The organism is Microbacterium sp. FW305-3-2-15-F-LB2 (genome assembly GCF_058787255.1).
On record NZ_JBYSZO010000001.1, the window covers coordinates 504,405 to 615,376 of the forward strand.

A 110,972-nucleotide genomic window follows, 5' to 3' on the forward strand; every position below is an offset into this window, starting at 1 on the left:
CCGCCGGCCGGCGCGAGACGACATGAACGATTCCACGGGTGTGATCCTGGGGGCGCTGACGCTCCTGCTCTTCGTGATCGTGTACGTCTGGTACGCCCTGGCGCTGGCCGCGGTGTTCGCCAAGACGGGCGAGGCGACCTGGAAGGCGTGGGTGCCGGTCGTCAACCTCGCGACCGTCCTCAAGCTCGGGGGATTCTCGCCGTGGCTCGTGCTGTTGATCCTCATCCCCCTGTTCGGTGCGATCGCGTTCGCGGTCGTGCTGATCGTCGCCATCCACCGTGTGACGCTCGGCTTCGGCCGCGGACCGGGCATGACCGTGCTGGGTGCCTTCATCCCGATGGTCTGGGCGAGCATCCTCGGGTTCGGTCGCGCCCGCTGGACGGGGGAGGCGGCACCCGGCGTCCGCCGGTCCGGGGTCGACGAGAACTCCGCCCCGGTCCGGCGCGGTCAGGATTTCGCGGGTCCGTACGTCCCGCTCGTCGGCGGGTGGACCCCCGAACCGCCGACTCCGACCGGCGTCGAGGAGCGGAAGGATGCCGAGACGCCCGAACCCGCGTCCGAGCCCATCCCGCTACCGTTCGCCGCGATATCGCCGTCGCTCTCCGATGTCCCGCCCGCCCCGCCGGAGTGGGCGCCGCCGACGATCCCGGATGCCTCGCCTCCCCGCGACGAGGTCCCCGGCGCCACCCCCGCGCCGACGCCCGAAGACGGCCGCAGTTCGGTGTCGGAGGTGCTGGCGGCCCTGCGCGCCCCTCGTGCGGGGGAGCGGTCGGTCGACCCCGGTGCGGCGGCTTCGACCCCGTCGGCCGCGGCGCCGGACGCCGAGGCGTGGGACGTGGGTCTTCTCACCCCCGCCGCCCCAGGTCGCGTGCGACCGGTCGTTCCCTCCGATTCGCCCGCGGAGCCCGATGCGTCGGCTCCGGTCGCGGGCGTGCCGCCCGTGACCGCTGAGGAGGATGAGCCCCGACTCGCGTCGTGGCGGGCACCGTCACTGCCCGACGAGGACGCCGCGGGAGCCGACGAGCCGCTCACGCGGCCCGCGCCGGTCTCGGCGGTGCCCGCCCGCACCGATGACGGGCCGGGGGAGGAGTTCCCCGAACTCTCCGGCGCGGTCTCGGCCGTTCCCGATGCCCCGCAGGCGGGGGCCCCGCGGTCGGCGCGCACATCCGTGTCGGCGCTGTACACGCAGCCGGAGTTCCCCGTCGACCCCGACGACGACATCGACGCCCTCGACCGCACCGTCGTCACGCGCCGCCGCCGCATCCCGTGGGCGCTCGTCCCGCCGAACGGTGTCCCGATCGACCTGACCTCCGACGTGGTGATCCTCGGGCGGCGGCCGTCGGCGGATGCCGCTCACCCCGATGCCCAGCTCGTCCCGATCGCCGACGAGACTCGGACCGTCTCGAAGACGCACGCCCGTCTGCAGCTTCGCGGCGACACGTGGTACGTCACCGATCTCGACTCGACCAACGGCGTGCTGTTCGCGACGCTGATGGGGACCGAGGTCGAGGCGCCCCCGGGCGAGGAGATCGAGGCGGGCGAGCGCTTCTTCCTCGGTGACGCGGAGGTGCGCCTCACGCGGAGCGAGCCGTGAGCGGGCCCTACGACGTGCCGGACGAGCCGGACGACGTGACGCTGTGGGCCGGGCGTCTCCGCGCGTGGCCCACCCCACCCACCGGGGCGACGGATGCCGCGGACGACGAGATCGACGACGACACCGCGGTCTCGCCCCGGCAGGTCGCCGCCGACACGGTGCGTGTGGAGCGTCCGGTCCTGTCGGACGAGACGGTGCGTGGGGAGCGTCCGGTCCTGTCGGACCAGACGGTGCGTGTGGAGCGTCCGGTCCTGTCGGACCAGACGGTGCGTGTGGAGCGTCCGTCCCCCCGGGCGGCCCCGGCGCACCGACCATCGACACCGCCGGACGGCGAGCCCGCCGACGAGACGATCAGCGTGGAACGGCGGCGACCGCGGCCGTCAGTCGACGTCCCCGTTCCGGACGACACCACCGCCCCCGCTCGGGCACGCGGCGTGGGTACCCTCGACGAGTCGCCGGCCGATGCTCCGGACGAGACGCCGACGTCGGACACCGCGGCGGGTACACGGCGTGCCCGTTCCCGTGTGAGCGTGTCGACCGCAGCTCCCCCGTCCGGCGACCCGGTTCCCACGCCCCGCGAGGCGCGTCTTCCCGTCGCCGACCACGAGCTGTACCGCCCTCGCGCCGATGAGGCCGTCCGCGTCGCCCGCACCGCAGCGCCCGCTCGGTCGAGCGACGCCCCGGATGCCGCCGAGGTCCTTCCCCGGTCGTCCCGACGTGCCCGTAAGCGCGGTCTCGTGCTCGCCGTGACGGTCGTCGTGCTCGTCGCCGCGGCAGCGATCGGGCTGTTCCTGCTGATGGGCTGAGCGTCGGGCTGCGCACGTTTGCCCGCACCCTCCAGGGCGCGTATCATTGAGCGGGTGTGCGTTCACGCGCGCCGTGTGTCATGCCCTCGGGTCTGAACCGCGGAACAACGCTCGCACCATCTCAGGGAATGGCCTGCGAACAGGCCACCCCCACGGCATATCCACCACAACCGCGTCCGATCATTCTGACGCGCGGCGGATCACACGTGAGCCCGACACGTCACGAATCGCAAGATGCGCGAGGTTTCGGGGGAGACACGACGCTGTCACCGTGCAGCACAAACAAGGAGAGAACGTGCCAACCATTCAGCAGTTGGTTCGCAAGGGCCGCTCGCCGAAGGTCTCGAAGACCAAGGCTCCCGCGCTGAAGTCGAACCCCCAGCAGGCCGGCGTGTGCACCCGCGTGTACACGACCACGCCCAAGAAGCCGAACTCGGCGATGCGCAAGGTCGCCCGTGTCAAGCTGCGCAACGGTACCGAGGTCACCGCCTACATCCCCGGCGAGGGTCACAACCTGCAGGAGCACTCGCTCGTGCTCGTCCGCGGCGGTCGTGTGAAGGACCTCCCCGGTGTCCGCTACAAGATCGTCCGCGGTGCGCTCGACACCCAGGCTGTCAAGAACCGTAAGCAGGCTCGCAGCCGCTACGGCGCGAAGAAGGGCTGAGAACCATGCCTCGTAAGGGTCCCGCCCCGAAGCGTCCCGTCGTCAACGACCCGGTGTACGGCGCTCCCGTCGTCACGCAGCTGGTCAACAAGATCCTCGTCGACGGCAAGAAGTCGCTGGCCGAGTCGATCGTCTACGACGCCCTCAAGGGTGTCGAGACGAAGAACGGTCAGGACGCCGTCGCCACCCTCAAGAAGGCGCTCGACAACGTGCGCCCCACCCTCGAGGTCAAGAGCCGCCGCGTCGGTGGCTCGACCTACCAGGTTCCGGTCGAGGTCAAGCCGCACCGCGCGAACACCCTCGCGCTGCGCTGGCTCGTGAGCTACGCGAAGGGTCGTCGTGAGAAGACGATGACCGAGCGTCTGCAGAACGAGATCCTCGACGCCTCGAACGGCCTCGGTGCCGCGGTCAAGCGCCGCGAAGACACCCACAAGATGGCCGAGTCGAACCGCGCCTTCGCGCACTACCGCTGGTAACACCCGCGGAGGGTCGGCCACCGCACCCCGGCGGCCGACCCTCCGATGGGCCCGGCATCAACCTCCCAACAGGTAAGGAAGACACCCGTGGCACAAGACGTGCTCACCGACCTCCACAAGGTCCGCAACATCGGCATCATGGCGCACATCGATGCCGGCAAGACGACGACGACCGAGCGCATCCTGTTCTACACGGGCGTCAACCACAAGATCGGTGAGACGCACGACGGCGCCGCGACCACCGACTGGATGGAGCAGGAGCAGGAGCGTGGCATCACGATCACCTCCGCCGCTGTCACCTGTTTCTGGGACAAGAACCAGATCAACATCATCGACACCCCCGGACACGTCGACTTCACGGTCGAGGTCGAGCGCTCGCTGCGCGTGCTCGACGGCGCCGTCGCCGTCTTCGACGGCAAGGAGGGCGTGGAGCCCCAGTCCGAGACGGTGTGGCGTCAGGCCGACAAGTACGACGTCCCCCGCATCTGCTTCGTCAACAAGATGGACAAGCTGGGCGCCGACTTCTACTTCACGGTCGACACGATCGTGAACCGTCTGAAGGCCAAGCCGCTCGTCATCCAGCTGCCCATCGGTGCGGAGAACGACTTCGTCGGTGTCATCGACCTCGTCGAGATGCGTGCCCTGGTGTGGCCCGGCGATGCCAAGGGTGACGTGACCATGGGCGCCAAGTACGAGATCCAGGAGATCCCGGCCGACCTCGCCGACAAGGCCGCCGAGTACCGCGAGAAGCTGCTCGAGACCGTCGCCGAGTCCGACGAGGCGCTGCTCGAGAAGTACTTCGGCGGCGAAGAGCTCACGGTCGCCGAGATCAAGGGCGCCATCCGCAAGCTCACGATCGCTTCCGAGCTCTACCCCGTGCTCTGCGGTTCGGCGTTCAAGAACCGCGGTGTCCAGCCCATGCTCGACGCTGTCGTCGACTACCTCCCCTCGCCCCTGGACGTGCCGGCCATCGAGGCCCACGACCCCAAGGACGAAGAGGTCGTCATCGAGCGCCACGCCGACCGCGAGGAGCCCTTCGCGGCCCTGGCGTTCAAGATCGTGACGCACCCGTTCTTCGGTCGCCTCACCTACATCCGCGTCTACTCGGGTCACCTCGACTCGGGCGCGCAGGTCGTCAACGCGACCAAGGGCAAGAAGGAGCGCATCGGGAAGATCTTCCAGATGCACGCCAACAAGGAGATGCCCGTCGACTCCGTGACCGCCGGTCACATCTACGCGGTCATCGGCCTCAAGGACACCACCACCGGTGACACCCTGAGCGACCCGGCGAACCAGGTCGTCCTCGAGTCGATGACGTTCCCGGAGCCGGTCATCGAGGTCGCGATCGAGCCCAAGACCAAGGCCGACCAGGAGAAGCTGGGTGTCGCCATCCAGAAGCTCGCCGAGGAAGACCCCACGTTCCGCGTCGAGCAGAACTCCGAGACCGGCCAGACGGTCATCAAGGGCATGGGTGAGCTGCACCTCGACATCCTCGTGGACCGCATGAAGCGCGAGTTCAAGGTCGAGGCCAACGTCGGAAAGCCCCAGGTCGCGTACCGCGAGACCATCCGTAAGACGGTCGAGCGTCACGACTACACCCACAAGAAGCAGACCGGTGGTTCGGGTCAGTTCGCGAAGATCCAGTTCGCGCTGGAGCCCCTCGAGGTCACGGCTGACAAGACCTACGAGTTCGAGAACAAGGTCACCGGTGGTCGTATCCCGCGCGAGTACATCTCGCCGACCGACCAGGGCTTCCAGGACGCGATGAACGTCGGTGTGCTCGCCGGTTACCCCATGGTGGGTGTCAAGGCGATCCTGCTCGACGGTGCCTCGCACGACGTCGACTCGTCGGAAATGGCGTTCAAGATCGCCGGTTCGATGGGCTTCAAGGAGGCCGTCCGCAAGGCGAACCCCACCCTTCTCGAGCCGATCATGGCCGTCGAGGTCCGTACTCCCGAGGAGTACATGGGTGACGTCATCGGTGACCTGAACTCGCGCCGTGGTCAGATCCAGTCGATGGAGGACGCGGCCGGCGTCAAGGTCGTCCGTGCCAACGTCCCGCTGTCCGAGATGTTCGGTTACATCGGTGACCTGCGCTCGAAGACCTCGGGTCGTGCCGTGTACTCGATGGAGTTCGACAGCTACGCCGATGTGCCCAAGGCTGTCGCCGACGAGATCATCCAGAAGAACAAGGGCGAGTAACTCCGCTCTCACGGATGCCGGGGGCCCGCGCCCCGGCCGGGCTCCCGGCATCCGCTCAAACTCAATACCGACTCTCTAGTAACCTGAGAACCATCCCCGTAGAGAACCGGTCGCAATCCAGCGCCCGTCACTCTGCATGAACGTCCTGAGGAGGACCCAGTGGCTAAGGCCAAGTTCGAGCGGACCAAGCCGCACGTGAACATCGGAACGATCGGTCACGTCGACCACGGCAAGACCACGCTCACCGCTGCCATCTCGAAGGTGCTCGCCGACAAGTACCCGTCGGCCACCAACGTCCAGCGTGACTTCGCGTCGATCGACTCGGCGCCGGAAGAGCGCCAGCGCGGTATCACCATCAACATCTCGCACGTCGAGTACGAGACCCCCAAGCGTCACTACGCTCACGTCGACGCCCCCGGTCACGCCGACTACATCAAGAACATGATCACCGGTGCCGCTCAGATGGACGGCGCGATCCTCGTGGTCGCGGCGACCGACGGCCCGATGGCTCAGACGCGTGAGCACGTTCTGCTCGCCAAGCAGGTCGGCGTGCCCTACCTGCTCGTCGCGCTGAACAAGGCCGACATGGTCGACGACGAGGAGATCCTGGAGCTCGTCGAGCTCGAGGTGCGCGAGCTGCTCTCCTCGCAGGACTTCGATGGCGACAACGCCCCCGTCGTTCGCGTCTCGGGCCTCAAGGCTCTCGAGGGCGACGAGCAGTGGGTCGAGTCGATCGTCGAGCTCATGAACGCCGTCGACGAGTCCATCCCCGACCCGGTGCGTGACAAGGACAAGCCGTTCCTCATGCCCATCGAGGACGTCTTCACCATCACCGGTCGTGGAACGGTCGTCACGGGTCGCGCCGAGCGCGGTACCCTCGCGATCAACTCCGAGGTCGAGATCGTCGGCATCCGCCCGACGCAGAAGACCACGGTCACGGGTATCGAGATGTTCCACAAGCAGCTCGACGAGGCCTGGGCCGGCGAGAACTGTGGTCTGCTCCTCCGCGGCACCAAGCGTGACGATGTCGAGCGCGGCCAGGTCGTCGTCAAGCCCGGTTCGGTCACCCCGCACACCAACTTCGAGGGCACGGCGTACATCCTGTCCAAGGAGGAGGGCGGCCGTCACAACCCGTTCTTCACGAACTACCGCCCGCAGTTCTACTTCCGTACCACGGACGTGACCGGCGTCATCACGCTGCCCGAGGGCACCGAGATGGTCATGCCCGGTGACACCACCGAGATGTCGGTCGAGCTCATCCAGCCGATCGCCATGGAAGAGGGCCTCGGCTACGCGATCCGTGAGGGTGGCCGCACCGTCGGTGCCGGTACCGTCACCAAGATCCTCAAGTAAGTCCTTTCGGACTGACCGGCAAGGGCCGGGCCTTCGGGCCCGGCCCTTCGTCGTTCCCGGGGCAGCGGATATGATCTCAGCCGCCGCCCTCCGACCCGTCATGAGCCGTTGCCGGAGAGCACACCGACGCGATTCAACGGCCACATGACGGCAACCACCTTGCCGAGCACGTCCTCTCGGGGAACGAACCGCGCGCACGACGCCGGCGGCACAGGGTGCCCGCGGCAGGCGAGCACCGAGTCGGCGGAGTTCGTTCGGTTGTCGCCCATCACGAGGTACTCGTCCGGTGGGACGGAGATGGGCGCGAAGCATCGGGGGGAGGGGGGTGTGGTGGAGCAATCATTCACCCCGGGGGTGAAAGGAAGATTGTCGACCACGTAGTCCTCGACGAGCGGAACACCGTCGACCTCGACGAGTCCATCGGCGGAGCAGCAGCGGACGGTCGATCCGGGCCCGCCGATGATGCGTTTGACGAGGGCGTCGTGATTGCTCGGGCCGAACCCGACGACGTCGCCGACCCATCCCGCTACGGTGCGCAACAGTGTGCGCTCGGTGGCGGGTCCCCAGTCGTCTGGGCGGGAGAAGACGACGATGTCCCCCGGCCTCGGCGTGGACACGGCGAAGGCGATGCGGTTGGTCAGGATGCGATCGCCGACCTCCAGGATGGGCGCCATGGAACTGGACGGGACCTGGAACGGCTTGATCAGGAGGGTCTGCGTCACCGCGAGCAGGAGCACCGCGAGGATGAGGTGCACGAGCGGTGAGCGGCGGAGCGCGCCTCGACGGGGAGGGGGCGTCGCGGCCCCAACGGCCGCGATCATGAGACCGCGATGAGCCCGTGTGTGCGGAGATCCTGCAGCGTTCGCTCGATGAGCAGCGGGGCGGAGTCGTGGGGCGGTTCGCCGAACGCAGCGATGGCTGCGGCCGTGATCTGTTCCGTCGAGGCTCCCCGGAGGCACATCGTCCAGGCGAGACACCCCCGACGATCCAGCACGGTGACGACGCCCTCCCGCAGGATGCAGGCGCGACCGTCGACGAGGATCGCGTCGTCGACCTCGGTGCACCGCCACGGCCCGGTCCGCACCCCGGGCGGGGCGACGGACCACTTCTGCGCGGCCGGTGTCGGTGCCGTGAACATCGATTCCACGAGCGGCGGGAGGTCGGTGGCATCCGCGTAGACGACTCGCGTGACCGTGCCGATCCGGTCGACGATACCGGCGATGAATCGCAAGGGGCGGGGCAAGTCCGCCAGGTAGCTGATCTGCGGGGTCATCTCGGAGATCGCGTCGATGAGATCGACGGGGAACACGCCGGGTTGCTCGGTGCGCGGTCTCCGCTCGAGCAAGGTGATCGCGGCCAGCGTCAGATCGGTGTCGGGCAGGGGGAGGAGGCCGAGACCGCTCGGAGCGACCTGCTGTTTGAAGGGGCGGCCTTCGACGATCAGCGAGAGCGGTTTGCGATACGGCGACACCGAGAGATCGAGATCGACCGCCACGCTCTCGTCGCTCACGTAGCCGAAGCGCTCACCCAGGTGGCGGACCGCTGTCGTCTTGCCTCGGCCCGACGGTCCGACCAGGGCGAGCACGCGCCCATCGGGTGCTGCCACGCCGGCCGCGTGGAGCAGCAGACGGGTCCCGCGCAGGGCGCTCAACGCCTCGAGCGTCACGCGCGTGGAGAGATCGGAGAGTGTGCGGGCCAAGTCGTGGTGATCCGTTGCCGGAAGCTCCGTCCAGCGACGAAGAACAGGGGCGCTACGTTCGGTGCGACAGTCCCGCCACGCGTCCGCGACCTCGGCGATGACGGCTGTGGGGAGGGCGGAGCCGACATGGATGGCGACCCTGATGCCGAGCGCATCGACTTCTGCGACGGGGGTGGTTCGCTGTCGTTCGGAGACGGGTCCCATGCTTCCCTTTCGTGTGATACGGCACATCGACGACCGTTCGGACGATGATGCCCGGCCGGCAGCGCGCCCACGGTAGTCGGATCGATCCCCGTCGAAGCCGCGCGGACTCCCTCCGCTGTGAGGGTGAAGCCGGGCACGCTGCCCGCCGTCGGACGTTTCACCGTCGGCCGACATCGGGCGCGCAAGATGAAACCCGTAAGCTGATCGGGTGAGTGACGCCCCCTTCGAGTCGAGCCGGCGCTCCCGTCGGGAGCAGCGAGCAGTTGTCGACGGCCCCACGGCCGAGCAGATGCTCGGTCTCAACGCGTCTCCCGCCGCGGACGAGCGCCCCGCCGCGTCCGGCGGCCCCGCGTCCGTGGTCGATCGCCCCGAACCCGTCGGCCGCCCCATGAAGGGCTCCGGTGACGGCAGTCCGTCGGCGTTCGTCGGGACCTGGAAGCCTCTTGTGGCGGGTGCAGCCGCGTTGGTGGTGGCCACCATCGTCGGGCTTCTCCTCACCGTCGGGTTCGACGGCGCCGCCGGTCGCAGTCTCGGGGGCCTCTTGGCATCCATCGTCGTCGGGGGCACCGGAATCGCGCTGATGGCGCGAACCCGCCCCGCGGGATTCTTCGCGCTGCGAGGTCTCGATGTGCTGTGGGCTGTCGTCCTCGGTGTGCTCCTGCCCTTCGTGACGGGGGTGGGGGCCGGGTCATTGGGCTTCCCGGCGCTGGCGGCACTGTCGCCGCGCTGGCTGGTGCTCGGCGTCGCGACGCCGTTCGTCGTCACGGTCATGCTGACGTTCTTCGCCATCGGCTTCGTGTACCCGGTCGTGCTGACGTACGTCGCGAAGCGTCTGTCGTCGACGGTGGCGCGGATCGTGGCCGGGGCCGCGTCCGCTGCCGCATTCGCCATCATCCCCGTCGTGTTCGCCGGGACCGTGTCGGGGATGCCGATGGCGTTGCTCGTGGGCCTCGGGATTGCGGCATCCGTGTTCGTGGGACTGTCGGCGCGCTTCTGGGGTCCGCTCCTCATGGGCATCGTCTTCACCGGCGTGTGGGTCGCCATGTCGGTGGCGGGGTACATCCTCGCTTGAGCGGGATCTCACGGCGTCGACGCGTCGTTCACCGACCGCGCAGCACCGGAGCGGCCGCTGTCGCCAGAGCGGCCAGCGTCGCGAGCTGGACGAGTGCGACGCCCGCCGCGGCACCGGTCACGCCGGCGATACCCGCCCCCGCGATCACGGCGGGTGTGATGAGGACCGCGCCCAGGCACACGGCGGTGAGATAGGCGCCGTCGCGACCGGACGGGAGCACCACGCACAGCCCGAGAGCGGTCGCGACGGTCATCGCCGCGAGCGCGATGCCCCCGAAGAGCGCCGTCGAAGGGGTCATTTCGAAGCCGGCTCCGAGCACGACGGGAGTGGCCCACGGCACCACCAGTGCGAAACCGGTGCCGAGGGCGAGGGCGAGGAGGGCGTGGAGGCCGAGGGTGCGACGCATCCGTCGCAGGCCGACCCGCCCGTCCGCCGAGGACACCCAGCCCTGGAAAGACGACGTGATCATGTAGACGCCGATATAGCCGTACTTCAGCACCCGGTCGAACGGCGCGAAGCCGATCGCCGCGGGCGAGCCGACGACGCCGAGGGTGGACAGGGGAGCCGTCTCCGAGAACGTCAGGAGCCCGGCGCTCAGGGCGGTCCGCCACCCCTCACGGTACGCGGAGCGGGCGTCCCTGACTGTCGCGCGCACCGAGAAGCGTTCGCGCAGACCGATCAGCCACGTCGCACCGAGGAACGCCGCGAGCGTACCGACGAGCAGTGTCGCCGGGTAGAGGAGCGGGATGCCGAGGAGCAGCGCTGCGGCAGCACCGGCGGTGTTGAGCACGATGCGGGGGACGGCATCGAAGACCAGCGCGAGCAACGGGCGGCCGACACCGATCGCGTACCAGCTCAAGGAGAGGCCCTGGAGGGAGAAGGCGAGCGCCGAGACGATCGCGAGGGCGTGATCGTCAGTGTGGCTCGCGATCGCGGCGACGAGGGCGACGAGGGGAAGAAGGACGAGGCTGTTGGTGCCGCGTACCAGGACGCTCGCCCGGAAGACGCGGGCGGGGTGGGCCGACCGTGCCGCCTCGACGGGTCCGCGCACGGCCCAGCCGAAGGTGATGATCGTGGCGGCGAGGGTGCCGAGAGCCTGGCCGATGGCGATTTCCGCGAAGCCCACCGGTCCGGCCGCGCGGGTGATGAGCGGAAGCGCGATCAGGGGCGAGATCGCCGAGAGAGCGGAGACGGCGGTGAGCAGCGCGACGCTTCGGGCCCGGTGCGGCCGGGGGGCTTCAGAGGCGGTCGAGGTCACGTTCGTCCTCGGTGACCGGACGCAGGATCACGGCGATGAGGATCCAGGTGATCGCGAACCAGAACATGCTCGTGAGCGTCGCCGACAGAAGGTACGAGGCCAGGAGCCCGGTTGCGACGGGCTTGCGTGGGCGCGGCACGTAGACGAAGACCGCGGCGAACAGCGCGATCAACAGGACGAGACCAACGATGCCGCCGTCGTAAAGGACCTGCACGGGCAGCATGATGATGTGGCCGCTGATCCCGGGGGTGCCGGGCTGCTCGTGGCGGAGGCCGAACGTGTTCGTCCCGTTGCCCAGCCAGAGATGGATGCCCGTCATGTCTTCCGCGGCGAGGCTCGCCACCTCGAGGCGGAACGCGATCGTGCCCCCTTCGAAGTCGACGTCCCCGATCTTGTTCTGCTGCTCCGGATTCGTCGGGTCCGGTTCGCGCGTGGGAGCGGGGGACGTCGAAGCACCGGGCATGGTCGCGCTTGCGCTCGGCGGCAGGCTACGGTCGGCGGGCTGCGTGCCGCCGAGGGCTGCGACCACACCGTAGGTGACGATGAGGGTCCCGACGAGTACGGCCGCGGGCAGAACTCGCACAAGACGCTCCCGCCACGACGACCGGTGCGAGAGCAGCGTGTACACAGCGAAGACGCCGAGCCCGAGCGCGAGACTGAACACCGCCGTCCGCGTCTGTGAGGCGACGAGGCCGAGTGGCACGCTCACCGCGATGGCCGCCGTCTCCCAGCGACGGATGCCGCGGCGCGTGACGGCCAGGAGTGTCCAGAAGATCAGGATGGAGGCGTAGATGTTGGCTTCGATGGCCGTCGCTCGGGCGACGTAGACCTCGTAGAGGTAGTCGAAGTCGGTTCCGGGGGCGACCTGGCCGCGCGTCAGGTTCGCGATGGCGTAGGCGGCGAAGCCCACCAGAGCCCAGGGGGCCACCGAGAGACGGCCGAGGCGCTCCCCCAGTGCTGCCCCGTCGGCGAGCGCCATGAGGGAGACGAGAAGCAACAGGTCGATCGTCAGCCAGATCAGGATCGACGCGCTCCACGCCAAGCTCGGCGAGAAGGCCAGCGTCGTGAGGACGTTCCAGAGGACGAAGCCCGCGTAGATGAGGGGGACGGGATGCCGCAACGCGCGGGCGAATGGACCGCGAAGAGCCGGGTGCACCAGCATCCAGCACACGAGCGCGAGCGGCACCACCTGCTCGACGCGGACGCGGAAGCCCATCACGTCGGCGTCGTAGCGGCCCAGGAACGAGCTGGCGACGACCGCGGTGATCAACGTGAGCGTGATCAGTCGCGTCCGGCCCGTGAGGATCGGGCGCGCGTACGACGTCGTGGTCATGGGACTCATGGTCGAGTGACGAGGTCCCACAGTTCGGCGCTGATGCGTCTATCGAAGGTGTCGCGGGCGAACAGTCTCTCGAACCGCTCGCGCGCGGCGGCAGCCGCGGCCCGGATGCTTTCTTCACTGAGCGCGTTCAAAGCGGTCGCCCACGCATCGGCATCGCCCGGGGGCACGAGGAGCGGGCTGTCCCCGACGATCTCGCGCAGGCCCCCCGCATCGCTGGCCAGGAGTGCGCGACCGGCGCCCAGGGCCTCGATGGCGATCGTCGGCAGCGGGTCGGGCAGCACACTCGGCACCACGACCACGTGTGCCGAGTCCAGGTGTGCCCGCACGTCGGCCGTACGCCCGACGACCGTGATCTGCGAACCCCGGCAAGACTCCGCCACGAGGGAACGGACATCGACGGCCTCTCCGATCGGGGGCGCATCACCGAGGACCTCGAGCGTCAGGTCTGATCGCCCCATGCGGTTCCAAGCGTCGAGGAAGACTTTGTGCCCCTTCCACGAGTTCCATCGGCTGGCAATGAGAACGCGTATCCCGCCGTCGAAGGGAGGCAACTCCTCCGGCGCCTCCGAATCGAATCCGTTGTGGACGACGGTCGTTCTCCCGCGGAGGTGCGAGGGGAGAGCGCGTGCCACCGCCGAACTCACCGCGATGATGTGATGCGCGTACCGCAGGAAGGGGATCACGGAGCGGGAGCGCGACCCGATGTGCTCGTGGAGGTGAAGCACGACTCGAGCCCCGGACAGTCGCGCTGGCGGCGCGGCAAGAGCCGCCGCTGCCGTGCTGATGTATACGAGTGCAGGGCGGGCCGCGATCAACCGCGTCCCCGTCGACAGCGCGCGCAGGCCCAGGCCGAGGAGGCGGGACGGGCGGAGGTATGCGCGCCGCATGATCGGGAGGGCGAGGTGCCGGACCGTGATGCCGCGCGCCTCCAGAGCGCGCGAGAGCTCCCGGTCGGGGTAGTCGATGTCGGTGGGCAGCCACACCTCGAGATCCAGATCGTCGGGGACTGTCCGCAGCACTTCCAAGAGCACACGATCAGCGCCGTACATCTCGTCAGAGGGGTGGACGACAATTGCGCGTCGTCGGGTCACAAAACGTCCCGTCTCTTGATCTCACGGGCGGGGATACCGCCGACGACGCTACCGGGAGCCACATCACGAGTGACCACTGCTCCCGCCGCGATCACGGCTCCGTCGCCGATGGTCACCCCCGACGTGATCGTCACCCCGCTGGCGATCCAGCACCCGGAGCCGATGGTGATGGGGGACCACGCGACGCCCTGGGACTTAACGTCGATCGTGGGGTCATCCATGACGTGGTCCTCGGCGAACACGCGCACTCCCGGACCGAGCATGGTCTTTTCGCCAATGGTCACCCCGCCCGAGCATCCGATGTAGCACCCGGGAGAAAGGCTGCTGTCGTCCCCCATGACCAGACCCACGCCGATGGCGCGCGAGTAGTAGCTGCTGGGCCGGATGAGTGTGCCGGTGCCGATCGACACTCGGTCTCCGAGCCGGATGCCGTCGCGGCTCAGCCCCTGGATCTCCGCGAAGTCCTCGACCACCAGGTCCGCACCGACATGGACGAGGTGTGGATTGCGTACGCGGACGCCCCGGCCGATGAGAGGCAGTCCGCGCCGCGAGCCGAGCCGAGGCGCCAACAGCGCGCCGCGCACCGCCATGGGCCCGACTTTCGTCGCGAGTTGCAAACTCACGCGCCGCCACCCGTCGCCTCCCGCCTCGCGGACACGTTGGCGCTGGTCGCCGATGATCTTCGTCGCAATACCCATGGCTACTCAGCGGGTCCCTTCTGGTCGCTGGAAGGCGGGTATTTCATGTTGAGCTCGTTTCGCCCGGGGCGCACGAGCATCCCACGCGAAGCGTCTCCCTACGCTTGAGATGGAACCCACCAATGCAGTATTCCCGGGGTGTGGCGTGGAATCTGGGATCTTCCCGGGAACGTCGCAGATCACCGCAGACACATGCGGGCGAGTGATCCGCGATTCGTGGTTCACGCGTCTCCCCAGATTTGTCAGTCGCGGCCGGCTCATCTCGGTTTGCAGCGCGTCGAATCCGCTGTTGCAGAGGGCTCTTACCGGACTCAGGTAGCATACCGACCGCGCGGCAGGTGCCCGTCGCGCCCGACGCCGGACCACCGACTCGCGGCGTGATCGGATGAACAATGTCACACGACTCCTCACGCCGTCGCCGGCGGCTCCTCATCGCCTGGGTCTGCCTCGGCGCCCTCTGTGCGGTCCTCGTCACGCTCGTCGTGGCTGTCGGTGTCGGAGCATTCGTTGCGCAGAAAGAACTGCGTGCGGCGGTTCCCGTCGTGTCCCGAATGCAGGGTCAATTCGATTCTGACGACCGCGCGGCGCTGGATGCGTCCATCGAAGATCTACAGGCTCATGCCGCTACCGCTCGCGGCGCCGCTGACACCTGGTTGTGGTGGGTTGCCGAACAGGCGCCGTTCGTCGGCCCATCCCTCCACGCGGTCCGGGAATCGACCGTCGCGGTCGACGAGATCGCGCACGGCGTTCTGCCAGCGCTCGTCGACGTCGACCCCAGCCTCCTACGTCCGCAGGGCGGCGCGTTCAACATCTCCGCTTTGACGGAACTTGCGGCGCCGATCGCGTCCGCCTCCGACTCAGCAGAGCGCGCGTCCGGAGCTCTTGAGGGAGTCAATCTTCGACTTGTGCCCGGCCTGCTCCGCGCACCGCTCTCCCAGCTCACGGGCGTCGTTGGCGCGCTCCAGCCGGCTCTCTCCAGGGCGGACGCCGTTCTGCCGCATCTACCCTCGATGATGGGCCAGGATGGCCCGAAGAACTATCTCCTTCTCGTTCAGAACAATGCCGAAGCGCGTGGGCTCGGCGGGATTCCGGCATCTGTCGTTCTTCTGAGGGTCGAGAACGGGAAGATGGACATCGTCCAACAGGCGACAAGTCGTAGCTTCACTAACGAACGCCCGACCCCGATTCTGCCGCTCAGCGCTGAGTTGGTGAAGCTCTACGACGACAAGATCGGCCGCTGGTCTCAAGACATCACATCCACGCCCGACTTCGGCCTTTCCGCGGAGCTGGCGAAGGCCTACTGGACCGAGTCGTTCGGTGACCCCGTGGACGGGGTGATCTCCATCGATCCGGTTGTCCTCTCCTACGTCCTGCAGGCGACGGGACCGATCACGTTGGAGACCGGGGACGAGCTGACGTCGGCGGATGCTGTCCGCATTCTGCTCAGCGAGGTGTATTCGCGTTACCCGAAGAACTCCGACCAGGATGTGTTCTTCGCGTCAGCGGCGGTGAAGGTTTTCGATGCCATATCCGCGGGCGATTTCGAACCACTTCCGTTCGTCGAAGCCGTCGTGCGATCCGTTGACGAGAATCGTATCTATTTCCATTCCTTCGATGATATGACGCAGGCAGCCTTCTCAGGATCGCGAATCCTCGGACCGTTGCGGGAGACCGACACCCCGCAGAAGCCGACCCTCGGCGTGTTCGTGAACGACCTCACGCAGTCGAAGCTCAGCTACTACACCTGGATGTCGGCTCAGGTCAGCATTGACGGGTGCGGTCTGGTTCCGACCTACACCACGACGGTGACGTTTGTGAACGCGCTGGATCAGGCCACTTCCGACGGGCTGGTGTCTTATGTGGACACGGCGAGCAGGTACCCCAAGGGGACGATCGGCACCGATCTGCAGTTCTACGGCCCGAGCGGGTCGACCTTCGTTCGAGCGACGGTCGATGGCGTCGACGTCGCCATCACGACGGGCGAGGACCTGGGCCGCCCCGTAGGGCGGATGTGGATCGTGAACCCGATGGAGACCTCACACACCCTCACGATCGAATTCAGGGGCACGCGCGCCAACGGTGACGACGTCTCGCTCGTGCACACCCCGATGGTGAACCCGGTGGAAACGTCGGTCGTCGAAGTCCCGTGCGGCTGAGCAGGCGACAAGAGCCTGAGGTTGCTCAGAGAACGGCGAAAAGGTAGGCGTACGCCGCGAGCAAACCGAGGTTCATCAGGCCGGAGATCGGGGCGATCACTCCGAAGGACCCGCGCCGGAGGACCACTGCGACGATTGCGAAAACCAGTCCCAGTACCGCCCCCGCCGCGGACAACGCGAGCGAGCTGGTCAGAGAGATCGTCTCGACGGAGAGTGCCCACAGGCGCATGACTACAGCCAGTTGCACCCCCAATGAGATGAACGCCATCAGCAGCGACAGGGTTCCGAGGACGCGGGGGGCTGTCTTCACGGGGTGAGCCTACCCGAGGGTTCGTCGACGCCTTGAACCGGTCGAGCCGGTGGGAAGACCACATAGTGATAAAGCACGAATCGGATCACGGTTACCCCACCGATGGATATGAGATTCACGACGTTGAGACCGAGGGCGCCGACCTCGCCGAAGGCCGCTTGCCATGCGTGCGCGCCCAACCAGACCGCGCCCGCGCCGATCGCCGTGCACACCGCATTGACGAGGAGGAACCGGACCATCTGCCGCCCGGTACCGGTACGTGCCCGTGAGCGGAAGGCCCATTCGCGGTTCCCGACGTAGGCATTTACCAGTGCGATCAGCGAGGCGACGACTTTCGCGACGACGGGATTTGTGCCGAGGGCAATAAGCACATTGAACGACGCGATCTCGATCAGTGTGCTGATGGCGCCGACAACGAGGAAGCGTGCGGACAGAGCGCCCGCGCGACGAAGATTTCGGCTGCGCCCCACGAGTGTCATACGCTACAGGTTCGGGGGAAGCGCCGGGTGAAAGTACTCCGAACGGAAGCGGGGAACCCAAAGTGCAGGCGAAAACGCATGTGGCAGTGGTGATACCTGCCTACAACGAGGCGGAAGGACTCCCGGCTTTCCTCGCCGAGATCCGTGCCTCGTTCGCTGCATGCGAGATCCCTGTCACCCTGATCGTCGTGGACGATGCTTCTACCGACGACACCAGCCGCGCTGTCGGTACCCTCGCCTACGTCATGCGGGCGCCGAGGAATCGCGGCCACGGACCTACTGCCCTTGCGGCGTATGCGGAGGGGCTTAAGAGCGGTGCCAGAGTGATCGTTCACGTCGATGGTGATGGACAGTTCCATGGGGAAGACATCGCACTCGTCGCGCGCGCCATCGATGACGGCGTTTCTGAGGTGGTTCACGGTGTGCGTCGAGGTCGTACCGATCCCTGGTTCCGGCGCGGTCTCAGCGTCCTCGTGCGCTTCGCCGTTCTCCTGCTCTGCGGGCGTTCCGTGCCGGATGTGAACACGCCGTTGCGCGCCTACCGCCCCGATGCGCTTCGCCGCCTCATCGACGGGGTGCCGGAGGGCGCGCTCGTGCCGCACGTGCACTTCTCGATCGCTGAAGCACGCGACCGTCTCCCCGTCCGATACGTCGCGGTCGCGAGCATCCCGCGCCGAGGTGCTGCCGCCCAGGGAACAATGTGGGGAACTGGCCGGGCGCGCGTCGTCTTCCCTCCTCGCCGTCTGATCCGCTTCGCACGACTGGCGCTGGCTGAGCTCTGGCGAGTCGATGTCGCTCGGTCGCATCGTCGCGACCACCATCCGGCTCGCCGCGACATGGCTCTGCGCGGCTGACCGTGCGGCCGCTGATCGGCACCCTCGGGCTGGCCCTCTGCCTTGCAGTGGTGTTGGCCGCGACACTCTCTCCTGCGCCCATCGACCGGGGGTACGAGAGCGCCATCCTCCGGGTGCTGGTGGTGCTCCACCGCAACGGCGTGCCCGACTGGTTGGGATACCGGTGGGTGGAGTTCACCGCAAACATCGCGATGTTCGTCCCACTTGGATTCTTCCTGTCGCTCGTGTTTCCGACGCGCTTCCTGTGGATCGCCCTTCCGCTCATTCCCGCCCTCTCAGCCGTCCTCGAAACGCTGCAACTCCTCGTGCTGCCCGCGCGGTTCGCCACGATCAACGACGTGATTGCCAATACCATCGGCGGCTGGATCGGGGTTACTGCTGCGGCCCTCATGGTGGCCGCCGTGCACGCCCGCGACCGAAGGGTGTTCCGACGGTGGCGGGAGAGAGACCTCATTGGCGTGAAGGAGCCGATCGGATGACGACGGCTCGACGTTCCGCGATGCTGCTCGCTGCGGCATCCGCTCTGCTGGTCAGCCTTGTCGCCTTTGTGCCGATGGCCGTTTCTGGGCACATCACACGCGACTCCGGCGTGTTCCTCTACACGGGGATGGTCGTGACGCGCGGAGGAATGCCGTACGTCGACTCTTGGGACCACAAAGGTCCGCTCCTCGCCGTGCTCGAGGCGACGGCATGGCAGTTGGGCGGAGGGATCATCGGTGCGCCTGTGCTCGAGGCGGTCGCGCTGTTCTTCGGCCTCGCGATCGCCGGGCTGATCTGGGCGCGACGAATCGGGAATTGGGCGGCCGTCGCGGTGCTTGTGGCAGGCGTCACGTACCTAGCTGTGTTCGAGGGGGGCAACTTCACCGAGACATGGCTCTTCCCGTTCCAGTTGGTCGCGTGCAGCCTGGCAGCGCACGTTGCGCTCGCCCATGGCAGAGAGGCTTCCGTACGGATGACCGGCGGGCTGGGGCTCGTCGTCGGTCTGGCGCTATCCGTGGGGTTGTTTACCCGGATGAACAACGTCGTTGGCCTTCTGCTGCTCGTGATAGTCGGAGCCGTCCTGCTGCGTCATCGCATCGTCTTCGTGGGAGCTGTCGCTCTCATCGTCGCGACGGTTGCGGCCTCGCTCGGTCTCTGGCTCTGGACGGGGAATGCTCTTCGGGCAGCGGTCGACCAATACGTGGGGTACAACCTCTTCTACTCCGGGGGGACCGGCGCTGGAGACCGCCTCGGTGCTTTCGTCACTCTTTCCCAGCTGCTGTTTTCCGGAGCCGTCGTGGCGGTGACCCTTGTGCTCCTCGGCGCGATGCTCGTGAGCGCGCGGAGAGAGGGGTCAGACGGCACGCGTACACGTATCGTCGTTGTGCTCTTCCTTGCCGTCGGTCTTCTGGATGCTCTGTCGCAGATGGTGTCCGGCCGGCCCTACCCCCACTATCTCGTCGTTGCGATAGCCGGATTCACCGTGGTTGTCGTGTCCGCGAGCGCTTCGCTGCTTCCGAGCGTGTCGGCTGCGTGGTCGAATCGACGGACCGCAGCGCGCCCACTGATTCCGGGTATCGCCGTGCTCGTGACCGTGGCGATCGTGATGTCGAGTTCCACCACCGCGTCGCTCCAGGCTCTCCGTACCGTGGCGGGCGCGGGTGTGTATCTGCCCGACACGTATCAGGCTCAGCTCGTCGACCGGGTCCGCCTCGAAACCTCGCCCGATGATCGAGTTCTTGTGCACGGGGCCGAAACATGGATCCTCGCATCGGCCCAGCGGCTCTCTCCGACGTCGATCACATACTCGCTGCCCGTCGAACAGGGGTACGGCGGGCTCCCGGCTCAGTACCTCGCCGACATCGAGTCTGTCCCCCCGGCGCTGATCGTGGAGTCTCCGGTTTCGTGTGGTATCTCCATCGAATGTCCGCCGGAGTTGGCGCATTTCGACGGACTCGCGCCGTGGGTGGCATCCAACTACGAACTCGAGGGGGACATCGTCGGCTTCCGATTCTGGAAGCGCGTCGCGAGTTGATCTCTATCTATCCGTGCGCGTCACCGAGCTGAGGCGGCTCTCGCCCCCGCGGCCAGAAAAGCGGCGACTCGGTCGGCGGCAGGCGACAACTCCTCGAACGACAGCGCGTAGACCTCGTCCGGTCGCCGGTACGGATCGACGATGTCGAACTCCTCCGGGCTTGCGGGCGGGGGGACGGTGCCGCGGAGCGCTGCGGCGTAGGACACGGCCGCACGCATACCGTCCTCGGGCGTGCGTGCGCCAGCTGTTGTGACTGCGTCGGGCAAGCCGTGTTCGAGTTCGTCGGCGATCCGCGCGAGTTCGCGAAGAGTGAACGCCCGCCGCATGGAGGCAGGGAGGGTTTCCACGATGAGGCGGCGATGGTCGCGCGACATGGCCACGATGAGGTCCGCGCCGCGGATCATGCCGACATCGATCTGACGCGCACGGTGCGCTGACGCGTCAATACCGCGGGTCGCGGCGAGGCGCTGTGCCTGCTCGGGCACAACGCTTCCGACGAGAGCACCGGTGCCGGCGCTCTCGACCTGCACGTCCGCGAAAGGTGCGAGGGCGTGCGCAAGGATCAGCTCGGCCACGGGGGACCGGCAGATGTTCCCGGTACAGACCGAGAGGATCGAGAACGTCATTGCTGTTCGGCGCGGTCGCGACGGGATCGACGCTCACCCTTGTCGGTCGAGAGCGTCGGCTCTGCGGAGGAATAGGAGTACGCCCCGTACCCGTAGCTGTCGGGCCCCTTAGCGGGCAACATCGTGACGACCACGCCGAACAGCCGTGTTCCGATCGCATTCAACTTCTCGACGGCCGCGGTCAACTGGGGTTTCTTGGTCGTGCCCGATGCGGCGACGAGGAGCACACCACTCGTGAAGCGCGAGATCACGGCGGCGTCCGTCACGAGGAGGAGGGGCGGAGCGTCTACCAGGACGTAATCGAAGGCGTCGGCCAAAGCCTCGAGAGTGCGCTTCATCGCCTGGCTGCCGAGCAACTCGGACGGGTTAGGGGGTGTCCGCCCCGACGGCAGGACGAACAGCTTGCCGGTTCCCCATTGCTGGAGCACGTCGACGAGTTCCGCGCGACCGATGAGCACGTCGGTCAGTCCGACGCCGCCTTCGATGCCCATGTATTCCGCCACGCGGGGGAGGCGAAGGTCGCCGTCGACCAACGCCACACGTGCACCTGTCTCCGCCAAGGCGATCGCAAGGTTTGCCGTCGTGGTCGACTTTCCTTCGCCCGGTCCCGCGCTCGAGATGACGAAGGACCTCGACGAACCGTCAACATCGATGAACTGGAGGTTCGTCCGCAAGCTGCGAAACGACTCCGCGCGTGGGTTGCGCGGATCGGCGTGCACAATGAGCGGCCGCTTCTTCGCGTCGGGGTCGAGAGCGATCCCTCCCAGGACGGGCGCCTCCGTCGCTGCCTCGATGTCGTGGAGCGAGTGAATTCTGGTGTCGAGCACCGAACGCAACAGGGCGAGGGCGAGGCTCAGGGCGAGGCCCGCCACCAGCCCCAACGCCACATTCATCGGCACATTCGGCGAGGCGGGGGACGTCGGCACGAGCGCCGGTTCGATGGTCTCCACGCGAACGAGGCTCGTCGCCTCGCCCTCGGGCTTTTCGAGTCGGTTGACGACGACGTCGGCGAAATTCGAGCCCACGGAGTTCGCGATGGATGCAGCCAACTCGGCGTCGGTGTTCGTCACCTTCACGGAGATGATGACCGAATTCAAGGGCGATGACGCCTCCACCGAGCGTGCCAGCTGCTGTGCGGTGACGTCGAGGTTCAGATCGTCGACGACGCGATCGAGGACGACTGCACTGTCGACGACGTCTACGAAGCTGACCACAGCCTGTCGCGCGAAATTCGTTCCTTGGGCGAGTTCGCTCACACCGGAATTGTCGGATCGCACCGAAACGTAAAGCTGCGTGTTTGCTTCATAGGTGGGCGTCTGAAGCAAGGAGTACCCGTACATTGCGGCTCCGCCGAGAAGAGTCAGCGCAAGGATGAGGATCCAGTTGCGGTGCAGAATCCTGAGATAATCGCGCAGTTCCAAGCCTCGTCCATTCGCCTGTCAATAGGTGAGCGGGTGCCCGGCAGGTGCACGCAGCCTCTCAGGCTATTCTGTCCCGAGGCAGTCTGCGCCACACCCGGCGCCCCCCGACTACCCTACGACATTCGCGGAACGGCGCCGGAAGCAGCGCCGGGGAGGCGCAAGTGAGTGATCTCAGGTCCCTGTTCGGGACGACGATTGAGGACGATTCGGCACCGGCACCCAGGCCGTCATCGGCTCATTCTGTCGCGTCCCTTCGTGCGCTGGTGGGCGGACCTCGTGTCGAGGCGAGCTCGGAAAGGCCCGGTCCGACTCTCGATCTGAGAAGGGTCGTCGGCCCGTCCGAGGCATTGGTTCCCGAACGCGTCCCGTATTCCATCGGCGCCGTGGTTGGTGAACCAACTCTTCTCGCTCGGCCGAGCGTCATCTCTGACTTGTCTGCGGTGGTCGGCCCTCCCGAACCGACGACAACGGGCACCTCTGGTGAGAGCTTGGAGGCGCTCGTCGGTGCCGGACGAATAGAAGTCGCTGAAGCGGGCTGGACCGCCCCGGAGCTAACGCAAGCGGGGCGTCGCCCCCTTTTCGGAGGACGCCGGAGAGCAGGAGCCGTCAACTACTTCAGCGTCGCTGTGGCGGTGCTGGCCGTCCTCGCTCTGGTCGGCACGGTCTCATTCGCTGTGGTCCAGCGCGCGACTGCGAACCCCGCCGATGACGCCATGGTGAGCCTGAGGGAGCGAGAGGCCGAGCTTGCCAACGAGACGAAGGCACTCCAGACCAGCGCGGACCTCTATGCCGCTTCCGCGTCGGAGGCGGCTGGCCTCGCATCGGCAAGCGCTCCCGTCTTGGGAGGATTGCAGGGTCGTGTCGACGCGGCGCCCTTGGCGGCCGCGGAAGCCTCTCGTGCATCTCTGGAGCAGGTGTCGGTCGCAGCGTTGGCTGCGCCGGCCTCGGTTCCTGCGTATGAGCGCGATCAGATCGACGAGAAGTCTCTCGCAGACGTCGGCAAAGCTCTCGACGCTGTGCACCTGGCACGTGAGGCGCTTCCCGCCCTCATCGCGGATGTCCGAGAGGATCGCTCACGAGTTGTGGACGCTCTCGAGGCATTCCGGGCGGCGCTCGCGAGCGTGGGCGCTGCCATCGAGGCCGAGGCCGCGAAGATCGCGGAAGCGAATGACTCCGCGGCGGCGTCGTACCGATCCGCGGTGACCGATGCCGCAGCTCGAGTGAAGGCGGTTCAGCAGGCGGGCGGCGACGGACTCGGGGAGATGACGTCCTACGCCGTCGCGGTCGATGCCCTGCGCGCCGAGAATAAGCGGGTCGTGGCCATCGAAGAGGCTGAACGCGAGTCCGCACCCACCCAGCCCTCCACCCGCAACCCCAGCTCGGGCGAGTCGCGTTCTGGTTCGACGCCGACGAGTCCAGGAGGCTCGAACAACACGCCTTCACCGGCGCCCACGGAGACGACGCCTCCGCCGACCGATCCGACGGATCCGCCGGTTGACCCAACGGATCCGCCGGTGGACCCGACGGATCCGCCGGTGGACCCGATAGACCCGCCGGTCGACGGAACGACTTCGGGCGAAGCCCCGTGATGTCCGATAGTGACGCGCCTGTCAGCCGCCGTCGTGCCCGCGGACCCGCGGGTTCGTCCGTAACCACCGGGAGGTCGGGTCGGATCGCGGCGGTCGCCATCGGCTGGGGTCTCGGCGTGGTCGGGTTCGCGGTGTGCGGCGCTGTGGCGGTACTTCTGGCCTTCGCGCATCAGGCGGGACTCGTTCGCACTGATCTACTCGGGGCGCAGACGAAGCTGTCCTTCGTCCCCCAGATCGTCGCCAACAGCGACATCAACGGCTTGAACCAGGTATCTGGTGAGGTCCTTGAGATGACCCAACGAGCAGACGCCGGCACGACGGGGCCGCTGTGGGACCTGGCGTCCTCTGTCCCTCTCGTCAAGGAGAACACGGACGCCGTCCGCGCCCTCACCGCGATGACCCGCGACCTCACGCAGCGCGCGCTCCCCCCGACGGTGTCCCTGCTGTCGGCATCCGATTTCTCCTCTCTCGCGATCGAGGGCGGCGGCATAAACCTTGAGCCGTTCCGTCAAGCCGAGGGTGCGCTACCGGAGATCACCGCCGCGTTCACCGATGCCAAGGTCGTGACCGACGGAATCGACCGCACCGGCTTGCTTCCTCTCGTGACCGAGCCTCTCGATGAGATCGCGACGATCGTCGATCAAGCGGCGCCTTCGCTGTCTCTCGTGCAGAAGTATCTGCCGGCTCTCCTCGTAGCGGCGGGGGGCGACGGCCCGCGCACGTACCTTGTCGTGTTCCAGAACAACGCCGAGATCCGAGCGACCGGCGGCAATCCCGCCGCGTCGAGCGTGATGGTCGTCGACAATGGTCGCATCGAACTCAAGGCGCAGTCCGATTCGATGGCTTTCTATGCTGCGGGTCAGGCAGGGCGGTCCGTCCTGGATCTGCCCGAAAGCACCCTGGCGCTGTACCCCGACACCTTCACGCGCTACTCGCAGGACTATACGTTCACCCCTGATTTCCCGACGACGGCGCGGCTCTTCGAGTCGTTGTGGAGTCGCACGGACGGCAGTCAGTTCGACGGCGTGATCTCGATCGACCCCGTCGTCCTCTCTCACATGCTCGAGGTGCTCGGCCCCGTCGATCTGCCCACGGGGGAGCAAATAACGTCGGACAACGCGGTGAAGCTGCTCCTTAGTGACACTTATCAGCGATTCGGAGATGCCGGAGACAACGGCCGGTCGTCGGACGAGTTCTTCGCCATGGTGTCCTCGACGGTGTTCTCGCGCTTGGCGGGTGGTCAGTGGAACCCGATCGCGATGTTCGAGCAACTGACGCGCAGTGCTCAGGAGCAGCGCATCAACCTCTGGTTCACCGATGAGCAGGCCCAGTCGCTCGTGACGGAGGTCGGACTTGATGGCGGGCTGCGTCCCGACAACTCCGCGTCGACGCAGCTCGGCATCTACCTCGACGACTTCTCCATCGGAAAGCTCGAGTACCACCTGGCCACCGAGGTGTCCGCCACATGCAACGCGGTCGATCGCACTGTGAGCGTCTCGATGACCATGCACAACGGCATCACCGATGACATCACCAACGCTTACACGCTCGGCTTCCGCAACAGCAGTTACGGACTCCCCCCGACGACGATGATGCTCAACACCCTGTTCTTCGCACCTCCCGGTGCGACGATCACCGCGATGGATCCCGCGGACGGTGACGTTCCCTCGCTCTCGCGGAGCGGTGTGGAGAACAACAACACGGGTGAGAGCCGGATGGTGACGCTCGGCCAGGGCGAGAGTCGGACGGTTTCGTATTCGGTGCAGTTGCCGGATGGTCCGCTCGGTCCGCTGGATCTCCGGCATACGCCCACGGCGAGCAACACGGCGGTCACCATCGACAGTTCGTGCGATCCGTTCGTCACGGGATTCACGAGCTGATGGAGTCGCACCCCGCGAAGCCCCCGCGTTTTCGCAGGCGTATTGTGGGGGGACGTCGACGGTTATTTGTTCCGCGTGCCGTGGGCGCCGTGCAGTCAGGTCGCTAAGGATGAGGGAAACTATGTCTTCGTTGAGCAAGCTGGCCCCGCGAGCACTACGTCGATCGCTGAAGCGCGTCAAAGTCAACCTCGATATTCGTCGGGAGTTTGCAGCGGACCGGCGGCGATACGCGGCGGCGATGTTGCCGGACGACAAATCGATCGCCGCCGGTCTGTCGGGGATGAACCTCGAGGCTCAGATCACGAAGGACTATCACCGGATCGAGAAGGGCCTGGCGCTCCAACAACCACGACGCCCCTTCGGTTTGGAGGTGCAAAGGCGACTGGAGAAGCTTCTGCCGGCTGCCGATCCGAATGCCGCGTACACACAGCATGCGCGAAGCGCGCTCACCGCGCTGCAGCAGTGGAACGAGGGTGGAGACGTATCGGAGGACATCAGTCCCGTTCGTGAACTCGCTGATCCCGCGTTGTCGGATGCGGCTGCGTTCTTCGGCACACGGCACAGCGTGCGGGACTTCTCGGTGCGTCCCGTCGAAGCAGACGTCCTCGAACGGGCTGTCGAACTCGCGCTCTTCTCCCCCTCGGTCTGCAACAGGCAGAGTTGGCGCTTGCACATCAGGCACGGAGAGGAGGCGCGCAAGGTCCTGGAGTTTCAGAACGGTAGCGCCGGGTTCCGCGACATCGTTCCTGCTGTCGCCGTGGTGACCGTCGACGCCCGCGCGTTCGCGGGCACGAAGGAGCGCAACCAGGGCTGGATCGACGGGGGCATCTTTGCCATGTCCTTCGTGTGGGCACTCCATGCGTTGGGACTCGACTCGTGCATGCTGAACATGAGCGTGCCCACGTTCAAGGCCGATGCTCTGCGCCGGCACCTGAATGCGGACGACTCCGAACTCATCATCATGATGGTCGCCATCGGGTACGGGCGAGAGGGACATCGGCGGGCGCGATCGCCGCGGCGTGACGCTGCGTCCGTGATGGCGACCGGCTGAGGGCGAGCGGCCCTCTCGTTCAAGCTATGAAGCCTGGATCCAGCTCGATCCCAACCACGTGAGGGTCATCACCTGGCCTGGGCGAAGTACCCTGTCTTCCGCGGTACGCGATGTGAAAGGCGCCAGCGACGTGTCGCCAATGCGGACGTCCCCGCCGTCCGACGCTGAGATCAGGGTGAGGAGCTGGAATGCGCGGGGCGGGCGACTCAGGGTGATCTCTGTCGGCGCACCGCTCGTGCTCACAAGCTCCACGACGACGTGCGCGTCTGTCGAGTTCCAGACCGGGGCGATCTGTGCATTCAGATCACCCGTCAATCGATGGGCGGCGGAAGAGAGTACCGGCTCCGACGAGTTCTGTGGCTGCGTTTGCCACTGGACCCGGCTTCCCTGAGCGACCGCGCCGACCCCGCCCGAAGGAAGAGCGGAGAAGGTGACGCCCTGCAGGTCGACGATCTGAGTGGCGCCATGGAAGAACGAGTCGGTGCTGTCCAGCGACGACGCACTCATCGAGATCCCTACCTGGCGGAGGGACACCTGCGCCCTTCGACCGTCTGCGGCGGAGTCGCCGGACACGGGGGACCACGATTGCTCCAGGTCGGCACGGAATGATGAGTTGCTTACCTTCACGTCAGACGCCTCGTTCTGAAGGAAACTCGCACCCTGCCGTCGACTGTTCACCAGGGCCGAGACATCGCTGAGAGAAACGGTGGCATTTCGCGTTCGGATCGCGCTCGCCACACCGTCGATGACGACACCGGTCACGGTGAGCACGGGGCGAGTCTCCAACTCCCCGGCGCGCGGGTGCCCCGTTGGGTGGATATCGGCCGCGATGGCGGTGTCGGCGATGGCCCCCGCCGTGAATGCCTGGACGACGTGGCCGAACGATTCGCCGCCTCGCTCGGACTCGGTGAATGCTCGGACTCCGATTCCGATGCGGTGAGCAGCGCATCCGACCACGAGGTGATTCCGCCCGCGCAGGGAGAAGGCGGCCACGTCGTCCGCTCCGGAGTCGACCGAGCAGTTCGAGAACATGGTGCTCTCACTCGAATGGTGCGTGTCGAATCCCGAACGAGAAGGCGAAATTGCGCGGCACGCAATGATTTGGTTCCCGTACGAGCGTCCGTATCTGTGAGGGTTGGAGCTATTCCGGGGGATCGCTGGGGTGTCGTCCGTGTAGGCGTGACGCGCATGCCGGACCGTGCTGTCGCGAACCGTTCCGAACTCGCTGCAATTGTCCAGAACGCCATATCCCAAGCGGTGCGGTGCGTCGTCCTCGGCGAAAGCGACGTCGAGCCGTGCGACGTGGAAGGCGTAACAGCTATTCATGTGGATGACCGGTCCATGTGCGCTGATGCAACGGACGTCTTCGACGAGGGGTGCCAGGAGTCCCGCCAGGTAAATCATCGAAGCCCCGACGACTTTCGCGGAGGGCGATTGCCCCTCGAGCGAAAAACCGCGGATCTGCACAGTCCTGCGGCTGGCTTCGACGACGCGCGCGTTGTCGGAATAGGTTTCGCGCAATCGCATCGTCGTGATGACCTCGTTCCCGCGACTGGACGCGACGATGGCGTACTCGCCGTTGCGGGAGGCACGATCACTTGACGGCGCGCGAGACCCCGGGACGGCGTCATCCGAGAAGACTTTTATCAAGGTGCCGGGAGCCCAGCGGACCTCTCCGTCGACGACGATCCTCGCTGTCGACCCCGCCGTCTCGTCACCGGGGGTGACGGTCTCGAAAGAGGTGACACGGACGGGCGTGGCCCATGTGGCACTGACGGAGATGACCGGAGATGCACCGGTTTGTACGAGCGTAACGCCGTACCCGGACAGACGAATGGACTCACCGCCGGGCACGATGGGGCTGCCGACCAGATACCGACCTGGGGCGATGACCGCTTCCCAGCCGACAGGAACGGTGTTCAGTGCCTCCGTCAAACCGTGAGCGGAGTCCTCGTGACCCGTCGGGTCGATCCCGGGGTAGTCCTGGGAAGAGATGTATACCGATCCGCCTCCAAGGTCACCGACGGAGGGAGGATCGGGACGAGGTCTGTCCGCACCGCTCTTGATCGCCCGGTCGAGCAGGACGGATCCGGTCGCGGCGACGAGACCGCCAGCAATCAATTCTCGTCGACTGGGCGCGTCGAAGCCGGTCGGGATACGAGACGAATCGGATGCCGGACGTTTGGTCATCGCCGGATCCGCTTGGCCATTCGGAGCACCTCTGCTGTGTCCTTCCTGATCCCGGGTACGAGGGCGTATGCGAGGAGAAGGAAGATCGCCATCGTGGGCACGATTGCCGCAATCTGCCACCAGGGCGCCAAACTCCACGTCAACCAGATCACGGGAGCGGCGACCACAAGCATCGCGGTGTACAGAGCGACGGGACGAGCCGCGGCGATCACGATGGGGCGGGGAGCGAGTCCAGCCTTAGGCATCGCGCGGAACGTCAGGATCACCCAGTTGAGCAGTAGTCCGGCCGTCATGCCGATCGCGACGCCGATCGCGCCCCATGGGACGCCCACGCACATGAGAGCGATCATGATGCTGCGGGACGTGATGGTGTAGCGCAGCTGCATACCCGTGAGTGCCTTTGCAAGGAACACCCAGTAGTAGACGTAGCCGAGAGTCTGGAAGACGCCACCTATGGCGAGCACAGCGAAGAGTGCCTTGGTCTCGTCCCAGTCCGGTCCTAGAACGATCTCGACGAGCGGCGAGCAGAGCGCTGTCGCGGCGAAGAAGACACCGCCGATCAAGTACGTCTGCAGGAGTTGGGCCTGCCGCACGTATCGCTGGAAGGTGAGATCGTCCTCGATCTTGGAAAGGATGGGAAACGCGACTCTCGTCATCGGCGCCGCGAGCTGCTGCAGGGGGAGTCGGTAGAGCTGGTACGCCCGGCTGTACAGGCCGAGTTGCTCGACCCCCCAGAAACGACCGATGAGCACCGAGTCCACGTTGTTGCTGGCGTAGGTGATGAGTTGTACACCGAGGTTGTTGACGCCGAAGTTGATCAATGGCCGAATGTTGGCTCGCCTCGACGGCCACGTCGGCGTCCAGCGCGCGGCAACCCACAGCATGACGAGGAGGAGGAAGGCCGACAAGACCTGCTGGAGCACGAGCGCCCAGTAAGTGGCGCCCAGAAGAGCGAAGGCGATCGCGGCCGCGAAGGAGACGAACTGAGCGGTCACATCGGCGATGGCCATGGCCTTGAACCTCAGCTCTTTCGACGCCTCGGCACGAAACTGTGCGGTCACGGCGTAGAGCAGGAATACCACCGAAAGCGCTTGGGCGACGTTGACGAGCTCAGGGCGGCCGTAGAACCACGAGATGGGATAGGCGGCGAAGAAGACCACGACGGACACGATCACGCCGACGGCAGTGTTCAACCAGAAGAGGTTCGACTTCTGCTGGTGGGTGATCTCCCGTGCCTGGATCGCTGCGGAGGATAGCCCGAAGTCGGCGAGGAGGAGCGCGAGTCCCGTGATCGAGGTGACGAGAGCAACGGTCCCGTAGTCCCCGGGCGTGAGGAGGCGTGCCAGCACCATCAACGCGCCGAACTGGATGGTGAATCTCAGGAACTGCGCCAGCAGCGAATGCGCGGCGCCTCGTGCTGCCGCTCCTGCGAGCGAGGTCATTCGACGGGCTTCAATCTGAATTCGTGTGTCATGCGGTCGTGAGTTGGGCGGCCTCTGTGGCGGGCGCGCCTACCGCGCTAACGGGCTGAGGTTCCCGGAGATCTTTCCGCCGCAGCATCCCGTAGCCGAAGCCCATGCAAAGGAACCAGATCATGAAGATCGACCCATTCATCAGCCCCCAACCGGTGACGGCGGTGATAATGGTTCCCGCTGCTGCCGCAATGGCTCCTCGGGCCCACGCACCCTGCTGGTCCACGCGGCGCATGTGGCGCACGCTGAGGATCAACAGCACTGCGGCCGGCAAGAAGAAGAAGACTGCTCCGGGGATGCCGAGTTCGGTGATCTCCAGCAGGAAGATATTGTGCACGCGCCAACCCTGCGCGGTCAGGCTGTCAGTTTGACCGACGACCGGAATGTAATTGCCGGGACCTACGCCGAGCCACGGATTCTTGGAGATCGCCTCCAGGGCGACCTCCGCGAAGTGCTCTCGGGCACCGCCTTCGGGATCGCCGGTGAATCGGTCGATGATCGTGCCGGAAAAGACCAGAGCCCCGGCGAGGACGACAGCCGGTACAACGAATCGGGATGCTTTCGCGGACCGCGCGGGCATGATGATGAACCAGAGGAGCAGTGTGAGCAGGTAACCGATGAAGTTTGCTCTGCTCTCCGAGAGTCCGACGGGGATGAGTGCGACGAGCATCGCTAAGTAGGCGACCCGACGGGTGTGACGGTTGGCGGAGTTCGTCAGCGGAAGAATGATCGCCATGAAGAGGATCATCACCTTGCCGACCGTGCCAGGGTGACTGAAGGTACCACTGGCGCGCCCACCTTCGAGCTCGGCCGTGCGTCCCTGCAGCGCGAAGATGGGGACACCGGCAGTCTGCAGCACAGTCACGACGACCTGGAACAGGATGACCGCGGCGAGCAGGTAGACGAGCACAAGCTCATGTCGTGTTCCTGGCGCATAGCCCTTGGCGAAGTAATGGCCGACCGCCCATGCGGCGACACCGACCAGGAGATAGAAGACACTCGTCGTCAGCTCCGTGCTCTGCTCCCACTCGAATGCGGCGCCGATCAAGAGCAGCGCGATGAAAGGCAGGAACAGGAGGAAGTTGGGGCGTCCGCTAGATGCGATGAAACCGATGATGAGCACCGCGAGGATGGCGAGATCGTATGTCTGAAGGGTCACGCCCCCGAGTTCGACCCCGAGGGAGCGTGGAACGAGCGTCAAGGCGATGATGACCGCGATGAGGGCTGTCGCCCACCAGCGCAACGTGCCGAGCATCAGGATCATGCAGACTACGGCGATCAAGCCGAGAAGGAGCGGTGGCACGGTTACCCTTCCAGTCCGTCTTGGTGTCGCATGTTCAGATCGATCGTAGGTCACGTTGGTCTCGGTCGTGTGCGCGGGCCGGTCAGAGGCGGCGGACCTCGCCGCGGAGAGTCATCACGGGGCATTCTTAGCCTTCGCTTAGACTGGCATGAATGCGGGTCGTGAGCCGGGTCGTACGTCGTTCACTGGATATTAGGGGCTTACAAACGATGACCACTCCGAGCAAACTGATCGTCTCCGCTGCCGAGGCGGGCCGTGCCGTTGCACTGGGGTTGATCGTGCGAGCCGCGCGATTTGCACGCCCCAGGGGCCGATATCACGTGCTTTTCGCCGCTCCTGGCGGTGGGAACATCGGCGATCAGGCGATGGCCGACGTATTCTGCGAGCAGGTCGATGGAGACATTCGCGTTCTGCTGATGAAGCCGGGAGCCGTCATCCTTCCGCAGTACGGGCGCGGTTCGCGAGAGGCGGTCGTCGTCGAGGGCCTGATGTCCCGGAACCCCGTCACATTCGTCCGGGCATTTGCGCGTCTCGGCCGGGTGCTTCGTGGCGCTTCGAGTCTGTCCATCACCGGCGCAGACATCATGGACGGTGGATACAACGCATTCGCGAGTCTCTTCCGGTGGCGACTCGCTCTTGCCTCCGAACGGGCTCATCTGCCCACCCGCATCCTGGGATTCAGTTGGAATGGACGTGCACCGCGTCCCGTCGCCTATGCAGCCGCTCGGGCCGCCAAAGCCGGAGTGCGCCTCTTCGTGCGCGATCCTCTGAGCCGCGCTCGGATGGCGAAGGCCTCGATCGGACCGACTCGCGAGGCAAGCGACACGGTCTTTTCGCTCGGGGTGCGCGACGAGGACACCGAGGTCTTTCGCGATCTGAGTCGAGCCAGGGCAGCAGGGAAGAGGATCGCGCTGGTCAACGCCAGCGCATTGGTATCGAAGCGCGTGGATCAGCCGGCTGAGTACCAGGTGATTCTGGAAGCGCTACGCGAGCAGGGATATCTGCCGGTGCTGTTGCCTCATGTACATCGCGGGGCCGGCGGTGACATGGCGGCGGTCCAGCAGGTCGTCGACGCCAGCCCTGACACCCCGTGGTTGGTCATCGAGGAACTACTTCGCCCTGCGCAGATCCGAGCCTTGCTGTCGTTGACCGACGTCGTCATCACGGGCCGGATGCATTTGGGGATCATGGCTTTGTCGACAGGGACGCCCGCGTTCATCATCTCGACCCAAGGCAAGGTTGAGGGTGTCGGTCAGCTGTTCGCCTGCGAAGAACTGGCGGTGGCGTCTGAGCCGGGCCTTGGTCGCGTGATCGCCGAGCGAGTCGCCGATCAGTCTCTGCTCGATTCGATGAGTGCGAGGATCGCCGAACGCTTGCCCCGCGTTACGGCGTTGTCGCAACGAAACTTCGAAGGGCTGCGCTCGGCGGAGCCAGGACCATCCTTCGCCGAGGGCCCAGAACCCATCCGTGCGGCGGCGCGGGTGTCCGTCATCATTCCTACCCACCAGCGAGCGGCTTTCCTCCCGGCCTCGGTGGGGTCCGTCTTGTCTCAGACCAGGCCGCCCGCCGAGATCATCATCTGTAGCGATGTTCCTGATGAGGAAACGGAAAGAACGGTCGCCGACATCGCGGCGACCACCGACATCCCGCTTCAGTACGTCTACGACCCTCAGACGCCCGGTGGCGCATCTGCTTCCCGGAATGGAGGGGCTTCGGTGGCTCAGGGTGATGTGTTGGCCTTCCTCGACGACGATGACGTCTGGGAGCCCGGATATTTGCGAGCGGCGATCGATGCGGCTTCGGCCGCGGGTGCGGACATGGCCGTCATAGCGCGGTGGATGGTCAAGGGAGAGACGCGCGTCGAAGCCCCGACGCTCGAGCCGAATAAGTCCGCACAGGACGTGGTGGCGGTAAGTCTGGGGACAACGGGCAGCAACATGGTGCTCACCCGAGAAGCCTTCGTGCGCTCCGGCGGATTCGACGAGTCGATACCGGTGAAGAACGACACGGACTTCTTCTTCCGATTCCTGCTCGCCGGGCACACCTACACCTCCGTCTCGGACCGTCTTGCCCTCCAGGTGAAGCATGGAACGGGTCAGCTGACCGGGAACACTGAACGACGAGCCGCGGGGACCAAGGTCTACATGGCGAAACATGCCGTGCATCTTCGTGGTCGAGATCGCCGCCATCTACGTCTTTCCTACTACCGCATCCGTTACCACCTCGCGAAGAATCCCTTGCTGAAGTACACATACCTGGCGCTTGCGTTGATGAACTACTCGCCGAAGAAGTACCTCGAGGAACGCTCTATCAGGCGGGCATGGATTGAGCTGGAGAGTTCAAAATGACGGGCTCCGCATCTGGGCGACGTAGCGTTGCGATCATCGGCACACGTGGGTACCCCAGCTTCTACGGGGGCTTCGAGACCGCAGTCCGTGTGCTCGCGCCGTACCTGGCGGACCACGAGTGGGACGTGACTGTCTACGGTCGTCCCGGAGCAACTGTCGCCCCAACGGATTTCGATAGCGACTCTCGGGTGACGACTCGGACCACGCGCGGGTTCGAGACAAAGTCACTGAGCACGCTGTCCTACGGGTTCACGTCGTCGTTCGACGCCCTTCGGCGTCGCCCGGACGTTGCTTTGGTCATGAATGTGGCGAATGGCTACTGGCTTCCCATGCTGAAGGCTCGCGGCATCCCGACCGTGGTCAACGTCGATGGCATCGAATGGGAGCGCGACAAATGGGGTCGTCTCGCGAAGGCGGTCTTCCGTACGGGCGCGCGCGCGACTGCGCGGTGGGGCGATTCGCTGGTCTTCGATGCGCACGCGATCGGGGACTACTGGGCCGAGAATTTCAACAGGACGGGCACCTTCATCCCATATGGCGGAGACGTCCCAGGGGATCTTCCGGTGCCTCCGGGCGTGGAAAGTGGCCGGTACGTCCTCGTCGTCGCTCGATTTGTTCCTGAGAACACGGTCGGCGAGTTCTTCGACGCCGTCTCCTCGATCGCTCAACGCCATCCCGTCGTCATCATCGGTTCCTCCGGTTATGGTGGACCGTTCGACGAAAGGGCGAGGCAACTCGCGGACCAGAACGCGGACGTGACGTGGCTCGGCCACGTCCGCAACGACGATCTCCTGCTCTCCCTGTGGCAGCACTGCGGCGTGTACTTCCATGGCCACAGCGTGGGAGGGACGAACCCGGCGCTCGTGCAGGCGATGGCGTGCGGTGCACCCGTGGTGGCGCGGGACACGGTCTTCAACCGGGAAGTCCTGTCTCCCGAGGGCGCGAAGTTCGTTCAGCCGAACCCGAAAGACATTGCTGATGCGGTCAATTCGCTCCTGCTCGATCCGGTTGAGAGGGCTCGTCTCTCGGCGGTCGTCACCGCGCGAGCGACCGAACTCTATTCGTGGGAGCTCGTGTGTTCCTCTTACGAAGCCGAACTCGATCGTGTGAGCCGGAGATGACGATGGAACAAAGTCTGACGACGTTCCCCATGCACGGGCAGCGAAAGCTCTCCAATGAGGGATATCGCACCCGTGACGGTCACTTCATAGAGTGGTTCGGGAGGCTTCTCGAGGGCCGCGGACCCGTCATCGTGCGCTCCCGACCCGAGCCCCAGGTCTTCCGGCCCGCACATCGGCGCGGCGCGCTCGCCGAGAACACGCGCGCGCTTGACAGCTGGAGCTGGCGAATACCGATCCAGGGTCCGCGGCAGAGGTGGTGGTGGACTTCGCGGGAGTCGTACAGCGCAGAGGGTTTGCGCTCGTCCGTGCCTGCGGTCATCTGGAATCCGTTCCTCAGCGTGTCGAACGTCTGGGATGCCGTCGCGTCCGGTGACCGCAAGCTCGCTTTCGACATGCTGGACGATTGGACGGAGCACTACGCTTTCGATGTCATCCGAAGCGAGGTCAGACTTGCTTATCAGCGGCTGTTCGACCGAGTGGATGTCGTCACTGCGAACTCCGAGGCGACGCTGGCCACAGCGCAGGCTTTCGGAAGGTCGGATGCGCAACTCGTGACGAACGGGTGTGACCCGGAGCGGTTCCCGACCCAATCGCTGGCAGCGGGACCGACAACCGTCGGATATGTCGGCAAGATCGGCAAACGGGTGGACCTCGAGTTGGTTCTCCGTATTGCCGTGGCGTTCCCAGATCTGTCCTTCATCTTTGCTGGGCCGATCCTCGACCGGGAGTACGAAGCCCCTCTGCGCGCTCAACCGAATATTCGGTTGCTGGGCGATGTGCACTACGACCGTGTTCCCGCGCTCTTGCAGACATTCGATATCGGCTGGGTACCTCACCGTGTCGGTGAAGGAGAGGTGGGGGGCGACGTCATCAAGACCTACGAATACCGTGCTGCTGGTCTCCCGGTCATCACAACACCGGTGCTGGGGGCGAAGGATCGGGGGCTCGACGGTGTTCGTGTCGCTGGTCGTGATGAGCAGGAAGCGGTCTTTGCTTCGCTGATTGCGGGTGGTGCGCGCGTAAGGCGCGAGCCGACGACCATCCCGGCGGGTACGACCTGGCACTACAAGGCTGTCTCCCTCCTTGAGAGGCTCGGCGTTGACCACGCCTGATGCCGTCGCCATCTGCGTCGCGACCTACCAGCGCCCGGATCAGTTACGAACGCTCTTGAGCGCGCTCGAGGAGCAGTTGTACGGAGGCCCGTACCGCGTGTACGTCGTGGACAACGACCCCCAGGGCACCGCGAGGGAGGTGGCGGAGGCGTCAAGCTTTGAGCTCGAGTACATCCTCGAGCCCACCCCGGGGATCGTGGCAGCCCGTAACGCCGGACTCGAGCACTCCTTGGAGCCGCTCATCGCCTTCATCGACGATGACGAATACCCCAGCCCTTCGTGGCTGGCGACACTGGCTCAGTGCATGATCGAAAACGACGCGGATGCCGTGTGGGGTCCGGTCGTGTCCATCTTCCCGCCGGAGACTCCGGAGTGGGTCCACGAGGGTAACTTCTTCAGCCGCTCGCGGTACGCAACCGGCACGGTTTTTGACCAGGCCGCCACGAACAACGTCCTGGTGCGCCGCTCCTCGATCGATAGCCTGAGCCTGCCGCGCTTCGACGAGCGGTTCTCGGCAAGCGGTGGCAGCGATTCCCACCTCTTTCACCGCATCAGCAATGCCGGGGGGAAGATCGTGTGGTGTGACGAGGCGATCGTCTACGAGGACGTCCCGATCAGCCGGATGAGCCTCGCATGGTTACGCCAGCGCGCGCGTCGCACGGGTAACGTTCGAGGGCGTCTCCTCGTCGAGGACGGGCGGCGAGGCCGGGCGTGGGTCGAAGGCTTCGCGCGCCTCGCCCTCGGGGCGTTCCGAATCATTGTCGACAGAGTGCGCCGCGTGCCGCCGAACAGCGCTTCACTCAACACCTGGATGCGGGGATGGGGTGTCCTCGACGCCGCTCGGGGCCACGTGGTCATCGAGTATCGCCGCCCTGAGGAGGATCAATCATGAAGGCCTTCATCGCTGCTCACGGACAGCCCGACAACCTGGGCGACTCCGTCTTGCGCCGAGCGATGCTCGATGCCTTCCTGCACCCGGCGGTGGAGCGGCACATTCTTGTGGGGTCGGGCGTTTCCGACTATGCCGCGGGTCTCGGCCTCACCCGAGAAGACCGCATCTACACATCCCGGTCCCGGTGGCAACGTGCAGTCCTCAAGGCCGGTCTGTCTGACCGCGTGGCGTTCGTGACGAATGCCGGCGAAGTGCAGCTGAACGGCAGACGTGCCAAGATCGCCCTCGCCGACATTCCGACTGCGGCCCTCGTGCGCCTGCGCGGAGGTATGACGATCCAGACGGGTATGGCGTTCCGCGTACCCCACGGGCCGTTTCCTTGGCAGATCGCCATCGTTTCGCGCCTCAGCCGCCTCGCTACCTGGCGTGACTCGCCCAGCCGAGACTACGCGGGCACGGGCGAGGTGACGCCCGATTGGGCATTCGCCTTGATCGCCACCGGTGATGCGGTCCCGAAGCGCGACCTCCTCGTCGTGACCATGCGCGGCGACCGTCCCGAGCCGACGTCGGCCTTCTTGAAATCCATCGAACAGCTGGGCGCAGAGCGCGGTCTTCGGCCGGTCGTGATCAATCAGGTGGTCCGGGACAAGGATCGGTCGCGGATGATCGCTGACGCTCTGGACGCCGAGTTCATGTCGCCCTGGTCCGGTGGGCCGCACGACGATTTCGAGCGCGTGATCCGGAATATATACGCAAGGGCGGAGCTAGTGATCAGCGATCGTCTCCACGCCCTCGTGATCGGGCTGACGGAGGGGGCGGCGCCTGTCGGAATGACGAGCGGGTCCTCCGAGAAGTTGGACCGCACCTTCGCCGGGGCCGAGATCCACGACGTGTCCTTTGATTTCCGCGATCTCGACGCGGGATCAATCGTCAATCGGGCGAACTCTATCGCTGATCGTCGCGAAGCTCTCGTCACTGCCGCGGAGAACGCGCGAGAGCGTCTGGACGAGCTCGGCCGTCGTATGCGCTCGCTCCTCGTCGATCCTCAGTGAGACCTGTCGGCGGCGAGTCGGCGATAGAGATCGCCGTACTGGGCGCCCACCGTCGACCACGACCGAAGGGGGAGGGCCTTTCCGTTCCTGCGGAGGTGCTCTGACGACTCGAAGTGCCGCATGGCTTCGTCCAGAATCTCGGAGGTGATCTCTCCTTCGTAGGTCTGTACCCATTGCGGACCCGATTCGGCCTGCAGATCGTCCATGGTCTGCGAGGAGGGGACGAGGATGGGAGTCCCGCAGCTGAGCGACAGGAGGGCCGCGCCCGAGTTGTACATGCGTCGGTAGGGGAGCACGACGAAGCCGCTTCGACCGATCTCTTGGACGAGCTCTTCATATTCGAGCAGTTCGCCGCGGAACTCGACGCTGGTGACGGATCCCACTTTCGAACCGATCTCCCGTCCGTACTCGGGATCGGTCGGGCGACCCATGATGGCGAGGGAAACGTCCTGATTCGATCGGTGCAGCGCTTCGAATGCATCCAACAACTGCTCGATCCCCTTATAAGGGCGCAGGAGTCCGAAGAGCAGGATGTGGCGCGGGTCCCGCGGTACGTCGAGTCGATCGCGGAGTTCCTCCGCCACCTGGCTATAGTCGCCGAACGGGATGAAGACGGCATCATCTCCCGCGGGCGTGATCGACGGATAGAGGTAGACCCGCCGCGTGGCGGCTCGCTCCCACCAGCTCAACAGGCGTGACTCGACCGATGTGCCACGTTCGTGAGGGGACTCGTTGTGGACAGTCCACACCGCGGGTTTACGGAAGAACTGGATGCGAAGGAGGAGCAGTACGAACAGGGCGTACTTCACCAGGCGACGCATCGATGTGGATGCGCGGATCGTCGATTCGGGCCAATGCAAGTGAATGACATCCCACCTCCCGACGAGCGCGCGTTTCCACGAGAACTTGATGATCCGAACATCTGCGGGCAGGGCGGACACCAGCGCATAGATCGGCGCACGCGAATTGGTGCCCTTCGATGGACGCATGAGGACGTCGATCCTCTGCGGGCGCGGTCGTTCGTGTGGCGTGCTGTTCACCAGTTCACTGTAACGATCGGCGCGGTGCTTCTTAGGCTAGTTGCTGCCAGATCGTGCCGGTCCACACCAGTGACATCATGCTGTTCGGAGTCATTCGACGGTTCGCCGCGCCGCGGAGGCTCGTCAAGTACGCGGCGCCGTGCCGAACGGTGACCGTGGCCGCGCTCTCACCAGAATTCACCACGTACAAGATCTGTCCGGGGATCGCGCTGGCAACGAGCGCCGGAACGGTCTTGCCGTCAGTCACGATGCACATGAGGATGATCTGCGGATCGCCCGCCCGGTAGATCAGTCGAACGGTCTCGCTGTTGCTAACCTCGTCCTCGCGGCGCGTGATGAAACGCGAAGCCTGCGCCTTCGACGTCCAGTCGATCGTCGATCCGCGCGCGAACCCGACCGACGGGGTCGACAACGGCTCGGTCAGGCGGGCGTTGCGGATGCTCACCGTCACGGAGGATTCCCCCACGACCACGCCTTGCACCCGGCTCGCGTCGCCGTCTCGCCATCGCATCTCGACGCCGTCAATGGACAGCTCGCCCGTCTGTCGGCTCTGGACGCCTCGCAGGGACGCCCCGGAGGTGACGTTCTGTAGGTCGATGGTCCAGTCTCGACCGCGCACCACGCTGTTGCTAAGGATGGCACAGTTCGCACCGTCATCGACCCTCGAGGGGGCTGTGGCGTGGAATCCGTTCACGTCCACGATGGCGTTGTTGACCTGCATGAACGGCATTGCCGAATTCCTGAGATTGATGTTGCGCAGCAGGACCTCTCTCGTCTCGCGCTGGTTGTACTTGGAGTGGGAGGATGATGTGCGGGGGATGATCCGAATTCCCGTCCCGGTGAGCCCTTCACCGTGGAAATCGGTGATGCGGTGTCCCCAGGACGCATCGGCGCCGCTCGACTCCGTGATTACCTGCGCGCCGCTGGTGCATCGGATGGCGCTGCAACTCTTCACCGCATGGTTGCGGCCGCGGAGCGAGAATCCCTCGCGACTGTCGACGGCGATGCAGTTGTCGAAGGTGACGAATTCTGAGCAGGAGTGCGTGTCGAATGCTGCGGCCGATGCGCCGTGGCACACTGAATCGATGACTCGTGTTCCGTATGTAGCGCCATAGAGGACTACGGATGAGTTTGTCGCGATGCGCGGCGTGTCGTCCGAGTACGCGTGACGCACTCTTCGGGCGTGGAGGTTGCGCACGACCCCGTAGGCGCTCGAGTTGTCGAGAATTCCGTATCCGAATTGGCCCGCTGAGGGATTGTCAACGGCACGGTCGATCTGCACACTCTCGACGTCGTAGGCATAGCACCCGCGCATGAGAATGGCGGTTGCCGTCGCAAGGCGCACATGGATGTCGTGGATCGCGGGACGCATGAGCGCGGAGACCACGATCGTTGTTCCGCCCCACCCGGCAGAGACCCCGGCAGGGTCCGTGTCGATCCGGAAGCCCTCGAATCGAACGGGAATATCGCGAAGGCGGGCCGCGCGGATGTTGGTGGAGAATTCGCCATTCGGCGATCCGACGAGGATCGCCGAGTTGCCCGACGTCCGGTCGACCACCATGAAGTCCCCGACCCGTGACTTGTTCGAGGAATCCTGTCTGACTTCGGGGAGCTCGTCGTCGGCGAACACTTTGACGACGTCACCGCGTGACCATCCAGGCGCTGACGACATCGCCAGCTGCACGCCCGGCTGTGCCCCGCCACCCAACTCCACCGACACGGGAGTGATGGAGGTGACCGAGAACGGATCGTCGTATGCACCCGTCAAGAGGACAGCGGCCGCGGTGGGGTGCGCGCGCACGAGTGTTGCCTCGTCGCCGATCAGGGTGAGGCTCTTGCCCTCGTTCGACAGGGTTGACGCGAGGCGATAGGTTCCCGCCGGAACGATGACGGTGCCCCCTTCGGGGCACGCAGCGATCGCAGCTTTCAGCGCCGCGGCGGAATCCGCTGCACCGGTGGGGTCCAGGCCGGGAAACCTGTCGGGGGTTGCGACGATTGCGATCTGATCGACAACTTCGGATGAAGCGGGTGTGTCTGCGGCGTGCGCACTGGAGGGCTGCATCAGGGAGCTTGCGCCCCACCCGCCCACCGCCGCGACGCCGGCGGCCAACACTCCGCGTCGCGAGTGGGAGCCGCCTAGTGCACGATCGGGCTGAGATATCGGAAAAGTCATTTGGAGTCCTTCGTCTCGCGTGCTGATCAGGGGGCTTCATGCGGTGGAGCAATCTAGGCGGCTGGCCACAGAGCGCTTCGCCCGTTCCTTAGCCGTACTGTGGGCAGAGATTCTTGTGAGCCTGGGAAACGACGAGATCGTTGTTCGACCGTGATGCGTCGGAATCGTCAGCCATGACGTATATATCAGGCTCCGGCTTGCCTCCCTCTAGTTCAGAGCACGCATTGTTGCCGAGCTCGATCCACGTCGTTTCTGGCGTCTCGCCGCCCTGCCAGGCCTCGCGAACAGCAGCCAGGTATGCCTCTTCTGAACCGATCGCCAACTCGGCTTCCGTCTCTGGTGTGACGGGCTGTGCTTCGTTGGGAAGGTCGGTGGGGGAGTTCTCCGTGGCGCTTGTGCTCGGAGATGCCGATGCCGGTGAGGCGGAACTTTGCGGGCCACGGGAGTCGGTCACGCTAATGTCCGGGGCGACGCAGCCCGCGCATACGAGCAAGAGCCCCGTCATGCCGAGCGCTGCAATCGTCCTCCTCATATCTCCGACCTTACGGGGGGTCGGTGCGGACATAGAAGATGCAAATACCGACAGATAATGCGAAAAGCGTTGTCGTCGCGGTGAAACTCTTGCCTAAGATCTGCGTCGTGGCCACCGGGCTACCGAGGTGGGTGCATCTGCAACGGCCTGCACGACGTGTGCACGGTCGCTACCTCCACCGTTCACCGAGGGAGACGCACATGGGTGTCGACGACATCATCAACAAGGGCAAGCAGCTCCTCGAGCAGAACCGCGACAAGATCGAGGAGGCTCTCAAGAGCGAGAAGGCCGAGGAGGTCAGCGACAAGGTCCTCGACGGCGCTGCTGACGCCATCAAGAAGGTCGTCCCGGCGGAGCACCACGCCAAGGTGGACGAGGTGCGCGAGAACGTCGACAAGAACATCGGCAACGCCTGAGAACCGCGACATTCGCGCGACGCCGTCCCCGGGAATCGGGGGCGGCGTCGTCGCGTTGACGAGCGGGGGCTGAGGATATGCCGGACGCGACACGCCCGGGTTTGCGACACGCCCGAGTGGCCCGTAGACTATCCAGGTTCCACATTCCGGCGTGCGCTCGGCGCGCGCCAGGATCACTGCCAGGGCAGTGCACAGGCGGCGCGTGAGCGCAGGGTCCTGGGCCGCGGGCAGCAGAACACACACCGAACCCCCTCATCCTTCACGGGATTCGCACGCCTGCGTGCGAGGGGCGGGCCGGATGCCATGGCGTCCGGTTTGACAGCTGAACAGCGGTGCAGCATCTCTCGCGAAAGCGAGGGGAAGTGCCAGGGCGCGAGAGCGCCACCGTGCGTCCGATGCCCTTGGTCGGGTAAGACGCGAGAAAGAGAGTGAGCAGACAATGGCGGGACAGAAGATCCGCATTCGCCTGAAGTCGTACGACCACGCCGGACTGGACTCGTCCGCGCGCAAGATCGTCGACACCGTGACCCGTGCCGGCGCCACCGTGGTGGGCCCGGTTCCCCTGCCGACCGAGAAGAACGTCGTGTGCGTCATCCGGTCGCCCCACAAGTACAAGGACAGCCGCGAGCACTTCGAGATGCGCACCCACAAGCGCCTCATCGACATCATCGACCCGACGCCCAAGGCCGTCGACTCGCTGATGCGCCTCGACCTCCCGGCCGATGTCAACATCGAGATCAAGCTCTGAGGTTCGACATGGCTGACATCAACTCCAAGATCTCCAAGGGCCTCCTCGGCACCAAGCTCGGCATGACCCAGGTGTGGGACGAGAACGGCAAGCTCGTTCCCGTCACCGTCATCGAGGTCGCTCCGAACGTCGTGACCCAGCTCCGCTCTGTCGAGAAGGACGGCTACAACGCCGTTCAGATCGGCTACGGCCAGATCGACCCCCGCAAGGTGAACAAGCCCCTGACGGCCCACTTCGAGGCCGCGGGCGTGACCCCGCGTCGTCACCTCACCGAGGTTCGCACCGCGGATGCCGCTGACTACTCGCTCGGTCAGGAGCTCACCGTGGACGGCCTGTTCGAGGCCGGCCAGCTGGTCGACGTCGTCGGCACCAGCAAGGGCAAGGGCACCGCCGGTGTCATGAAGCGTCACAACTTCAAGGGTGTCTCCGCTTCGCACGGTTCGCACCGCAACCACCGCAAGCCCGGTTCGATCGGCGCGTCGTCGACCCCGAGCCGCGTCTTCAAGGGCATGCGCATGGCCGGCCGTATGGGTGGCGAGCGCGTGACCGTCCTCAACCTCACGGTGCACGCCGTCGACGCCGAGAAGGGTCTGCTGCTCGTCAAGGGCGCCGTCCCCGGTGCCCGCGGCCGCATCGTTTACGTCCGCAACGCAGTGAAGGGTGCCTGATCTCATGGCTGACTCGACTCTCGCGCTCGACGTTCGCAAGTCCGACGGCAAGAAGGCCGGCTCCGTGGAGCTGCCCGCCGCGATCTTCGACGTCAAGACGAACATCCCGCTGATCCACCAGGTCGTCGTCGCCCAGCGCGCCGCCGCCCGCCAGGGCACCCACTCGACCAAGCGTCGTGGTGAGGTCTCCGGTGCCGGTCGCAAGCCCTTCAAGCAGAAGGGCACGGGTAACGCCCGTCAGGGTTCGATCCGCGCGCCGCACATGACCGGTGGTGGCATCGTCCACGGCCCCAAGCCCCGTGACTACGGCCAGCGCACCCCCAAGAAGATGATCGCCGCCGCCCTCCTGGGCGCGCTGAGCGACCGGGCTCGCGGCGAGCGTCTGCACGTCGTCGAGACCTTCGGCATCGAGGGTGCTCCGTCGACCAAGGCCGCGGCCGCCGTTCTGAACGCCTTCGGTGCGGTCAAGAATGTCCTCGTCGTGATCGACCGCGACGACGAGCTGACCGTCAAGAGCGTGCGCAACCTCGCGTACGTCCACGTGCTGACCTACGGCCAGCTGAACGCCTACGACGTGCTCGTCTCCGACGACATCGTCTTCACCAAGGCCGCCTACGACGCGTTCGTCGCGTCGAAGTCCGGCGTCACCGAGGAGGTCTCGGCATGACCACCGTCAACAAGGACCCGCGCGACATCATCCTGAAGCCGGTCGTCTCCGAGAAGAGCTACTCGCTCATCGACGAGGGCAAGTACACGTTCCTCGTGGACCCCCGCGCCTCGAAGACCGAGATCAAGCTCGCCATCGAGAAGATCTTCGGCGTCAAGGTGGCCTCGGTCAACACGATCAACCGCGTGGGCAAGGCCCGTCGCACCCGCTTCGGCATCGGCAAGCGCAAGGACACCAAGCGCGCGATCGTCAGCCTCAAGTCGGGGACCATCGACATCTTCACGGCAGTCGGCTGACGGTCGGGATAGAGGACAAGAACAATGGCTATTCGCAAGTACAAGCCCACGACGCCTGGTCGCCGCGGCTCGTCGGTGGCCGACTTCGCCGAGATCACCCGATCGACGCCCGAGAAGTCGCTGCTGCGCCCGCTGTCGAAGACCGGTGGCCGTAACAACCAGGGCCGCATCACGACGCGTCACATCGGTGGCGGTCACAAGCGTCAGTACCGTCTGATCGACTTCCGTCGTAACGACAAGGACGGCATCGACGCCAAGGTCGCTCACATCGAGTACGACCCCAACCGCACCGCGCGCATCGCGCTCCTGCACTACGTGGACGGCGAGAAGCGCTACATCCTCGCGCCGAACAAGCTGTCGCAGGGCGATGTCGTCGAGTCCGGTGCCGGTGCCGACATCAAGCCCGGCAACAACCTGCCGCTGCGCAACATCCCGACCGGTACCGTGATCCACGCGATCGAGCTGCGCCCCGGTGGCGGCGCGAAGATGGCCCGTTCGGCCGGCGCCTCGGTACGTCTGGTCGCCAAGGACGGCCCCTACGCGCAGCTGCGTCTGCCCTCGGGTGAGATCCGCAACGTCGACGTGCGCTGCCGCGCCACGATCGGCGAGGTCGGCAACGCCGAGCAATCGAACATCAACTGGGGCAAGGCCGGCCGCAAGCGCTGGAAGGGCGTCCGCCCGACCGTCCGCGGTGTCGCCATGAACCCGGTCGACCACCCGCACGGTGGTGGTGAGGGCAAGACGTCCGGTGGTCGTCACCCCGTGTCGCCGTGGGGTAAGGCCGAGGGCCGCACCCGCCACGCGAACAAGGAAAGCGACAAGCTGATCGTCCGCCGTCGCACCGCCGGCAAGAAGCGTAAGTAGGAGTAGAGGAAGATGCCTCGCAGCCTTAAGAAGGGCCCCTTCGTCGACGAGCACCTGCTTCGCAAGGTCGTCTCGCAGAACGAAGCCGGCACCAAGAACGTCATCAAGACCTGGTCGCGCCGTTCGATGATCATCCCCGCCATGCTGGGACACACCATCGCCGTGCACGACGGTCGCAAGCACATCCCCGTGTTCGTGACCGAGACCATGGTCGGCCACAAGCTGGGCGAGTTCTCGCCCACCCGCACCTTCCGCGGCCACGTGAAGGACGACAAGAAGGGCCGCCGCCGCTGACGCGGGGGCGTAAGAGGAGAGAGAAATGGTGGAGTCCATCGCACGCGTGCGACACATCCGCGTGACCCCTCAGAAGGCTCGTCGTGTCGTCGCTCTCATCAAGGGAAAGCAGGCCGAAGAGGCCCTCGCGATCCTGAAGTTCGCGCCCCAGAGCGCGAGTGAGCCGATCTACAAGCTCGTCGCCTCGGCGATCGCGAACGCTCGCGTCACCGCCGACAAGACGAACGAGTACCTGGATGACGCCGACCTGTACGTGAAGAACGCGTACGTCGACGAGGGCACGACGCTCAAGCGTTTCCAGCCCCGCGCACAGGGTCGCGCCTTCCAGATCAAGAAGCGCACGAGCCACATCACGGTCGTGCTCGCGACGCCGGAAGACGCTGCTGCGGCCCCGGCTCGCGCCAACAAGAAGGCGAGCAAGTAATGGGACAGAAGGTCAACCCGTACGGCTTCCGCCTCGGCATCACCACCGACCACGTGTCGCGGTGGTTCTCCGACTCGACGAAGCCCGGACAGCGCTACGCCGATTACCTCGCCGAGGACATCAAGATCCGTCGCCTGCTGACCACCTCGCTCGACCGCGCGGGCGTCAGCAACATCGAGATCGAGCGCACGCGTGACCGCGTTCGCGTCGACATCCACACCGCCCGCCCGGGCATCGTGATCGGTCGCCGCGGCGCCGAGGCCGAGCGCATCCGCGCCGACCTCGAGAAGCTCACCGGCAAGCAGATCCAGCTGAACATCCTCGAGGTCAAGAACCCCGAGGCCGACGCTCAGCTCGTCGCCCAGGGCGTCGCCGAGCAGCTCTCCGCCCGCGTGGCCTTCCGCCGCGCGATGCGCAAGGGTCTGCAGGGCGCTCAGCGCGCCGGCGCCAAGGGTGTCCGCATCCAGGTGTCGGGCCGCCTCGGCGGCGCCGAGATGAGCCGCTCCGAGTTCTACCGCGAAGGCCGTGTGCCCCTGCACACCCTGCGCGCGAACATCGACTACGGCTTCTACGAGGCCAAGACGACCTTCGGCCGCATCGGCGTGAAGGTCTGGATCTACAAGGGCGACCTCACCAACAAGGAGCTCGCCCGCGAGCAGGCCAACGCCCCCAAGTCCCGCGGTCGTGACGACCGTGGCGGCGACCGTCGTCGTGGCCCCCGCAACGAGGCCCCCGTGGCAGAAGGAGCGTCGGCGTAATGCTCATCCCCCGCAAGGTCAAGTACCGCAAGCAGCACCACCCCGGTCGTTCGGGCCAGGCCACCGGTGGCACCGAGGTGTCGTTCGGTGAGTTCGGCATCCAGGCTCTGACCCCCGCTTACGTGACCAACCGTCAGATCGAGTCCGCTCGTATCGCGATGACGCGTCACATCAAGCGTGGTGGAAAGGTGTGGATCAACATCTACCCCGACCGTCCGCTCACCAAGAAGCCGGCCGAAACCCGCATGGGTTCCGGTAAGGGTTCGCCCGAGTGGTGGGTTGCGAACGTCAAGCCGGGTCGCGTCCTCTTCGAGGTCGCGGGCGTCAACGAGGAACTCGCTCGTGAGGCCCTGACCCGTGCCATCCACAAGCTGCCGCTCAAGGCACGCATCATCAAGCGCGAGGGAGGCGACGCGTAATGGCGATCGGCACCAAGCAGCTCGCCCCGAGCGAGCTCGACACGTTCGAAGACCAGCGCCTCGTCGAGGAGCTGCGCAAGGCCAAGGAAGAGCTGTTCAACCTGCGCTTCCAGTCGGCCACCGGCCAGCTCGAGAGCCACGGCCGCATCCGTGCGGTCAAGCGCGACATCGCGCGGCTGTACACGGTGATCCGCGAGCGCGAGCTCGGCATCCGTGCCACGCCGGCCCCGGTCGAGGCGACCAAGGCGAAGAAGACCAAGGTGAAGAAGGCGGATGCCGCTGACGACGCCGTGAAGGAAGAGGCGGAGTAATGGCTACCGCGAAGAAGGCAGAGGCCGAGGCGCAGGTCGTCGGTCACGAGCACGCCGCCAACGACGTGCGCGACGAGAACGCCCGCGGTTACCGCAAGGCGCGTCGCGGCTACGTCGTCAGCGACAAGATGGACAAGACGATCGTCGTCGAGGTCGAGGACCGCGTGAAGCACCCGCTCTACGGCAAGGTCATCCGCCGCACGTCGAAGGTCAAGGCCCACGACGAGACGAACTCGGCCGGCATCGGCGACCTGGTCGTCATCAACGAGACCCGTCCGCTCAGCGCCACCAAGCGCTGGCGCCTGGTCGAGATCCTCGAGAAGGCCAAGTAAGCCTCGCGGCTGCTTGGAACCCAAGGAGTAAAAAGTGATTCAGAACGAATCCCGGCTGAAGGTCGCCGACAACACCGGCGCCAAGGAGCTGCTGACCATCCGTGTGCTCGGCGGCTCGAACCGTCGGTACGCGGGCCTGGGCGACGTCATCGTCGCCACGGTCAAGGACGCGATCCCCGGTGGAAACGTCAAGAAGGGCGACGTGGTCAAGGCCGTCGTCGTCCGAGTGGTCAAGCAGACCCGTCGTCCCGACGGCTCGTACATCAAGTTCGACGAGAACGCCGCCGTGATCCTGAAGAACGACGGGGAGCCCCGCGGCACCCGCATCTTCGGACCGGTCGGCCGTGAGCTTCGCGACAAGAAGTTCATGAAGATCGTCTCGCTCGCCCCGGAGGTCATTTGATCATGGCGAAGATCAAGAAGGGCGACCTGGTTCAGGTCATCTCGGGCGCCAAGCCCGAGCGCGGCGGAGACCGCGGCAAGCAGGGTAAGGTCCTCGAGGTCCTCACCGAGCAGAACCGCGTCATCGTCGAGGGCGTGAACTACGTCACGAAGCACAACCGCGTGGGCCAGTCCCAGCGCGGGACCAAGACCGGCGGCATCGAGACGTTCGAGGCCCCGATCCACATCTCCAACGTCGCGCTCGTCGACCCCTCCACCAAGAAGCCGACCCGTGTCGGCCACCGTGTCGAGGAGCAGGTGAAGGACGGCGTCAAGCGCACCGTCCGCGTGCGCTTCGCGAAGAAGTCAGGCAAGGACCTCTGAGAATGAGCACTGTGACTGCCGCGGAGGCTGGCAAGATCCAGCCCCGCCTGAAGCAGAAGTACAACACCGAGATCAAGAAGGCCCTGCAGGAAGAGTTCGGCTACGCGAACGTCATGCAGATCCCCGGCCTGGTCAAGGTCGTCGTGAACACCGGTGTCGGCGAGGCAGCTCGTGACAGCAAGGTGATCGATGGTGCGGTCGACGACCTCACCAAGATCACCGGTCAGAAGCCCATCGTCACCAAGGCCCGCAAGTCCATCGCGCAGTTCAAGCTGCGCGAGGGCCAGGCCATCGGTGCACACGTCACCCTCCGCGGTGACCGTGCGTGGGAGTTCCTCGACCGCCTCGTCAACCTCGCTCTGCCCCGTATCCGCGACTTCCGCGGTCTCTCGGCCCAGCAGTTCGACGGCAACGGCAACTACACCTTCGGTCTCCAGGAGCAGTCCGTGTTCCACGAGATCGATCAGGACCGCATCGACCGCGTGCGTGGTTTCGACATCACGATCGTCACCACCGCCAAGACCGATGACGAGGGTCGTTCGCTGCTGCGTCAGCTCGGCTTCCCGTTCCAGTCGGCGGACGCTCAGGCCTGAGCCCCGGGCCCCCGGGATCCCGGGGGCCTCTCATCGAAGGTCGCCTGTCGTGTAACGGCAGTCGAAACCTCATGATCGAAAGAAGCAACACATGACGATGACAGACCCGGTCGCAGACATGCTGACCCGTCTGCGCAACGCGAACTCGGCGCACCACGACTCCGTGTCGCTGCCGAGCTCCAAGCTCAAGACCCACATCGCCGAAATCCTCAAGCAGGAGGGTTACATCGCCGGCTGGACCGTTTCGGACGCCCGTGTCGGCCAGACCCTCACCCTGACGCTGAAGTACGGCCCGAACCGCGAGCGGTCGATCGCCGGCATCAAGCGCGTGTCGAAGCCCGGTCTTCGCGTGTACGCGAAGTCCACCGAGGTCCCCACGGTCCTCGGCGGCCTGGGCGTCGCCATCCTGTCCACCTCCTCCGGTCTCCTCACCGACCGTCAGGCCGAGCAGAAGGGCGTCGGCGGGGAAGTCCTCGCCTACGTGTGGTGATCTGACATGTCGCGTATTGGACGTCTTCCCATCGACATCCCCGCCGGTGTCACCGTTTCGGTGAACGGCCGGGAGGTCGCCGTCAAGGGCCCCAAGGGCGAGCTCACGCTCACCGTGGCATCCCCCCTCGAGGTGTCGGTCGAGGAGAACCAGGTTCTCGTCACCCGCCCCGACGACGAGCGCGAGTCGCGGTCGCTTCACGGCCTGACCCGCACGCTCATCAACAACAACATCATCGGTGTCACCCAGGGCTACACCAAGGGCCTCGAGGTCGTCGGTACGGGTTACCGCGTGGCGCAGAAGGGCAGCTCGGTCGAGTTCGCCCTCGGCTTCTCGCACCCCGTCCTGATCGACCCGCCCGCGGGCATCACCCTCACGGTCGAAGGCAACAACAAGCTGACCGTGAGCGGCATCGACAAGCAGGCCGTCGGCGAGGCCGCCGCCAACATCCGCAAGATCCGCAAGCCCGAGCCCTACAAGGGCAAGGGTGTGCGGTACGCGGGCGAGGTTGTGCGCCGCAAGGCCGGAAAGAGTGGTAAGTAGCCATGGCTATCAAGACAAAGTCCGCCGCCCGCGCGCGTCGCCACGCTCGTCTGCGCAAGAAGGTCGTGGGTACGGAGCTCCGTCCCCGTCTCGTCGTGACGCGTTCGGCCCGCCACGTCTTCGTCCAGCTGGTCGACGACAGCAAGGGTCACACCGTGGCCTCGGCCTCGACCCTCGAGGTCGACCTGCGCTCGTTCGACGGTGACAAGACCGCCAAGGCCCGCAAGGTCGGCGAACTCGTCGCCGAGCGTGCCAAGGCCGCCGGCTTCTCGGACGTCGTGTTCGACCGCGGCGGCAACCGTTACGCCGGTCGTGTCGCCGCGATCGCCGAAGGCGCCCGCGAAGGAGGGCTGAACCTGTGAGTGACAACAAGGAGACCGAAGTGACCGAGCAGACTGCACCGACTGAGGGTGCGGCTGGGTCCCAGGCACCCGCCGAGCGTGAGCGCGAGCCCCGCCGCGGTGGTCGCGAGCGCAACGCCAACCAGCGCGACCGTGGTTCGCGCGACCGCAACGAGAGCCAGTTCCTCGAGCGCGTCGTGACGATCAACCGCGTGTCGAAGGTCGTCAAGGGTGGTCGCCGCTTCAGCTTCACGGCGCTCGTCGTCGTGGGCGACGGCAACGGTGTCGTGGGTGTCGGCTACGGCAAGGCCCGCGAAGTCCCCCTCGCCATCTCGAAGGGTGTCGAGGAAGCCAAGCGCAACTTCTTCCGCGTCCCCCGCTCCGGCTCGACCATCCCGCACCCCGTCCAGGGTGAGGCTGCCGCCGGTGTGGTGCTCCTGCGCCCCGCCGCTGCCGGTACCGGTGTTATCGCCGGTGGTCCCGTCCGCGCCGTCCTCGAGTGCGCCGGCATCCACGATGTCCTCTCGAAGTCGCTCGGTTCGTCGAACACGATCAACATCGTGCACGCGACCGTCGAGGCGCTGAAGTCGCTCGAGGAGCCCCGCGCCGTGGCCGCCCGCCGCGGTCTGGAGTTCGACCAGGTCGCCCCGGCCCGCCTCGTGCGCGCCGAGGCCGCCGCTCAGAAGGTAGGTGCCTGATGGCCGAGCGTCTGAAGGTCACGCAGATCAAGTCCAAGGTGAGCGAGAAGCAGAACCAGCGCGACACGCTGCGCTCGCTCGGTCTCAAGCGGATCGGCGACTCGGTCGTCCGTCCCGACGACGCGCAGACGCGCGGCTACGTCAAGACCGTCGCCCACCTCGTCAAGGTTGAGGAGATCGACTAATGGCTGACAAGAAGGACGAGACCGCCACGGTCGACGCCCCGAAGAAGGCAGCGGCCCGTAAGCCGGCCGCGAAGAAGGATGCCGCTCCCACGGCGCGCCCCGGCGTGCTGAAGGTCCACCACCTCCGTCCCGTCCCGGGCGCTCACACCGCGAAGACCCGTGTCGGTCGCGGTGAGGGCTCCAAGGGTAAGACGGCCGGTCGCGGTACCAAGGGAACCAAGGCCCGTTACCAGGTCAAGGTTGGCTTCGAGGGTGGGCAGATGCCGCTGCACATGCGCACCCCGAAGCTCCGCGGCTTCAAGAACCCGTTCCGGGTCGAGTACCAGGTCGTCAACCTCGACAAGCTGGCCGAGCTCTACCCCCAGGGCGGCGACGTCACCGTCGTCGACCTCGTGGCCAAGGGTGCCGTTCGCAAGAACGAGAAGGTCAAGGTGCTCGGCACCGGCGACATCTCGGTCGCGCTCAACGTGTCGGTCGACAAGGTCTCCGGCTCTGCGGAGCAGAAGATCGTCGCCGCCGGCGGCTCGATCAACTGACGCATCATCCTGTGAGGGGTCGGCGGCCGTGTGGCCGTCGGCCCCTTCTGGGTTAGTCTGATTCCGTGTGCGCCCTGTTGCGCGCCGAGATCGTTCTGGAGGATTCCCCTTGTTCAGCGCCATCGCGCGGGTCTTTCGCACGCCCGACCTGAGGCGGAAGATCGCCTTCACGCTGGGCATCATCGCCATCTACCGGCTGGGTGCCCACGTTCCGACGCCTTTCGTCGACTTCCCGAACGTTCAGAGCTGTCTCGCTCAGTCCGGGAGCACCGAGGGCTTGCTCTCCCTGGTGAACCTCTTCTCGGGCGGCGCCCTCCTCCAGCTGTCGATCTTCGCTCTCGGAGTGATGCCGTACATCACGGCGACGATCATCGTGCAGCTTCTGCGCGTCGTCATCCCGCACTTCGAAACGCTGTACAAAGAGGGTCAGGCCGGCCAGGCCAAGCTCACGCAGTACACGCGCTACCTGACCATCGCTCTGGCGCTCCTGCAGTCCACCACCCTCGTGACGGTCGCTCGCTCCGGGCAGCTGCTCGGCAACGGTGCTCCCGAGTGCCAGCAGTTGCTCACCAACGACATCTGGTGGGCGCAGCTGCTCATGATCATCACGATGACCGCCGGCACCGGCCTGGTCATGTGGTTCGCCGAGCTCGTCACCGAGCGCGGTGTGGGCAACGGCATGTCCATCCTGATCTTCACGTCCGTCGCTGCCACGTTCCCCGCCGCGATGCTCGCCATCCTGAACACGCGTGGTGTGGAAGTCTTCCTCCTCGTCCTCGCGGTCGGCATCGTCGTGGTCGCGCTCGTGGTGTTCGTCGAGCAGTCACAGCGGCGTATCCCCGTGCAGTATGCAAAGCGGATGGTCGGTCGACGCACGTATGGGGGCACCAACACCTACATCCCGATCAAGGTGAACATGGCCGGTGTCGTGCCGGTCATCTTCGCGTCGTCGCTCCTGTACATCCCCGCGCTGATCGCGCAGTTCAACCAGCCTCAGGCGGGTCAGGAACCGGCTCCGTGGGTCACGTGGATCTCGCAGTACCTCACGCGTGGCGACCACCCGCTGTATATGCTCGTCTACTTCCTGCTCATCGTCGGCTTCACGTACTTCTACGTCGCGATCACGTTCAACCCTGTCGACGTCGCGGACAACATGAAGAAGTACGGCGGCTTCATTCCCGGTATCCGGGCCGGCCGTCCGACCGCCGAGTACCTCGATTACGTGCTGACGCGCATCACGCTGCCCGGTTCCATCTACCTCGGCCTCATCGCCCTGCTGCCGCTCGTGGCGCTGGCGACGGTCGGTGCCAACCAGAACTTCCCGTTCGGCGGAGCGTCGATCCTCATCATCGTCGGCGTCGGACTCGAGACGGTGAAGCAGATCGACGCGCAACTTCAGCAGCGTCACTACGAAGGGCTGCTGCGATGACCGCGCGTCTTCTGATCGTCGGACCTCAGGGCTCGGGCAAGGGAACGCAGGGGGTCCGTGTCGGCGAAGCGCTCGGTGTCCCCGTCGTCTCCACGGGCGACGTCTTCCGTGCCAACGTCGCACAGGGCACCGAGTTGGGTCTGCAGGTCAAGTCCATCATCGACGCGGGAGACCTCGTCTCCGACGAGCTCACGAGCGCCGTCGTCCGCGACCGCCTGTCCCAGGCCGATGCGGCCGAGGGCTTCCTCCTCGATGGATATCCGCGGAATCTCGCCCAGGTGATGCACCTGGACGAGTTCCTCGAGGGGCGTGAAGAGAAGCTGGATGCCGTCATCGCGCTGGTCGTGCCGCGGGATGAGTCGATGTCGCGTTTGACCGCGCGTGCGGTCGAGCAGGGTCGTGCCGACGACACCGAGGACGCTATCGCGACTCGTCTCGCCATCTACGAGCGCGAGACCGCCCCGATCCTCGACGTGTACGCCACGCGCGGCATCGTCGACGAGATCGACGGCGTGGGCGGTCTCGACGAGATCACCGCGCGCATCTTCGCGGCGCTCGAAGCGCGCGGTCTTCGTCCGGCGCACTGACGTGGTGCTGCGTTCCTCGATCTACAAGAAGCCCGCGCAGCTGCGAGCGATGGTCGAGCCCGGCCTGATCACCGCGGCGGCTCTGGATGCCGTTCGCGCGATGATCGCGCCCGGGGTCACCACGCTCGAACTCGATGCGGCGGCTTCGCGCGTCATCATCGAGCGCGGTGCGAAGTCGAACTTCCAGATGGTGCGGGGGTATCGGCATACGATCTGCGCTTCTGTGAACGAGCAGGTGGTGCACGGCATCCCGAACGATCGGCCTTTGCGGGCGGGCGACCTGCTCTCGATCGACGCCGGCGCCGAGTTCCGCGGGTGGAACGGCGACTCGGCGTTCACCATGGTCGTTCCCGGTGACGCGCCCGAGGATGTGGTGGCGCCGCGGCGCCGTCTCTCCGAGGTGACGGAGGGCTCGCTGTGGGCGGGCATCGCCGCTCTGAGCCGGGCGACGCACCTCGGTGAGGTGAGCGCGGCGATCGAGGGCTACATCGAAGACAACGCCCCCGCGGGCGGATACGGAATCCTGCGGGATTACGTCGGTCACGGGATCGGGCGCAAGATGCACGAGGCGCCGAGCGTGTTCAACTATCGCGTCCCCGACAGGGGTGCCGAAGTGCGTCCAGGACTCGCGGTCGCGATCGAACCGATGGTCGTCATCGGCGATCAGGCGACCGAGGTCGACGACGACGGGTGGACGGTCTCGACGGTCGACGGCACCGCCGGCTCTCATTGGGAACATAGCGTTGCCGTGCACGATGGAGGTGTTTGGGTCCTCACCGCTCCCGATGGCGGTGCGGCGAAGCTGGCACCGTTCGGTGTGGTGCCGAAGGAGATCGACGCATGATGATGGCCGCGGCACGCAAGTCCACGAATTGGTTCGCGATCGGGGTGACGGCCGCTGCGGTGGTCATCGTCCTCGTGATCGGGGGAGTGGTCTGGTTCGCCAACAGTCAGGCGACCTCACCGGGAACCCTGCCCGAGTCTTCGGCCGTGAACGCGGATACGGGCGCGATCGCCGTCGGTTCGGGCGACCAGACCGTCGACACGTACATCGACTTCATGTGCCCCGTCTGCAACAACTTCGAGCAGGCGTACGGTTCGACGCTGCAGCAGCTGGCCGACGACGGCACGATCACGCTGAACATCCACCCGATCGCGATCCTCGACTCGCAGTCGCAGGGCACGCAGTACTCGACGCGCGCGGCCAATGCCGCCTATTGCGTCGCCGTCGACGATCCCGCGAACATTCCGGCGTTCGTGAAGTCGATGTATGCGCAGCAGCCGAAGGAAGGCACCGCGGGCCTCGACGACGCGACGCTCGCCTCGATCGCGAAGGATGCCGGCGCGTCGGATGCCGTGACGTCCTGCATCAGTGACGGTACGTACTCCAAGTACGTCACCGCGTTGACGAAGAAGACGCCGGTGCAGTCGGGCGTGAGCAGCGTCTCGACGCCGACGATCGCCATCAACGGCACCGTGCTCACCAATTCGAAGGACCTCTCGGGCGACCCGCAGAAGGACATCGTCGACCGACTGAACGGGTGAGCCGAGGCGGCGAGTTGCCGCATCGCGCTCTACCACGTATGCTTGATCTTTGGTGCGTTGCGCCTTTATTGGCGTGTCGCAGCACCAAATCCCCATCCACCGCAGACCGGCCGGTCTGCAATGAGCGTGAGCGAGTTTATGGCGAAGAAAGACGGTGTCATCGAGATCGAGGGCACGGTGTCCGAGGCACTGCCCAATGCGATGTTCCGTGTCGAACTGACCAACGGTCACAAGGTGCTCGCCACCATCTCGGGCAAGATGCGGCAGAACTACATCCGCATCATCCCCGAGGACCGCGTCGTCGTCGAACTGAGCCCGTACGACCTCACGCGAGGTCGCATCGTCTACCGCTACCGCTGAGTCCGGCCGAGAAGTAACGAACCGCTTCGGCGGATCGAAGACAGCGAACAGGAAACACCCCCATGAAGGTCAACCCCTCCGTGAAGCCCATCTGCGACCACTGCAAGGTGATCCGTCGTCACGGGCGCGTCATGGTGATCTGCAAGAGCAACCCGCGTCACAAGCAGCGCCAGGGCTGAGTCCCCTCGGACTCCACGTACGACTTCCAACTGAACACACAACGGCAGGATCAGAACCCGCGATGCGGGGGACACCTCGGGGCGGAGGCCCGAGCACCGATCCTGCTCCACACCTCCACGACACTCTGAGGAGAGCCGCATGGCACGTCTCGCCGGCGTCGACATCCCGCGCGACAAGCGCGTGGTGATCGCACTTACCTACATCTACGGCGTGGGCCGCACCCGCTCCACCGAGATCCTCACCGCGACCGGCATCAGCCCGGACGTCCGCGTCAAGGACCTCACCGACGACCAGCTGGTCGCTCTGCGCGACCACATCGAGGGCACCTACAAGGTGGAGGGTGACCTCCGTCGCGAGGTGGCCGCCGACATCCGCCGCAAGGTCGAGATCGGTTCCTACGAGGGCCTGCGCCACCGCCGCGGCCTCCCGGTGCGCGGTCAGCGCACGAAGACGAACGCTCGTACCCGCAAGGGACCCAAGCGCACCGTCGCCGGCAAGAAGAAGGCGCGCTAGGCCTCCGCCGGCGCAGGATCCAGGAGAACCGCACATGGCACAGGCCAAGTCCGCCGCGCGCAAGCCGCGCCGCAAGGAGAAGAAGAACATCGCCGTGGGTCAGGCCCACATCAAGTCGACGTTCAACAACACCATCGTTTCGATCACCGACCCGTCCGGGGCCGTCATCAGCTGGGCTTCGTCCGGTGGCGTCGGCTTCAAGGGCTCGCGCAAGTCGACCCCGTACGCCGCAGGCATGGCCGCGGAGTCCGCTGCCCGCCAGGCGCAGGAGCACGGCGTCAAGAAGGTCGACGTCTTCGTCAAGGGCCCGGGTTCGGGTCGCGAGACCGCGATCCGTTCGCTCACGGCCGCCGGCCTCGAGGTCGGCTCGATCCAGGACGTGACGCCGCAGGCGCACAACGGCTGCCGTCCGCCGAAGCGCCGCCGCGTCTGATCACCGTCGTTCCCGGGGAGTGCGTGTCACTCCCCGGGAACATTGGTGCTCTCACGCACCCCACGGACATTCGGATGCCACGCTGCCCCCGGGCGCGTGACATCCGACGAGTACAACTCAACACCTCACCCCATTACACGTGTCATATAGCGGGCACGTGATCGAAAGGAACACATAGTGCTCATCGCACAGCGTCCCACTCTGACCGAGGAGAAGATCGGGGAGTTCCGCAGCCGTTTCGTCATCGAGCCGCTGGAGCCCGGCTTCGGTTACACGATCGGCAACGCGCTGCGTCGCAGCCTCCTGTCGTCGATCCCCGGCGCGGCCGTCACGAGCATCCGCATCGATGGCGTCCTGCACGAGTTCAGCACCATCCCGGGCGTGAAGGAAGACGTCACCGAGATCATCCTGAACATCAAGCAGCTCGTGGTCTCGAGCGAGCGCGACGAGCCCATCACCGCGTACCTCCGCAAGACGGGTGCCGGCGAGGTCACGGCCGCCGACATCTCCGCTCCCGCGGGCGTCGAGGTGCACAACCCCGAGCTGGTCATCGCCACGCTCAACGACACCGCCAAGTTCGAGCTCGAGCTCACGATCGAGCGTGGCCGCGGCTACGTGTCGGCGACCCAGAACCGCAACGAGTACGCCGAGGCGGGCCAGATCCCGATCGACTCGATCTACTCGCCCGTGCTCAAGGTCAGCTACCGCGTCGACGCCACCCGTGCCGGTGAGCGCACCGACTTCGACAAGCTCGTCCTGGACGTCGAGTCGAAGCCGTCGATCGCTCCCCGCGACGCGGTTGCCTCCGCCGGCCGCACGCTCACCGAGCTGTTCGGGCTCGCCCGCGAGCTGAACGTCGAGGCCGAGGGCATCGAGATCGGCCCCGCGCCGGTCGAGACGGTCCTCTCGAACGAGCTGTCGATGCCGATCGAAGACCTCGACCTCTCGGTGCGCTCGTACAACTGCCTCAAGCGCGAGGGCATCAACACCGTTTCCGAGCTGGTCGCCCTCTCCGAGACGCAGCTGATGAACATCCGCAACTTCGGTCAGAAGTCGGTCGACGAGGTGCGCGACAAGCTCACCTCCCTCGGCCTGTCGCTCAAGGACTCGGTGCCCGGTTTCGACGGCGCTCAGTTCTTCGGCGGCTACGACGACGAGACCGTCTGACCCGTCGGACCCGACCGAACCTTCCTACTGGAGTAACACGACATGCCCAAGCCCACGAAGGGTCCCCGTCTCGGCGGCGGCCCGGCCCACGAGCGCCTGCTTCTCGCGAACCTCGCTGCGGCCCTGTACACCCACAAGTCGATCAAGACGACCGAGACCAAGGCCAAGCGCCTGCGTCCGCTCGCTGAGCGCCTCATCACGTTCGCGAAGCGGGGTGACCTCCACGCCCGCCGCCGCGTCCTGTCGGTGATCGGTGACAAGGAGGTCGTGCACACCCTCTTCACCGAGATCGCTCCGCTGGTCGCCGACCGTGAGGGTGGCTACACCCGCATCACGAAGGTCGGCAACCGCAAGGGTGACAACGCCCCCATGGCCGTGATCGAGCTCGTCCTCGAGCCCGTCACCAAGAAGCCGTCGGCGTCGAAGGCTGCCGCCCCCGCAGCGGCTGCCGCCCCGGTCGCGGAGGAGACCCCCGCCGAGGAGGCTCCCGCCGAGGAGACCGCCGCGGAGGAGACCCCCGCCGCGGATGAGGCCGCCGATGCCGGCGCCGAGTCGCCCGAGGAGGGCGCGGCCGCCGAGGCTGCCGCCGCTGACGCGGTCGAGGACGACGCCAAGGCGTAATCCTCTTCTCTTGTCCTGGGTCCCCCTCCCGCACGGAGGGGGCCTCAGTCGTCTTCGTGCGGTGCACGTAGGCTGGACGTGTGCGTATCCGTCTCGACATCGCCTACGACGGCACGCATTTCCGAGGGTGGGCCCGGCAGCCGGGGCTGCGCAGCGTCCAGGGCACCCTCGAGGATGCGCTGGCCCGAATCGTCGGCGGAGATCCGCGCCTCGTCGTGGCCGGCCGAACGGATGCCGGCGTGCACGCTTCGGGACAGGTGGCGCACGTCGACCTCGATGAGGCGCAAGTGTCGCGCATCGCGCGGCGGCGTCGCGAGGGCGACGAGACGGACGCGGTTGCGGCGCTCTCGGGTCGTATCCAGGGCGTTCTGGGCGCGTATCCGGACGTCACCGTGACGCGCGCCGCGCGCGCGCCGGAGGGCTTCGACGCCCGCTTCTCCGCGGTGTGGCGTCGATACGCCTATCGGATCGCCGATCTCACCACGGGGTACGACCCGCTCGAGCGGTCCCACACGACCACGGTCAAGGCGCACCTCGACGTGGAGGCGATGGATGCCGCGGCCCGCAGCCTGATCGGGCTCCACGACTTCGCGGCGTACTGCAAGGCCCGCGAAGAGGCGACGACGATCCGGACGCTGCTGGAGTTCGATTGGCACCGCGACGCGGACAGAGTGCTGGTTGCGCACATCCGAGCCGACGCGTTCTGTCACAGCATGGTGCGTGCGCTCGTCGGGGCGTGCGTCGCCGTCGGTGAAGGGCGCATACCGGTGGAGCGTGTCGTCGAGATCCGCGACGCGGCCGCGCGGACTCCGGACACGAAGGTGCTCGCCGCCCGCGGGCTCGTGCTGGCGGAGGTCGGCTACCCGGTCGATGAGCTCCTGGCATCCCGTGCCGAACAGACGCGCAATCGCCGGGACGCCGCCGACATCGGTTCCTGAGTGTTTCGCAACCCTCAGGAAGCTGCGGGGTACGCCGCCCTAGGCTGGCTACGCCATGAAGGTCATCTCCTACAACCTGCGAAAGCATCGCGCTGCCGGTGAGCTCGCCGCCCTCGTCGACGCGCATGCGGTCGATGTGCTGTGCCTCCAGGAGTACGACACGCAAGATATTCCGACGGAGATCGCGGGGCTGCGCCTGGCTGAGGCGACCCAGCGCAATCGGCTCGGGCTCGCCGTCTACTATCGCGCCAACACCTTCCGTGCGGTCGAGGTCCGGTCGATCGCGCTGAAGAAGTCGTTGCATGACTACGTCCTGAAGCCGGCCGAGGAGCGCATGCTCGGTGTTCGCCTCCGCGACATCGACGATGGCCACGAGATCATCGTCGCGTCCTTCCACGCCGCGCCACTGACCGCGCTGAACTCGCTCCGCCGCCACCAGATCCGCACGGCCCTCACGGAGCTGCAGAACCTCGGGGCGGGGCTGCCGACGTTGATGGTGGGCGACTACAACTACCCCGTCTTCAAGGAGAACCTTGGCCAAGCGGTGCGCGATCAGGGCTACGAACTGACGCTGAGCGATTCCCGCACCTACACGCGCTACCGGTTTTTCCGGGGTCACTACGACTTCGCGACCTCGATCGGTTTCGACATCGCGCACATCAGGACCCTCCCTCAGGGTCTGAGCGACCACTTGCCGATTCTCATCACCGCCGAGGTGACGGGCACGCGGTCCTCCGTGACGTCCTGATCCGGCTTCTGCCGATGGCGTGACGCCGACGCCGCGCGGCGCGAATCCCGACCGCTGCTGCGCCGCTGACGTCCACGCCCGCGAGCCACATCGCCAGAACGGAGCGGGGCTCACGGCGGCCCCGCCGCGTGACGGGAGAGGCGTCAGATGTCGTGGTGGTGACGATGGCGGCGCACTGTGGCGCCCACGGCGATCGCGCCGCCCGCGAGGGCGAGAGAGCCTCCGCCGATCCAGTAGCCCAGCATCGGGGCGCCACTCGCGCCGGTGCTGCTGGCCGAGGCGTGGGACGTGGCATCCTCCGGCGGGTCGACCGTCGCGGCGTGGGCGACGCTCGGGATGGCCAGGGCACATCCCGCGACGATCGAGGCAGCGGCCAAGGAACGGACGAACGTGTTCTTCATTCGGCACCCACTAGCGTCGAGGACAAGAGTCCGAGCACGGCACGTGCAACGGGCCGACGGTGATCCGATGCGCGATCCGAATCCCCCCTGTTCGACTATCCCTCATGCGCGCGGACGACGCCAGCGGGGGGAGTTTCGATTGCGTAAAGGGTGGGTGTCTCCCGCGCTTCCCGCGTCCGTGCCTCGATCTCTGTCCCGGCCCAGCGGCCCCCGTGTCGCGTCCCCGCTCCCGGCGACCCGCCGCCGCCTAGACTCGAGAGAAGACCACAGGAGGATTCATGGGGGAGCGGGTGCGCCGCGGCCGTGCCGCGCTGAGTGCGATCGGCGCGGCGGTGACGCTGCTCGCGCTGACGGGGTGCGGTGCACCGCCCTGGGCTCAAGGCGGCGGGGAGACCTCGCCCTCACCGATCCCCTCGGCATCGATTGTGCCCGTGCCGACGCCCGTGGCGAACGATCTGTCCAGCGGGTCGACGGAGAAGAAGATCGCCGCCGGAGCCATCGCGGCGACGGTCAAGTACTGGTCCACTCTCTCCATGGACCGATGGTCTGCATCGGCGCTCAAGCCCGTGAGCATCTCCATGGCCACCACCGTCACGCCCAATGACGGACAGCAGGTCTACCTGCAGCGGGCGACCATGACGGCGGTGCCCGGCAACGCCACGCAGTCGTTCGCGCCGCTCTCGCCCCAGGTCGACCAGAGCAACCCACCCGGGTATGTGGTGCTCGCGCCCTACAGCTACTCGCAGACCTTCAACGTGGGGGAAGTGCCCGCCGACGCGACTTTCGTGACTCTGCAGTTCACGTACGAGTTCCTGCTGCAGACCACACCGACCTCGAGCGAATTCTCCAAGCAGACGGCGACCGACACGCTCACGGTCGCCATAGCGCCGCCCGTCGGCTGATCAGGCGCGTAGCCGTTCCCAACGGTCGCCACCCAGGCCGCTCGCGGTCAGCGCTGCCTCTTCGGCCCGCTGAACCAGCGTCGTCAGGTCGTATCCGGCCGACTCGGCGGGCACCCAGCCCACGCTGGCCGACAGCTGGACGTCCGACCACTCGTCGGCATCCATTTCGGTGACGCGGCGCAGCAAGGTCCGGACGTGCTCCCGCAAGACCAGACCGGGACGGCACACCACCGCGATCACACGCCCGCGCGCCGGGCGTCCGATATCGGCCTCGGCCGGGAGCGTCGCGGCGACGAGGGCCTCGAAGGCGGCGACGATACGGTTCCAGCTGTTCTCGCCGATCGTGCTTCGGATCTGGTCCGGGTCATCCAGACGAATCGCCAACACGGCCCAGGAGATCTCCTGCGCGCGACGTGCGCGGGAAAGGCGATCAGCGGCCGTCACCGAGAACTGGGGCCAAGAACTCGCGGCGCGCATACCCACGGGCGAGACCGAGGTGAAATACAGGACGCTCACGGTCGCGCACACCAGGTAGATCAGCATCGCCAGCCCGTTCAGGATGCGGGGAAGCTGGAGGTCTTGGGCGTTCGAGGGGAGAGCCAGGCCCGCCACGACGATCGCGCCCGCCAGGGCCACGAATCCCGCGGACACGATGGTGAGGGGCAGCGCGAGTCGTTCCAGGCGATCAGCGGCGCGGCGGATCTCGGCGATCGTGAGCCCGGCGAAGACGGCGGCGCCCAAGAACGCGACGCGGAATGTCATCCCGTAGACACGAGGGTCGACGGCGAGGACGAATGCCGCCGTGGTCGCGATCGACTGCAGCACCGCGATCCAGGGCAGTGCGGGCACGTGGCGGCGAGCGCGGAATCGCGACCAGATGAGGGCCGGCGCGCCCAACATCAGCCCGAGGCCCGCTCGGCGCACCGCCTCGTCGCCGATGACCGAGCCCGCAACCGAGATCCAGGTGCTCGACATCGCCAGCACGAACGCCAGCGACCAGAGCAAGGCGGCGCGCGACGGTCTGTGCAGGAACCCGAGGCCGATGACCATCACGGTCGCGAGCGTCGCGACGGTGGCCTGCGCCAATCCCAGGTTGGCGAGAGTGTCCTGCGTCGTCATGCCTCGGCGGCTCCCGGCCGTGAGGGGAGACGCACGGTCACCGTGGTCCCGGTTCCGACCTCGCTCTCGAGCTCGAGCGACCCGCCCTGCTCCTCGACGATGCTGCGGACGATCCCCATCCCCAGCCCCGTGCCGGGAGTCGGGCTCTCTCGCGCGGCGCGGGCGCGGAAGTACGGGTCGAAGATGCGTGGCAGATCTTCGGGATGGATGCCGATCCCGGTGTCGGTGAAGGTGAGCTCGACATGGTCGTCGAAGACGGCGCCGGAGATGTGCACGCTCCCGCCCCCCGGCGTGTACTTGATCGCGTTGCTGAGGATGTTGTCGAACGCCTGTCGCAGGCGGAAGCCATCGCCGACCACTTCGGCGATGGCGGGCAGGTCGTCGCTCACGGTCACGCGACGCGCGGCAGCGGCCGGACGGAACGATTCCAAGGACGAGGCGATGATGCGGCTGGCATCCGTCGTGGTCGCTGCCTTCTCTTCGCGGAAGACTCCGCGTGAATTGGCGAGGATCTCGGAGATGAGGGTCTGCATGCGCTCGCCGGCACCCGCGATGACCTCGAGCTGCTCGCGCACCTTCGGAGTCAGATCCGGCGCGTCCAGAGCCAGGTCCGCGTGACCGATGATGGCCGTGAGAGGGTTGCGCAACTCGTGCGACACGGTGGCGGCGAGGCGCTCCCGAGCGCGCTCCGCCTCGATGAGCGCGGTGATGTCGTGAACGATCAGCAGGGTGCTCTCGGGCTCGTCCGACGACACCAGGCGGCGAGTGGATGCCGAGAGAGCGTGCCAATCTCCCTGGGCGTCGAAGAGCCACAGCCGTTCGTCCTCGAACTGCTCACCGCGGGCCGCGCGGGCGAAGGGCCGCTCGGACTCCGGCAGGGGCTCGCCGCGCAGAGTCGCGTACTCGACGGCGCCGCCGGGACGTGAAGGCTCGTCGCGTTCGATTCCGTAGAGGTTCACATAGGTGTCGTTGAGGGCCAGGACTTCGCCGTCCACCGAAAGTCGGGCGATTCCCGTGTCGAGCCCGTTGAGCATCTGCGATACCCGACGCTCCTGCCCGGTGACGCGCTGCAGAGTGCCCTGGAGCCGGCTCGCCTGTCGGCGGAGCAACTGCTTGAAGGCGCGCGTCTGGCGCGACGACAGGAAAGCGGTGATGGCGATGAACGTCAGAGACAGCAGGACCACGATCAGACGCAGGGCGGTCGCGGGTCCGACGCCGTTGACCGAGGCATCCGCGACGATGATGACCCCCACCGCGGCGAGCGAGGCGACCATCATGCTGAGGACGAAGTGGGTGGCTATCCAGGTGATGGGGAACACCCAGAAGAATCCGAACCGCAGATCGGTCCCGAAGCTCAGCAGACCGATCCCGACGATGTCGCCGAAGGGGATGAGCGCGACCGCGTTGCGGGGCAAGCGGTGCCACGGCACCATGATCGCCACCGCCGTCAGCGCGATGACGACGCCCACTCCCGTCGAGAACGTCCACACGGCGAAGAGCGACGGCTCGAGGGCCTGCACGAGGAGAACCGTGATCACGACGCTCGCGCCCAGGACCAGCTGCAGCAGCCAGACGGATCGAGTACGACTGCTCGGGCCGCCGGATTCGTCGGCGTCGGCGACGACGGGCGACGTCGCGCGCGGACCGCTCCTCACCGCTGGCATGTTATCGAGTGTATCGACCATGGTGTAGTCTTCTGCGCGCCATCCTGTCTCTGCTCGCCCTTTCGCGCCCTACCCGTCGCGTCGTCCGGTCAGACTCCCCCTGAGGCCTGCATCCCGCAGCGTGATGGTCGTTTCGTCGACCTCTGCGCACCCGCGCCCTCAGATCCAGGAGAACCCCGTGAGCAGCTCCACTCACCGCCGTACCGTGCGTGCCCTCGCGCTCGCCGCCGTCGTCGCGCTCGGCGGACCGATCACCCTGACGGGGTGCACTCAGGTCGTCGACGCCTTCAACGCCATCCAGGCCCAGACCTCGGGCAACGGACAGTCGGTCGTCGTGGCGACCCCCTCGCCGCAGGCGACGTCGTCCGAGATGCCCTTCGATTCCCGCTTCACCTACGACGGGTCGGTTTCGCTCTCGTCGGAAGTCGCCGACGGGTTGGAGCTGCGCCTCGACGTCTGGGCGGTCGACCCGAAGCGCACGATGGAGTGGACCTCGTCGAACGAGAAGCAGTTCGGCTTCGCCCTCAACGTGCACGATCACCGTGTCGACGAGAAGGCGGTGCTCACCCAGAAGCGCCGCGTCTACATCTCGTCCGTATCCATCACGTCGCAGACCGCGCAGACCAGTGGCCAGGTGTCGAACCCGTTCCAGTTCAGCGCCGACCCTCGCACGCTCGTCCCCTCCGACACCCTGCGGTCCGACCGCGGTCTCCTGCTCAACAGCTTCCAGGGCGGGCTTCTCGTGCCCTCGACCTCGATCCGTCAGCTTCCGAACGACAGCTACGGCATCACGCTCGAGTTCGCCTTGAACATCGCGGTCGAGGGCTCAGCCAACTCCGAAACGTCCTTCACGCAGCAGACGGTCTACCAGTACCTGCCCATTGCGATCTTCGAGTCGGACGGTTCCGCGTCGGCCGGTCAGCCCACCGACTCGGGGACGAGCACCGGGCGGGCGCCGGGCTGGGGACAGACCAGCAACCAGAACTGAGAGCGTCCCCGTCGGCTCACGCGCGGGGGACTGCGTGTGAGCCGGGGCGGAGCCGCCGACTCTCCATCAGTAGCGACAGGTCGTGGACGTCGCTGACGGCGTGGTGCTCGAACGAGAGGTCGGGAGTGTCGGTGTAATCGATCAGCGGCATCTGGTCTGCGAACACGCGGCGGATGCGCGCTTCGACGTCGGTGCGGACGACCGATCCCGGATGCAGCACGAAGACCGTGTTGCGCGCGGGAACCCCCGCGACGGCGCCGGGCATCGCCTCGTGCACGGCGTCGACCAGCACCGTGATCATCTCCTCGGCGCGCCGGGCGCTGTGCGCCGCGCGGATCAGATCGATCTCGGGGACGCGCACGATCAGGGTGTGCACCCGACCGTGCGCGAGAAGGATCGACTGTGCGGCCTGGCGCAGGCTCCTTCGATCGTGCGCGCGCGTGCCCGGCGCGGGGTCGTCGTCCAATTGACGTCCCAGGCGCACGGATCCGTACCCCATGCCGACGATAGCCAGGGCGCTGACGATCGTCGTCATCTGCGTCGAGGCGGTGTGCTGCCACAGCGCGGATGACATGCCGACGGTGGCGCTGACCGCCAGGCGGTAGAGGTTGAACGCCCCGAAGACGACGAGCGTCACCACGAGAATCCGTGAGCCGGACAACTCACGGACGGGGCGTCGACCGAATTCCACCGCCGACAGTGCGGCGAAGACGACCAGGCCGGCGGTCTTCACCAGCGTCGCGTCGTCGAGGCTGACGACGAAAGTGACGGCCAGCATCAGGATGGCGGCGGCCCCCGTCGTCGCGGCGCCGATCGCCCGGCGCGCGTTGAGGCGCCGGGCCCCGGCCCAGGCCAAGCCCACCGTCACGACGTTCGTGGCGTTGCCGACCGCGGCGGCGAAGGTGCCTCCGCCCGCGACCTCCACCACGTTGGCAATCGAGCACGCCAAAGCTGCAAGGGCCGCAACCCCCATGTACCGGACGAGCTCGGCACGGGGGCCGCCGCGGTCGTCCCCGTGACGGCCGTGCGCCAGGAACAGTGCGGCGCCGGCGACCGAGGCCGCAGCGATGGCGGCGAGGAGGTCGAGAACGACCATCGTCGGAGCTCTCCCTGTGCCGGGGCCCCGAGGGAATCTTGAGGAAACCTTGCGGGGACGGTGGTCATGTTCGGCGGTGGCCTTGCGGTGAACCTATCAGAGTGGGACATGGCTGAACCGCCGCCCCTCCGACAGGAAGACACCGCCATGACCGATGCGCGAAGCTTCGCTCCCCAGACCCGGGCGCTCGCCTACCCCGCGGGTGGCGCGGCCGGCCCCGTCGTCGAGGAGCACGCGTTCCCGGACGACTTCGCGTCGGTGCTGGAGCACTCCACGGTGCACCGCTCCACGATCGGATGCATCATCCCCGCCTACAACGAGGAGGAGTCGATCGCCGATGTGATCGAGGCTCTGCTCGGTCAGACACGTGTGCCCGATGTCATCCACGTCGTCGTCAACAACACCTCGGACGCAACCGTCAAGATCGCCTCCGGCTACAGCGGCCCGCACGAGATCCACACCGACCTCGGTGAGCAGTTCACCGAGGTGTTCGTCCACGACATCGGCAAGAACCCCGACAAGAAGGTCGGGGCTCTCAACTACGGCTATTCCCTCGTCGAGGGCTACGACTATCTGCTGGGCGTCGACGGGGACACCATCGCTGACAGCAAAGCGGTGGAGTACCTCGAGACCGAGGCCGTGTCGGACTCCCGCATCGGCGGCATCTCGGCGATCTACACGATCGACGACAAGCCCATCAAGGGCCTGATCGCCCGCTTCCTCACGGCCGGTCAGCGCACGCAGTTCGCGGCGTTCAACCTGCAGAACCTGCTGCGCGGCCGCAACATGGCGGTGCTCGGCGGGCAGTTCTCGATCTTCTCCACCAACGCGCTGCGCGAAGCGATGAAGCAGAACCACCAGGTCACGCCGTGGGTGAAGGACTCCGAGGTGGAGGACTCGCTGCTCTCGCTGCAGATCAAGAGCGCCGGCTACCTGACCAAGATCAGCCCGTACGCCCGCGCCAACGTGGGCGGCATGACGACCCTGTCCGGGTACGACGCCCAGCAGGTCAAGTGGACCTACGGTGCCATCGAGCTGATGTGGCCCGGCCAGCGCGGAGACACGAAGGGCCAGCCGTTCCACCCGAACCTGCGTCTGCGCTGGTTCGAGAACTTCGGCATGCTCACCAACCTCTTCGTGCGCGTGGCGTTCCTGACGCTGCTGGCCGGATCGCTGTCGATCAACGCCTTCGTCTTCTCGCCGCTGTGGCTGATCCCACCGGTGGTGGCGATGCTGCTCAACCTGCGCATCGCGCGCACCATGGCGGCGGTCAACCGTACCGATGTGCTCTTCGCCATCCTCTTCTTCCCCGCCGAGATCTTCATGTGGATCCGCATCAGCCACTTCGTGCGCTCCTGGACCCGCTTCCTCTCGCGGAAGAAGGTCGACAACTGGGCCATGCAGGCCAAGGCCGAGCGTGGTGGCGGGCTCGGGCACTGGGCCCCGATGGTGGTGCTCATCGGCGTCGCGATCGCCCTCGCGGTCATCTGGGTCCTGGTGGGACCGGTGGTGCAGTCCTCGATCCTCTGGATCGGCTGGCCCATCGTCGGCGTGGTCACCGTCCTCCAGACCCTTCTGATGTTCTCCAAGCTCGTCCGTCGTCACCACGGATTCAAGGTCTGATCGCGACCCGAACGCGTCAGAGAAAACGGATGCCTCGGCCCTGGGGAGGGTCGAGGCATCCGTTATGTTCCGCCGGGATCAGGGGGCGGCCATCAGCTCCGAGGTGAGGCGGTAGCCCACCCCGCGGACGGTCTCGATGTAGCGAGGGTTGGCGGGGTTGTCACCGAGCTTGCGACGGAGATTGGTCATGTGTGCCTCGATGGCGCGCTTGTCAGCCTCGCCCACGAAGTAGCTGGTGACGTACGACTCCCCGCGCAGGACGAGGGTGAGATCGGCTTTGCTGCGCACCCGCCGCTTGGACTCCATGAGGGTCGCGAGCAGGTCGAACTCCGTGCGGGTCAGATCGAGCTCGAATCCGTCCACCAGCACGATGCGGCTGTCCGGGTCGAGCTGGAGGTCACGGTGCACGATCCAGGGGCCGCCGGTCGGGGTGAGCTCTCCGTGCGCGCGCGAGGCGACCTCGGCCCCGGCGCGGGGCGCCACTTCGTTCCCTGGCGCGGTCGTGGACGCCCACGGGTCGGGGCCCTGCGACGAGGGAACGACGACCGGAGTGCTCGGCAGCGGGGCGGCGGGCGCCGGTGCCGGCTCAGCCGCAGTGGGTGGCACCGCTTCGGGGGCGGGGCGGGCGCCCGGGAACGAGGGGCCGACGCTGTCCTGGCGCGGGGCGGTGACCGCAGGGCCGCCCGAGCGTGGCCGCCGGAGCAAGGCCTCGATCCGCGCCCGAAGCTCACGCGGGCGGAAGGGCTTCACGACGTACTCGTCGGCGCCGGCGCCCAGACCGAGGACGACGTCGGCCTCTTCCTCGAGCCCGGTGAGCATGATGATGTACGTGTCGCTCTGCTGACGGATGCGCCGGGCGGCCTCGAAACCGTCGATCCCGGGCATATTCACGTCGAGCGTGGTGATGAGGGGCTGATAGGCGATGACCGCCCGGACCCCGTCGATGCCGTTACCGACCGACACCGTGGAGAAACCCGCCGACTCCAGAACCTCGACGAGGAGGTGGCGGATGTCGGGGTCGTCCTCGACGATCACGGCCGTCTTCAGCATCTCGGTGCTGTCGCTCATCCCACCACTCTTCCAAAGTCGCACGTCTCCCGTGCCCGCGCTCTCCCCGAGGTGCGGTGGCCACAGACCGGCCGAGCGACATCCTTACATACTTCGCAGCGCTTACGGTTAGCCCGAGACCGGTCGCGTCGCAATCATCGGCTCTCGCGGGTCAGTTCCACGGCGGCATCCGGCCACCACGTCCCCGCGACCGGGCCGCCGTTGCACTCGCCGTCGCTTTCGCCTGGCGGCTTGATCCACAGTGTCGTGTCCACGACGCCGTCGCCGTAGGCGCCGCTGGCCGCGCCGACGAGGCGACCACCCGGGTTGCACCACTCCGACCCGGCGGGGCCGGCACCGTTGCGAGACGTGTCGATGATCGCGTGCGTCCCGCCGACGAGGTCGGACAACCGGTGGGCGTAGTCGAACTCGTTCGCCGTGTCCTGGTAGTTCGAGACGTTCAGTGCGACCCCGCGAACCTCGCCGAGCAATCCGGTCGACGTGAGCAGGTCGGCCATCTCCGCCGCGGAATGCCAGGCCGAGTGGCCGCCGTCGATGTAGATCCACGTGTCCACCCCGCGGATGTTGTCCACGGCGGTGCGCAGATAGCCTGCCCGGTCCTGGAGCGACCCGCACGAGGGGGCGAGCGCGATGCTGTCGGGCTCGAGGACGACGATCTTCCGGACGTCGGAGGCATTGCGCAGAGCATCTCCGATGCGTGCGGTCCACGCTGCGTAGGCGTCGGGGTCGAGCCCTCCCGCGGAGTGGTTGCCGCAGTCGCGATCGGGCAGCCCATAGACCGCGATCGAGATCGTGGCATCCTGCTCGCGAGCCTCCGCCGCGAGGTGGGCCACTCGGTCCCACACCTCGTCGACCGGGTCGATCTCGGGCGTGAGCCAGTACGTCGTCGGCTGCGCGGCGAGCCACGCTGCGGCCTCGGCCGGAGCCGAGCCGGGCTCCGCCTGCGCCGCGGCCTTTGCCGCCTTTGATTCGTCCGGAGTGACGATGCGCACATCGACGGCGGGAGGGCGTGCGGAAAGCGTCTGGAACAGAGAGGTCACGAGGGAGCCGACCACCGCGATGCCGGCGACGAGCGCGACGACGAGGACGACCGCCCCGCCAATCAGGACCGGCCGCGGAATCCGACGCCGACGGCCCGGGCGGTGCGTTCTCCCCACTCTGAGGACTTTAGTCGAGCGCTCGGTGTCGAACGGTCACGGACTCCTCGCCGGACTCCGTGCGACATTTTTGGACAGGATCCGAAAAAAGAGGGAGTCGTTCGTCATGGTGCGTACTGGCTAACCGTGCGATGTGGATACCCTGTGACGGTGGGAAAATTGGTTTACGACGCCGCCGGTCACTCGTTCGACATCGAGGACCGTACGCTGGCCCACCTGCGCCTCGTTTTCATGAACAAGCTGCGCCGCGGTGAGCCCTTCATGTTCCATTTCCCCGTGGGCGACGGCAGCGGAACGCGCACGCTCTGGATCCACCCGTCTATTCCTTTGGTCTTCCATTTCTACGGAAGCCGCCCGCCGCACGTGAATCGCCGATGGATCGATGCACTCATGCACGAGGCGAGTTCGCCGAACGGACTGACGGTCGTTGTCGAGCCGGAACCGGACGCGGTGGAGGTGGCGACGGCCTGAGCCGTCAGCGGCACTCGGCGTCGACGACCTCGCGCACGCGGTCGAGGAAGTCGGCGAGCTGATCGGCGGCACCGGGCGGAAGATCGAGCGCGAACTCGCGGATTCTCGCGGTGACGGGGTCGATGGCATCCGCGTCGGTGCTGCGATCGAACGGCACGACGAACTTGCTGCGTCGATCCGCGGGGTTCGCGACGAAACCGATCAGCCCGCCGGCGGCGAGGCGGTCCAGCATGCCGGTGACGGACGCTGTCGAGACGGCGAGTGCCTGGGCGATCTCGGTGGGCGTCACAGTGGCACCTTCATCGGCGCGTTCGAGGATCAGTCGCATTGCTGCTCGTGCGTTTTCGCTCGGGCCGCAGCCCGTCTGGCGTCGCCGGGCCAGCCGAGCCTCGGCCAGTCGCAGTCTCTCGACGGCGCGGGCGGCGACGGCGGAGGGGTCGTCATCAGTCACGATCGTCATGGCTCTCCTGTAAGGGGTCCGGCCGCCCGATGCGACAGTCTAGTTAGGCAAACGAGATTTTCGTGGTCCGATGCATCTGTGGGGGGCCTGGTGAGACGGAAAGAAACTTGGTGGCTGGCCGATATATCAGCGGAATTCACTTGGTGATAGTTAGGCCAGTTAGTAAAATATTGAGTGCCGAAACCTCCGGAAGGGGACGCTCATGGGCCAACTGTTCTACGGCTCTTCCGAGCAACCGATCCGGATCCCGGACCGAGTGCTCGCCCATGTGAAAGTCGTCATCGCGACGAAGCTCCGCCGCGGAGAGAGCTTCACGATGTCGTGGCGCCACGTCGACGACGAGGCAGGCGGTCGAAGCACGATCTGGATCCAGCCGTCGATCCCGCTGCGTTTCGTCTTCGGGTCCGTCGAGCCCGAGATTCTCGACCCGGCCCTCTTGCAGACCTACGCCAACTCGGCGAACTCGTCGAGCGGTCTCACGATCGATCTCGGCGTCGCGGCGCCGGCCGAGGCACCCGTCCGCACGGCGTGAGGGCGAGAGCGCTCCACTCCGAGCGCTCCTGACCACGTCAGCGCCGCCCCGTAGCGTGTCGATGTGCGATGACGGTCATCCACTCCATGCCGGGGCAGGGCGGCGCGGATCGCCCGCGCATCCGTTCCCACGCCTCGACGTAGATCTCTTCGAGAAGGGATGCCGCCCGGTTCGCGTCCCGGGTCAGGCTGACGAGTAGGGCGTACACGCGGGGCGACGTCGCGTCGTAGAAGTCGACGAAGGCGTCGCAATCGCCGGAGGCGGCGCGCACGAGGAGTGCGTCGAGGTCGGCTCCCTCGACCGCGGGGCGCGGGCTGTCGGTGAGCGTCATCGGGGGCACCTCCTTCGTCGACAGACCTCAGTCAATCGACAGGTGCGCCCAGCGTCCGGGGGTTGCGCTGCGCGAGCACTTCGCGTAGCACCGCAGAAAGGCCCCCGGGCGGCTCGTCAAGCCCCGTTCGGTCGCTCACCCACCGTCTAGCCTGGCCGCATGAGAACCCTCGTTCGATGGGCTCTGGCCCTGGCCATGACCTTCGCCGGAGTCGCGCACCTCACGTTCGCCCGGCGCGATTTTCAGGCGCAGGTACCCGACGCGGTCGTGGAGGTCGGACCACTCGATCGGGACGCCGTCGTCGTGGCATCCGGGGTCGTCGAGATCGCCTTCGGCCTCGCTCTGGTCACCCTGCCGAAGGAGCGGCGACGCATCGGCGCCGCGCTCGCCGCGTTCTATGTGGCGATCTTCCCGGGCAACGTCGATCAGTGGCGTAAGAAGCGCTCCGCCTTCGGGCTCGACACCGACCGCCGACGATTCACGCGGTTGTTCTTCCAGCCCGTCCTGGTGGCCGCGGCCTGGTGGTCGACTCGCTGACACGCTGATGGGTGCCGTCGTCAGCGTGGAGTTCGTGCTCGATGCGTCCGCGGATGCTGCAGTGCGTCGCGAGTGGGTTCTGCTGGAGGCAGCGGGGCTGCCGAGCCAGGCGAGGCATACCGGGGTGAGCAACCGTCCCCACCTGACACTCCTCGTCCGTACGGCGCTGCGCGATCTCCCCGGGGCCGCCCTCGACCACCGTCTTCCGATCGAGGTGACGCTCGGCGCTCCCGTTCTGTTCGGCGGTGGCCGCACACGGGTCCTGGCGCGCTCGGTGGTGCCGACGGCGTCGCTGCTCGAGTGCCACGAGGCCGTACACGCCCTCGCCGGGCCCGGAGACGACGCACCCCATACGAAGCCGGGCGAGTGGACGCCGCACGTGACCCTCGTGCGGCGACTCCCGCTGGACCGGATCGGCGAGGCTCTCGCGGTGCTCGCCGATGACGGCGTCGAGCCGATCGCGGCCCATGCCGTCGGCCTCCGTCGGTGGGATGCCGCCAGCAAAACGGTCTCGCACCTCGCCGGACGTGGGACGCTGGAACCGTGCTGACCGACGATGCCCTGACTTTCTTGGCCGAATACCACCTCGCCACCCTGTCGACCGTCGGGCGCTCGGGCCGGGTGCACGCCGTACCGGTCGGCTTCACGTACGAGGACGGGGTGGTCCGCGTCATCGGATCGCGCGGCACCCAGAAGTTCCTCAATGCCGAGCGTTCCGGACGCGCTTCGATCTGCTCGGTCGACGGCGGACGCTGGATCAGCTTCGAGGGTCCCGCCCGGGTCACCGACGATCCCGCGGTCGTTGCCCACGCCGTGGACCTCTACGCCGCGCGCTACCGTCAGCCGCGTGTGAACCCCGAGCGGGTGGTTCTCGAGATGACGGTGGAGCGCGTGCTCGGATCGGCCCCGCTCCGCGGGTGAGAGGCGTACCCTCGAGGCATGTTGTCTGTCTCCTCCACGATGCCCGTCGGGCGTGAGGGGGTCGTCGGCGTGTCGTGCGCCGACGACAGAGGCTCGATCGGACCCGCGGCTCTCGTCGCCTGAGCGTCACCGCGCGCGACCCCGCCGTCGCGCTGCCACACCGCGACCGACCTCGTCGGTGCGGAGTGCTCCGTTCGCCCGCGCCCCGTCGCGGGCACCGTCCGACCGGGACCCACCCGGTCCATCGATGGGACCACCATGATCGCCCTCACCGAATCCACCATCCGATCCAGCTTCGTCAACGTCTCGCTGCGCGAGCGCAAGGCGATCGTCCTTCCCGCGGATCTCGCCGATCGAGACTGGGACCGTCTCGACTACGTGGGCTGGCGCGACCCCAAATCGCCCCTGCTGGGCTTCGTCGTCGCCGAGATCGACGGCACCCCCGTCGGTCTGCAGCTCCGACAGGCCGAGCAGCCGACCCGGTCACGCCCCCAGTGCTCCTGGTGCTCCGACGTCACCCTGCCCAACGACGTGGTGTTCTTTTCTGCACGCCGATCCGGCAGCGCCGGAAAGGCGGGGAACTCGGTCGGCACCCTGCTGTGCGCCGGGTTCGAGTGCTCCGCGAACGTGCGCCGTCTCGATCCGCCGGCGTATCTCGGGCACGACGCGGAGGCTGCGCGCGATCGCCGCGTCGAGGCGCTGCGGTCGCACGTCGACGGGTTCTTCCGGGATCTGATGAGCCGGTGAGCCGTGGTGCTCCGGGCCGCGCGTCCGGAGCACCATTGTTCGGAGCGCCGCGGAGGGGTGGCGTACGGGCGTGCGATCAGCGCCTGTAATACTCGACGCGATGAATCGTGCCCTCACCGCCCTGATCGTGGCCATCGCGTGCGCCGCTGCCCTGTCCGGGTGCGCTCCCGCACCCATGCCGGGGCTCGTGCCCGCCAGCCCCTCCGCGACGCCCGCCATCCTGTGCGCACCGGGGGCCGTCGTGGTGGGCGAGGGAGCCGACGCTCTGCAGGCAGCCCTGGACACGGCTGTTCCGGGCGTCGTGCTTCAGCTGTCACCGACCGTGTATCGCGGGCGATTCCACGCCACGGCGGTGGCGACCGCGGAGGCGCCGATCGTGGTCTGCGGCTCGGAGGGAACGGTCCTCGACGGCGGCGATGTCGAGGACGGGTACACGCTGCACCTCGAGGGCGCGACGTACTGGGACGTCCGAGACCTGGCCGTGCGGGGGAGCCAGAAGGGGGTGGTTTTCGATGCGACGACCCACTCGACCCTCAGCGGTGTGACGATATCCGACGTCGGTCAGGAGGGACTCCATCTGCGTGCCGACAGCGCCGACAACACGGTGCGTTCCGTCACGATCGAGCGAACGGGCCTGACGGATCCGGAGTTCGGGGAGGGCGTCTACGTCGGTTCCGCCGAGTCGAACTGGTGTCGATACACCGCGTGCGAGCCCGACCGCAGTGATCGGAACGCGTTCGAACATCTCGTGGTTCGCGACACGACGGCCGAGGCGGTGGATGCCAAGGAGGGGACCACGGGCGGCGTCGTCCGGGGCTCCTCGCTGTCCACGGGCCCGGCGCCCGCCGTCGACAGCGCGGTCGATCTCAAGGGCGCCCAGTGGCGCCTCGAGGACAACACGATCGAGGGACCGGTCGACGCCGTCAGCATCCACACCATCCTCGACCCCTGGGGATCCGACAACGTCGTCGTCGCGAACACCCTGCATCCGGGGCCGGGAGGTCTGGGTGTCGCTGTCGTGGGGTCCGCCCGGACTGCGGGGAACACCGTCGGATGCGACAACGCGGTCGAAACGGGCGTGTCCTTGACGGACGTTGCGTGCACGTAACACGGACGCGGTAACCTTCACTGTCTTCCCCGGGCCGGAAATCGGCGTTCCGCCGCGGGGAGGGAAGTGCGCGTGGGCCACGGGTCATTCGGGGAACAGCTCATGTGGCTGCTGCCGTTCGGGTACCTCGGCATCGTGTCCTGGGGCTTCTGGATCGTGCGCAAGCTCCTCGCCGCGACGTCGCGTCCCGTCCGCAACGACTACCGCACCACGACGACCGTCGTCGTCCCGTCCTTCCACGAAGACCCCGACGTCCTGCTGAGGTGTCTGCAGACGTGGGTGCGGCAGGGGCCGTCGCGCATCATCATCGTCCTGGACCTCGCCGACGTCGAAGCGCAGCAGCGCATCGAGGCGCTGCAGATCCCCACCGTCGAGGTCGTGATGTTCCGTCACCGGGGGAAGCGCTCGGCGCTCGGGGTCGGCATCCGCATGGTCGACACCGAGCTGATCGTCTTCGTCGATTCGGACACGGCGTGGGAGGACGGCATGCTGGACGCCGTCCAGATGCCCTTCATCGATCCCGCGGTCGGCGCGGTGAGCACACGGCAGAACGTCTACCTGCCGAAGTCCAGCGTCTGGCGCCGGGTGGCCGACTGGATCATCGACCTGCGCTACACCGACTACGCGCCCGCGATGGGCCGGTTCGGCGGCATCATCTGCGCGTCCGGCCGCACCGCGGCCTATCGTCGATCGGTCATCCAACCGCGCGTGGAAGACCTCGAGCACGAGATCTTCTTCGGCAAGGAGTGCATCGCCGGCGACGACGGGCGGATGACGTGGCTCGTGCTCTCCCAGGGCTTCCGCGTCGCCCACCAGGACAGCGCTCGCGCGCTCTCGATGTTCCCGGGCACGTTCCGGGCCTTCGTGAAGCAGCGGGTCCGGTGGAGTCGCAACTCGTTCCGCTGCTACCTCACGGCCATTCGGCACGGCTGGGTGTTCAAAGTGCCGCTGATCTCGCAGATCACGATGATGCAGATCCTGCTGACCCCGTTCACGATGTTCGTCGCCCTGGCCTACATCGCGCTATCGGTTCGCGCGGACCACCCGTTGCTCGGTCTGGGACTGGCGATCGTGTGGCTGTTCGTCGGTCGAGGCATCCGGGGCATGTCCCACCTGTGGCGCCGCCCCGAGGACATCGTGCTGCTGCCCCTGGTGACGCTCATCATCATCTTCGTCGCCCTGCCGATCAAGGTGTATGCCCTCTTCACGATGAACAAGCAGGGGTGGCTCACGCGGTCCGCCGACACCCAGGGCGGGGAGGGCCAGTCCGAGGCGAGCCTCGGTGGGGAAGGCCAGTCGGCCGCGAGCGTCGGACTAACCGTCCCGTCCTCGGAGGCCACGGAGGCGGCGCATGGCTGACGACGGTGCCCTGACCGCTCTGGAGCGCGGCGACACGCAGCCCGCGATCCGCGGAGTGGCCCGCGTCATCATCGTCATCGCGGTGGTCGCGCTCGTCGCGAGCGTCGTGCTCGTCGGGAACTTCGTGCACACCGGCACGTTCCTCCCGTGGTTGCGCAGCGACGCACCGACCGGTCCGGTCGTGGGCGAGTCCCCGAGCCCGGATGCCACCGACGCCCCCGCCGCGCCGAAGACACCGGCCGAGCTGGTCGCCGCCGAGGACGCGCGGCTGACGGCGGTGGCGGCGCTGGCACCGGACGATCCGGCTCTCGCGCAGCAATGGAACACCGTCGTGCTCGCGCCGAAGAACGGCCAGCAGTGGGGGTACACCGTCGCCGATCTCGAGGCTCTCGGGGCGGTTCGTATCGACGATGACCGCTCGATCACCCTCGTCCGCAACGTCGTCGTTCGCCGCGGTGCCGAGCTGGACTTCTACGGCGGCGGAACGGTCCGCATGCTCAGCTCGGCGCAGGGGACCACGAGCATCGTCGTCTGGGGCGGCATCCTCGGGGTCTTCGGCGGCGAAGATGATCCGCTCGCCTTCACCTCGTGGGACGAAACGGCCGCAGCCCCCGATCTCACCGAGGACGACGGTCGTGCGTACGTGCGTGCCCGCGACGGCGTGCTCGTGATCGGTCACGCCGAGTTCCGCGACCTCGGGTACTGGAGCGGCCGCACCGGAGGGCTCGCCGTCACCGGCACCGGCGATGACCGGGCGTCGGCGGGAATCGTGTCGACGAAGATCTCGGGGTTGCACTACGGCGTGTTCTTCTCCAACACCACTCAGGCAGGCATCCAGGACAGCACGATCGAGAACTCGACGATGACGGGCGTCGAGGTGACCAACGGCGCCTCCGACACGACCATCGAACGAAGCACCGTCACCGGCTCAGGCGGTGACGGCATCTCCGTCTCGCGCCAGTCGACGGGCACCGAGATCACGGACTCCACCGTGGACGACTCCGCGGGATGGGGTATCCGCATCGACGGTTCCGCTCTCGCCGACGGCCCGACCTCCGGCGGATACGGCGTCACTCCCGCGAAAGGCTTCACGCTCACCGGCTCGAACGTGCGCAACAGTCGCGAGGGCGGTGTCCGCGTCATCTCCACCGACGCGACCGAGATCCGCGGCACCGAGGTGGACGAGACTCGCAGCGCCGTCCTCGTCGAGGGCCCTTCCACGGGGCTCACGGTGGCCGACGCTGATCTCACGTCGTCCGACCTGCGCGCACTCGACATATCCGGGAAGATCACGGATGCCACGGTCTCCGACTCCCGTCTGGCGGGGCGGCGCATCGCGCTCGAGCTGACCGGCGCGGCGGTGATCGTCCGCGACAACGATATGCGCGTGGCATCCGGGTTCGCGGTCGAGTTGGCGGAAGGGGCACGCGCCGACATCACCGGGAACACCTTCCACGGGGTCGGCCAGGACGTCGTGGCGTCGTGGTCGGGGTCGCGCACGATGCAGGCGAACAACTCGCAGACCGACTGGACTTTCCAATGGGCGTGGGTCGGGTGGATGAACGAGCACCCCATGATGTGGATGTGGGCGCTGGTGCTGCTGATCCCGGCGATCGGCATTCCCGTGCTCTGGCGCCGGCGCCGTGAGCATCGGAAGCTGCGCAGGCTTCTGCACGAGGCGCTGCTCCGGCACGGCGAGGAGGAAGTGGCGGCATACGCGGCTCGCACCCCCGCGACCGACTGGGCGCCGCCGCGGCCGTCCGATCGAGTGTCGCCGGCCGAACCCGTCACGACGACACGTCCCGGCACCGGGTGGGATACCCCGACGAGGGTGCCGACCACGATCCCGTCCCGCGGGCCGGCCCCCCGCGCGATGCCGGCCTCGACGGCCGGACCACGCCTGGCACCGCCGCGACCGCGTTCCTTCGCGGATCTGCGGACCGGCCCCCTCGAGGGGCGGACCTTTGCTTCTCTGCAGCAGTTCGCCGTGGCAGCGGTGCTCGAGGGCGGCTATTCCGTGCCGACCATCGCGCGCCTGTTCCGCATCCAGCAATGGCGACTGCAACAGTGGGTCGAGGAGGCAGCACGAAGCACCACCGTCGGAGGAGATCGACGATGACCGAAGAACGCGAGGACGATCGTCTGAACGCCGTTCTGCACATGCTCGGGGAACGCGTGCGTGCGATGCGTCTGGCACGAGGGATGTCGCTCACGGAGTTGTCGTTCGAAGCGGAGCTCTCCGAACAGCGAATCCGCTCGATCGAGGCGGGGCGAAGCGCGGTGCCTCTCGCGGTTCTCGTCGCGCTCTCCGACGTCTTCGAGGTCGGCGTGGCCGATCTGTTCGGCGACGGGAACGCCCCGGCGCCGGAATCGGGTGCGATCGATGCGCCGAGTTCGAGTCCGCACGTCGTGCCGAGCCCCGTCATCTGGGGTGGTGAGCTGCCTCCCGCGCCCTGGAAGACGTCCGCACCGACTGCGGTCGCTTCGCCGGCACCCGCCGCTCCTGCGGCGGACCCGCTTCCAGGGCCCCCACCGTCGGCGCCACCCGCGGTGTCGGTGCCGCCGGCCTGGCCGCCGACGCCGGTGCCGCAGTCGTGGGCCTCCGCACAGGCCCCGGCCGAGCCCCCGTCGGTGCCGCAGTCGTGGGCCCCGGCACAGGCCCCCGCCGCGCCCCCGACGCAGGTCCCGCCGGAGGCGATGGCTCCCGTGGCGGGGTTCTCACCGCACATCGCCCCCGGCACCGGAGTGCTTCCCCCCGCCCCGTGGCAGACCTCGGTACCGGCGGCGACGGCGACTCCCGCCGCGCCGGCGTCGCCGCCCGGACCGCCGTACCCCGGCCCGGCGGATCCGACACCGCCCGCCCATGCGCCCTCGGCGGCGCCGCGCGTGCACAAGCGCGCAGCGGAACGCGGGATGCAGGAGGCCTCCGCGTACGTGTTCGTGGCCCCCGGTACCGGCGCGGTCACCGCCCCCCGCACGTTCGCCGACCTGCGGGTCGGACCCCTCGCCGGGCGGAACTTCCGCTCCTTGCAGGAGTTCGCCGTGGCATCCGTGGTCGAGGGCAATCATGCGATCGCTGACGTCGCCCGCGTCTTCCGGGTTCCGGCGTGGCGGCTCGAACAGTGGGTGCGCGAGTCCGGCCACGCGGTCTGAGTCGCTCCGAAAGCGCCACCGCGTGGCCGTCCTCCCTCAGAGGGCGCGCAACTTCTCCAGCAGCGGTGCCGCGACCTCGTCGACGAACCGCTGCTGCTGCTCGTCGCCGACCTGCACGATCGCGATGTCGGTGAAGCCGGCATCGATGAACGGGCGGACGCTCTCGGCGAGTTCGTCGAGGTCGGGGCCGCAGGCGATCGACTCGGCCACGTCCTCGGGACGCACGAACTGCGACGCACCCGCGAAACCGGCGGGGGTGGGAAGGTCGGAGTTCACGGCCCAGCCGCCCGCGAACCAGCGGAACTGGTCGTGCGCGCGCGCGATCGCGGCGTCCTTGTCCGGGTCCCAACTGATCGGGATCTGGCCGATCTTGCGCGAGTCCCCCTCGTGGTGCTGGTCCCACCCGCGGATGAGGTCCGCTTCGGGCTCGGTGGTGATGAGGTGATCGCCGAGCGGGGCGAACCGCTCGATCGAGTGCTCGCCCGAGACGGCGACACCGATGGGCACGCCGCCCTCGGGGGCGTCCCAGACCCGGGCGGAGTCGACCCGGAAGTACTCACCGTCGTACGTCACGAGGTCTCCGGTGTGCAGGGCGCGAATGATCTCGATGGCCTCGACGAGCATGTCCTGTCGGGCGTGCACGGCCGGCCACCCCTCCCCGACGACGTGCTCGTTCAGGTTCTCTCCCGACCCCAGGCCGAGGGTGAAGCGGCCGTCGGAGAGCAACTGCAGCGTCGCCGCCTTCTGCGCCACGACGGCGGGGTGGTAACGGATCGTCGGGCACGTCACGTAGGTCATCAGTTCGACGTCCGTGGTGGCCTGAGCGACGGCACCCAGCACCGTCCAGGCGTAGGGCGCGTGGCCCTGCGACGTGAGCCACGGGGAGTAGTGGTCGCTCGAGACGAGGAAGTCGTATCCGGCGCGCTCGGCGCCGACGGCATAGTCCACGAGTGCGCGGGGGCCGCTCTGCTCGGTCATGAGGGTGTATCCGAAACGAGTCATGCCGTCACGGTAGGTCGGCGCGGTGACACGGCCCGCGGGGTTGCGCTCGACGTCGGGATACGGCAGCAGGCCCGCGGCGCTCGCCGCGGGCCCGCGCCCTCGCTCAGTCCTCGGGAGCGTGGATGACCTTCTCGCCGTCGAACTGATCGCGCCGGTTCTTCTCCGCGTCCTTGCGCGTCTTGGCCAGGCTCGCGACGGTGGCCACGGCGACCGTCGCGGCGATGAACAGCAACGAGAACCAGATCGGGATCTCGGGCACCCACAGCAGGGGCTCGCCGCCGTTGATGAAGGGCAGCTCGTTCACGTGCAGGGCGTGGAAGACGAGCTTCACGCCGATGAAGGCCAGGATGACAGCCAGCCCCTGCGACAGGTACACCAGGCGCTCCAGCAAGCCGCCGATGAGGAAGTACAGCTGACGAAGACCCATCAGCGCGAACGCGTTCGCCGTGAACACGATGTACGCCTCGTTGGTCAGACCGTAGATCGCGGGGATCGAGTCGACGGCGAACACCAGGTCGATGAAGCCGATCGCGACGATGACGAGGAGCATCGGGGTGACGAAGCGCTTGCCGCCCTTGTTCACCGTCAGCTTGTCGCCGTTGTACTCCTCGCTGACGGGGAGGATGCGACGCACGAAGCGCATGAACCTGCCGTTGGCGGGGTCGCTCTCACCGTGGGCGAACGCCTGCCGGTACGCGAGGAACAGCAGCAGCGCACCGAAGATGTAGAAGATCCACGAGAAGTTCTCGATGAGGGCGGCGCCGACCGCGATGAACGCGCCGCGCATGACCAGCGCGATCACGATGCCGATCATGAGCACCTTCTGCTGGTACTTCTTGGGCACGGCGAAGCCGGTCATGATGATGAGGAAGACGAAGAGGTTGTCGATCGACAGGGCCTTCTCGGTCAGATAGCCGGCGAAGTACTCGCCGCCGTAGGTCCAGCCCGAGAAGACGCCGATTCCGACGCCGAAGAGCAGAGCCAGGCCGATGTAGAACGCAGACCAGCGGGCGGATTCGCCGACGGTGGGTTCGTGCGGCTTCCGCACGTGCGCGAAGAACTCGAACACGAAGAACGCGATCGTGACCGCGATCGTGATGATCCAGATGAGCGGGGTGACACCCACGCGGGCCTCCAAGGGTTTTGGTGTACGTCGAGACACCAAGGTCTCTTCCACTCGCGATGCGAGCCGACGGCCCGGGCCCACGATGGCGTGGACCGTATTGACGGGATCGTCGCGTGGGAATACTCCCCTTGTCGATGACCATCCTACGCGAGGTCGACGAGGGGAAGCCGTACGCCGCCTGAAAAGCGGTCAGCACGAGCCGGTCGTGGACGCAACCCCTCGCGTCGGCATCCGACCTCCTCGCAGGATGCCGTAAAGCCACGGATCGAGGAGGACTTGATGCACGATCGCGAACCCACCCAGGACGCCCCCGTGATGGACGGCGCCACCGAGGCGGCACCCGAGGACAAGAAGGCGGGGGCCCGGGACCAGCGCGCCGCCGACGCGTCCGTCGCCGACGACGCCGCGGACGAGGAGTTGAACGACGATCTGCGGAGCATCCGCGGCTACGGGGAAGACCGCTGAAACGACGAACCCCGTCCGGAGCCGGGGTGGGGGAGTGGCTCGACGGACGGGGCGTCGCGCGCTGCGAAGCGCGTCCGCACCGGCAATGCCGGGGCTGGGGAGTTCGACAGTACGCCCGCAGGACGGACGAGGGATCCGCTCACAGCCGATCCCAAGGCGCCGCCTCGGCAATTGCCGGAAACGTCATGCCGTGGGTCGCCGCGCCCATTCACCCGGCGCATGACCGTCAGTGAAGGGGAGGGGATGTCGACCGACGCCGCGCCGCACCGGTGGCGCGACCGCGCCCGTGACCTGGTGTGGTGGGGACAGGACTATCTGTACGCCATCGCGGCCCAGGTGCGTGCCGTCGGACCCGCCGGTCCCGATGACCTCGCCACCGGTGCGGGCCGTCCGCTCGTGCTCCTTCCGGGGATCTACGAGACGTGGCGGTTCCTCGAGCCCCTCGCGCGCACCCTCCACGCCCGTGGGCACCCCGTCCACGTCGTCGCGGGGTTGGGGTCCAATCGGCGCCCGATTGCCGAATCCGCGGGTCTTGTGGCCGATCTCCTCGTTGCTCGAGATCTGGACGATCTCGTGATCGTCGCGCACAGCAAAGGGGGATTGATCGGCAAACACCTCATGGCGTTCGATCCGGCGGGCGTGCGCGTGCGCGCGATGGTCGCCGTGGCAACCCCGTTCGGAGGATCGCGATACAGCAGCCTCATGCCCACCCCCTCGCTGCGCGCCTTCCGATCCGGGGATGCCACGATGCGCGCGCTGGCGTCATCTGCCGGGGCGAACACCCGGATCACCTCCGTCTACGGTGCCTTCGACCCTCACATCCCCGAGGGCAGTGCACTCGCCGGAGCCCGCAACGTGCGCCTGAACAGTGGTGGCCACTTCCGTGTCCTGGCTGACCCTCGAGTCATTGCGGAGGTCGTCCGCGTGGCGGAGTGAGCGGCATCCGTCGATCAGCGACCACCGCCACCGCCGCCGCCCATTCCGCCGCCGGAGAAACCGCCGCCGAATGATCCGCCCGAGAAACTGCCCGACCCACTGACCTGCGGAGCGGGACTGCTTCCCGCATGCATCGTCGCCAGCGAGGTGGCGAAGGCGGCGCTCGAGAATCCGTTCGGTCCCCGATACCAGCCGAGATCCACCCCGCCCGCGCGCGCCTGTGTGGCCAGGACCTCGACCCACTCCCGCTCCACGCCCCAGACGACGGCCCACGGCAAGAGCCTCTCGTAGAGGTGCAGCACCTGGACGGGATCGTGGGTACCGACGGATCTGCGCTCCGCTCCCTCGGGGCTCTGCAGCATGCGCAACCGGTCGGTCTCGGCCAGTGTCAGATAGTCCCGAAGTCCCAAGAGATGATCGCGGGCGGGCGCCCCGGCATCCGTCACGCGATCTGAGTACCGGATCAGGACGAAGGTCAGGATGCCGGCCACCACCGTCACCGGAATCGCCGCCACCTGCCACCAGGTTGGTGCCGTCCCCACCGCGGTGACGACGAGGGCGGCGACAGAAAGGCCGAACGCGACCACGGCGATCGTCCCCGCCGCGGCAGCGCTTCCCATCCGCGGCGGGCGGAGCCATCCGCGGCGGCGCAGCTCGCTTTTGGCGAGGGGGAGGAGGTCGCGCAGCCGCTCTCCGGCGTCGGTTCCGGGGGTATCGAGAGCGACGCGTTCGCCGGGGCGCGGGTCGTTCCCGAACACCGCGGCCAGGACGCCGGCCCGGAGCGCGGTCGCGCCCGCCCCGTCGATGTACTCCAGGACGAGCTCGTCGTCCGCGGTGGGGTCCTCCACGATGCGCAGGTGTCCTGATACCGCCGTGTCGAGGATCGCTGCGGGGAGTGCGGCGCCGGTACGCCGAATGAGGTGCGCCCCCTCTAGGACGTCGGTGTCGGTGGGGGGCTCGTACTGGGCGACGATGATTCCACGCCCCCTGGCGTCGCGGTTGCGGCGCCGAGAGGCAACGGCCGCACCTATCGCCACGGCGCTGACTCCCAGAGCACCCACGGAGACCGCCGACAGCACGGGTGCCGCATCCACCGCGAACTGTTCGGCCGCGGTGCGGACCACTTCCCCGGGGACGAACGTGCCGCGGGCGAATCCCACGGAAACGGTCAGGTTCTCGCCCGGCTGGAGGTCGCTCGTGGATGCCGAGAAGGTTTCATCGCCGTTCGCCTGGGTGGCGCGATCGACGTCGCACCGGTCCGTCGAGCCCTCCGCCCCGCGATAGCAGGCCGTGGCCCCGTCGAGGACGTTGTCGGCGAGCGCTCCGTCGACCGTCAGCTCGACGCTCACGCGGCCGAACGGCTGGTCCCACTGAGTCCCGTTGATGTCGCGGTAGAACTCGTCGGCGTCGGTATCGGCGAAGGATCGGATGGTGTCGCGCTGGGTGTACGAGATCACATAGGTCTGAACTCCGTGCACGTAGGTGTCGTCCCCGGTGAGGATGCGCACCTCGCGGCGGCCCGTCTCCACTTCGTACGGGATGGGGGCGCCGTCGGCGCCGGTCACCGAGGTGATCCGCGTGTGCAGCGGCACGCCGTCGTAGTCGTCGGGGATCGCCCGGATGATGCCGCGATTCTGGTCGTCGTCGGGGAAGACGGCGACGAGGGTCTCGATGACCGAGAGCTCGGCGTGATCGTCGGCGTCGCGCGTGAGGGTCATCCGTGCATCGAACGAATCGAAGCGGAAATCATCGACGTCAGCGTGCGCCGTCGTGGGCATCGCGAGCGCGATCGCGAGGAACCCGAGGACGGCGGCGAAGGTAGCGAGGAGGAGACGAAGAGAGCGGGCCCGGCCGGCGGATGCGTCCATGGATTCGACGCTACCGACCAGCGAGAGCAGCCGCCTCCGTCGCCCGGGGGATCGAACGCCTTGTTCGCGCCACGGATGTGGGCCGCGGAAAGGGGTGCCGTGGCGACCCAAACTTATATCTCGCTTGCCTATTCGCTAGTCTACCTAGTAAGTTTGCGAACAAGATAAGAAGGAAGGGAACCACCATGGCGAAGTTGTTCTACGGAACCACCCCCGAGCCCATCACGATCGACGATCGAGTGCTCGCCCACGTCAAGGTGGTCATCGCGACCAAGCTGCGCCGTGGTGAGAGCTTCACCATGTCCTGGACGCACGCCGCCGGTGAGCCGACCGGTCGATCGACGATCTGGTTGCAGCCGGCTATCCCGCTGCGGTTCGTCTTCGACTCCGAGCAGCCCGAGTCTCTCGACCAGAACCTCCTCAAGCGCATGGCCAACGATGCGAACTCTTCGCGTGGTCTCAGCCTCGACATCGATGTGGCGGAGACCAGCGCGGATCAGCGTCCGGCAGCGGCCCGTCCCGCGCAGGCCCGCCCGTCGACCGCACCGCGCTCTCTCGTCCGCGCCGCATGACGTCCGCTGATGCCGCGGTGAACCACGCCGCCGGGTGGGACGTCCCGACCGAGCCGCTCGCGATCATCGCTGCGGCCGCAGCCGGGCCAGTCGTTACGGCTTGACGTCGTCCGTCGGAACGGTGCCGTGCGAAGCCCTCGTGGGTGGTTCGAGTCGAGTCAATGCGATCGCCGCCACGAGCAGCACGGACCCGATCGCGATGAAGAGCAGCTTCGGCCCTACCGGGCTGTCGGCGGGCAGAAGGAGCGTCGGCGCGGCGAACACGAGGGCGGAGATCACCGCGACGATCGGACCCCAGGGTCGTACCCGTCTGCGTTCCATGACACCCTCCTCCTCAGCCCGTGCGATCAGGGAACGACGTATCCCGCTGCCCGGACAAGCGAGTACCACTCCGCGCGCGACAGCACGACGTCGGCGCCGGCTGCTGCCTCAACCACGCGACCGGGCGTCGTCGTCCCGAGGACGACCTGCATCCCGGCGGGATGGCGGGTGATCCAGGCCACCGCGATGGCAATGGGCGACACGCCGTAGCGCTTCGCGAGGTCGTCGATCACCGCGTTCAGTTCCGGGTACGCCGGGTGGCCGAGAAACACGCCTTCGCTCCGTGTCCCCTGAAGAGGGGACCACGCCTGAAGGGTGATGCCCTCCAGGCGGCAGTAGTCGACGAGACCGCCCCCATCGAGGACAGCCGACTGGGGAGCGGTCTCCATGTTCATGGCCAAGCCCTGGGCGATGATCGGCGCGTGGGCGATCGAGAGTTGCACCTGATTGGCGACGATGCGTTGGCGCACGGCGGTGCGGAGCAGATCGATCTGCCGCGGCGTGTGATTCGACACACCGAAGGCTCGGACCTTCCCGGCGGCTTCCAGCTCGTCGAACGCGCGCGCGACCTCGTCGGGCTCGACCAAGGCATCCGGCCGATGCAGGAGCAGGACATCGATGTACTCCGTCTGCAGGGCGCGGAGCGAGGCGTCGACGGACGAGACGATGTGATCGTAGGAGAAGTCGAAGTACGGGCCCTCGCGCACGATCCCGGCTTTCGTCTGCAGCCGGATCTCCGCACGCTCGGAGGATGACAACCGAAGCGCCTCGGCGAATCGCTGCTCCGCGGAGTGAAGCTCTCGAGCGTAGATGTCGGCGTGGTCGAAGAAATCGATACCTGCGGAGCGGGCAGCGGCGTACAGCTCGCGCACATGAGTGTCGCTCTTCCCGTCGATCCGCATCATTCCGGCAACGACGGCGGGGACAGCGGGGCCCGAAGGGCCGAGCGGGACGGTTCGCATCGCCCCACGCTATCCCGGGATCTGCCGTCGGGGCTTCAATCAGCGGCGACGGCCGCGTCGTCGGAGCCCTTCTCCGACGTGTCGCGTTCCTCCTCCGACCGCTGCGTGCCCCGTGGGGCGGCACGCATCAGTTCGTCCATCTCGGACAGGAAACTGTCGAGTTGTTGTTGCTGCCACCGCAGATCGCGCGTGCGGTCTTCAGCGGAGCGCAGCACGCTCGAGGCGTGTCCGGTGATGGCATCCGCGATGCGCTGCGCCTTCTCGCGCGCGTCATCGAGGATCTCCCTGGCGTGCACGCGCGCCGATGCCTCCATCTGCTGCGCCTGTGCCCGAGCCAGCCGCTCATGATCGTCCGCCCGAGAGGCGATTCGCCGCGCATGCTCGAGCGCGGCCTCCACTTGTTCGCTCGCGTCCGAAGTGATGCGCTCAGCATGGGCCACGGCCTGATTGTGAAGAACGAGAAATTCTTGCTGGGCGTCATTCTGTCGGCGCGTCAGTGACTCTTCGAACTCGAGGACTCGAGCGGTCATCTCCCGCACGTCCCGCTCGGCTTTCGCCCGCATGTCGCCGGTCTCACGGGATACGAGGGAACGCAGCGCCGCTGCTCCCTTCTCGGCCTCCGTTCGTACGGCCACGGCCTCACGTTCTGCCTGTGCCACCTTCTCGAGGGCGTGGGCGCCCTCGCGCTCGATACGAGCGACGTGCGCGGTGAGCTCGGTTTCGATCCGAAGGCGGACCTGGTCGGCATCGTGCTGCGCCTCCGCGCGCATCCGATCGCGCTCGGCGGTCGCGTCCTCGCGGATGCCGGCCGCCTCGTCGCGCGCGCTGTCCAAGAGCCGTTCCGCCTGGACAACCGCGTTCTGCACGAGTGCGCTCGCCTGTTCCTCGGCGACGCGGAGGATCGCGTCGAACCGTTGACGCGCCTGGGCGGGATCTCCGGCGTCGTCAGAACCGGAGGCCAGCCCGCTGGAGAGAGCGGCGACCTGTGCCTCGGCCTCCGCCGTACGTGCGGCAGCAGCGCGTAGCTCTTCTCGCAATCGGCTCGTCTCCTCGGAGTGGAGTCGGGCTGATTCGGCGAGCTCGTCGTCGTGTTCCGCACGCTGCTGGGCGAACATCGCCTCGGCGCGCATCTTCTCGCGCTGCGCGTCGTTGGATGCTGATCGGGCTCTCTCCGTCAGACGGCGGACCGTTTCGTCGACGGCCTCGCGGTCGTATCCGCGGAAGCCGATCGGGAAATTCGTCGCGGCGCTGTCGTCAGGAGTGTCGCCGAGGAGTTCTTCCAGGGGCGACGCTGCCTCCTGGTCGGGCGCGTCCTCGGACGATGACGGGGACGGCTCGGCCTGATCGTTCGTCACGGGTGTCCTCTCGAGCGATCATGGTCCGCGTCGTGCTGCTCTCGGCACGCTACGAGCAGCGAGTGCGGGGAGGAGCCCGAGCCGAGGGATGCGCGGCCTCGAACCGGGTGCCGTGGCCACGAGACCGCGCATCCATGATGAATGACCGGGTTTACGAGCAGGGAACTTGGGGGAGAACCGCTCACGATCACTCGGAGAAGACGATGCCATGCCGACGAGCCCGAGACCGGTTCCTGGGCGATTCCTCACCCGAGGAATCGCCCGAACCCGATCGGATTTCCGACCGCACGCAGGTCGGGTGCGTCGGCATCCCGCGCGACAGGCTCGGGGCGCGGTAACCTGGCCGAGCCCCTCGACGCCGCCGGAGACGCCCATGACCGAGACGATCGTTCGGTCCGCCGGCTCCACCGCGGGCGAGCGAAGCCGTCGGGTCGCCCGCCTCGCGGCCCTCGGCGGGAGCTTCGCCTTCGTGAGCGCGGCACTCATCTGGATGAGCAGACTCGGAGACCCGAGCGTCGAGTACGTGAGCCAGCTCGGTGCGACCGGGACGCCGACGGCGCCGCTGTTCAACTCTGCTCTGCTCTTGCTCGGCATCGCCGCGGTGTTGGTTGATCGTGCGCTCCTCCACGGGCCGAACGTCTACGTCGCAGGGTGGCCGGTGTCGGCCACGCTCGTCGTGTGCGGCGCGTGTTTCGCGCTGGCATCCGTCGTCACCTGCTCTCCCGGGTGCCCGGTCCCCTTCACCCCGGGAGCCCTTCCGCAGGACCTCATCCATATCAGCGCGGCGGTGCTGGGCTTCGTCCTCGCAATCGTCGCCATGGCTCAGGTGGCCTTCCTGCGTCGGCGCCCCTGGATGCGCGCGGCCAGTCTCGCAACCCTCGTAGCGGTGGGCGTGACCTCGTTCTCCGGTGCCATGCTCGCGCTCTTCCGCGGCGACACCGTGCTGGGGGGCAATCTCGAGTTCACGGCCGCCACGCTCGCCATCTCCTGGTTCGGCATCTTCGGTCTGCAAGTCGCGGCCGACCATCGCGTCATCCGGTCAGCGGGAGCGGAGGGGCGCCGCGGCGCGCCCGCGCAGGAAGTACCGTGACGTCATGACGAAACGACTCCTGTTCCGGATCCTCGGCGTTGCCGCGCCGGTCGCAGCGCTCGTCATCGTTCTGGTCGTGCTCCACGGCGCCGGCGTGCCGTTGTCTCTGCCCGGCGTGCTCGTCGTCTTCGTGATTCTCGTGATCGCACGCACGGTCGTGCGGTTGCGGCGTCGGCGGCGCACCGACCGCGGCTGAGTCGGCGCGCCACCGGGTCACAGGTCGCTCTCGGCCTCGATGAGACCCCACGCGTGCGCGGCGCGGATGGCGCTCGCGCGATCGGACACCTCGAGCTTCCGGTACAGGCTCTGCAGCTGCGTCTTCACGGTGTTGGGCGAGACGACCAGAGCGCGAGCGATGTCCGCGATCGTCGAGGTGGGCGTGAGCTGCGCGAGAACCACCTGCTCGCGTTTGGTGAGATGCGGCACGCTCACGGATGACGCGAAGAACGAGGCGCGTTCGGACATGCGCTCGCGCGCCGCCGGCGACAGCAGTCGCAGAACGAGCCCGCGGTCCTCGGGGGCGACGGCGCTCCAGGGACTCCACAGGTCGTGGCGGGCGCTGAGTGCCTCGGCGCGCTGGGCGGTGGAGCGATGCGCGCCCGTCCCGTTCAGCCGCACGTCGGCGACCATGCTCACCACCATGCTCTCGAGGGCAGCTCGTGGCGACGAGTCCTGATGGATGCCCCACTTGACACTCATCACGTACGCTTCGTGCGCGCGGCCGGCATAGAGCTGAGAAAGCGCGATGGCCGGGGCCGTCGCGGCGGAGAGGCCGAATGGCCCCTCGAACAGGGCCATCGCCTTGCGCGCCTGACGGAGCGCGATCAGAACTTTGGCGCGAGCCGTGAGCAGTTGGATCGACTGGAAGTGCGACGGCGGGGTGCTGCGCGTCCTGACCATCCACGACCGCAGCATGCCGAGCGCATCGGGCGCCGCTCCGGACAGGAGAAACGCGATCGCCTGCACGGCCGCGGCGAACGGCCACAGCTCCCGTGCCCCGCTCGTCGCCGCGATGGTGTCGAGCCGGTCGCGGGCCGCCGCCGCATCCCCTCGTTCCAGCGACAACCACGCATCGGCCAGGCGGGTCCCTTCGCCCCAGGGCGAGGCGAACCATCCGTCTTCGCGGTCGGCGTCGCAGAGAGCCCCCGCCGCGCGCACGTCGCCTTCCAAGAGCGCGACGACAGCGAGAACACCTCGGGCTCGCAGTCGTCGTGCGGGCGGCGCGAGGCGGTCGACCTGCCCGAGCGCGAGGGTTGCATCCCGGAGCTTGCCCATCGCCAGGTGAGTCATCCCTACCTGGTACCAGCCTTCGGCAACGACGTCGTCCGGCACGGCGGGCCGTTTGCGCAACGCGTCCACCAGGAGGGTGGCGGATTCGGTGGCGAGAACGAAGCGGCCTGCCGCCCGCAGGAGGTTCACCCGGATGATGAGCGCTTCGATGTTGTGCTGGGCGGCGGCCTTGGCCTCGGGCAGTCGGCCGAGTGCACCCACGACCAGCGCAGGCGTTTCGGCGGATGCGGCCGTCTCGGGGTCGACGGAGAGGAGGGCGTCCACCGACACGGGATCGAAGCCGACGTGCGATCGAAGAGTCGAGACCAGGGACGTGAAGGCCTGGGAATCCCGCGCCCAGATCTCCGGACCGGCCGAGCGGAGGATCGAACCGAGAGTCGGCCATTGGCCCGCGTCCGACGCCAGCTGGGCGGCCCGGAGAGGCTCTCCGGCGGCGACGAGGTGATCGAGGAGACGGAGACGGGCGCGTTCGACCAGCTCGGGAGCGCCCGCGGTGATCTCCCGCAGCCACTGCGTGCGCACGGGCTCTGCCAGAACGAGTCGAGTCGTGCTCGGCCAGACGAAGCCGGCATCCTGGAGCTCCGTCAGGAGGTCGCTCGTGGTTCCCGTCGTGGAATCGATGCCGATCGCGTCGGCCAGTTCCACGTTGATGTACGGAGCCACCGCAAGGAGCCGCACCTCGTTCGTGACGGGGGCGCTCAAATGGGCCTCCATCTCCGCGGTCAGGGCGACGGTGGCGTCGTCGGCGACGGCATCCGCTTCGTCGCGCGTCCGCAGGGGCAGACCCTCGAGACGCAGTCGGGAGCTGGCCAGCTGAGCGAGCGCGGGCCATCCGTGCGTGCGCCGCATCAAGACGTCGATGGCGACGTCGGTCGTCTCGACCCCGTTGAGCTCCAGGACGAGAGCGAGCTCCTCTCTCGACATGAGGAGGTCCGGCGGGGTGAGCACGTGCACGTCGAACTCGAGCGCGACCAGCGGGCTTTCGAGTCGGGTGACATGACGAGTGGCCGCCACGACGCGGAGTGCGGGATCGACACGGAGGAGGTCGAGGATCGCGGTCGAGTCCACCGGTGTGCCATCCGTGAGGTTGTCGACCAGCAGGACGTGCTGCGGAGGACCTTCGCGGAACGCCGCGCCGATGCGGTCGAGGGTGGCCGGGTCGGCGTGTGCGGCCTCCAGGAGCTGGATGCCGACCTCGGGATCGTCCTCGAGCTCGCTGGCGAACTGCCGCAGCAGAGCGCTCTTGCCGACGCCCGCGGGTCCGCGGAGCAGGACGACATCGCTCTCGAGTGCGTTGCGGAGCTTGGCAACAGTGGCGGTGCGCGGTGTCCAGAACCGGCTGGAACGGCGCACGGTGCGCGCGGCAGCGGGTGGGGTGTCGAGGTCGATCAGCATCCTGTTCTCCAACTCTCGGGCCGGTGGTGTCGTCGGCCCGCTGTGTGCGACGGCGACGAGGTGAGCGCTCGGCGTCGGGCCGCTTCACCCGATCATTGGGGCGATGTTCGCCCGTTGACCGCACGAAGAGAGCGGTTTCATCCCGGTCGTCATCCCCCTTTCACCCTGGCGACATCACACTCCCCGACCTGGTCTCACCACCGTGACGAGCCCCTGAATCCCCCCGCGTTTCGCCCGCTCGCGGCGATCCCCGCGTGCGCGGACCGACGCCGGCCACGTGCCTATGCTTCCCCGGGCTCGGCGTTCCCGACACGGGCCGAGCGAAAGGCGGAACACGAGTGGACATGCAACGCGTGGCGCGCATCCTGCGCGCGTACTGGAAGACGATCCTCGCGCTCACGATCGCCGGGGGGCTCGCGGGGCTGGGCTGGAGCGCCCTGCAGCCGCGGGTCTATACCGCCGACGCGACCGGCTACGTTGCCAGCGCGTCCTCGGACGGGTCGACCGCGGGGGCCCTCGCGGGAAACTCGCTCGCGTTGTCGAAGGTGAAATCCTTCATCGACATGGGCTATTGGCGATCCGTTGCCGAAGCGGCGCGCGATGAACTCGGACTCGACACCAGCCCCGAATCCCTGGTGGCACGAATACAGGTGTCCAACCCGATCGACACGGTGAATATCCGGGTCGACGCGAGCGGACCGACTCCCGAAGCGGCGCGTGATCTGGCGCAGGCGTGGCTGCACGGCATGACCTCGCAGGTCGACCAGTTGGAGTCCAGCGCGGCGGGCGACGGTGCTGTTCGTCTGGTCGCGGGGGACTCGGCGCGTCTTCCGACCGCGCCGTCCTCGCCCAACGTGAAGCTCGCGGTGGCCATCGGCGCCATCGCCGGTGCGGTGATGGGCGTCGTCTTCGCCCTGGTCCGCCGCGCGTTCGACCGTCGGTTGCGGTCGGCGCACGACGTCTCCGATGCTGTGGATGCCTCGGTGGTCGGCATTCTTCCCATCGACAAAGAGCTGGCCGCCGGTCGGGCCGTGTTCTCGTTCGACGACATTCGCGACGGCAGGGGATCCTTCGCGCACAAGGAGGCGATGCGAGAACTCCGGACGAATCTGCAGTACGTCGATGTCGATCGTCCTGCGCGAGTGATGGTCGTGACCAGCCCTCTCCCCGGGGACGGCAAGTCGACGACGGCCGCGAATCTCGCGGTCAGCATCGCGGCGACGGGACAGTCCGTCATCCTCATCGACGCTGATCTGCGGAGGCCCGTCCTGGGTGCGATGTTCGGCTTCTCCGACGATGTCGGACTGTCCGACGTGCTGGCTGGTCGCGCGCGCATCGATCAGGTCGCCCACCAGGTCGACGAACACGGCCGCCTCTTCGTCGTCGCGGCGGGGCGCACGCCACCCAACCCGAGCGAGATGGTCGGTTCCCAGCGCATGCAACAACTCGCACGTACGCTGGCTGACGATCTCGTCGTCGTGATCGACTCGCCCCCGACGCTCGCCGTTGCCGACGCCGCGGTCATCGCCAGCTGGGCCGACGGTGCCGTGCTCGTCGTCACGGCAGGGCGCACGACCGACGACATGCTGGTGCGAGCGGTCGGAAACATCTCCAAGACGCGGGGGCGGCTGCTGGGAGTCGTGCTCAATCGCGTCCCGCTGCGCGGTGCCGACTCGAACTACTACGGGGCGCAGTATGGGGGCTACTACGGGTACGGGGTGTCCAGCTCTCGCTCGGGCCGGAGTCGCCGGTGGAGTGGCCTGTGGCGGCGCGCATCGAAGAGTTCCCCGGGCACGGATGACGAGACGCCCGGCCCTCGCCGGCGTTCCCCCGAAATGCCCCCGTCCAACGTCAGCGGGTTACGCACCCTCTCCACGCGGCGGAACGGATCTTCGCCGGCGGGTGAAACCGCTCGTGAAGGCGCTAAGGCGACCGCGACGACCACCGACGGTGTCGGCGAGTCCCCCTCCACACGTCGAAAGCGCGGCTGACGGTCTGAAACGAAGAAGGCGCCGGTCCCCGATGGGGCCGGCGCCTTCGCCGTGGGCTCAGTGGGCGGTGTCGCCGGGCGCGACCACCGCCTTGACCGTGCGGAAGAGGATCACGATGTCGCCGATGAGCGACCAGTTCTCCACGTAGAAGAGGTCGAGCCGGATCGCCTCCTGCCACGGCAGCGTCGACCGGCCGCTGACCTGCCAGAGCCCGCTCATTCCCGGGCGCACGATGAGGCGTCGACGTGCGTCATCGTCGTAGAAAGCCACCTCGGCCTCGCGCTGGGGTCGTGGGCCGACGAGGCTCATCTGGCCGGCGAGGACGTTGAACAGCTGCGGGATCTCGTCGAGGGAATATCTCCGCAGGACCCGGCCGATCGGGGTGATCCGCGGGTCGTTCTCGATCTTGAACAGGGGTGAGCCGTCGCGGCCCTGGGCCGACAACAGCTCGGAGAGTCGCGCGTCGGCGCCATCGAACATGGAGCGGAACTTGAACATTCCGAAGCGCGTGCCTCCCTGCCCCACGCGCTCCTGCCGGTAGAACACCGGACCAGGGCCCGAGAGGCGGACGAGAGCGCCGAGGACGAGCAGCAGAGGGCTGAGCGCGACGAGGAGGAACAGGGACGCGACGATGTCGAACGCGCGCTTGAGCACCCGCTGACGCGTGGAGTATTGGGGCGTCTCGACGTGGACGAGGGGGAGGCCAGCGACCGGACGCGTGTGGATGCGGGGGCCGGCGACATCGGTCAGATTCACCGCGACGATGAGGTGCTGCCTTCCGGGCTCGAGCCCCCAACCGATCCGTCGGATGTCTTGGGCATCGAGCTGGCCGCCTCCGGTGATGAGTACGCTGTCCGCGTCGAGCGCGTCGAGTCGACGTTGCAGCGTGCGCGCGTGCGCGTCCGTCCACGTCGTCCCGTCGTCGGAGTCCACCTGGTGCAGGCCGACCACCGTCAGGCCGACGCCGGGCTGTCGCATGATCTCGGCGGACACCCGCGCGTTTTCATCGGCGCTGCCCACCAGCACGACGCGCGCGGACATGTCGCCCTTTCGTCGCCGTGCGACCAGCCATCTCCGCGCGGCGGTACGAGCCACGAGCAGCGTCAGAGTGCCCAGGGGGAGGCTCAGGAGGAAGTAGCCGCGGGACAGATCGATCTCCGCGAGGTATGCGGCGATGGCGACGAGTCCGAAGAGCTGGAACGACGCCGCGATGACCAGGCGATGCTCGGCGATGCCTTGTCCGACGACACGGGGCAGCCGGGTTCCCCAGAGGGTCAGCGCCGCCAACCAGCCTGCGCTGAGGAGGATCGACGCCGTCGTGTAGTCGATCGGCGCCCCGCCGACGCTGGCCGGTGCAGGACCGAGCCAAAGGAACTGCGTGACGAACACGGCGAGGACGACCACGAGGGAGTCGAGGATCGTGAGCAGATTGGCGTACCTCGCCTGCCAGGACCGTCGGCGCGGGAGGCGGGGGGAGGTGGAGCTTTTCGTATTGGTGGGTGAAACGAGTGGCGAGGTCGCGAGATCCATGAATACTCCGCTGATCGGGCTCAGTGGCCGGAGAAGGTGCGCGCCTGTGCGGGATTGAAAGGCGCGTGGCCCGGGCACTCTGCCACCGCGTCGGTCGGGAGTTCAGAATTCTCCGCACGGCGAAGAAGGGTGAAGGAGGCCGACCGTGACGGATCGAGGGCACGGACCGCGCACGGCTCGGTGTGCACTCCGATGCGATCCGTCGATGGATCGCCCCCTCGCTCACCTTGACATCCACACCCGTCACCCAGCCGGGGCGGCGCCTGGCGGTGGCGAGAAGGAATGTCACGGCATGTACACATGTTCATGTGGGCGTAACTGTGCAGTCAAGCTGGACCCATGACCGACGTGCCCGATCCTTGGAACGAGTTCGCCCACGAGTTCGGCGCACGCCTTCGACACGCACGCGCCGACCGCGGCCTCTCGCAGGAACACGTCGCCCACGCCGCGGGGCTGGCGACCTTCACCTATCGCAAGCTGGAGCACGGCGAGTCCAATCCCGGTACGCCAGCGAACCCGCGCCTACGCACCATCGTGTGTCTCGCGGAGGTCCTGGGCATCCCGCTGTCGGAACTTCTCCCTCAGCCTCCGGAGGGCGTCGCGCCCGGGCGCTGAGGGCGGTGTCGGAGGCTCGTGCTTCACTTCCCTCGTGCCCACCGACGATCGGGTCGCCCGTGAGGGCGATCCGGAGAAAGAGGTGTCCGGCATGAGAGAAAACGATGTCCGCCCGGTGCGTACCGAGGCTCGCTGCGGATTCCCGTGGTGCACGACGCTCCACGGAGAGACCGCTCACCCCGACGACGAAGCGCATCGCAGCGCCGGTGTGGGTTTCACCGCGCGCGTTCGGTCCGTCGATGAGACCGGGGCGGGGGCGGAGGCCGATGTCGAGGTCGGGATCCTCCGGCGTCTCGACGATGACGAGGACTGGCTCGTGGTCGAGGTTGCGGGCGAGGGGCTCGCGTTCGGCCGAGACGGAGTGCGGCAGCTTCGTCGCATCCTGGTCGAGAACCCGCAGATCCGCGAGGCGTTCCTCTGCTGAGTACGACCTCCCGTCCTGTCGTCGTGATTCACCCGGCGCCGCGCTCCGTAAGGACGTTGACGAATGGGCAGTGGTCGAGCCGCGAGGCGCTGAACTAGGGGGAGCGGACGCCACCCCGGTCCGTTCGCCGAAAGGTCCCCGTGAGTGCATCATCGCCCACGCGCGTGCTGATCGTGTGCACCGCGAACGCGATCCGATCCCCCTTCCTGGAGTATCTGCTCAGGGCGAGGTTCGCCATGTCCGGAGTCACCGGCGCGCTCATAGAGAGCGCCGGTTCCGCGGCGCGGCCGGGAAGCCCCGCTGCGCCGCAGGCCGTCGAGATCGGTCGGTCGTACGGCCTCGATCTCGATCGTCACCGCACGCGCCGCCTTGACGAAGCGATGCTGCGGGATTCCCCGATCGTGCTCTGTGCGGCGGCAGCGCACCGGCGAACCGTCCTCGACATGCGGCCCGATCTTCTGGACTCCACGTTCACGATTCGGGAGTTCGCGCGCCTGCTCACCGAGGGTCCGGATGGTGAGCGCGACGACTTGCCGTCGCTGGTTCGGGCCGTCGCGCGGCGTCGCACGCGGGTTCGCCCGGCCTCCGCGGGAGACGACGACCTCGTCGATCCGATCGGCCAGCCGCTCGCCGTGTGGGAACAGTTCGAACGCGATGCGGTGGCGGCCGTCGAGACCATCACCGCCTACGGGGCGACGGCGCTACGAGGCGGAGCCGGTCTCTCGCTGACGACCACCGCGCCGGCGACGCGGCGCGAGATGCGGGCCCGGCGCGCGCCGGGCCCGCCCGACGATGCGGCATCCGCGCCGCAACTGCTCACCGGCGGAGGCAGCTGAGCCGGTGTCTCAGGTGGCGTGCCACTGAGACACCTGCCGCTCCGATGAGGCCGAACGGGAGTGCCGTGGGCAGCGCGTGCGCCAGGGCCTCGTACAGCGGTCCGGCCCACGCGTCGACGTGCTTCGGGCACAACGTGATGACCCCCCCCGAGCGACGAGGTGACTCGCGCCCACCGCGACGCCGAGATCAGGGCCTCGACCGTGGTGGTGAATGGAGATGCTTCACGGTACGAAACCGTCCCCGTGCGCCGGTCCGCCCGCGCGCGAGCGCTCAGAGGGTGACGGCCCCGCTCAGGCTGGCGGCCGACGGAACGTCGACCTCCCGCCCCTCTTCGCTGTCGGCGCGGGCGATGATTCGGCCGAGGCCGATCCCTGCAGCGAGAGCGGTGACGATCCAGGCGACGATACCGACGAAGACGGCGGCGACGACAACGACCATGGGACTTCTCCTTTGGAGTCCGGTGGTGCACAACGGGTAGCTGGTCGACACTCTAGCGCCCACCGGGCAGGGAAGAACTGGTTGCCGCGCCGTGACGTGATGCGCTATGTCAGCGGCGCCGACCGAACGTGCGTCGGACCACCCGAAGCAATCCGAGGAATCCGAACAGTCCGATGACCGCTCCCAGAATGGCGAACAGCGTCACCGACCCGCCGAGCACGGGTCCGCCACCGGCGACGATCAGCACGACGGCGATGACGACCGCGGCGATCGAGACCAGGGTGGTGGCGATCTCCGACGTGATCCGACTGAGGATGCCACTGGTATCGGTTCCGTCGTCGGACCGGAACGTGATACCGATCGAACCGCGCTCGATGCCCGTGAGCAGAGCCTCGAGGCGCTGTGGCATCCGCTGCAGCCGGGCGAGGGAGATGACCGCGCCGGCCTGAAGATCGGTCGCAGCGCGGCTGAGCGAGATCGTGCGCCTGAGCAGTTTCGGCATGAGGGGCAGTGCGCGGCCGACCATGTCGAAGTCGTCGACGATGACGCGCAGACACCCCTCCAGAGTCGCAAAGCTGCGCAGAGCGGATGCCAGCTCACCCGGAAGAGCGATCCGGTGCTGCCGGATGACGTCGACGATGCGGGTGAAGATCGACCCCTGGCCCACACTGCGGACGTGCTCGGCCGTCAGCACGATACCGACGTCGTGCCGAAAGGCATCCAGGTCGACATCGTCGGGCGCGTCGACGATGAGCAGCAGCGCGTCGGTGGCGGCGACATCGTTCTCGCTGAGCGCCGCGAGCAGAAACGCCGTCATGTGCTGGCGACGACTGCGTTCGATGATCCCGACGGCTCCGAAGTCGATGAGACCCAGGGTTCCGTCGCGTGTGAGGAGGACATTGCCGGGGTGGAGGTCGGCATGGAAGACGCCGTAGACGAGAATCTGCTCGATGACCGTCGTCATCAGGACCTCGGCCAAGCGATCGCGTTCCTCGGCCGTGAGGGTCGCGAGGTGCTCGGCCGAGTCGCCGAGCGCCGCTCCGTCGACGAGTTCCATCGTCAGCACGCGCGTGCTGGAGGCTTCGGGATAGGCGGTGGGGACGGTCACCAGCCCGCGACGGGCGGGTTCGGCAGCGTCGATGTGCTCGATGGTGGCGCGGATCATCTCTGTGTTCCGAGCCTCGACACGGTAATCGAGCTCCTCCAGAAGAGTCGTGGTGAAGCCGCGGGCGACCGACTCGATGCGCAGGTCGCGCCCCACCCGGGTGCGCGCCTCGGCGCGGTGCGCAAGGCGGCCGATGATGTCGGCATCCGCCTCCACCTGGGCGCGGGCGGCGGGACGTTGCACTTTGACGACGACGCGACTGCCGTCGCGAAGGGTTGCGCGATGCACCTGCGCGACGGAGGCAGCGGCGAGGGGGCTCGGGTCGACGTCGGCGAAGATCTCGTCGATCGGTCGTCCGAGGTCGCTCTCGATGACCTCGCGCACGGTCTCCCAGGGGAGGGTCGTGGCGCTCGTCTGCAGCGAGGCGAGGGCGCTCAGGTAGGGCTCGGGGATGAGGTCGCGGCGCGTCGAGAGCACCTGGCCGAGCTTGACGAAGCTGACGCCGGCGTCGTTGATCGTCGCAACGATGGCGCGGGCCCGTTCCTCCGACGTGCTGAGCTGTTGTTCGACGCGGGAGTGCCCGCCGTGGAAGAGCCACCCGACGCCATGACGCGAGGCGATCGCCAGGATCTCCAGATACCGGCGCGTGCGTTTGCGCTGACGGAGGGCCGCGCGGATGACGTCGATGGGATTCGGAAGCGGCCGTGTGGGAAAGATGGCCTCGCTTGCCACGAGGGCGGCGACCCCGAGCGCGAAGACCCAGCTGATGGAGAGGGCGATGAGTCCGACCCACAGCCACACGTCGTCCGCGGCGAGAGTCGCGCCGTCGGGCATGCCCGTCTGCCGAAGGACCCATCCGGCCGCGGGTACCCCGAGGAAGAACACCAGCAGGCCGACCACGATGCTCCGCGGCCATCCCACCGCCGTCCCCAGGATCTGCCGGGCGACGAACCCCACGAGGACGGCGCAGACGACCGCGAGGACGGCGATGAGCAGGGTGACGACCACGGGGTCAGCGTAGCCGCCGATCACGCGATGCGGACGAGACCGCACCCGGGACAGACCCAGGCGGCCGTGCGGTGCCATCCTCGCGGCTCGAGCGTATGGAGGCACCGGTCGCAACGGGGAGGGAAGCCGCCCGGATCTTCGCGGAGGGCCGGAAGGATTTCGGGGGACACCGGGGGGAGATCGTGAGGCGGGTGCATGGGGGCCCTTCTGTCGAGGGCATTCTGACATGCGCATGCGACAGGGTGCGGATCGGATCTCGATACGCCCGCCTCGAGCGCAGAGGACGGGGGAGGAGCGTCGACGCCCCTCCCCCGTTCCGCGAGTCTCGCGTCTCGCCCTAGCGGCGGAAGTCCCGCAGGGCCTTCTTCGCCTTCTTCGAGGCTTGGGCGGCCGCCTTCCGGCGACGTCGGCGCGACCGAGGGTCGTCCCACAGGCGCACGACCTGGTGTCCGACCGACTCCCGACTCTTGACCTGTACGCGGCCGGTGCGGGTGCCGAGGACATACGCCAGCACGACGAGGCCGCCGACGATGATGATGCGATTGCGCATGGCACCCTCCTAGTTCAAACGCTTCTGGTCGTGCGCGAGCCTCGCACGGAGGCTGGAGTGCACCGAGATGTAGGTGCGGAACTGCTGACCGGTCAGGGTGCCGAGATTCGTCACCAGCGTGTCGACGTACTCGGTGATCTGCCGAGGAGAGGTGTTCTGCCGCGGCGTCACGCTCACGTGCAGGACCGTCTCCTTGCGCACCTCGTTCGAGTGGATGCGCGACGTGAGGATCTCGTCGCGCTCGTCGAGCGAGTTCTTCAGCGCCGCGGACGCGAACCCGTCCGTGACCGTGATGCGACCGGCCTCGCTCTCGGCGCCCGTGGACTGCAGGGGCACACGGTGCTTGCCACGGACGGCGCCGATGGCGACGAGGACGAGCACGATCACCACGATCGCGAGCGCCGCGATGGCGCCGATGTCGAGGGAGGGCTGACCGATGCCCTCTGCCCATCCGCGGACGGAGTCGGCAGACTGCGTCCAGAGCTCGGCTGCGCCGGGCACGGCAGCGACGACGATCAACACACCGCCCAGTGCGATCACGACGAGTGCGACGACGAACAACACGATGCGGTTGAGCGCGCGGTTGGTGTTCCTCATCGGGAGCCCTCCTTTCCCGGGTCGAGCGGTCGCTCGATGCGGATGTGCGTGCGGACAGACGGGGTGAGCCGGTACGAGGCCACCTCCTCGTCGACGATCCGACGGAGGTCATCGGCATCCACCGGGATGCCGAGGGGCGGCCGGACTGTCACGTCGACCGCGCGGTGGGCGACGCCCACGACGACGTTCTCACGGGCGATGCCGGACTCGGTGCTCAGGTGCTGCGCGATCGAGGAAGCCACGACGCCGTTGTCGACGACGACGGCGCGCTCGCCCCAGGTCATCTCGTGCTTGGAGAGGCGGCCGGGAGCCACGGCGATCAGCAGGATGATGAGACCGACGAGAGCGATGCCGACGCCCGCCGCGATCAGTGCCGCCGGCACCACGGCTGTCGGGAGCGCAGCGACGGAGTCGAATGCCGCCCCGGGGTCGACGAGGAGCGGCGGTCGGCCGGCCAGGGAGAGAGCGATTTCGAGGCCGGCGTAGATCGCGGCCAGGATCAGCAGCACCACGACGACGAGCATCGCGCCCGTGCGGGGGGAGTGCGTCTCACGACGCACGACGGTACGCAGGACGGAATCGGTCATCTCACCCTCCTCTTCTTCGGGGCGGTCGCCCCGGCGATGGTCAGGTCCACCCGCGACACCTCGCGCCCGAACAGACGCGTGAGGCGGTCGTGGAGATCGTTCTGGATGCCGCGCGCAGCCTCGAGCACGGGAGTGGCGGCGCGGATGGCCTCGGTGTCGTCGAGGCGGGGGACCGGGAACGGAGCCTGGACGCGCACCACGACGGTGTCGCGCGAGGCGGCGATGTCGACCGACACGTCGGAACGGTCGATGCCGATCGCTTCCGCGGCGGCCTGTTCTGCCGCCTTGCGGAAGACGCGATCGGCCACGTCCACGCGACCGCCGGTGTGCACGGTGACCCCGCCCCCCGGGGTGGCGGTGGCCACCCCGGGAAGCGCGGAGGTCACGATGTGCTCCGACCCGAGAATGCGTTGGCGATACTGCGGATGTCGATCTGGCCCGACACGATGCGGCCGATCACGGCGCCGATCACCATGAACACGGCGACGAGGAGGAAGCCCCAGAATCCGAAGATCAGTGCGGCGGCGGCCAGGACGAGTCCGACGAGTGCGCCGGTGAGTGTCGGGTTCATGAGACGCGCGCGGGGGTCGAGTCGTCGTCATCGTCACCCGGGATGTGGATGTCGTTGACGTCGACGTTGACCTCGACGACCTCGAGGCCGACGAGACGGCTGATGGCGCCGGCGACGCGGGCGCGCACCTGGTCGGCCACCTCCTGGATGGGTGCCGGGTACTCGACCACGATGGTGAGGTCGGCTGCGGCCTGGGTCTCGCCCACTTCCACCTTGACGCCCTGCGTCAGGTCGGTCGCGTTGATCGCGTCGCGGATCGCGCCCAAGGCGCGGGCACCGCCTCCGCCGAGGGCGTAGACGCCGGCGATCTCACGCGCGGCGATGCCGGCGACCTTGGCGACGACGGAGTCGGCGATGGTGGTCTTCCCGGCGGTGTCGGCGGCGGCGGTTTCGGCGCCGGTGAACGCGCGGTCCACGCGCGACCCCTGCGGCGCGGCGACCGGCGCCGCGGGCTTCTCTTCGATAGCCATCGGAGTGTCCTTCCAGTACGTTCTGCCCGGGTGATCCCGGTGCAGCGGTGTTCGCTACTGGTGAGACGCACCGAGGAGGGGATTCGTCACGCGCCGCACGAAGATCTTTCCCCGCCGCCATGGACGACGAACGCCCCGGCACTGCTGCCGGGGCGTTCGAGTGATGCTTCTCTGAGGTCAGGGGCGTCCCATGCCGTAGTACGTCCAACCGGCCGCGCGCCAAGCGACGGGATCGAGGCAGTTTCGCCCGTCCACCACGACGCGACCGGCCGTCAGCTCGGCGGCGTGCGCCGGGTCGAGATCGCGGCGGTACTCGTCCCACTCCGTCACGACGATGACGGCGTCGGCGTCGCGCAGCGCCTCGTCGCGGTCCTCGACGTAGGTCAGCTGCGGGTGGATGCGGCGGGCGTTCTCGATCGCGGCCGGGTCGGTCAGAGTGACGTCGGCGCCCAGACCGTGCAGGCGCACGGCGACGTCCAGGGCGGGCGAGTCGCGGATGTCGTCGCTGTGCGGCTTGAAGGCGGCACCGAGCACGGTCACCTTCTTCTCGAACACCGAGCCGCCCAGTGCCTGGACGGTGAGGTCGACGGCTCGATCACGGCGTCGGAGGTTGATCGCGTCGATCTCTCGCAAGAACGCCACCGACTCGCCGCGGCCGAGCTCTTCGGCCCGCGCGGAGAAGGCGCGGATGTCCTTCGGCAGGCACCCGCCGCCGAATCCGATGCCGGCGCCCAGGAAGCGGCGGCCGATACGAGCGTCGTGACCGATCGCGTCGGCCAGGGTGGTCACGTCGGCACCGGTGACCTCGGCGATCTCGGCCATCGCGTTGATGAAGCTGATCTTGGTCGCGAGGAAGGCGTTGGCCGAAACCTTCACCAGCTCTGCCGTGGCGTAGTCGGTGATGATGAACGGAGTGCCCTTGGCAATGGACGGGTGATACACCTCGCGCAGGACGTCGGCGGTGCGAGCGCCTTCCTCGGTCGGGCCACCGTCCGCGCTCGGCACACCCGCGACCAGACGGTCGGGATCGATGGTGTCCTGCACGGCCCATCCCTCGCGCAGGAACTCCGGGTTCCAGACGAGCGTGGCGCCCCGTTCGCTGACGCGCGGTGCGAGGGACTCGGCGGTGCCGACCGGCACAGTCGACTTGCCCGCGACGATGTCGCCCTCGGAGAGGTAAGGGAGCAAGCCGTCGACGGCCGCGTGCACATACGTCAGGTCGGCGGCATATCCACCGGGCTGCTGCGGCGTGCCGACGCCGATGAAGTGGACCTTCGCGCCCTGCGCGGCCGCCATGTCGGTCGTGAACGACAGGCGTCCCGAGGCGATGCCCTCAGCGAGGATCTCCTGCAGTCCGGGTTCGAAGAAGGGTGCCTCCCCCTTCGAGAGCGAGTTCACCTTGCGCTCATCGACGTCGATACCGACGACCTCGTGTCCGATCGAGGCCATCGCCGCAGCGTGGACGGCTCCCAGGTATCCGCAACCAATCACAGAAAGACGCACGGGTCTCCTCCAGCTTTGTATCGAGACGGCACGCGAGTGTCGCACCGTCGACCCGCGCGGGAGCGCGGGGAGTTCACGCGGCCGTCTCGCCCGGCGCCAGTGCGGCGCGAGCGGTCTTGCCCAGAATGACGAAGTCGCCGACGAGCGTCCAGTTCTCGACGTACGAGAGATCGAGGCGCACCGACTCCTCCCAGGAGAGGGAGGATCGACCGCTGACCTGCCACAGGCCGGTGATACCGGGCTTGGCGAGGAATCGACGGTGCACGTGGTCGGCGTAGAGGGCGACTTCCGACGGCAAGGGCGGCCGCGGGCCGACAAGCGACATCGATCCGCCGATCACGTTGAACAGTTGCGGGAGCTCGTCGAGGCTGAACTTGCGCATGATCCGACCGATCGGGGTCACCCGCGGGTCGTTCTTCATCTTGAAGAGCACTTCGTTGCCGGCATCCCGCTCCTGCTTCGCGAGCTGCTCGAGCAGGTCTTCGGCGTTGACCACCATCGACCGGAACTTGATCATCGTGAACTCGCGGCCGCGGAATCCGACGCGCTTCTGGCGGAAGAACACGGGGCCTTCGCTGGAGAGGCGCACGGCCATGGCGAGGAAGGCCAGGAGAGGACTGAGAACGATCACCCCGGCGATGCTCGCGACCAGGTCGACGGTGCGCTTGAGGAAGACCTGTCCGCGGGAGAACCGGGGCGTCTCGACGTGGATGAGGGGCAGCCCGGCGACCGGTCGCGTGTGGAGGCGCGGGCCCGCGATGTCGATGATGCTCGGTGCGAGAACGAGGTGCTGGCGACCCGCCTCGAGGCTCCAGGAGATCTGCTTCACCTTGTCGGCGGGAAGCTCGTCGGCGCTCGTCACGGCGACCGTGTCAGCCCCCGTCACCTGCAGGGCACGGGCGATGTCACCCACGTGACCCATCACCGGGATGTCCGTCCCGGGGATGGTGTCGGCGACCTTGCCGCTCGGCACGCACGCGCCCACCACTCGGTAGCCGGCGTTGGTGTTGCGGGCGAACTCGCGAGCCAACTGCGTGACGGACGCGAGCGATCCGACCAGCAGCACGTTCGCGGAGTACTTGCCGTGCGAGCGCTGGACGATGAGCCACTGACGCCAGAGCCAGCGCGTGAAGATGAGGACGAGGATGCCGACGGGCAGGCTGATCAAGAGGTACCCGCGTGCCACATCGATCTGCGTGAGGAAGGCGATGATCGCGATCGTTCCGAACAGGCGGAAGCTGGAATCGACGATCCGGATGTACTCCTGCGAGCCGGTGCCGAGCACGCGGTCGCTCCGCGAGTCGATGAAGGACAACGCCCACATCCAGGCGATGATCAGCACGGCTGAGAAGACCCAGTACGACAGATCGGTGATCCGACTGTCACGGCTCGCCGCGATGGCGGCGTTGCCGGTGCCGAACCACGCCAACTGCGTGCCGTACACGACCCAGATCAGGGCGGCGAGATCGGTCAGGATGAGGTTGCGGCGATAGCGTTGGCGCCAGCGGTCATGCGTCGAAGGGCTGGCCTGGGGAGCGCGGTCCAAGAAGGATGCGTGGCCCGGAGTCTTCGTCGTCGGCGCATCATCGATGTCGCCGACGGCGCCCTGCGACGTCGATGTCGCGTCGACCTGGAGGTCAGACGTCACAGTGCTTAGGCCCCTTTCCCCGGGTGTGCCGGATCGTGGTTCTCGTGCTGAACGATAACAGCCTGAACTCACCCCGTGAATCACCCCTGTATGAACGAGTTGTTTCCTGAGTACCCCGGATCGTCATCCTGAGTTTCCCTCGGGAAACGGCCTGTCCTCCAATTGGGGGACGCCCTATGACCTGCCCGATCTCCGCAACCCAACACGATCTCGCGGCGATGTCAACCGTGTTCTCGCTAGTGGCATTGTTGGTATTCGCGCGCGAGCCGCTTACACTCGACACGGTTCTCGACATCCACACTGTCGTGGGACGCGACTCCGGGGGGATCGCCGATGACACTCGAGAGCCGGTGGACCCGTCTGCGCGCCCGCGTCGCGCCGAGCGTCCTCACCGCGGGGCTGGCCGTTCTCCTCCTGATCGGCGGGTCGATCGTGGTGTCCAGCGCGTTCGGGGTCTGGCCGCTCGGGGTCGCGCGCAACGATGCCGCTCCCGCCCCCATCGCATCAACGAGCCCGGACGTGATCGCGCCCATCCCGAGCGTCGCGCCGACACCGACGCCGACGCCGACACCGACGCCGGTCGTGCCTGCCTCGCCCGCCGCCCAGCCGTGCGACGGCGACACGGTTCTGACCATCTGGGCGCACCCCGACGACGACATCATCTTCGGCAACCCGTCGATCTCCGACGCCCTCGCCGCGGGTGAGTGTGTGCGCACGATCTTCCTGACCGCGGGTGATGCGGGCAGGGGGCTCGGATACGTGCATTCGCGCGAGCTGGGGATCCTGCGGGCGTACAACCACATGCGCGGCGCCGACGGATTCTGGGACTCCACGGTCCTCACATTGACGGGGGGACTGCGCGTGGAGCGGCTGAGTCCGCAGGGCGACCCCCGCGTCTCGGTGATGTTCGCGCGCCTGCCCGACGGGAACATCACGGATGAAGGCTTCGACTCCACGGGGCACGCGACGTTGAGCAAGCTCGTCGATGGCGCGATCGCGACACTGACCCCGATCGATTCCGGTCCGGCCGTGGACCGAGCGCAGCTCTCCGCATCCTTGGCCGAGCTTGCGGCGGCACTCCACCCCGTCCGCACGCTGACCCACGTCCCCCGAGGGAGCGCCTATGCTCCCGGCGACCACCCGGATCACTCGGTCGTGGGCACGCTGGTGCGGGATTCTGTCGGCCGAGACGCGTCGCTGGCCCCCGGCATCCGCTACCTCGTGGGGTATCCGTCGATCGACCTCCCGCGCACGCTGGAGGGTGCTGCCTTGGATGCCAAGGTCGAGACGTACCGCATCTACGCGCAACAGGATGACGTGGTGCGCTGTGCGGACCGCGATGCCTGCCTCAAGACGCGCAAGTTCGGGGAGTGGCTGCGGAGGTCGTACCCGCTGAGCGAGGCCGACCTCCGCATGTCCTGACGCCCCGTCCGAGAGCGCCTTCCCGACTCGGCGGCGGTCAGTGTGCGAACGTGCCGTGCACGATCGCGCGACCCCGCGTCTGGAACGCCAAGGCGAACGAGACGGCGGCCGGCGTTGCGTCGCCGTCGACACCGAGGCTCTCGGCACCCACGGCGTGGACGACGAAGAAGTAACGGTGGGGTTGGTCGCCCTCGGGCGGCGCGGCGCCCAGGAATCCGAGCTGTCCGGCGTCATTGCGCACGTGGAATGCTCCCGCCGGCAGGTCGCCGTCGGCGAAGCCCGGGGGAATCTCTCTGAGATCGCCGGGAAGGTCGACGAGGACCCAATGCCAGAAGCCGCTCGGCGTGGGGGCATCCGGGTCGAAGCAGGTGATCGTGAACGAGGCGGTGCCCTCGGGCACCTGGGACCACTTCAGATGGGGAGACGTGTTGCCGCGGGCCGCCACCTGGTCGTCCTTGAGGGGCTGGGAGTCGGTGACGTCATCGCTGACGACGTCGAAAGACGCGACCGCGGGAAGGAGCGGGTACGGATCGGGTGTGGGGGGACGAGTCAGATCAACCATGCCGGAACCATACGGCGGGGGGTTCGCGGGGCGGGCGGGCTTGCACGGGAGACCCACGCTGGGTAACCGCCCGCCGACGGTCGTCGGCAGATCGCGGAGGCAGAGTCCCGAAGTGCCCCCCGATCGGCGCCTTCCTCCCCGCCACTCGGTGGGGGCATGGCGTGGAGTGCCTGATTCCGGCGGGTCCGCGCGATAGCGTCGTACGGTCACGCCGCGCGCCGACGACCCGAGACCGTCGCCGCGTTCGGTCGGGGGGACACAGAACGGAGCTACGGTGCAGGACGAGGACCTTTCCGGGGCGGAAAGTGGGGGAAGGGATGCAGCGCGCGATGCGCGCCGCATTCGCGTGACCCGGCGCGGCCTGCTCATCGGCGGTCTGGCGTTGGTGGGCCTCGGTGGCGGTGCTCTGCTCGTCCGTCAACTGCGCCGTAGCGGCCCCCCGGTGGGCGCGTGGATTCCTCTTCACTCGATCGCTGCACCGACGCTGCCGGCGGGTCCCTCTCCGGCGAGCGAAGCGCCGGGCCCCGACACGGCGATGACGATCTGGGCGCACGCCGACGACGACATCATCTTCGCCAATCCCGAGCTCTCCACCGCCATCGCGGCCGGCGCGACGGTCCGCGCGGTCTACGTCACGGCGGGCGACGCCGGGAAGGGTCTCGACTACGCGCGGGAGCGGGAAGCCGGCATCCGCGCCGCGTACGACCTCATGCGCGGCTCGGTGGGCGAGTGGGACGAGCGGTCACTCACCCTGCTGAGCGGCGCGCGGGTGACGCGTTTCGTGCCGCGAGACGAGCCCCGCCTATCGATCACGGTCCTGCGTCTTCCCGACGGTGGGCTCAACGGGAAGGGCTTCGAGGCGACCGGAAACGCCGGGTTGACCCAGCTCGTCAACGGTGAGGTGGCCGAACTGGTCCCGGTCGACGGTGCCCCGGCATACGATCTCCCGCGTCTCACGGCCACTCTCGCCGAGCTTCTCGCCGCCGCGCAGCCCGGCCGGGTGAGCACCAACGTTCCGCACGAGAGCGCCTTCGCCCACGGCGACCACCCCGACCACTCGTGCGTCGGCTCCCTCGTGCGCGCCTCAGCGCCGGTCGTCGGTATCGCGGCCGAGGCGATGTCGTACTACATCGGTTATCCCTCGCAGGACCGGCCCGTGAACGTCACCGGCGAAGAACTGGATGCCAAGGTCGAGGTGTACCGCACGTACGCGGCGGACGACCCCGTGGTCCGGTGCGGAGAAGCCTCGACGTGTCTCGCGCAACCAGGCTTCGGCGAGTGGCTGCGGAGGACCTACCCGATGTCCGAGGGGGAGCTGCGCCTGTCCTGATCGGGCGTCACCGTCGCGGCGCGCGCCGCGGGAGGGACACCGACAGGCGGAAACCTCCGCCGGCTTCGCTGGCGGCGTCCAGCCGGCCGCCCAACAGCTCGGCTCGCTCCCGGAGACCGCGCAGACCCGTACCGCTCGACGGGAGGGTGAGGGCGGGCTCGGTCGGGGCGTCGTTCGAGATCACGACATCGATCGTCGCCGTCGTCGCGCGAATGCTGACCTTCACCACGGCGCCGGGAGCGTGCTTGCGGACGTTCGTGAGCCCCTCCTGCACGGTGCGATACACCGCCCGTTGCACCGCGGGAGCGAGGTCCACGGGAACCTCGGTGACCAGCTCGGCGCTCAGCCCGCTGTCGGCGACCAGGCTCGGCAGGTCGCCGAGCGTGGGTTGCGGCTTGTCGCCGGGAGCGGGAGCGCCTTCGGCTCGGAGAACGCCGACCATCTGGCGGAGTTCGTCGAGAGTGCGCACCGCGAGGGAGCGGATGACATCGGCCGCTCGGCGGGCGTCGGGATCCGCCGAGGCGACCTGGAGGGCGCCGGCCTGAACGGCGATGAGGCTCACCTGGTGGGAGACGACGTCGTGCATCTCCCGGGAGAGTCGTATGCGCTCGCGGCGGAGCACGTCCTGCTCGTCGCGAAGGCGTTCGGCGGCGCGGGCGGCGGAGAGCTCGGCGACACGGTCGCTGAGCTCGCGCCGTGTTCGGACGAGGGCGCCGAGAGCGATCGGGGTCGCGGCGTACAGCAGCGCGTACAGCAGCGAGGGGGCGAGATAGTCCAGTTCCGGCAGCTGCCAGTCGGGGAGGAGGAAGCACGCGAACGTCA

121 protein-coding genes (2 of these 121 cut by a window edge) are annotated in these 110,972 nt (G+C 67.3%); 77 read left to right on the plus strand and 44 right to left on the minus strand.

The annotated features are described in order from the left end of the window. The 7 genes from AC3WLZ_RS02395 to tuf all read left to right on the plus strand — a co-directional run. Nucleotides 1–26: the final stretch of a transglutaminase TgpA family protein gene (locus tag AC3WLZ_RS02395; protein WP_492468921.1), read on the plus strand. The gene continues 2,470 nt to the left of window position 1, outside the view; 26 of the gene's 2,496 nt are visible here — the last part of the coding sequence; the start codon falls outside the window, past its left edge; it ends in the stop codon at nt 24–26. Next, complete coding sequence (locus AC3WLZ_RS02400) at nt 23–1,594, plus strand: DUF5684 domain-containing protein (protein ID WP_492468922.1); 1,572 nt, start codon at nt 23–25, stop codon at nt 1,592–1,594. Before AC3WLZ_RS02395 ends, AC3WLZ_RS02400 begins: the two co-directional genes overlap by 4 nt. Beyond that, the gene (locus AC3WLZ_RS02405) at nt 1,591–2,400 is read left to right on the plus strand and encodes a hypothetical protein (RefSeq protein WP_492468924.1); all 810 of its coding nucleotides are present in this window, start codon (nt 1,591–1,593) and stop codon (nt 2,398–2,400) included. The genes AC3WLZ_RS02400 and AC3WLZ_RS02405 overlap by 4 nt, the downstream gene beginning before the upstream one ends. Nucleotides 2,401–2,695: 295 nt before the next feature. Then, a complete protein-coding gene (gene rpsL / locus AC3WLZ_RS02410) occupies nt 2,696–3,064 on the plus strand; it encodes a 30S ribosomal protein S12 (protein WP_013584051.1) in 369 nt (122 codons plus the stop codon). A 5-nt stretch (nt 3,065–3,069) separates the two neighbouring features. Next, on the plus strand, nt 3,070–3,540 hold the full coding sequence (gene rpsG / locus AC3WLZ_RS02415) for a 30S ribosomal protein S7 (protein WP_412923507.1): 471 nt from the start codon (nt 3,070–3,072) through the stop codon (nt 3,538–3,540). A gap of 87 nt (nt 3,541–3,627) precedes the next feature. After that, nucleotides 3,628–5,742: an elongation factor G gene (fusA, locus tag AC3WLZ_RS02420; RefSeq protein ID WP_412923508.1), complete on the plus strand. Its 2,115-nt coding sequence runs from the start codon at nt 3,628–3,630 to the stop codon at nt 5,740–5,742. A gap of 159 nt (nt 5,743–5,901) precedes the next feature. Then, nucleotides 5,902–7,095, plus strand: a complete 1,194-nt coding sequence (gene tuf, locus AC3WLZ_RS02425; RefSeq protein WP_022878282.1) for an elongation factor Tu — start codon at nt 5,902–5,904, stop codon at nt 7,093–7,095. Between the two features lie 98 nt (nt 7,096–7,193). On the opposite strand, the gene lepB is transcribed toward tuf, so the two are convergent. Further along, nucleotides 7,194–7,916: a signal peptidase I gene (gene lepB, locus AC3WLZ_RS02430; RefSeq protein ID WP_492468925.1), complete on the minus strand. Its 723-nt coding sequence runs from the start codon at nt 7,914–7,916 to the stop codon at nt 7,194–7,196. Then, a complete protein-coding gene (locus tag AC3WLZ_RS02435) occupies nt 7,913–8,794 on the minus strand; it encodes a hypothetical protein (RefSeq protein WP_492468926.1) in 882 nt (293 codons plus the stop codon). Before AC3WLZ_RS02435 ends, lepB begins: the two co-directional genes overlap by 4 nt. A 412-nt stretch (nt 8,795–9,206) precedes the next feature. Here AC3WLZ_RS02435 and AC3WLZ_RS02440 point away from each other — a divergent pair, with 412 nt between their 5' ends. Then, the gene (locus AC3WLZ_RS02440; protein WP_492468927.1) at nt 9,207–10,070 is read left to right on the plus strand and encodes a hypothetical protein; all 864 of its coding nucleotides are present in this window, start codon (nt 9,207–9,209) and stop codon (nt 10,068–10,070) included. 28 nt (nt 10,071–10,098) lie between these two features. Here AC3WLZ_RS02440 and AC3WLZ_RS02445 read toward each other — a convergent pair whose 3' ends face one another. From AC3WLZ_RS02445 to AC3WLZ_RS02460, 4 genes are read right to left on the minus strand one after another with little or no spacing between them, the layout of a single operon-like run. After that, complete coding sequence (locus AC3WLZ_RS02445) at nt 10,099–11,328, minus strand: hypothetical protein (RefSeq protein ID WP_492468928.1); 1,230 nt, start codon at nt 11,326–11,328, stop codon at nt 10,099–10,101. Continuing rightward, nucleotides 11,309–12,661 (minus strand): O-antigen ligase family protein, encoded by a 1,353-nt coding sequence (locus tag AC3WLZ_RS02450; protein ID WP_492468929.1) that lies wholly within the window; start codon nt 12,659–12,661, stop codon nt 11,309–11,311. The genes AC3WLZ_RS02445 and AC3WLZ_RS02450 overlap by 20 nt, the downstream gene beginning before the upstream one ends. 5 nt (nt 12,662–12,666) lie before the next feature. Next, nucleotides 12,667–13,761, minus strand: a complete 1,095-nt coding sequence (locus AC3WLZ_RS02455) for a glycosyltransferase family 4 protein (protein WP_492468931.1) — start codon at nt 13,759–13,761, stop codon at nt 12,667–12,669. Further along, the gene (locus AC3WLZ_RS02460) at nt 13,758–14,459 is read right to left on the minus strand and encodes an acyltransferase (protein ID WP_492468932.1); all 702 of its coding nucleotides are present in this window, start codon (nt 14,457–14,459) and stop codon (nt 13,758–13,760) included. The genes AC3WLZ_RS02455 and AC3WLZ_RS02460 overlap by 4 nt, the downstream gene beginning before the upstream one ends. Nucleotides 14,460–14,941: 482 nt before the next feature. Here AC3WLZ_RS02460 and AC3WLZ_RS02465 point away from each other — a divergent pair, with 482 nt between their 5' ends. Then, a complete protein-coding gene (locus AC3WLZ_RS02465) occupies nt 14,942–16,615 on the plus strand; it encodes a DUF4012 domain-containing protein (protein WP_492468933.1) in 1,674 nt (557 codons plus the stop codon). A gap of 25 nt (nt 16,616–16,640) precedes the next feature. Here AC3WLZ_RS02465 and AC3WLZ_RS02470 read toward each other — a convergent pair whose 3' ends face one another. Both AC3WLZ_RS02470 and AC3WLZ_RS02475 read right to left on the minus strand, forming a co-directional pair. After that, complete coding sequence (locus AC3WLZ_RS02470) at nt 16,641–16,925, minus strand: hypothetical protein (protein ID WP_492468934.1); 285 nt, start codon at nt 16,923–16,925, stop codon at nt 16,641–16,643. Continuing rightward, the gene (locus tag AC3WLZ_RS02475) at nt 16,922–17,404 is read right to left on the minus strand and encodes a GtrA family protein (RefSeq protein WP_492468936.1); all 483 of its coding nucleotides are present in this window, start codon (nt 17,402–17,404) and stop codon (nt 16,922–16,924) included. Before AC3WLZ_RS02475 ends, AC3WLZ_RS02470 begins: the two co-directional genes overlap by 4 nt. Nucleotides 17,405–17,466: 62 nt before the next feature. Here AC3WLZ_RS02475 and AC3WLZ_RS02480 point away from each other — a divergent pair, with 62 nt between their 5' ends. From AC3WLZ_RS02480 to AC3WLZ_RS02490, 3 genes are read left to right on the plus strand one after another with little or no spacing between them, the layout of a single operon-like run. Then, nucleotides 17,467–18,258, plus strand: coding sequence for a glycosyltransferase family 2 protein (locus AC3WLZ_RS02480; protein ID WP_492468937.1), 792 nt, complete (start codon nt 17,467–17,469; stop codon nt 18,256–18,258). A 2-nt stretch (nt 18,259–18,260) separates the two neighbouring features. Further along, nucleotides 18,261–18,737: a VanZ family protein gene (locus AC3WLZ_RS02485; RefSeq protein ID WP_492468938.1), complete on the plus strand. Its 477-nt coding sequence runs from the start codon at nt 18,261–18,263 to the stop codon at nt 18,735–18,737. Then, nucleotides 18,734–20,272: a hypothetical protein gene (locus tag AC3WLZ_RS02490; RefSeq protein ID WP_492468939.1), complete on the plus strand. Its 1,539-nt coding sequence runs from the start codon at nt 18,734–18,736 to the stop codon at nt 20,270–20,272. Before AC3WLZ_RS02485 ends, AC3WLZ_RS02490 begins: the two co-directional genes overlap by 4 nt. A 20-nt stretch (nt 20,273–20,292) precedes the next feature. Here the strand turns inward: AC3WLZ_RS02490 and AC3WLZ_RS02495 are convergent, their stop codons facing one another. Then, a complete protein-coding gene (locus tag AC3WLZ_RS02495; protein WP_492468940.1) occupies nt 20,293–20,847 on the minus strand; it encodes an arsenate reductase/protein-tyrosine-phosphatase family protein in 555 nt (184 codons plus the stop codon). 47 nt (nt 20,848–20,894) lie between these two features. Further along, entirely contained in the window at nt 20,895–22,319 is a 1,425-nt protein-coding gene (locus AC3WLZ_RS02500; protein ID WP_492468941.1) for a tyrosine-protein kinase domain-containing protein, read from the minus strand. 632 nt (nt 22,320–22,951) lie between these two features. Here AC3WLZ_RS02500 and AC3WLZ_RS02505 point away from each other — a divergent pair. From AC3WLZ_RS02505 to AC3WLZ_RS02515, 3 genes are all read left to right on the plus strand, one after another. Next, the gene (locus AC3WLZ_RS02505) at nt 22,952–23,908 is read left to right on the plus strand and encodes a hypothetical protein (protein ID WP_492468942.1); all 957 of its coding nucleotides are present in this window, start codon (nt 22,952–22,954) and stop codon (nt 23,906–23,908) included. After that, nucleotides 23,908–25,788, plus strand: coding sequence for a DUF4012 domain-containing protein (locus tag AC3WLZ_RS02510; protein WP_492468944.1), 1,881 nt, complete (start codon nt 23,908–23,910; stop codon nt 25,786–25,788). Before AC3WLZ_RS02505 ends, AC3WLZ_RS02510 begins: the two co-directional genes overlap by 1 nt. Before the next feature lie 130 nt (nt 25,789–25,918). Next, nucleotides 25,919–26,839 (plus strand): nitroreductase family protein, encoded by a 921-nt coding sequence (locus AC3WLZ_RS02515; protein WP_492468945.1) that lies wholly within the window; start codon nt 25,919–25,921, stop codon nt 26,837–26,839. Between the two features lie 24 nt (nt 26,840–26,863). Here the strand turns inward: AC3WLZ_RS02515 and AC3WLZ_RS02520 are convergent, their stop codons facing one another. The 3 genes from AC3WLZ_RS02520 to AC3WLZ_RS02530 are packed head-to-tail and all read right to left on the minus strand — an operon-like array spanning nt 26,864 to nt 31,804. Beyond that, nucleotides 26,864–29,029: a hypothetical protein gene (locus AC3WLZ_RS02520; RefSeq protein ID WP_492468946.1), complete on the minus strand. Its 2,166-nt coding sequence runs from the start codon at nt 29,027–29,029 to the stop codon at nt 26,864–26,866. After that, on the minus strand, nt 29,026–30,471 hold the full coding sequence (locus AC3WLZ_RS02525; RefSeq protein WP_492468947.1) for a lipopolysaccharide biosynthesis protein: 1,446 nt from the start codon (nt 30,469–30,471) through the stop codon (nt 29,026–29,028). The genes AC3WLZ_RS02520 and AC3WLZ_RS02525 overlap by 4 nt, the downstream gene beginning before the upstream one ends. Before the next feature lie 28 nt (nt 30,472–30,499). After that, nucleotides 30,500–31,804: an O-antigen ligase family protein gene (locus AC3WLZ_RS02530; protein WP_492468948.1), complete on the minus strand. Its 1,305-nt coding sequence runs from the start codon at nt 31,802–31,804 to the stop codon at nt 30,500–30,502. Nucleotides 31,805–32,013: 209 nt separating this feature from the next. Between AC3WLZ_RS02530 and AC3WLZ_RS02535 the strand changes: the two genes are divergently transcribed. The 5 genes from AC3WLZ_RS02535 (at nt 32,014) to AC3WLZ_RS02555 (ending at nt 38,329) form a co-directional block, all read left to right on the plus strand. After that, complete coding sequence (locus AC3WLZ_RS02535; RefSeq protein WP_492468949.1) at nt 32,014–34,152, plus strand: glycosyltransferase; 2,139 nt, start codon at nt 32,014–32,016, stop codon at nt 34,150–34,152. Then, nucleotides 34,149–35,273 (plus strand): glycosyltransferase, encoded by a 1,125-nt coding sequence (locus tag AC3WLZ_RS02540; protein ID WP_492468950.1) that lies wholly within the window; start codon nt 34,149–34,151, stop codon nt 35,271–35,273. The genes AC3WLZ_RS02535 and AC3WLZ_RS02540 overlap by 4 nt, the downstream gene beginning before the upstream one ends. A gap of 305 nt (nt 35,274–35,578) precedes the next feature. Beyond that, complete coding sequence (locus AC3WLZ_RS02545) at nt 35,579–36,385, plus strand: glycosyltransferase (protein WP_492468951.1); 807 nt, start codon at nt 35,579–35,581, stop codon at nt 36,383–36,385. Beyond that, entirely contained in the window at nt 36,372–37,277 is a 906-nt protein-coding gene (locus AC3WLZ_RS02550; RefSeq protein ID WP_492468952.1) for a glycosyltransferase family 2 protein, read from the plus strand. Before AC3WLZ_RS02545 ends, AC3WLZ_RS02550 begins: the two co-directional genes overlap by 14 nt. A gap of 62 nt (nt 37,278–37,339) precedes the next feature. Next, entirely contained in the window at nt 37,340–38,329 is a 990-nt protein-coding gene (locus tag AC3WLZ_RS02555; RefSeq protein WP_492468953.1) for a polysaccharide pyruvyl transferase family protein, read from the plus strand. On the opposite strand, the gene AC3WLZ_RS02560 is transcribed toward AC3WLZ_RS02555, so the two are convergent. From AC3WLZ_RS02560 to AC3WLZ_RS02570, 3 genes are all read right to left on the minus strand, one after another. Continuing rightward, complete coding sequence (locus AC3WLZ_RS02560) at nt 38,323–39,369, minus strand: glycosyltransferase (RefSeq protein WP_492468954.1); 1,047 nt, start codon at nt 39,367–39,369, stop codon at nt 38,323–38,325. The genes AC3WLZ_RS02555 and AC3WLZ_RS02560 overlap by 7 nt on opposite strands. Nucleotides 39,370–39,400: 31 nt before the next feature. Next, on the minus strand, nt 39,401–41,482 hold the full coding sequence (locus tag AC3WLZ_RS02565; RefSeq protein WP_492468955.1) for a glycosyl hydrolase family 28-related protein: 2,082 nt from the start codon (nt 41,480–41,482) through the stop codon (nt 39,401–39,403). A 148-nt stretch (nt 41,483–41,630) separates the two neighbouring features. Further along, nucleotides 41,631–41,996, minus strand: coding sequence for a DUF732 domain-containing protein (locus AC3WLZ_RS02570; RefSeq protein ID WP_492468956.1), 366 nt, complete (start codon nt 41,994–41,996; stop codon nt 41,631–41,633). Between the two features lie 278 nt (nt 41,997–42,274). Between AC3WLZ_RS02570 and AC3WLZ_RS02575 the strand changes: the two genes are divergently transcribed. The 33 genes from AC3WLZ_RS02575 to AC3WLZ_RS02735 all read left to right on the plus strand — a co-directional run bounded on the left by AC3WLZ_RS02575 (nt 42,275) and on the right by AC3WLZ_RS02735 (nt 60,943). After that, nucleotides 42,275–42,490 (plus strand): Rv0909 family putative TA system antitoxin, encoded by a 216-nt coding sequence (locus AC3WLZ_RS02575; RefSeq protein WP_292902910.1) that lies wholly within the window; start codon nt 42,275–42,277, stop codon nt 42,488–42,490. Nucleotides 42,491–42,929: 439 nt separating this feature from the next. Next, the gene (gene rpsJ, locus AC3WLZ_RS02580) at nt 42,930–43,238 is read left to right on the plus strand and encodes a 30S ribosomal protein S10 (protein ID WP_013584016.1); all 309 of its coding nucleotides are present in this window, start codon (nt 42,930–42,932) and stop codon (nt 43,236–43,238) included. A gap of 8 nt (nt 43,239–43,246) precedes the next feature. Then, nucleotides 43,247–43,906, plus strand: coding sequence for a 50S ribosomal protein L3 (rplC, locus tag AC3WLZ_RS02585; RefSeq protein ID WP_134125042.1), 660 nt, complete (start codon nt 43,247–43,249; stop codon nt 43,904–43,906). Nucleotides 43,907–43,910: 4 nt separating this feature from the next. Continuing rightward, nucleotides 43,911–44,573, plus strand: a complete 663-nt coding sequence (gene rplD, locus AC3WLZ_RS02590) for a 50S ribosomal protein L4 (RefSeq protein WP_412923544.1) — start codon at nt 43,911–43,913, stop codon at nt 44,571–44,573. Beyond that, the gene (gene rplW / locus AC3WLZ_RS02595) at nt 44,570–44,869 is read left to right on the plus strand and encodes a 50S ribosomal protein L23 (protein ID WP_134125041.1); all 300 of its coding nucleotides are present in this window, start codon (nt 44,570–44,572) and stop codon (nt 44,867–44,869) included. Before rplD ends, rplW begins: the two co-directional genes overlap by 4 nt. Nucleotides 44,870–44,893: 24 nt before the next feature. Continuing rightward, nucleotides 44,894–45,733: a 50S ribosomal protein L2 gene (gene rplB / locus AC3WLZ_RS02600; protein ID WP_138174677.1), complete on the plus strand. Its 840-nt coding sequence runs from the start codon at nt 44,894–44,896 to the stop codon at nt 45,731–45,733. Between the two features lie 12 nt (nt 45,734–45,745). Beyond that, nucleotides 45,746–46,027 carry a 30S ribosomal protein S19 gene (rpsS, locus tag AC3WLZ_RS02605; RefSeq protein WP_022878257.1) on the plus strand — a complete coding sequence of 94 codons (282 nt, stop codon included), beginning with the start codon at nt 45,746–45,748 and terminating at the stop codon, nt 46,025–46,027. 25 nt (nt 46,028–46,052) lie between these two features. Continuing rightward, entirely contained in the window at nt 46,053–46,451 is a 399-nt protein-coding gene (gene rplV / locus AC3WLZ_RS02610) for a 50S ribosomal protein L22 (RefSeq protein WP_063256604.1), read from the plus strand. Continuing rightward, nucleotides 46,451–47,209 (plus strand): 30S ribosomal protein S3, encoded by a 759-nt coding sequence (gene rpsC / locus AC3WLZ_RS02615; protein WP_058230882.1) that lies wholly within the window; start codon nt 46,451–46,453, stop codon nt 47,207–47,209. The genes rplV and rpsC overlap by 1 nt, the downstream gene beginning before the upstream one ends. Further along, nucleotides 47,209–47,628, plus strand: coding sequence for a 50S ribosomal protein L16 (gene rplP, locus AC3WLZ_RS02620; protein ID WP_412923546.1), 420 nt, complete (start codon nt 47,209–47,211; stop codon nt 47,626–47,628). The genes rpsC and rplP overlap by 1 nt, the downstream gene beginning before the upstream one ends. After that, nucleotides 47,628–47,939: a 50S ribosomal protein L29 gene (rpmC, locus tag AC3WLZ_RS02625; RefSeq protein ID WP_492468957.1), complete on the plus strand. Its 312-nt coding sequence runs from the start codon at nt 47,628–47,630 to the stop codon at nt 47,937–47,939. Before rplP ends, rpmC begins: the two co-directional genes overlap by 1 nt. Next, nucleotides 47,939–48,271 (plus strand): 30S ribosomal protein S17, encoded by a 333-nt coding sequence (gene rpsQ, locus AC3WLZ_RS02630; protein ID WP_134125036.1) that lies wholly within the window; start codon nt 47,939–47,941, stop codon nt 48,269–48,271. Before rpmC ends, rpsQ begins: the two co-directional genes overlap by 1 nt. Before the next feature lie 34 nt (nt 48,272–48,305). Beyond that, a complete protein-coding gene (rplN, locus tag AC3WLZ_RS02635) occupies nt 48,306–48,674 on the plus strand; it encodes a 50S ribosomal protein L14 (protein WP_013584005.1) in 369 nt (122 codons plus the stop codon). Between the two features lie 2 nt (nt 48,675–48,676). Beyond that, nucleotides 48,677–49,036: a 50S ribosomal protein L24 gene (gene rplX, locus AC3WLZ_RS02640; protein WP_094736303.1), complete on the plus strand. Its 360-nt coding sequence runs from the start codon at nt 48,677–48,679 to the stop codon at nt 49,034–49,036. Between the two features lie 2 nt (nt 49,037–49,038). Continuing rightward, a complete protein-coding gene (gene rplE / locus AC3WLZ_RS02645; protein ID WP_412923547.1) occupies nt 49,039–49,629 on the plus strand; it encodes a 50S ribosomal protein L5 in 591 nt (196 codons plus the stop codon). A gap of 91 nt (nt 49,630–49,720) precedes the next feature. Next, a complete protein-coding gene (gene rpsH, locus AC3WLZ_RS02650) occupies nt 49,721–50,119 on the plus strand; it encodes a 30S ribosomal protein S8 (protein ID WP_412923548.1) in 399 nt (132 codons plus the stop codon). Nucleotides 50,120–50,125: 6 nt separating this feature from the next. After that, complete coding sequence (gene rplF / locus AC3WLZ_RS02655; RefSeq protein WP_076491304.1) at nt 50,126–50,662, plus strand: 50S ribosomal protein L6; 537 nt, start codon at nt 50,126–50,128, stop codon at nt 50,660–50,662. A gap of 2 nt (nt 50,663–50,664) precedes the next feature. Then, nucleotides 50,665–51,024 (plus strand): 50S ribosomal protein L18, encoded by a 360-nt coding sequence (rplR, locus tag AC3WLZ_RS02660; protein ID WP_022877830.1) that lies wholly within the window; start codon nt 50,665–50,667, stop codon nt 51,022–51,024. Beyond that, nucleotides 51,021–51,701 carry a 30S ribosomal protein S5 gene (gene rpsE / locus AC3WLZ_RS02665; protein WP_022877829.1) on the plus strand — a complete coding sequence of 227 codons (681 nt, stop codon included), beginning with the start codon at nt 51,021–51,023 and terminating at the stop codon, nt 51,699–51,701. The genes rplR and rpsE overlap by 4 nt, the downstream gene beginning before the upstream one ends. Next, a complete protein-coding gene (gene rpmD, locus AC3WLZ_RS02670) occupies nt 51,701–51,886 on the plus strand; it encodes a 50S ribosomal protein L30 (protein WP_013583998.1) in 186 nt (61 codons plus the stop codon). Before rpsE ends, rpmD begins: the two co-directional genes overlap by 1 nt. Next, on the plus strand, nt 51,886–52,422 hold the full coding sequence (gene rplO / locus AC3WLZ_RS02675) for a 50S ribosomal protein L15 (RefSeq protein ID WP_492468959.1): 537 nt from the start codon (nt 51,886–51,888) through the stop codon (nt 52,420–52,422). Before rpmD ends, rplO begins: the two co-directional genes overlap by 1 nt. 109 nt (nt 52,423–52,531) lie before the next feature. Then, complete coding sequence (secY, locus tag AC3WLZ_RS02680) at nt 52,532–53,851, plus strand: preprotein translocase subunit SecY (protein ID WP_412923550.1); 1,320 nt, start codon at nt 52,532–52,534, stop codon at nt 53,849–53,851. After that, nucleotides 53,848–54,438 carry an adenylate kinase gene (locus tag AC3WLZ_RS02685; protein WP_492468960.1) on the plus strand — a complete coding sequence of 197 codons (591 nt, stop codon included), beginning with the start codon at nt 53,848–53,850 and terminating at the stop codon, nt 54,436–54,438. Before secY ends, AC3WLZ_RS02685 begins: the two co-directional genes overlap by 4 nt. Nucleotide 54,439: 1 nt before the next feature. Further along, complete coding sequence (map, locus tag AC3WLZ_RS02690) at nt 54,440–55,282, plus strand: type I methionyl aminopeptidase (RefSeq protein WP_492468961.1); 843 nt, start codon at nt 54,440–54,442, stop codon at nt 55,280–55,282. Continuing rightward, nucleotides 55,279–55,983 carry a DsbA family protein gene (locus tag AC3WLZ_RS02695; protein WP_492468962.1) on the plus strand — a complete coding sequence of 235 codons (705 nt, stop codon included), beginning with the start codon at nt 55,279–55,281 and terminating at the stop codon, nt 55,981–55,983. The genes map and AC3WLZ_RS02695 overlap by 4 nt, the downstream gene beginning before the upstream one ends. A 138-nt stretch (nt 55,984–56,121) precedes the next feature. Next, nucleotides 56,122–56,343, plus strand: a complete 222-nt coding sequence (gene infA / locus AC3WLZ_RS02700; protein WP_013583992.1) for a translation initiation factor IF-1 — start codon at nt 56,122–56,124, stop codon at nt 56,341–56,343. Nucleotides 56,344–56,405: 62 nt separating this feature from the next. Further along, the gene (rpmJ, locus tag AC3WLZ_RS02705; protein WP_005050492.1) at nt 56,406–56,522 is read left to right on the plus strand and encodes a 50S ribosomal protein L36; all 117 of its coding nucleotides are present in this window, start codon (nt 56,406–56,408) and stop codon (nt 56,520–56,522) included. A 139-nt stretch (nt 56,523–56,661) separates the two neighbouring features. After that, complete coding sequence (rpsM, locus tag AC3WLZ_RS02710) at nt 56,662–57,036, plus strand: 30S ribosomal protein S13 (protein ID WP_063256596.1); 375 nt, start codon at nt 56,662–56,664, stop codon at nt 57,034–57,036. 34 nt (nt 57,037–57,070) lie between these two features. Continuing rightward, entirely contained in the window at nt 57,071–57,469 is a 399-nt protein-coding gene (gene rpsK / locus AC3WLZ_RS02715; RefSeq protein ID WP_013583990.1) for a 30S ribosomal protein S11, read from the plus strand. Between the two features lie 177 nt (nt 57,470–57,646). Next, a complete protein-coding gene (locus tag AC3WLZ_RS02720) occupies nt 57,647–58,636 on the plus strand; it encodes a DNA-directed RNA polymerase subunit alpha (RefSeq protein WP_022879045.1) in 990 nt (329 codons plus the stop codon). Nucleotides 58,637–58,678: 42 nt separating this feature from the next. Beyond that, the gene (gene rplQ / locus AC3WLZ_RS02725; RefSeq protein WP_412923554.1) at nt 58,679–59,257 is read left to right on the plus strand and encodes a 50S ribosomal protein L17; all 579 of its coding nucleotides are present in this window, start codon (nt 58,679–58,681) and stop codon (nt 59,255–59,257) included. Between the two features lie 80 nt (nt 59,258–59,337). After that, complete coding sequence (gene truA / locus AC3WLZ_RS02730) at nt 59,338–60,195, plus strand: tRNA pseudouridine(38-40) synthase TruA (RefSeq protein ID WP_412923555.1); 858 nt, start codon at nt 59,338–59,340, stop codon at nt 60,193–60,195. 55 nt (nt 60,196–60,250) lie between these two features. Continuing rightward, a complete protein-coding gene (locus AC3WLZ_RS02735) occupies nt 60,251–60,943 on the plus strand; it encodes an endonuclease/exonuclease/phosphatase family protein (protein WP_412923556.1) in 693 nt (230 codons plus the stop codon). A gap of 143 nt (nt 60,944–61,086) precedes the next feature. Here AC3WLZ_RS02735 and AC3WLZ_RS02740 read toward each other — a convergent pair whose 3' ends face one another. Next, the gene (locus tag AC3WLZ_RS02740) at nt 61,087–61,344 is read right to left on the minus strand and encodes a hypothetical protein (RefSeq protein WP_412923557.1); all 258 of its coding nucleotides are present in this window, start codon (nt 61,342–61,344) and stop codon (nt 61,087–61,089) included. A gap of 278 nt (nt 61,345–61,622) precedes the next feature. Here AC3WLZ_RS02740 and AC3WLZ_RS02745 point away from each other — a divergent pair, with 278 nt between their 5' ends. After that, nucleotides 61,623–62,246, plus strand: a complete 624-nt coding sequence (locus AC3WLZ_RS02745) for a hypothetical protein (RefSeq protein ID WP_412923558.1) — start codon at nt 61,623–61,625, stop codon at nt 62,244–62,246. On the opposite strand, the gene AC3WLZ_RS02750 is transcribed toward AC3WLZ_RS02745, so the two are convergent. Together AC3WLZ_RS02750 and AC3WLZ_RS02755 are read right to left on the minus strand one after the other, a co-directional pair. Beyond that, nucleotides 62,247–63,365, minus strand: a complete 1,119-nt coding sequence (locus AC3WLZ_RS02750) for a hypothetical protein (RefSeq protein ID WP_492468963.1) — start codon at nt 63,363–63,365, stop codon at nt 62,247–62,249. Then, on the minus strand, nt 63,362–65,029 hold the full coding sequence (locus tag AC3WLZ_RS02755; protein ID WP_492468964.1) for a sensor histidine kinase: 1,668 nt from the start codon (nt 65,027–65,029) through the stop codon (nt 63,362–63,364). The genes AC3WLZ_RS02750 and AC3WLZ_RS02755 overlap by 4 nt, the downstream gene beginning before the upstream one ends. 178 nt (nt 65,030–65,207) lie before the next feature. Between AC3WLZ_RS02755 and AC3WLZ_RS02760 the strand changes: the two genes are divergently transcribed. Further along, nucleotides 65,208–66,017 (plus strand): fructose 1,6-bisphosphatase, encoded by an 810-nt coding sequence (locus AC3WLZ_RS02760; protein WP_492468965.1) that lies wholly within the window; start codon nt 65,208–65,210, stop codon nt 66,015–66,017. Nucleotides 66,018–66,033: 16 nt separating this feature from the next. Here the strand turns inward: AC3WLZ_RS02760 and AC3WLZ_RS02765 are convergent, their stop codons facing one another. Continuing rightward, a complete protein-coding gene (locus tag AC3WLZ_RS02765) occupies nt 66,034–67,113 on the minus strand; it encodes a hypothetical protein (protein WP_492468966.1) in 1,080 nt (359 codons plus the stop codon). Between the two features lie 147 nt (nt 67,114–67,260). Between AC3WLZ_RS02765 and AC3WLZ_RS02770 the strand changes: the two genes are divergently transcribed. Then, a complete protein-coding gene (locus tag AC3WLZ_RS02770) occupies nt 67,261–68,736 on the plus strand; it encodes a glycosyltransferase family 2 protein (RefSeq protein WP_492468967.1) in 1,476 nt (491 codons plus the stop codon). A 78-nt stretch (nt 68,737–68,814) separates the two neighbouring features. Here AC3WLZ_RS02770 and AC3WLZ_RS02775 read toward each other — a convergent pair whose 3' ends face one another. Together AC3WLZ_RS02775 and AC3WLZ_RS02780 are read right to left on the minus strand one after the other, a co-directional pair. After that, nucleotides 68,815–69,804, minus strand: a complete 990-nt coding sequence (locus AC3WLZ_RS02775) for a response regulator transcription factor (protein ID WP_492468968.1) — start codon at nt 69,802–69,804, stop codon at nt 68,815–68,817. Nucleotides 69,805–69,938: 134 nt separating this feature from the next. Next, the gene (locus AC3WLZ_RS02780) at nt 69,939–70,961 is read right to left on the minus strand and encodes a glycoside hydrolase family 6 protein (protein ID WP_492468969.1); all 1,023 of its coding nucleotides are present in this window, start codon (nt 70,959–70,961) and stop codon (nt 69,939–69,941) included. A gap of 144 nt (nt 70,962–71,105) precedes the next feature. Between AC3WLZ_RS02780 and AC3WLZ_RS02785 the strand changes: the two genes are divergently transcribed. Further along, complete coding sequence (locus AC3WLZ_RS02785) at nt 71,106–71,432, plus strand: DUF7882 family protein (RefSeq protein ID WP_412923566.1); 327 nt, start codon at nt 71,106–71,108, stop codon at nt 71,430–71,432. 4 nt (nt 71,433–71,436) lie between these two features. Here the strand turns inward: AC3WLZ_RS02785 and AC3WLZ_RS02790 are convergent, their stop codons facing one another. Beyond that, nucleotides 71,437–71,892, minus strand: a complete 456-nt coding sequence (locus AC3WLZ_RS02790; protein ID WP_412923567.1) for a MarR family winged helix-turn-helix transcriptional regulator — start codon at nt 71,890–71,892, stop codon at nt 71,437–71,439. 202 nt (nt 71,893–72,094) lie between these two features. On the opposite strand from AC3WLZ_RS02790, the gene AC3WLZ_RS02795 reads away from it, so the two are divergent. Beyond that, a complete protein-coding gene (locus AC3WLZ_RS02795) occupies nt 72,095–72,424 on the plus strand; it encodes a DUF7882 family protein (protein WP_492468970.1) in 330 nt (109 codons plus the stop codon). Nucleotides 72,425–72,461: 37 nt separating this feature from the next. Here the strand turns inward: AC3WLZ_RS02795 and AC3WLZ_RS02800 are convergent, their stop codons facing one another. Further along, nucleotides 72,462–72,755 (minus strand): sigma-70 family RNA polymerase sigma factor, encoded by a 294-nt coding sequence (locus AC3WLZ_RS02800; RefSeq protein ID WP_492468971.1) that lies wholly within the window; start codon nt 72,753–72,755, stop codon nt 72,462–72,464. A gap of 159 nt (nt 72,756–72,914) precedes the next feature. On the opposite strand from AC3WLZ_RS02800, the gene AC3WLZ_RS02805 reads away from it, so the two are divergent. The 8 genes from AC3WLZ_RS02805 to AC3WLZ_RS02840 all read left to right on the plus strand — a co-directional run bounded on the left by AC3WLZ_RS02805 (nt 72,915) and on the right by AC3WLZ_RS02840 (nt 80,580). Then, a complete protein-coding gene (locus tag AC3WLZ_RS02805) occupies nt 72,915–73,292 on the plus strand; it encodes a DoxX family protein (protein ID WP_412923570.1) in 378 nt (125 codons plus the stop codon). A 7-nt stretch (nt 73,293–73,299) separates the two neighbouring features. Further along, the gene (locus AC3WLZ_RS02810; protein WP_492468972.1) at nt 73,300–73,842 is read left to right on the plus strand and encodes a 2'-5' RNA ligase family protein; all 543 of its coding nucleotides are present in this window, start codon (nt 73,300–73,302) and stop codon (nt 73,840–73,842) included. Continuing rightward, entirely contained in the window at nt 73,836–74,213 is a 378-nt protein-coding gene (locus AC3WLZ_RS02815; RefSeq protein ID WP_492468973.1) for a PPOX class F420-dependent oxidoreductase, read from the plus strand. Before AC3WLZ_RS02810 ends, AC3WLZ_RS02815 begins: the two co-directional genes overlap by 7 nt. Nucleotides 74,214–74,471: 258 nt before the next feature. After that, on the plus strand, nt 74,472–74,960 hold the full coding sequence (locus AC3WLZ_RS02820) for an FBP domain-containing protein (protein WP_412923573.1): 489 nt from the start codon (nt 74,472–74,474) through the stop codon (nt 74,958–74,960). A gap of 100 nt (nt 74,961–75,060) precedes the next feature. After that, nucleotides 75,061–76,068, plus strand: coding sequence for a hypothetical protein (locus AC3WLZ_RS02825; protein WP_492468974.1), 1,008 nt, complete (start codon nt 75,061–75,063; stop codon nt 76,066–76,068). Between the two features lie 72 nt (nt 76,069–76,140). After that, nucleotides 76,141–77,427, plus strand: a complete 1,287-nt coding sequence (locus AC3WLZ_RS02830; protein ID WP_412923575.1) for a glycosyltransferase — start codon at nt 76,141–76,143, stop codon at nt 77,425–77,427. Next, complete coding sequence (locus AC3WLZ_RS02835) at nt 77,420–79,546, plus strand: right-handed parallel beta-helix repeat-containing protein (RefSeq protein WP_492468975.1); 2,127 nt, start codon at nt 77,420–77,422, stop codon at nt 79,544–79,546. The genes AC3WLZ_RS02830 and AC3WLZ_RS02835 overlap by 8 nt, the downstream gene beginning before the upstream one ends. Continuing rightward, nucleotides 79,543–80,580, plus strand: coding sequence for a helix-turn-helix domain-containing protein (locus AC3WLZ_RS02840; RefSeq protein ID WP_492468976.1), 1,038 nt, complete (start codon nt 79,543–79,545; stop codon nt 80,578–80,580). The genes AC3WLZ_RS02835 and AC3WLZ_RS02840 overlap by 4 nt, the downstream gene beginning before the upstream one ends. A 36-nt stretch (nt 80,581–80,616) precedes the next feature. Here AC3WLZ_RS02840 and AC3WLZ_RS02845 read toward each other — a convergent pair whose 3' ends face one another. Further along, complete coding sequence (locus AC3WLZ_RS02845; protein WP_412923578.1) at nt 80,617–81,582, minus strand: LLM class F420-dependent oxidoreductase; 966 nt, start codon at nt 81,580–81,582, stop codon at nt 80,617–80,619. 103 nt (nt 81,583–81,685) lie between these two features. Continuing rightward, nucleotides 81,686–82,708, minus strand: a complete 1,023-nt coding sequence (locus tag AC3WLZ_RS02850) for a TerC family protein (RefSeq protein ID WP_412923579.1) — start codon at nt 82,706–82,708, stop codon at nt 81,686–81,688. Between the two features lie 279 nt (nt 82,709–82,987). On the opposite strand from AC3WLZ_RS02850, the gene AC3WLZ_RS02855 reads away from it, so the two are divergent. Together AC3WLZ_RS02855 and AC3WLZ_RS02860 are read left to right on the plus strand one after the other, a co-directional pair. Beyond that, entirely contained in the window at nt 82,988–83,173 is a 186-nt protein-coding gene (locus AC3WLZ_RS02855; protein WP_492468978.1) for a hypothetical protein, read from the plus strand. A gap of 243 nt (nt 83,174–83,416) precedes the next feature. Beyond that, nucleotides 83,417–84,109 (plus strand): esterase/lipase family protein, encoded by a 693-nt coding sequence (locus AC3WLZ_RS02860; protein WP_492468979.1) that lies wholly within the window; start codon nt 83,417–83,419, stop codon nt 84,107–84,109. A 14-nt stretch (nt 84,110–84,123) separates the two neighbouring features. On the opposite strand, the gene AC3WLZ_RS02865 is transcribed toward AC3WLZ_RS02860, so the two are convergent. Further along, on the minus strand, nt 84,124–85,977 hold the full coding sequence (locus tag AC3WLZ_RS02865; protein WP_492468980.1) for a DUF2207 domain-containing protein: 1,854 nt from the start codon (nt 85,975–85,977) through the stop codon (nt 84,124–84,126). Between the two features lie 185 nt (nt 85,978–86,162). Here AC3WLZ_RS02865 and AC3WLZ_RS02870 point away from each other — a divergent pair, with 185 nt between their 5' ends. Beyond that, nucleotides 86,163–86,549: a DUF7882 family protein gene (locus AC3WLZ_RS02870; RefSeq protein ID WP_412923583.1), complete on the plus strand. Its 387-nt coding sequence runs from the start codon at nt 86,163–86,165 to the stop codon at nt 86,547–86,549. A gap of 93 nt (nt 86,550–86,642) precedes the next feature. Here the strand turns inward: AC3WLZ_RS02870 and AC3WLZ_RS02875 are convergent, their stop codons facing one another. Genes AC3WLZ_RS02875 through AC3WLZ_RS02885 form a run of 3 tightly spaced genes read right to left on the minus strand, consistent with a single transcriptional unit; the run spans nt 86,643 to nt 89,187 of the window. Continuing rightward, the gene (locus tag AC3WLZ_RS02875) at nt 86,643–86,870 is read right to left on the minus strand and encodes a hypothetical protein (RefSeq protein ID WP_412923584.1); all 228 of its coding nucleotides are present in this window, start codon (nt 86,868–86,870) and stop codon (nt 86,643–86,645) included. A 26-nt stretch (nt 86,871–86,896) separates the two neighbouring features. Then, complete coding sequence (locus tag AC3WLZ_RS02880) at nt 86,897–87,832, minus strand: aldo/keto reductase (RefSeq protein WP_492468982.1); 936 nt, start codon at nt 87,830–87,832, stop codon at nt 86,897–86,899. 35 nt (nt 87,833–87,867) lie between these two features. Continuing rightward, on the minus strand, nt 87,868–89,187 hold the full coding sequence (locus AC3WLZ_RS02885; RefSeq protein WP_492468983.1) for a coiled-coil domain-containing protein: 1,320 nt from the start codon (nt 89,185–89,187) through the stop codon (nt 87,868–87,870). A gap of 373 nt (nt 89,188–89,560) precedes the next feature. On the opposite strand from AC3WLZ_RS02885, the gene AC3WLZ_RS02890 reads away from it, so the two are divergent. Together AC3WLZ_RS02890 and AC3WLZ_RS02895 are read left to right on the plus strand one after the other, a co-directional pair. Further along, nucleotides 89,561–90,277, plus strand: coding sequence for a DUF998 domain-containing protein (locus tag AC3WLZ_RS02890; RefSeq protein WP_492468985.1), 717 nt, complete (start codon nt 89,561–89,563; stop codon nt 90,275–90,277). 4 nt (nt 90,278–90,281) lie between these two features. After that, nucleotides 90,282–90,473, plus strand: coding sequence for a hypothetical protein (locus tag AC3WLZ_RS02895; RefSeq protein WP_492468986.1), 192 nt, complete (start codon nt 90,282–90,284; stop codon nt 90,471–90,473). Nucleotides 90,474–90,490: 17 nt separating this feature from the next. Here the strand turns inward: AC3WLZ_RS02895 and AC3WLZ_RS02900 are convergent, their stop codons facing one another. Continuing rightward, nucleotides 90,491–92,962, minus strand: coding sequence for a helix-turn-helix transcriptional regulator (locus tag AC3WLZ_RS02900; RefSeq protein ID WP_492468987.1), 2,472 nt, complete (start codon nt 92,960–92,962; stop codon nt 90,491–90,493). 344 nt (nt 92,963–93,306) lie between these two features. On the opposite strand from AC3WLZ_RS02900, the gene AC3WLZ_RS02905 reads away from it, so the two are divergent. Beyond that, on the plus strand, nt 93,307–94,953 hold the full coding sequence (locus tag AC3WLZ_RS02905; RefSeq protein ID WP_412926099.1) for a tyrosine-protein kinase domain-containing protein: 1,647 nt from the start codon (nt 93,307–93,309) through the stop codon (nt 94,951–94,953). A gap of 57 nt (nt 94,954–95,010) precedes the next feature. Here AC3WLZ_RS02905 and AC3WLZ_RS02910 read toward each other — a convergent pair whose 3' ends face one another. Then, nucleotides 95,011–96,483, minus strand: coding sequence for a sugar transferase (locus AC3WLZ_RS02910; protein ID WP_492468988.1), 1,473 nt, complete (start codon nt 96,481–96,483; stop codon nt 95,011–95,013). A 339-nt stretch (nt 96,484–96,822) separates the two neighbouring features. Here AC3WLZ_RS02910 and AC3WLZ_RS02915 point away from each other — a divergent pair, with 339 nt between their 5' ends. The 3 genes from AC3WLZ_RS02915 to AC3WLZ_RS02925 all read left to right on the plus strand — a co-directional run bounded on the left by AC3WLZ_RS02915 (nt 96,823) and on the right by AC3WLZ_RS02925 (nt 98,358). Further along, nucleotides 96,823–97,098 (plus strand): helix-turn-helix domain-containing protein, encoded by a 276-nt coding sequence (locus tag AC3WLZ_RS02915; protein ID WP_412923591.1) that lies wholly within the window; start codon nt 96,823–96,825, stop codon nt 97,096–97,098. 91 nt (nt 97,099–97,189) lie between these two features. Then, nucleotides 97,190–97,522, plus strand: a complete 333-nt coding sequence (locus AC3WLZ_RS02920; RefSeq protein WP_492468989.1) for a hypothetical protein — start codon at nt 97,190–97,192, stop codon at nt 97,520–97,522. A 140-nt stretch (nt 97,523–97,662) separates the two neighbouring features. Beyond that, a complete protein-coding gene (locus AC3WLZ_RS02925; RefSeq protein ID WP_492468990.1) occupies nt 97,663–98,358 on the plus strand; it encodes an arsenate reductase/protein-tyrosine-phosphatase family protein in 696 nt (231 codons plus the stop codon). 271 nt (nt 98,359–98,629) lie between these two features. Here AC3WLZ_RS02925 and AC3WLZ_RS02930 read toward each other — a convergent pair whose 3' ends face one another. From AC3WLZ_RS02930 to AC3WLZ_RS02975, 10 genes are all read right to left on the minus strand, one after another. Then, nucleotides 98,630–98,797 (minus strand): hypothetical protein, encoded by a 168-nt coding sequence (locus AC3WLZ_RS02930; RefSeq protein ID WP_412923593.1) that lies wholly within the window; start codon nt 98,795–98,797, stop codon nt 98,630–98,632. A 109-nt stretch (nt 98,798–98,906) separates the two neighbouring features. Continuing rightward, nucleotides 98,907–100,910, minus strand: a complete 2,004-nt coding sequence (locus AC3WLZ_RS02935; protein ID WP_492468992.1) for an ABC1 kinase family protein — start codon at nt 100,908–100,910, stop codon at nt 98,907–98,909. Between the two features lie 337 nt (nt 100,911–101,247). Continuing rightward, nucleotides 101,248–101,460: a hypothetical protein gene (locus AC3WLZ_RS02940; protein ID WP_412923595.1), complete on the minus strand. Its 213-nt coding sequence runs from the start codon at nt 101,458–101,460 to the stop codon at nt 101,248–101,250. 9 nt (nt 101,461–101,469) lie between these two features. After that, nucleotides 101,470–102,057, minus strand: coding sequence for a hypothetical protein (locus tag AC3WLZ_RS02945; protein WP_412923596.1), 588 nt, complete (start codon nt 102,055–102,057; stop codon nt 101,470–101,472). Then, nucleotides 102,054–102,644 (minus strand): Asp23/Gls24 family envelope stress response protein, encoded by a 591-nt coding sequence (locus tag AC3WLZ_RS02950; protein WP_412923597.1) that lies wholly within the window; start codon nt 102,642–102,644, stop codon nt 102,054–102,056. Before AC3WLZ_RS02950 ends, AC3WLZ_RS02945 begins: the two co-directional genes overlap by 4 nt. After that, complete coding sequence (locus AC3WLZ_RS02955) at nt 102,641–103,030, minus strand: hypothetical protein (protein ID WP_412923598.1); 390 nt, start codon at nt 103,028–103,030, stop codon at nt 102,641–102,643. Before AC3WLZ_RS02955 ends, AC3WLZ_RS02950 begins: the two co-directional genes overlap by 4 nt. Next, nucleotides 103,027–103,215 (minus strand): DUF2273 domain-containing protein, encoded by a 189-nt coding sequence (locus tag AC3WLZ_RS02960; protein WP_412923599.1) that lies wholly within the window; start codon nt 103,213–103,215, stop codon nt 103,027–103,029. Before AC3WLZ_RS02960 ends, AC3WLZ_RS02955 begins: the two co-directional genes overlap by 4 nt. Then, nucleotides 103,212–103,685 (minus strand): Asp23/Gls24 family envelope stress response protein, encoded by a 474-nt coding sequence (locus tag AC3WLZ_RS02965; protein ID WP_492468993.1) that lies wholly within the window; start codon nt 103,683–103,685, stop codon nt 103,212–103,214. Before AC3WLZ_RS02965 ends, AC3WLZ_RS02960 begins: the two co-directional genes overlap by 4 nt. A gap of 177 nt (nt 103,686–103,862) precedes the next feature. Next, nucleotides 103,863–105,188, minus strand: a complete 1,326-nt coding sequence (locus AC3WLZ_RS02970) for a UDP-glucose dehydrogenase family protein (protein WP_412923601.1) — start codon at nt 105,186–105,188, stop codon at nt 103,863–103,865. 73 nt (nt 105,189–105,261) lie between these two features. Then, on the minus strand, nt 105,262–106,836 hold the full coding sequence (locus tag AC3WLZ_RS02975) for a sugar transferase (protein WP_412923602.1): 1,575 nt from the start codon (nt 106,834–106,836) through the stop codon (nt 105,262–105,264). Nucleotides 106,837–107,169: 333 nt separating this feature from the next. Here AC3WLZ_RS02975 and AC3WLZ_RS02980 point away from each other — a divergent pair, with 333 nt between their 5' ends. Then, complete coding sequence (locus AC3WLZ_RS02980; protein ID WP_492468995.1) at nt 107,170–108,258, plus strand: PIG-L family deacetylase; 1,089 nt, start codon at nt 107,170–107,172, stop codon at nt 108,256–108,258. Nucleotides 108,259–108,295: 37 nt separating this feature from the next. Here AC3WLZ_RS02980 and AC3WLZ_RS02985 read toward each other — a convergent pair whose 3' ends face one another. Then, nucleotides 108,296–108,820 (minus strand): YbhB/YbcL family Raf kinase inhibitor-like protein, encoded by a 525-nt coding sequence (locus tag AC3WLZ_RS02985; protein ID WP_492468996.1) that lies wholly within the window; start codon nt 108,818–108,820, stop codon nt 108,296–108,298. A gap of 346 nt (nt 108,821–109,166) precedes the next feature. On the opposite strand from AC3WLZ_RS02985, the gene AC3WLZ_RS02990 reads away from it, so the two are divergent. After that, nucleotides 109,167–110,150 (plus strand): PIG-L family deacetylase, encoded by a 984-nt coding sequence (locus AC3WLZ_RS02990; protein ID WP_412923605.1) that lies wholly within the window; start codon nt 109,167–109,169, stop codon nt 110,148–110,150. A gap of 7 nt (nt 110,151–110,157) precedes the next feature. Here AC3WLZ_RS02990 and AC3WLZ_RS02995 read toward each other — a convergent pair whose 3' ends face one another. Continuing rightward, a protein-coding gene (locus tag AC3WLZ_RS02995; protein ID WP_492468997.1) for a sensor histidine kinase crosses the window boundary here: on the minus strand, nt 110,158–110,972 show its 3' portion. 316 nt of this gene lie beyond the right edge of the window; 815 of the gene's 1,131 nt are visible here — the last part of the coding sequence; its start codon lies beyond the right edge, outside the window; the stop codon is at nt 110,158–110,160.

Coding starts and splice junctions, on each gene's coding strand:
- AC3WLZ_RS02400 (WP_492468922.1), top strand. CDS start 23: ATGAACGATTCCACGGGTGTGATCCTGGGGGCGCTGACGCTCCTGCTC.
- rpsG (WP_412923507.1), top strand. CDS start 3,070: ATGCCTCGTAAGGGTCCCGCCCCGAAGCGTCCCGTCGTCAACGACCCG.
- lepB (WP_492468925.1), bottom strand. CDS start 7,916: ATGATCGCGGCCGTTGGGGCCGCGACGCCCCCTCCCCGTCGAGGCGCG.
- AC3WLZ_RS02450 (WP_492468929.1), bottom strand. CDS start 12,661: ATGACCACGACGTCGTACGCGCGCCCGATCCTCACGGGCCGGACGCGA.
- AC3WLZ_RS02460 (WP_492468932.1), bottom strand. CDS start 14,459: ATGGGTATTGCGACGAAGATCATCGGCGACCAGCGCCAACGTGTCCGC.
- AC3WLZ_RS02475 (WP_492468936.1), bottom strand. CDS start 17,404: ATGACACTCGTGGGGCGCAGCCGAAATCTTCGTCGCGCGGGCGCTCTG.
- AC3WLZ_RS02490 (WP_492468939.1), top strand. CDS start 18,734: ATGACGACGGCTCGACGTTCCGCGATGCTGCTCGCTGCGGCATCCGCT.
- AC3WLZ_RS02510 (WP_492468944.1), top strand. CDS start 23,908: ATGTCCGATAGTGACGCGCCTGTCAGCCGCCGTCGTGCCCGCGGACCC.
- AC3WLZ_RS02520 (WP_492468946.1), bottom strand. CDS start 29,029: ATGACCAAACGTCCGGCATCCGATTCGTCTCGTATCCCGACCGGCTTC.
- AC3WLZ_RS02525 (WP_492468947.1), bottom strand. CDS start 30,471: ATGACCTCGCTCGCAGGAGCGGCAGCACGAGGCGCCGCGCATTCGCTG.
- AC3WLZ_RS02535 (WP_492468949.1), top strand. CDS start 32,014: ATGACCACTCCGAGCAAACTGATCGTCTCCGCTGCCGAGGCGGGCCGT.
- AC3WLZ_RS02540 (WP_492468950.1), top strand. CDS start 34,149: ATGACGGGCTCCGCATCTGGGCGACGTAGCGTTGCGATCATCGGCACA.
- AC3WLZ_RS02555 (WP_492468953.1), top strand. CDS start 37,340: ATGCTCGATGCCTTCCTGCACCCGGCGGTGGAGCGGCACATTCTTGTG.
- AC3WLZ_RS02575 (WP_292902910.1), top strand. CDS start 42,275: ATGGGTGTCGACGACATCATCAACAAGGGCAAGCAGCTCCTCGAGCAG.
- rpsJ (WP_013584016.1), top strand. CDS start 42,930: ATGGCGGGACAGAAGATCCGCATTCGCCTGAAGTCGTACGACCACGCC.
- rplC (WP_134125042.1), top strand. CDS start 43,247: ATGGCTGACATCAACTCCAAGATCTCCAAGGGCCTCCTCGGCACCAAG.
- rplD (WP_412923544.1), top strand. CDS start 43,911: ATGGCTGACTCGACTCTCGCGCTCGACGTTCGCAAGTCCGACGGCAAG.
- rplW (WP_134125041.1), top strand. CDS start 44,570: ATGACCACCGTCAACAAGGACCCGCGCGACATCATCCTGAAGCCGGTC.
- rplB (WP_138174677.1), top strand. CDS start 44,894: ATGGCTATTCGCAAGTACAAGCCCACGACGCCTGGTCGCCGCGGCTCG.
- rpsS (WP_022878257.1), top strand. CDS start 45,746: ATGCCTCGCAGCCTTAAGAAGGGCCCCTTCGTCGACGAGCACCTGCTT.
- rplV (WP_063256604.1), top strand. CDS start 46,053: ATGGTGGAGTCCATCGCACGCGTGCGACACATCCGCGTGACCCCTCAG.
- rpsC (WP_058230882.1), top strand. CDS start 46,451: ATGGGACAGAAGGTCAACCCGTACGGCTTCCGCCTCGGCATCACCACC.
- rplP (WP_412923546.1), top strand. CDS start 47,209: ATGCTCATCCCCCGCAAGGTCAAGTACCGCAAGCAGCACCACCCCGGT.
- rpmC (WP_492468957.1), top strand. CDS start 47,628: ATGGCGATCGGCACCAAGCAGCTCGCCCCGAGCGAGCTCGACACGTTC.
- rpsQ (WP_134125036.1), top strand. CDS start 47,939: ATGGCTACCGCGAAGAAGGCAGAGGCCGAGGCGCAGGTCGTCGGTCAC.
- rplX (WP_094736303.1), top strand. CDS start 48,677: ATGGCGAAGATCAAGAAGGGCGACCTGGTTCAGGTCATCTCGGGCGCC.
- rplE (WP_412923547.1), top strand. CDS start 49,039: ATGAGCACTGTGACTGCCGCGGAGGCTGGCAAGATCCAGCCCCGCCTG.
- rpsH (WP_412923548.1), top strand. CDS start 49,721: ATGACGATGACAGACCCGGTCGCAGACATGCTGACCCGTCTGCGCAAC.
- rplF (WP_076491304.1), top strand. CDS start 50,126: ATGTCGCGTATTGGACGTCTTCCCATCGACATCCCCGCCGGTGTCACC.
- rplR (WP_022877830.1), top strand. CDS start 50,665: ATGGCTATCAAGACAAAGTCCGCCGCCCGCGCGCGTCGCCACGCTCGT.
- rpmD (WP_013583998.1), top strand. CDS start 51,701: ATGGCCGAGCGTCTGAAGGTCACGCAGATCAAGTCCAAGGTGAGCGAG.
- rplO (WP_492468959.1), top strand. CDS start 51,886: ATGGCTGACAAGAAGGACGAGACCGCCACGGTCGACGCCCCGAAGAAG.
- AC3WLZ_RS02685 (WP_492468960.1), top strand. CDS start 53,848: ATGACCGCGCGTCTTCTGATCGTCGGACCTCAGGGCTCGGGCAAGGGA.
- AC3WLZ_RS02695 (WP_492468962.1), top strand. CDS start 55,279: ATGATGATGGCCGCGGCACGCAAGTCCACGAATTGGTTCGCGATCGGG.
- infA (WP_013583992.1), top strand. CDS start 56,122: ATGGCGAAGAAAGACGGTGTCATCGAGATCGAGGGCACGGTGTCCGAG.
- rpmJ (WP_005050492.1), top strand. CDS start 56,406: ATGAAGGTCAACCCCTCCGTGAAGCCCATCTGCGACCACTGCAAGGTG.
- rpsM (WP_063256596.1), top strand. CDS start 56,662: ATGGCACGTCTCGCCGGCGTCGACATCCCGCGCGACAAGCGCGTGGTG.
- rpsK (WP_013583990.1), top strand. CDS start 57,071: ATGGCACAGGCCAAGTCCGCCGCGCGCAAGCCGCGCCGCAAGGAGAAG.
- rplQ (WP_412923554.1), top strand. CDS start 58,679: ATGCCCAAGCCCACGAAGGGTCCCCGTCTCGGCGGCGGCCCGGCCCAC.
- AC3WLZ_RS02735 (WP_412923556.1), top strand. CDS start 60,251: ATGAAGGTCATCTCCTACAACCTGCGAAAGCATCGCGCTGCCGGTGAG.
- AC3WLZ_RS02740 (WP_412923557.1), bottom strand. CDS start 61,344: ATGAAGAACACGTTCGTCCGTTCCTTGGCCGCTGCCTCGATCGTCGCG.
- AC3WLZ_RS02745 (WP_412923558.1), top strand. CDS start 61,623: ATGGGGGAGCGGGTGCGCCGCGGCCGTGCCGCGCTGAGTGCGATCGGC.
- AC3WLZ_RS02750 (WP_492468963.1), bottom strand. CDS start 63,365: ATGACGACGCAGGACACTCTCGCCAACCTGGGATTGGCGCAGGCCACC.
- AC3WLZ_RS02755 (WP_492468964.1), bottom strand. CDS start 65,029: ATGCCAGCGGTGAGGAGCGGTCCGCGCGCGACGTCGCCCGTCGTCGCC.
- AC3WLZ_RS02765 (WP_492468966.1), bottom strand. CDS start 67,113: ATGGTCGTTCTCGACCTCCTCGCCGCCATCGCTGCGGCCTCGGTCGCC.
- AC3WLZ_RS02770 (WP_492468967.1), top strand. CDS start 67,261: ATGACCGATGCGCGAAGCTTCGCTCCCCAGACCCGGGCGCTCGCCTAC.
- AC3WLZ_RS02775 (WP_492468968.1), bottom strand. CDS start 69,804: ATGAGCGACAGCACCGAGATGCTGAAGACGGCCGTGATCGTCGAGGAC.
- AC3WLZ_RS02790 (WP_412923567.1), bottom strand. CDS start 71,892: ATGACGATCGTGACTGATGACGACCCCTCCGCCGTCGCCGCCCGCGCC.
- AC3WLZ_RS02795 (WP_492468970.1), top strand. CDS start 72,095: ATGGGCCAACTGTTCTACGGCTCTTCCGAGCAACCGATCCGGATCCCG.
- AC3WLZ_RS02800 (WP_492468971.1), bottom strand. CDS start 72,755: ATGACGCTCACCGACAGCCCGCGCCCCGCGGTCGAGGGAGCCGACCTC.
- AC3WLZ_RS02805 (WP_412923570.1), top strand. CDS start 72,915: ATGAGAACCCTCGTTCGATGGGCTCTGGCCCTGGCCATGACCTTCGCC.
- AC3WLZ_RS02810 (WP_492468972.1), top strand. CDS start 73,300: ATGGGTGCCGTCGTCAGCGTGGAGTTCGTGCTCGATGCGTCCGCGGAT.
- AC3WLZ_RS02820 (WP_412923573.1), top strand. CDS start 74,472: ATGATCGCCCTCACCGAATCCACCATCCGATCCAGCTTCGTCAACGTC.
- AC3WLZ_RS02825 (WP_492468974.1), top strand. CDS start 75,061: ATGAATCGTGCCCTCACCGCCCTGATCGTGGCCATCGCGTGCGCCGCT.
- AC3WLZ_RS02835 (WP_492468975.1), top strand. CDS start 77,420: ATGGCTGACGACGGTGCCCTGACCGCTCTGGAGCGCGGCGACACGCAG.
- AC3WLZ_RS02840 (WP_492468976.1), top strand. CDS start 79,543: ATGACCGAAGAACGCGAGGACGATCGTCTGAACGCCGTTCTGCACATG.
- AC3WLZ_RS02845 (WP_412923578.1), bottom strand. CDS start 81,582: ATGACTCGTTTCGGATACACCCTCATGACCGAGCAGAGCGGCCCCCGC.
- AC3WLZ_RS02855 (WP_492468978.1), top strand. CDS start 82,988: ATGCACGATCGCGAACCCACCCAGGACGCCCCCGTGATGGACGGCGCC.
- AC3WLZ_RS02860 (WP_492468979.1), top strand. CDS start 83,417: ATGTCGACCGACGCCGCGCCGCACCGGTGGCGCGACCGCGCCCGTGAC.
- AC3WLZ_RS02865 (WP_492468980.1), bottom strand. CDS start 85,977: ATGGACGCATCCGCCGGCCGGGCCCGCTCTCTTCGTCTCCTCCTCGCT.
- AC3WLZ_RS02870 (WP_412923583.1), top strand. CDS start 86,163: ATGGCGAAGTTGTTCTACGGAACCACCCCCGAGCCCATCACGATCGAC.
- AC3WLZ_RS02875 (WP_412923584.1), bottom strand. CDS start 86,870: ATGGAACGCAGACGGGTACGACCCTGGGGTCCGATCGTCGCGGTGATC.
- AC3WLZ_RS02880 (WP_492468982.1), bottom strand. CDS start 87,832: ATGCGAACCGTCCCGCTCGGCCCTTCGGGCCCCGCTGTCCCCGCCGTC.
- AC3WLZ_RS02890 (WP_492468985.1), top strand. CDS start 89,561: ATGACCGAGACGATCGTTCGGTCCGCCGGCTCCACCGCGGGCGAGCGA.
- AC3WLZ_RS02895 (WP_492468986.1), top strand. CDS start 90,282: ATGACGAAACGACTCCTGTTCCGGATCCTCGGCGTTGCCGCGCCGGTC.
- AC3WLZ_RS02900 (WP_492468987.1), bottom strand. CDS start 92,962: ATGCTGATCGACCTCGACACCCCACCCGCTGCCGCGCGCACCGTGCGC.
- AC3WLZ_RS02905 (WP_412926099.1), top strand. CDS start 93,307: ATGCAACGCGTGGCGCGCATCCTGCGCGCGTACTGGAAGACGATCCTC.
- AC3WLZ_RS02910 (WP_492468988.1), bottom strand. CDS start 96,483: ATGGATCTCGCGACCTCGCCACTCGTTTCACCCACCAATACGAAAAGC.
- AC3WLZ_RS02915 (WP_412923591.1), top strand. CDS start 96,823: ATGACCGACGTGCCCGATCCTTGGAACGAGTTCGCCCACGAGTTCGGC.
- AC3WLZ_RS02920 (WP_492468989.1), top strand. CDS start 97,190: ATGAGAGAAAACGATGTCCGCCCGGTGCGTACCGAGGCTCGCTGCGGA.
- AC3WLZ_RS02930 (WP_412923593.1), bottom strand. CDS start 98,797: ATGGTCGTTGTCGTCGCCGCCGTCTTCGTCGGTATCGTCGCCTGGATC.
- AC3WLZ_RS02940 (WP_412923595.1), bottom strand. CDS start 101,460: ATGCGCAATCGCATCATCATCGTCGGCGGCCTCGTCGTGCTGGCGTAT.
- AC3WLZ_RS02945 (WP_412923596.1), bottom strand. CDS start 102,057: ATGAGGAACACCAACCGCGCGCTCAACCGCATCGTGTTGTTCGTCGTC.
- AC3WLZ_RS02950 (WP_412923597.1), bottom strand. CDS start 102,644: ATGACCGATTCCGTCCTGCGTACCGTCGTGCGTCGTGAGACGCACTCC.
- AC3WLZ_RS02960 (WP_412923599.1), bottom strand. CDS start 103,215: ATGAACCCGACACTCACCGGCGCACTCGTCGGACTCGTCCTGGCCGCC.
- AC3WLZ_RS02965 (WP_492468993.1), bottom strand. CDS start 103,685: ATGGCTATCGAAGAGAAGCCCGCGGCGCCGGTCGCCGCGCCGCAGGGG.
- AC3WLZ_RS02980 (WP_492468995.1), top strand. CDS start 107,170: ATGACACTCGAGAGCCGGTGGACCCGTCTGCGCGCCCGCGTCGCGCCG.
- AC3WLZ_RS02985 (WP_492468996.1), bottom strand. CDS start 108,820: ATGGTTGATCTGACTCGTCCCCCCACACCCGATCCGTACCCGCTCCTT.